This window comes from Shewanella basaltis, from assembly GCF_023283885.1.
In the GTDB taxonomy this organism is placed as follows: Bacteria; Pseudomonadota; Gammaproteobacteria; order Enterobacterales; family Shewanellaceae; genus Shewanella; species Shewanella basaltis.
In genome coordinates this window covers 57,672-146,100 of record NZ_JAKILA010000010.1, presented here as the reverse complement: position 1 = coordinate 146,100, position 88,429 = coordinate 57,672, and the positions used below count along the sequence as shown (strand labels likewise).

The 88,429-nt window shown below is 44.2% G+C and carries 60 protein-coding genes and 3 pseudogenes (1 of these 63 running past the window's edge); 25 read left to right on the top strand and 38 right to left on the bottom strand.

Translation table 11 applies throughout. The features are described 5' to 3' along the window. Positions 1 to 240: 240 nt before the first annotated feature. Together groL and L2703_RS09445 are read right to left on the bottom strand one after the other, a co-directional pair. Positions 241 to 1,881 carry a chaperonin GroEL gene (gene groL / locus L2703_RS09450; protein ID WP_248970850.1) on the bottom strand — a complete coding sequence of 547 codons (1,641 nt, stop codon included), beginning with the start codon at positions 1,879 to 1,881 and terminating at the stop codon, positions 241 to 243. Positions 1,882 to 1,938: 57 nt separating this feature from the next. After that, a complete protein-coding gene (locus L2703_RS09445) occupies positions 1,939 to 2,229 on the bottom strand; it encodes a co-chaperone GroES (protein WP_124015245.1) in 291 nt (96 codons plus the stop codon). 214 nt (positions 2,230 to 2,443) lie between these two features. Here L2703_RS09445 and L2703_RS09440 point away from each other — a divergent pair, with 214 nt between their 5' ends. Both L2703_RS09440 and L2703_RS09435 read left to right on the top strand, forming a co-directional pair. Then, the gene (locus L2703_RS09440) at positions 2,444 to 3,910 is read left to right on the top strand and encodes an MATE family efflux transporter (RefSeq protein WP_248970849.1); all 1,467 of its coding nucleotides are present in this window, start codon (positions 2,444 to 2,446) and stop codon (positions 3,908 to 3,910) included. 94 nt (positions 3,911 to 4,004) lie between these two features. Continuing rightward, a complete protein-coding gene (locus tag L2703_RS09435; RefSeq protein WP_248970848.1) occupies positions 4,005 to 4,370 on the top strand; it encodes a hypothetical protein in 366 nt (121 codons plus the stop codon). Positions 4,371 to 4,406: 36 nt separating this feature from the next. Here L2703_RS09435 and L2703_RS09430 read toward each other — a convergent pair whose 3' ends face one another. Then, a complete protein-coding gene (locus L2703_RS09430; protein ID WP_248970847.1) occupies positions 4,407 to 4,991 on the bottom strand; it encodes an FxsA family protein in 585 nt (194 codons plus the stop codon). Positions 4,992 to 5,192: 201 nt separating this feature from the next. On the opposite strand from L2703_RS09430, the gene cutA reads away from it, so the two are divergent. The 6 genes from cutA (at position 5,193) to L2703_RS09400 (ending at position 11,956) form a co-directional block, all read left to right on the top strand. Beyond that, positions 5,193 to 5,519, top strand: a complete 327-nt coding sequence (gene cutA / locus L2703_RS09425; protein WP_248970846.1) for a divalent-cation tolerance protein CutA — start codon at positions 5,193 to 5,195, stop codon at positions 5,517 to 5,519. Continuing rightward, entirely contained in the window at positions 5,516 to 7,360 is a 1,845-nt protein-coding gene (locus tag L2703_RS09420; RefSeq protein ID WP_248970845.1) for a protein-disulfide reductase DsbD, read from the top strand. Before cutA ends, L2703_RS09420 begins: the two co-directional genes overlap by 4 nt. Positions 7,361 to 7,515: 155 nt before the next feature. Then, positions 7,516 to 9,180, top strand: a complete 1,665-nt coding sequence (locus tag L2703_RS09415; protein ID WP_248970844.1) for a cation:proton antiporter family protein — start codon at positions 7,516 to 7,518, stop codon at positions 9,178 to 9,180. Positions 9,181 to 9,343: 163 nt separating this feature from the next. Next, positions 9,344 to 10,486, top strand: a complete 1,143-nt coding sequence (gene galK / locus L2703_RS09410) for a galactokinase (protein ID WP_248970843.1) — start codon at positions 9,344 to 9,346, stop codon at positions 10,484 to 10,486. A 26-nt stretch (positions 10,487 to 10,512) separates the two neighbouring features. Next, entirely contained in the window at positions 10,513 to 11,553 is a 1,041-nt protein-coding gene (locus L2703_RS09405) for an aldose epimerase family protein (RefSeq protein WP_248970842.1), read from the top strand. Beyond that, complete coding sequence (locus tag L2703_RS09400; protein ID WP_248970841.1) at positions 11,543 to 11,956, top strand: DUF2391 family protein; 414 nt, start codon at positions 11,543 to 11,545, stop codon at positions 11,954 to 11,956. The genes L2703_RS09405 and L2703_RS09400 overlap by 11 nt, the downstream gene beginning before the upstream one ends. A 401-nt stretch (positions 11,957 to 12,357) precedes the next feature. Here L2703_RS09400 and L2703_RS09395 read toward each other — a convergent pair whose 3' ends face one another. The 10 genes from L2703_RS09395 to L2703_RS09350 form a co-directional block, all read right to left on the bottom strand. After that, positions 12,358 to 12,801: a hypothetical protein gene (locus L2703_RS09395; protein ID WP_248970840.1), complete on the bottom strand. Its 444-nt coding sequence runs from the start codon at positions 12,799 to 12,801 to the stop codon at positions 12,358 to 12,360. A 472-nt stretch (positions 12,802 to 13,273) separates the two neighbouring features. Further along, positions 13,274 to 14,278, bottom strand: coding sequence for an NAD(P)H-quinone oxidoreductase (locus L2703_RS09390; protein ID WP_248970839.1), 1,005 nt, complete (start codon positions 14,276 to 14,278; stop codon positions 13,274 to 13,276). Between the two features lie 380 nt (positions 14,279 to 14,658). Beyond that, on the bottom strand, positions 14,659 to 17,640 hold the full coding sequence (locus L2703_RS09385) for a VCBS domain-containing protein (protein WP_248970838.1): 2,982 nt from the start codon (positions 17,638 to 17,640) through the stop codon (positions 14,659 to 14,661). 123 nt (positions 17,641 to 17,763) lie between these two features. Continuing rightward, complete coding sequence (locus L2703_RS09380; protein ID WP_428848654.1) at positions 17,764 to 20,724, bottom strand: TonB-dependent receptor; 2,961 nt, start codon at positions 20,722 to 20,724, stop codon at positions 17,764 to 17,766. 409 nt (positions 20,725 to 21,133) lie between these two features. Continuing rightward, a complete protein-coding gene (locus tag L2703_RS09375) occupies positions 21,134 to 22,183 on the bottom strand; it encodes a polysaccharide lyase family 7 protein (protein WP_248970836.1) in 1,050 nt (349 codons plus the stop codon). A 1,076-nt stretch (positions 22,184 to 23,259) separates the two neighbouring features. Then, entirely contained in the window at positions 23,260 to 24,528 is a 1,269-nt protein-coding gene (locus L2703_RS09370; protein ID WP_248970835.1) for a sensor histidine kinase, read from the bottom strand. Then, positions 24,525 to 25,214 (bottom strand): response regulator transcription factor, encoded by a 690-nt coding sequence (locus L2703_RS09365; RefSeq protein ID WP_248970834.1) that lies wholly within the window; start codon positions 25,212 to 25,214, stop codon positions 24,525 to 24,527. The genes L2703_RS09370 and L2703_RS09365 overlap by 4 nt, the downstream gene beginning before the upstream one ends. A gap of 18 nt (positions 25,215 to 25,232) precedes the next feature. After that, positions 25,233 to 28,397: an efflux RND transporter permease subunit gene (locus L2703_RS09360; protein WP_248970833.1), complete on the bottom strand. Its 3,165-nt coding sequence runs from the start codon at positions 28,395 to 28,397 to the stop codon at positions 25,233 to 25,235. A gap of 3 nt (positions 28,398 to 28,400) precedes the next feature. Further along, a complete protein-coding gene (locus L2703_RS09355; protein ID WP_248970832.1) occupies positions 28,401 to 29,609 on the bottom strand; it encodes an efflux RND transporter periplasmic adaptor subunit in 1,209 nt (402 codons plus the stop codon). Further along, on the bottom strand, positions 29,606 to 31,000 hold the full coding sequence (locus L2703_RS09350) for a TolC family protein (protein WP_248970831.1): 1,395 nt from the start codon (positions 30,998 to 31,000) through the stop codon (positions 29,606 to 29,608). The genes L2703_RS09355 and L2703_RS09350 overlap by 4 nt, the downstream gene beginning before the upstream one ends. A gap of 613 nt (positions 31,001 to 31,613) precedes the next feature. On the opposite strand from L2703_RS09350, the gene L2703_RS09345 reads away from it, so the two are divergent. Beyond that, positions 31,614 to 33,986 (top strand): bifunctional diguanylate cyclase/phosphodiesterase, encoded by a 2,373-nt coding sequence (locus L2703_RS09345; protein ID WP_248970830.1) that lies wholly within the window; start codon positions 31,614 to 31,616, stop codon positions 33,984 to 33,986. Here L2703_RS09345 and L2703_RS09340 read toward each other — a convergent pair. The 4 genes and pseudogenes from L2703_RS09340 to L2703_RS09325 all read right to left on the bottom strand — a co-directional run. Further along, positions 33,983 to 34,153, bottom strand: a pseudogene (locus L2703_RS09340) (helix-turn-helix domain-containing protein); the annotation flags it as partial. The gene L2703_RS09345 and the pseudogene L2703_RS09340 overlap by 4 nt on opposite strands. Positions 34,154 to 34,211: 58 nt before the next feature. Beyond that, the gene (locus L2703_RS09335) at positions 34,212 to 34,781 is read right to left on the bottom strand and encodes a DUF7010 family protein (RefSeq protein WP_248970829.1); all 570 of its coding nucleotides are present in this window, start codon (positions 34,779 to 34,781) and stop codon (positions 34,212 to 34,214) included. 177 nt (positions 34,782 to 34,958) lie between these two features. Further along, positions 34,959 to 35,156: pseudogene (locus tag L2703_RS09330) on the bottom strand (hypothetical protein); the annotation flags it as partial. A 65-nt stretch (positions 35,157 to 35,221) separates the two neighbouring features. Further along, positions 35,222 to 35,971 carry a DUF1499 domain-containing protein gene (locus L2703_RS09325; protein WP_248970828.1) on the bottom strand — a complete coding sequence of 250 codons (750 nt, stop codon included), beginning with the start codon at positions 35,969 to 35,971 and terminating at the stop codon, positions 35,222 to 35,224. Between the two features lie 193 nt (positions 35,972 to 36,164). On the opposite strand from L2703_RS09325, the gene L2703_RS09320 reads away from it, so the two are divergent. Next, positions 36,165 to 36,656: a DUF2798 domain-containing protein gene (locus tag L2703_RS09320; protein WP_248970827.1), complete on the top strand. Its 492-nt coding sequence runs from the start codon at positions 36,165 to 36,167 to the stop codon at positions 36,654 to 36,656. Positions 36,657 to 36,671: 15 nt separating this feature from the next. Continuing rightward, positions 36,672 to 36,977 (top strand): DUF3861 domain-containing protein, encoded by a 306-nt coding sequence (locus L2703_RS09315; protein ID WP_248970826.1) that lies wholly within the window; start codon positions 36,672 to 36,674, stop codon positions 36,975 to 36,977. A gap of 92 nt (positions 36,978 to 37,069) precedes the next feature. On the opposite strand, the gene L2703_RS09310 is transcribed toward L2703_RS09315, so the two are convergent. Beyond that, positions 37,070 to 37,777 (bottom strand): single-stranded DNA-binding protein, encoded by a 708-nt coding sequence (locus L2703_RS09310; protein WP_248970825.1) that lies wholly within the window; start codon positions 37,775 to 37,777, stop codon positions 37,070 to 37,072. Positions 37,778 to 37,842: 65 nt separating this feature from the next. After that, a complete protein-coding gene (locus L2703_RS09305; RefSeq protein ID WP_248970824.1) occupies positions 37,843 to 39,210 on the bottom strand; it encodes an MFS transporter in 1,368 nt (455 codons plus the stop codon). 241 nt (positions 39,211 to 39,451) lie between these two features. On the opposite strand from L2703_RS09305, the gene uvrA reads away from it, so the two are divergent. From uvrA to L2703_RS09285, 4 genes are all read left to right on the top strand, one after another. After that, the gene (uvrA, locus tag L2703_RS09300) at positions 39,452 to 42,316 is read left to right on the top strand and encodes an excinuclease ABC subunit UvrA (protein ID WP_248970823.1); all 2,865 of its coding nucleotides are present in this window, start codon (positions 39,452 to 39,454) and stop codon (positions 42,314 to 42,316) included. Positions 42,317 to 42,362: 46 nt separating this feature from the next. Then, entirely contained in the window at positions 42,363 to 43,334 is a 972-nt protein-coding gene (locus tag L2703_RS09295; protein WP_248970822.1) for a M20/M25/M40 family metallo-hydrolase, read from the top strand. Between the two features lie 253 nt (positions 43,335 to 43,587). Next, the gene (locus L2703_RS09290) at positions 43,588 to 45,429 is read left to right on the top strand and encodes a DEAD/DEAH box helicase (RefSeq protein WP_248970821.1); all 1,842 of its coding nucleotides are present in this window, start codon (positions 43,588 to 43,590) and stop codon (positions 45,427 to 45,429) included. Positions 45,430 to 45,621: 192 nt separating this feature from the next. Continuing rightward, positions 45,622 to 45,783: a hypothetical protein gene (locus L2703_RS09285; RefSeq protein WP_248970820.1), complete on the top strand. Its 162-nt coding sequence runs from the start codon at positions 45,622 to 45,624 to the stop codon at positions 45,781 to 45,783. A gap of 7 nt (positions 45,784 to 45,790) precedes the next feature. On the opposite strand, the gene L2703_RS09280 is transcribed toward L2703_RS09285, so the two are convergent. Further along, complete coding sequence (locus L2703_RS09280; protein ID WP_248970819.1) at positions 45,791 to 46,759, bottom strand: DMT family transporter; 969 nt, start codon at positions 46,757 to 46,759, stop codon at positions 45,791 to 45,793. A gap of 209 nt (positions 46,760 to 46,968) precedes the next feature. Between L2703_RS09280 and L2703_RS09275 the strand changes: the two genes are divergently transcribed. Both L2703_RS09275 and L2703_RS09270 read left to right on the top strand, forming a co-directional pair. Then, positions 46,969 to 48,072, top strand: coding sequence for a phosphoribosylaminoimidazolesuccinocarboxamide synthase (locus L2703_RS09275; protein WP_248970818.1), 1,104 nt, complete (start codon positions 46,969 to 46,971; stop codon positions 48,070 to 48,072). A 226-nt stretch (positions 48,073 to 48,298) separates the two neighbouring features. Continuing rightward, positions 48,299 to 50,443, top strand: coding sequence for a TonB-dependent siderophore receptor (locus tag L2703_RS09270; protein ID WP_248970817.1), 2,145 nt, complete (start codon positions 48,299 to 48,301; stop codon positions 50,441 to 50,443). A gap of 305 nt (positions 50,444 to 50,748) precedes the next feature. On the opposite strand, the gene exeM is transcribed toward L2703_RS09270, so the two are convergent. Continuing rightward, positions 50,749 to 53,367: an extracellular exonuclease ExeM gene (gene exeM, locus L2703_RS09265; protein ID WP_248970816.1), complete on the bottom strand. Its 2,619-nt coding sequence runs from the start codon at positions 53,365 to 53,367 to the stop codon at positions 50,749 to 50,751. A gap of 331 nt (positions 53,368 to 53,698) precedes the next feature. Here exeM and L2703_RS09260 point away from each other — a divergent pair. The 3 genes and pseudogenes from L2703_RS09260 to rimO all read left to right on the top strand — a co-directional run bounded on the left by L2703_RS09260 (position 53,699) and on the right by rimO (position 57,584). Continuing rightward, positions 53,699 to 53,908: pseudogene (locus L2703_RS09260) on the top strand (hypothetical protein). A gap of 571 nt (positions 53,909 to 54,479) precedes the next feature. Further along, the gene (locus tag L2703_RS09255) at positions 54,480 to 55,979 is read left to right on the top strand and encodes a methyl-accepting chemotaxis protein (protein ID WP_346347547.1); all 1,500 of its coding nucleotides are present in this window, start codon (positions 54,480 to 54,482) and stop codon (positions 55,977 to 55,979) included. Positions 55,980 to 56,165: 186 nt separating this feature from the next. Further along, complete coding sequence (rimO, locus tag L2703_RS09250; protein WP_248970815.1) at positions 56,166 to 57,584, top strand: 30S ribosomal protein S12 methylthiotransferase RimO; 1,419 nt, start codon at positions 56,166 to 56,168, stop codon at positions 57,582 to 57,584. 113 nt (positions 57,585 to 57,697) lie between these two features. Here rimO and L2703_RS09245 read toward each other — a convergent pair whose 3' ends face one another. Beyond that, positions 57,698 to 59,068 (bottom strand): hypothetical protein, encoded by a 1,371-nt coding sequence (locus L2703_RS09245; protein WP_248970814.1) that lies wholly within the window; start codon positions 59,066 to 59,068, stop codon positions 57,698 to 57,700. A gap of 226 nt (positions 59,069 to 59,294) precedes the next feature. After that, the gene (gene pmbA / locus L2703_RS09240) at positions 59,295 to 60,674 is read right to left on the bottom strand and encodes a metalloprotease PmbA (protein ID WP_248970813.1); all 1,380 of its coding nucleotides are present in this window, start codon (positions 60,672 to 60,674) and stop codon (positions 59,295 to 59,297) included. A gap of 147 nt (positions 60,675 to 60,821) precedes the next feature. On the opposite strand from pmbA, the gene yjgA reads away from it, so the two are divergent. The 5 genes from yjgA (at position 60,822) to L2703_RS09215 (ending at position 66,381) form a co-directional block, all read left to right on the top strand. Continuing rightward, complete coding sequence (gene yjgA, locus L2703_RS09235) at positions 60,822 to 61,355, top strand: ribosome biogenesis factor YjgA (RefSeq protein WP_248970812.1); 534 nt, start codon at positions 60,822 to 60,824, stop codon at positions 61,353 to 61,355. A gap of 46 nt (positions 61,356 to 61,401) precedes the next feature. After that, positions 61,402 to 63,873 (top strand): Ig-like domain-containing protein, encoded by a 2,472-nt coding sequence (locus L2703_RS09230; protein ID WP_248970811.1) that lies wholly within the window; start codon positions 61,402 to 61,404, stop codon positions 63,871 to 63,873. 198 nt (positions 63,874 to 64,071) lie between these two features. After that, complete coding sequence (locus L2703_RS09225; RefSeq protein ID WP_248970810.1) at positions 64,072 to 64,473, top strand: hypothetical protein; 402 nt, start codon at positions 64,072 to 64,074, stop codon at positions 64,471 to 64,473. Between the two features lie 320 nt (positions 64,474 to 64,793). Further along, positions 64,794 to 65,684: a LysR family transcriptional regulator gene (locus L2703_RS09220; protein WP_248970809.1), complete on the top strand. Its 891-nt coding sequence runs from the start codon at positions 64,794 to 64,796 to the stop codon at positions 65,682 to 65,684. Positions 65,685 to 65,868: 184 nt separating this feature from the next. After that, positions 65,869 to 66,381: a tetratricopeptide repeat protein gene (locus L2703_RS09215; RefSeq protein WP_248970808.1), complete on the top strand. Its 513-nt coding sequence runs from the start codon at positions 65,869 to 65,871 to the stop codon at positions 66,379 to 66,381. A 145-nt stretch (positions 66,382 to 66,526) separates the two neighbouring features. On the opposite strand, the gene L2703_RS09210 is transcribed toward L2703_RS09215, so the two are convergent. The 15 genes from L2703_RS09210 to L2703_RS09140 all read right to left on the bottom strand — a co-directional run. Then, on the bottom strand, positions 66,527 to 67,675 hold the full coding sequence (locus L2703_RS09210) for an ABC transporter permease (RefSeq protein ID WP_248970807.1): 1,149 nt from the start codon (positions 67,673 to 67,675) through the stop codon (positions 66,527 to 66,529). Beyond that, positions 67,672 to 68,844 carry an ABC transporter permease gene (locus L2703_RS09205; RefSeq protein WP_248970806.1) on the bottom strand — a complete coding sequence of 391 codons (1,173 nt, stop codon included), beginning with the start codon at positions 68,842 to 68,844 and terminating at the stop codon, positions 67,672 to 67,674. The genes L2703_RS09210 and L2703_RS09205 overlap by 4 nt, the downstream gene beginning before the upstream one ends. Before the next feature lie 21 nt (positions 68,845 to 68,865). Continuing rightward, positions 68,866 to 69,852 (bottom strand): HlyD family secretion protein, encoded by a 987-nt coding sequence (locus tag L2703_RS09200; protein WP_248970805.1) that lies wholly within the window; start codon positions 69,850 to 69,852, stop codon positions 68,866 to 68,868. After that, positions 69,839 to 71,269, bottom strand: a complete 1,431-nt coding sequence (locus L2703_RS09195; RefSeq protein ID WP_428848653.1) for a TolC family protein — start codon at positions 71,267 to 71,269, stop codon at positions 69,839 to 69,841. The genes L2703_RS09200 and L2703_RS09195 overlap by 14 nt, the downstream gene beginning before the upstream one ends. 214 nt (positions 71,270 to 71,483) lie before the next feature. Continuing rightward, on the bottom strand, positions 71,484 to 72,932 hold the full coding sequence (gene tldD / locus L2703_RS09190; protein ID WP_248970804.1) for a metalloprotease TldD: 1,449 nt from the start codon (positions 72,930 to 72,932) through the stop codon (positions 71,484 to 71,486). A 58-nt stretch (positions 72,933 to 72,990) separates the two neighbouring features. Further along, on the bottom strand, positions 72,991 to 73,827 hold the full coding sequence (locus L2703_RS09185; RefSeq protein ID WP_248970803.1) for a carbon-nitrogen hydrolase family protein: 837 nt from the start codon (positions 73,825 to 73,827) through the stop codon (positions 72,991 to 72,993). Then, positions 73,751 to 77,914 (bottom strand): YhdP family protein, encoded by a 4,164-nt coding sequence (locus L2703_RS09180; protein ID WP_248970802.1) that lies wholly within the window; start codon positions 77,912 to 77,914, stop codon positions 73,751 to 73,753. The genes L2703_RS09185 and L2703_RS09180 overlap by 77 nt, the downstream gene beginning before the upstream one ends. Next, on the bottom strand, positions 77,914 to 79,404 hold the full coding sequence (gene rng / locus L2703_RS09175; RefSeq protein ID WP_248970801.1) for a ribonuclease G: 1,491 nt from the start codon (positions 79,402 to 79,404) through the stop codon (positions 77,914 to 77,916). Before rng ends, L2703_RS09180 begins: the two co-directional genes overlap by 1 nt. Before the next feature lie 82 nt (positions 79,405 to 79,486). Beyond that, entirely contained in the window at positions 79,487 to 80,074 is a 588-nt protein-coding gene (locus tag L2703_RS09170) for a Maf family protein (protein WP_248970800.1), read from the bottom strand. Positions 80,075 to 80,119: 45 nt separating this feature from the next. Further along, positions 80,120 to 80,611: a rod shape-determining protein MreD gene (gene mreD, locus L2703_RS09165; protein WP_188739627.1), complete on the bottom strand. Its 492-nt coding sequence runs from the start codon at positions 80,609 to 80,611 to the stop codon at positions 80,120 to 80,122. Then, entirely contained in the window at positions 80,608 to 81,744 is a 1,137-nt protein-coding gene (gene mreC / locus L2703_RS09160; protein ID WP_248970799.1) for a rod shape-determining protein MreC, read from the bottom strand. The genes mreD and mreC overlap by 4 nt, the downstream gene beginning before the upstream one ends. Positions 81,745 to 81,805: 61 nt before the next feature. Beyond that, positions 81,806 to 82,855, bottom strand: coding sequence for a rod shape-determining protein (locus tag L2703_RS09155; RefSeq protein ID WP_248970798.1), 1,050 nt, complete (start codon positions 82,853 to 82,855; stop codon positions 81,806 to 81,808). A gap of 193 nt (positions 82,856 to 83,048) precedes the next feature. Further along, positions 83,049 to 87,644 (bottom strand): DUF6701 domain-containing protein, encoded by a 4,596-nt coding sequence (locus tag L2703_RS09150; protein WP_248970797.1) that lies wholly within the window; start codon positions 87,642 to 87,644, stop codon positions 83,049 to 83,051. Beyond that, on the bottom strand, positions 87,634 to 88,089 hold the full coding sequence (locus L2703_RS09145; RefSeq protein ID WP_248970796.1) for an MSHA biogenesis protein MshP: 456 nt from the start codon (positions 88,087 to 88,089) through the stop codon (positions 87,634 to 87,636). The genes L2703_RS09150 and L2703_RS09145 overlap by 11 nt, the downstream gene beginning before the upstream one ends. Continuing rightward, positions 88,079 to 88,429: the end of a PilW family protein gene (locus L2703_RS09140; protein ID WP_248970795.1), read on the bottom strand. Its footprint extends 477 nt past the window's final position; the window shows 351 of its 828 coding nt (coding positions 478-828); its start codon lies off the right edge, out of view — the gene reads right to left on this strand; its stop codon occupies positions 88,079 to 88,081. The genes L2703_RS09145 and L2703_RS09140 overlap by 11 nt, the downstream gene beginning before the upstream one ends.

The window sequence follows — 88,429 nt, the reverse complement described above, 5'->3', positions numbered from 1 at the left end:
ACCGATTTAGACCAGGTAGAGTATTTTTCGCAGAATAAAACGTTTAGTACAAGGCGCTTTACCACGACGTTTAGTTCTTCATAAACGAGTGGTAAAGCAACGCCGTAATCACCGATTTAGACCAGGTAGAGTATTTTTCGCAGAATAAAACGTTTAGTACAAGGCGCTTTACCACGACGTTTAGTTCTTCATAAACGAGTGGTAAAGCAACGCCGTAATCAACGTTTTAAGCCAGAAAAATTACATCATGCCGCCCATTCCGCCCATACCACCGCCCATTCCGCCCATGTCTGGCGCAGAGTCTTGTGGAATTTCAGAAACCATTGCTTCTGTGGTGATCATTAGGCCAGCAATTGACGCTGCAAACTGTAGTGCGCTACGTGTCACTTTAGTTGGGTCAAGAATACCCATTTCTAACATGTCACCGTAGGTGTCGTTACCCGCGTTGTAACCGTAGTTACCTTCACCATTTTTAACGGTGTTAGCTACTACTGACGCTTCTTGGCCAGCATTGGTTGCGATTTGACGTAATGGCGCTTCCATCGCACGTAGGGCAATCACCACACCGTGTTTTTGGTCTTCGTTAATCACTTCTAAATCTTTAATTTTACTTGCTACGCGAACAAGGGCTACACCACCACCGGCTACCACACCTTCTTCAACCGCTGCGCGAGTTGCGTGTAATGCATCTTCTACGCGGGCTTTTTTCTCTTTCATTTCAACTTCAGTTGCTGCGCCAACTTTAATAACTGCAACACCGCCAGCTAGTTTAGCCATACGCTCTTGTAGCTTTTCTTTGTCGTAGTCTGATGTTGACTCTTCAACTTGTTGCTTGATTTGCGAAACGCGAGCTGAAATTTGTGCTTGGTCGCCGTTACCATCGATGATGGTGGTGTTATCTTTAGTGATGATAACGCGCTTAGCCGTACCTAAATCTTCTAGGGTTGCTTTTTCAAGCTCTAGGCCGATTTCTTCAGCGATAACCGTACCGCCAGTTAAAATTGCCACGTCTTGTAGCATAGCTTTACGACGGTCACCAAAGCCAGGCGCTTTAACCGCTGCCACTTTAACAATGCCACGCATGTTGTTTACAACAAGAGTTGCTAACGCTTCGCCTTCTACGTCTTCTGCAACGATAAGCAATGGCTTACCTGTTTTTGCTAGACCTTCAAGGATTGGTAGTAATTCACGAATGTTAGAGACTTTTTTGTCGACTAACAAAATGAATGGACTGTCTAACTCAACGCTGCCAGTTTCTGGCTTGTTGATGAAGTATGGTGATAAGTAACCACGGTCAAACTGCATACCTTCAACAACGTCTAGTTCGTTTTCAAGCGCTTGGCCTTCTTCAACGGTGATAACGCCTTCTTTACCTACTTTTTCCATTGCTGTTGCAATGATTTCGCCAATTGACTCATCAGAGTTAGCAGAAATAGTACCTACTTGAGCAATGGCTTTGGTGTCGGCACAATCTTGAGACAGTAATTTAAGCTCAGCCACTGCAGCGATAACCGCTTTGTCGATACCGCGCTTAAGATCCATTGGGTTCATGCCAGCAGCTACTGCTTTTAGGCCTTCAACAACAATAGCTTGTGCTAATACTGTTGCGGTTGTGGTACCGTCACCTGCTGCATCGTTGGCTTTAGAAGCAACTTCTTTCACCATTTGTGCGCCCATGTTTTCGAACTTATCTTCTAGTTCGATTTCTTTGGCGACTGATACACCGTCTTTGGTGATAAGTGGTGAACCAAAGCTTTTATCTAATACAACGTTACGACCTTTTGGGCCTAAGGTAACTTTTACTGCATTGGCTAGAATATTCACACCGGTAAGCATTTTTACGCGTGCATCATTACCAAATAATACTTCTTTTGCTGCCATTTTTTGATGTTCCTTTAAATTTAATGATTAATTGGAAAGTCGATTGATGGGTGAGGCTTAGCCTACTACCGCCATCAGGTCAGCTTCTGACAGGATTAAGACTTCTTCACCGTCAATTTTTTCTTTCTTCACGCCATAACCTTCGTTAAAGATCACAACGTCGCCCACTTTTACGTCAAGTGGTGTAACTGTGCCGTTTTCTGAAATACGACCATTGCCTACGGCAAGAATTTCACCGCGAGTTGATTTTTCTGCTGCGCTGCCTGTAAGCACGATACCGCCTGCAGATTTAGATTCAACTTCTAAACGTTTAACGATAACGCGGTCATGTAATGGACGAATATTCATCTATGAACTCTCCTAATGATTTGATGCCCAAAAAACGAGGCTGTTGACTAACAAATAAGGGTTTTCCCCTCGATGCATGTGATATGGGGGTGATTGATCACAGATCCAAGGGGCGATTTAAAAAAAACTACACTTTTTTTAAGTCTGTTTTATTAAAGCGCCGCTAATCCTGATAGAATTCGACACCTTTAAAAACCCAAACCCTAGAGAATAGATGAAAGACAGACACGGGTTGCTCAGCGCACCTATTAGTCGTGTGCTGCTTAATATGACCTTGCCAAACCTGATTGGAATTATGACCATTCTGGGCGGCAGTCTGGTAGACATCTTTTTTATCAGTCAGTTGGGCACAGAAGCCTTAGCGGCAGTCAGCTTTACCTTTCCGGTCACATTAGCCGTGTCCAGTATTGGTATTGGAATTGGTGCTGGGGTATCAACTAACCTTGGGCGCTTAATCGGTTCGGGCCACGCCCCCGAAGCAAAGGTATTTTTATTTGACGCCTTGTGTATGACCCTATTAATAATCTGGGGGTTATCGATATTAGGTTGCGTGTTTATTGAGCCTATTTTTAGTTTACTGGGAGCAAACGCTGCCAGTTTGCCCTTAATTAATGATTATATGTGGTACTGGTATTTAGGCGCCCCTGCCTTAGTGCTACTGATGGTTGGTAATCAAGCGCTGCGAGCCACTGGCGATACCCGATCACCGGCTAAAATCATGATGCTGGCCGCGGTGGTAAATTTGATTCTCGACCCGCTACTCATTTTTGGCATAGGCCCATTTCCACGCTTAGAAATACAAGGTGCCGCCATTGCAACCACACTGTCATGGCTTGTGGCAATGTCGCTGGCGGGATATTTAATTGTGATTAAGCGTAGGTTGGTTGAGTTTGCCAACGTTGATTTTGGGCGATTTATTTTACACTGGAAAGCGCTTGCCCACATTGCTCGCCCAGCTGCATTAATGAATGTCATCAACCCTATTGCTAATGGCATTATTATGGCCATGCTGGCCAGAATTGATCATGCTGGCGTGGCCGCTTTTGGGGCGGGTATTCGCCTTGAGTCAGTGCTGTTAATCGTGGTGATGGCCTTGTCGTCAAGCTTAATGCCTTTTATTGCGCAAAACTTGGGGGCAAACCAACCTGCCCGCGCCAAAAAAGCCTTATTGATGTCATTACAATTTGTGTTTGTGTTTCAAACCTTGTTGTTTATTCCGTTGTATTTTAATGCGACAGCCATAGCCCATCTGTTTACTAACGACCCGCTGGTTATTGATTGGCTCAGTTTTTATGTGATGATATTACCCGCAGCTTATGGCCCACTTGGCATTGTGATTATTTTTGCAACCAGCTTAAATGCCTACCACAGACCATTAAGCTCTTTAGTCATCAACCTGTGCCGATTAATGCTGTTAATGCTGCCATTTGCGGCATTAGGCGCATATATTGGTGGCGTAAAGGGCGTATTTTTAGCGTTGCCAATCACAAATACGTTAATGGGCATTGCGTGTTATTACCTTGCAACTCAAATTAGCGAACCGGCTAACATTAAGCACACAGTGCCATATACAGATAGGCCTCAGGATGACTCAGTTTGTGACAGTGTGGCTGGCAGCAACTCAAGTTTATCGGCCACCGCTACACGTGCTGACGCCTCGATTAATCGCCTGGCAGATTAATTTCACATTAACCTTAGTGACAAGCTCTTGCCTTTGGCTAACATCGATGACTTAATAAGATTCATCGTGACTTTTTAGCTCAGCCCAATACGTTATGAAAAAATCCATTTATGCCGCGTTATTATCGGCCATTATCTGCCCTGGAAGCGGCCAACTTTGGCTTGGTAAAAAATGGCTTGGTTGGGGGTTTATTAGCATCAGTTTGCTCTGTGTTATGGTGTTTATGAACCACATCATTACCCGAGCACAAGTGATTGCCGAACAGATTTTGGCAGGTAATGTTGCTAACGATTTAAGCTCCATTTACACCGAAGTCTCTAAAGTCGCACTAAACGCACAATCGCAAGAGTTATCGCAACTCACATGGCTTTTTATCGCCAATTGGGCGCTCAGTATCGCTACTGCATTTTGGCTTGGGGCTAAACAAGATAAACAATTAAGCACAAAAAAAGCCGACTAAATCAGGTTTAGGCGGCTTTTTAGCGATGATGAAAGGCTACTTTTGGTCGTCTTTAGGGTCGAGCGGCTCAACGTCAATAATGTCATTGTCGCTTTTGTTTTGCTCTATGTGATGGCTTCGACTCTGCTCGTCTTTACGTTCAAAATCACCATCAAATGTATTACCATTTTGCTCAAATGGGTTTTGCCCACCAAAAGGGCCTGACTGACCAAATGGGCCTTGTCCTGGGCCAAAACCGGCTTTAAATCCACCATGAGTCACCATGCGCAGTTGCATACGCTTGTATAAAAATTTGGCAATGGGGGCACGGGTAAAAGGGGTTAATAATATTAAGCCAATAAAGTCAGTCACAAAACCTGGGATAAGTAATAATACACCTGCAGCAGCCAGCATCATGCCTTCGACAATTTCTTGCCCAGGTGCCTCGCCTCTTGCCAGTTTTTGCTGAACTGTCATTAATGTACTTAACCCTTGGCTGCGCACTAACGACACCCCGACTACTGCGGTAAATAACACTAGGCCAACCGTAGTCCAAGAGCCAATAGCGCTAGCGACTTCAATCAGTACGTTAAGCTCTACTACCGGAATAAGTACAAATATTAACAACAAAATAAAAAACATATTGGCCTCTAATCATCGCTTTTTGTTAAAGTGGCGACGTAAAAATATTATGCCGATGAAACTTAAGTGGGGGTTATCGGGTCTGTTTTCAAGACTGGTCACGAATATCATCGCTGTTTAGTGAAAATTTAGCTAAATAAGCGTAATGTGATGACGCTTTTAGTATAACGCCTTTAACTTAAGTAAACTTTAAGATTGTATATGTATAAACCCAAGCAACTCGTTATTTTAACCACCTGCCCAGATGCAGAAACCGCAAAAATGATTGCCAATGCGCTCGTTGCAAAACAATTGGCTGCTTGTGTTCAAATCGGTCAGGTCGTTGAGTCAGTTTATCGGTGGAATAATGACATTTGCCAGTCGCAAGAAGTCCCTTTGCACATAAAATGTACGGCTAAACAATATAAGGCTATTGAGCAGCTTGTGATCCAAATGCATCCCTATGAAGTACCAGAATTCATCGCCATGCCAATCACTAATGGTTTTGGCCCTTATTTACAATGGATAGAAGACAACTCACTATCATGAAAAAAATCGTCACGCTTTGCCTCACATCCTTGTTATTGATGTCATCAATTTTACTTGCGCCTACTGCACAAAGTGCCAATGCTTCAAGTAACACGTTTAGTTTCTTAAATAACGAACCTAAGCTAATGCCAGTTAATGAGGCATTTGCATTCGATTACCAACAACAAGGTAATCAGCTTAAGATCAGTTTTGTGATTGCCGATGGTTACTATTTATATCGCGATAAATTGCAGTTTTCGGCTGAGGGTGCCGTGATAGGCGATATTGAGCTACCTCGCGGCAAAAACCATAACGATGAATACTTTGGCGATCAAGAAGTGTATTACTCGTTTGTCGAAATCCCTGTCGGCATAAAACAAGCAAACGCAGATGCCGTGATTCATGTGACCTTTATGGGATGTGCGGAAGGCACACTGTGTTATCCGCCTACCAAAAATGAAGTCAAACTTAACGCTGTTGCCGAAAATGACGGCACAGTGACTGCAAAAAAAGTCATTGGTGCACCCGATGAAGCAACAACCAAGGCAGCAGCGCCGATCACCCAACAAGATAGCCTTAACCAGATGTTGCAAAACGACAGCCTGCTATGGACGTTACTGATCTTTTTTGGTTTAGGGATTGGTTTAGCGTTAACGCCTTGTGTGTTCCCTATGTATCCAATTTTGTCGGGTATTATTGTTGGGCAGGGTAAAAAACTGTCTACAGGCAAAGCTTTCACCTTATCAATGGCTTACGTACAAGGTATGGCCATTACTTATTCGTTATTAGGTTTAGTGGTAGCCTCAGCTGGGCTTAAGTTTCAAGCGGCGCTACAACACCCTGCCATTTTGATTTTCTTGGCGGTCATGTTTGTGCTGTTAAGTTTGTCGATGTTTGGCATGTACGATTTAAAGCTGCCATCTAAATGGCAAGAAAAAATGAACGCCATGTCGAACAACCAAAAAGGTGGCAACCTGATTGGCGTGTTTTTAATGGGCGTTATCTCGGGTTTAGTTGCGTCACCTTGTACTACTGCACCGCTTTCTGGTGCATTGATTTATGTGGCGCAGTCTGGCGATTTAATTCAAGGCTTTTTAGCCCTGTATGTATTAAGCATGGGGATGGGAGTGCCACTGCTGATTATTGGTACTTCTGGCGGTAAAATTCTGCCACGTGCCGGTGCCTGGATGGATATCATTAAAACCATATTCGGTTTCTTACTGATTTCGGTATCAATTGTGATGATTGGCCGTATCTGGCCTGGCCTAGTGTCTGATTTATTATGGTCAATTTGGGGCGTTGCATTAGCAGGATACCTAATGCACCAAAATAAACTCACTGAGTTTAACTGGAAACAAACGACCCGCGGTGTGCTGCTATTACTGACATTATTAGCCAGTTTCTCTTATGGTTTCCAGGCGCTAATGGCAGGCTTTGGTCATGATACGCCAAGCATTACTCAGGCGGGGGTTGAGGGCAAAAGCAACGCCGAAAAAAATCACTTTATTCGCATTAAGTCGCTGACCGATTTAGACGTAGAGTTAGACAAAGCAAGTATTAGTGGTAAAACTGTGATGCTAGATTTATACGCCGACTGGTGTGTGGCCTGTAAAGAGTTTGAAGCGATAACCTTTAAAAATAAAGATGTCGCTATGCGCATGGACCAAATGGTATTACTGCAAGCCGACGTGACCGCCAGTGATGATATTGATATTGAATTACTTGAGCATTACGGTGTGTTGGGATTACCGACTTTGTTGATGTTCAATCAAGATGGTGAGCAACGTGAAGATTTACGTGTAACGGGTTTTATGGGTCCAAAAGAATTTGCGGCTCACCTGGATCTGCTATTAGCAAAGTAGTTTTTTAAAATAGCGAAATAGATTTTAAAAACTAATTAAAAACAGCATCTTTTGTTACTAAAGATGCTGTTTTTTGCATTTTAGCCATTAAAGTCATCGAAAGTTCAACTTTTTCTTATACAATGAGGTTTTGTATTCTTCATCCAAGGAGTGTTATGGAACCTGCTATTCTTATTATCACCTTATTGTGTGGCATGCTGGTAAGTCGAGTTGGTTTACCGCCGCTTATTGGTTATCTTGTCGCGGGCTTCGTGTTATTCACCTTTGGTATTGAAGACAGCAGCTTACCTATTTTGCAGCAATTAGCTGATTTAGGCGTCACCTTATTGCTATTTTCTATTGGCCTTAAGCTTGATATAAAAAGTTTGTTTAAAGCTGAAGTGTGGGCGGGGTCAAGCTTGCATTTAATAGGCTCTATTTTGTTTTTTGTGCCAATCCTTAAATTATTAGGTTTTTTAGGCATAGAGCAACTCAACGACTTTTCTATTAATCAACTGATGTTAGTGTCGTTTGCATTGAGCTTTTCAAGTACGGTATTTGCGGTAAAAGTGCTAGAAGACAGCGGTGATATGCAGTCGCTATACGGCCGTGTCGCTATTGGTATTTTGATTATGCAAGACATCTTCGCGGTCATCTTTTTAACCATCTCTAAAGGTAATATCCCGTCAGTTTGGGCCTTTGGTCTGTTGTTATTACCACTTGTTCGCCCGCTCATTTACAAAATATTTGACCGGGTTGGCCATGGTGAAATGCTGGTGCTATTTGGCTTAGTGATGGCACTTGTCGTGGGAGCATGGTTGTTTGAGGCTGTTGGCCTAAAACCGGACTTAGGTGCACTTATTATCGGTATTTTATTGGCCGGGCATGCAAAATCATCTGAACTAGCTAAATCAATTTACTTCTTTAAAGAGCTCTTTTTAGTCGCCTTTTTCTTAACCATTGGTTTAAATGGTCTACCTACCCTAGCCGATATTGGCCTAGCAGCCATTTTAGTTGCCCTAGTACCAGTTAAAATTATGATGTTTTTATATCTGCTTACTCGCTTTAAGTTGCGTTCGCGCACCTCATTATTAGCGTCTTTTAACTTAGGTAACTACAGTGAGTTTGGTTTAATTGTTGCCGCCGTTGCCGCATACAAGGGATGGTTACCCGCTGAATGGTTAATTATTATTGCCGTGGCCTTGAGCATTAGCTTTTTATTTGCTGCACCGCTTAATAATGGTGTCAGTAAGATATATCAACGTTATCAATCTTGGCTCAGCAAACTTGAACGTCATCCACTACACCCTGAAGACAGACAAATTCGTATTGGTAATCCGCGATTTTTAATTTTGGGTATGGGCCGAATAGGCTCTGGTGCTTACGATGAATTGCGCGCTAAATACACTGGTGAAATTTTAGGGATTGAACACAAGCAAGAATTGGTGGACTTTCACCGCAGCGAAGGCCGCAACGTTGTACAAGGTGATGCAAGCGATACCGACTTTTGGGAAAAACTAGAGCGTGCGCCGCACCTTGAGCTAGTACTGTTAGCCATGCCACATCACGCTGGTAACTTGTTTGCGGTAGAGCAACTGCAAAAGCTAAACTACGAAGGGAAAATCAGCGCGATTGTTCAATACGCTGAAGATGGTGAGTCCCTTAAAGAATCTGGTGTGCACACTGTGTACAACTTATATGAAGCTGCCGGGGCGGGTTTTGTAGACCATGTCATCCATGAACTTTTGGATTCGCCCCCCGAAATTGTCCCTGAATTTGCCAATGCGACACCAGCAGATGAACAGACAATTGATGTACAGCAAGCTAAATCGACCTCGTAGGGTCCATTACCATCTACACAACGCCGACAAATTTATGTCGGCGTTTTGTTTAGCACACAGTATTTTCAATTTTAGTTCAGATAAGAAAATCTCAGTTACAGACACAGCAAAGTCATGCTATAACTCAAGGGTTCTTGTCACTCTTTGTTGGATTTTTTGAAGTATGTCAAACCCTGCTCAACGCGCAACTAAATTATTTGTTCAAACATTTGGTACCAAGCCTGACGAGTTATATCAAGCACCAGGCCGAGTGAACATTATGGGTGAACATACTGATTATAATGAAGGGCTTGCGCTACCAGCGGCAATCAATTTTAAAACGGTCATTGCCGTTAAACATCGCGACGACAATTTATTCCGGGCGGTGAGCACTGCGTTTCCGGGTAAAATTGAGCAATGGCGTTTTGGTGAAGAAGGCACTATTGCTGCTGGCGATGATTGGACACATTACTTAAAATGCGTCACCGCAGCCATGAATCAGTCTGGCCTGCTGGCTAAAGGGCTAGACTTAGCCATTGTAGGCGATGTACCACTTGGTGCAGGATTATCTTCGTCTGCGGCGCTAGAAGTTGCCTTTGGCACAGCAATTAGCTATGCCAGCCAATTGCATTTATCGCCATTGGCTATTGCCCAATTAGCTCAGCGCGGCGAAAGCCAATTTATGTGCCTGGACTGCGGCATGATGGATCAGATGATCAGCGCCATGGCTGAACCTGACCACGCCTTACTGATTGACTGTTTAGAACTTGAGAGCGAAGCTGTATTACTACCAGAAGAGCTCAGCATGATTATTATTGACCTCAAGCAGGGGCGACAAGCATTTATACAGCAATTTGAACAGCGTAAAAAAGAGTGTAGCCATATCACACAATTGCTTGGACTAGATTCGTTACGTGACTGCTCATTGAGTTTATTAACCCAAAGCCAAGACTTACTCACTGAAGAACAATTTCGCCGCGCACGTCATATCATCACTGAAAATCAACGCACAAGTAATGCCGCCCGTGCATTACAGCAAAATAATATTGCACGTTTTAGTCAATTAATGGCTCAGTCACAAGCGTCCATGCGTGATGACTTTGAGATCATCACCGCAGAAATAGATACTTTAGTACACATGATTGCCACACTGATTGGCGAACGAGGCGGTGTGCGCATGAGCGATGGCTGCGTTCTGGCTTTAATTAACCATGATCTAAGCGACGATGTAATTAATTTGGTTGAAAATCAATTTTTTAAACAAACTGGTATTGAAGCAACTATTCACTTATGTTCGGCCAGTGGCGGTGCAGGACGCATCCGCTAAACAAATCACAAAAGAGAGAGGCGTAAATGGTACGTTTTAGTGTGCTTGAACCTTGGCAAGATCCTCGTGGTGGAGAGATTGAGCGGGTTAGAATTGATAATGGCATCATCGCACTTGAAGTATTGAGTCTAGGCGGCATTATTCGATCATTATGGACACCTGATCGCAATGGCGAACGTAAAAACATTGTCTTAGGTTGCGACAGCGCTGAAGACTATTTAACCCAGCAGGTGCATTTAGGTGCCATTGCAGGCCGCTACAGTAACCGTATAGCGAATGGCAAAATGGCATACAAGGGGCAAGAATATTCCCTAAGTGTGAACCAAGCCACTAACTGTTTACATGGTGGCGTTGAAGGTTTTAACCGCAAATTATGGCAATTAGGCACACTAACCGATGGCGTACGACTCACCCTAAAAAGCCCAGATGGCGACATGGGGTTTCCGGGTAATTGCACTGTGCAATTAGACTACCGCTTAGTGGGCAATAACCTTTACATAGAAATGCTCGCCAACACAGACAAAGCCTGCCCAATTAGCTTAACTCAACACAGTTACTTTAATTTAGACGGCAATCGCAGCAACACCAATGCTGAGCATACTTTACAAGTTGACGCTAAATCTTACCTCGCCATGAATGACGTGGGCATACCCATTTCACTTGAACCCACTTTAGGCAGCGATTTAGACATGGCTGTTGCGACCCCTCTATCAGTACAAACTCAACGCCAAGGATTAGCAGCAACCAATGGTTTTGACCACTGTTACGTATTAGATAACCCCAGTGCCGACTTACAGCGTTTTGGCTGTTTAGCCAGCCCAAACAGCGGACGCAGTATGACGGTATACACCAACCAACCCGGCGTTCAAGTTTATGGGGCTAACTTTTTACAAGGCACGATAGCGAAAAAACAACGGGTATTAGTCGATCATCAAGCGGTATGTATTGAGCCGCAAATGCTGCCAGACTCACCTAACCAGCCACATTTGCCTGGCGCTAGCGATGTATGGATTACGCCACAGAGCGTTTACCATCACATTACTCGTTATCAATTCGATGCCAAATAATCTGCCGTCAAAAGCCACTTTTAATGCCGAAGATATCGGCCAAATAGCAGTCGGGGCGTTTGCCCTGTCTGTGCCAATTGCTTTTTCAGAGGAGGCTTGGCGATTGTCGGCAAGTTTGCCTACGCTTAATTTAGTGCTTGTGGTGTTTTTGTCGTTGGCATTTATCACGCTGTTTGCTTACCAGAGTGTATTTCAGGGCAATATTATTAAACGCAGGCGAGCATTTTTGCTACGTGTTGTCGTTGCATATTTGCTGACATTACTGGTGGTGGGGATTGTGTTACTGGCGCTTAATAAGCTCCCTTTAATGACGGAGCCTATTTTAGCGTTAAAGCGGATTATTTTAATCGCCATGCCCGCATCGATGGGCGCGATTATTGTCGACAGCTTTGATAAAGAATAATCAAGCAAGGCATTATACCATTGCGCATTAATAAGTGACCACTCAGAATGCGTCCAGCGGTTTTTGATTAAGGCGTCGCTAGTAGTAATGGTTGTTCCCTTTCAAAGTAAAGCAAAAGCGGCTGGGGCATTCCTTTTTGGCGAGTTTTAAAAGGGCTTATAATGCGTTGCATGACTTCGAAAGAGAATCACTATTCATTCAGTCATTCGCCTTGTTTAAGCCCTTTTAAATTCTCGCTGAGAGATCACTTGCTAAAGCGGAATGGTATTAATATAAAAACATATAAAAACAAACGGCATAAAGAATTATCCTTCTTTATGCCGTTCTAATGTTTAAATGCCAACCTAATAAACCATGATTAGCCAACATGTTGTTTCAATAACAACACCTTAGCGACACGATTAATCGTCTAGGTTGTCACCCATTTCATCATAAGTATCGTCGTCATCACCGTCGTCGTCATCATCAAAATCAGGAATATCATCATCTGAATCTGCAATTTCATCTGGCTCAGCCACAGGTTTGGCTTTGCGAGGTGGCGCCGTGTCTGGCACTTTTGACAGGTCAATCCGTGATTGGTGCTTTAACATAAACTCAGCACGTGCAGCTTTCCAAGCATCCCCAAACTCAGCCATAGCGGCTTTTATTTGTTCGTCATCTAAGTCGTGTAAATTAACTTTAACGATGTCTTCTACAAATTCAACAATTGTATTTCGCACAGTGTGGAACATGTAGATGCGCCCTGGTGACGCCTGTGGTAGTTGATTATCATGAATAACGATAGCGTTACCTTTCGCTGTTCTTAATTCACCAACCCAAAGTTGTTTTTTTGCTGTGTTATACATATATGCTAACGCCCTTAAATCAACACATATACTAAAAATGATGCAGTGTTATGAGTAAAAATCAGCTCATTTTGCACCACGATTATCTGTTCTGTATTTACGTGGGTATTTAAACAGAATATTTCTGAGAATCAATGCCTAAAACGATGAATTTTTCCCGTAACGGTATAAAAAAGCCCTTCTGAGAACAAATTTTTCAATAAAAGCTTATATCATGACAAAAATTCATGGTTTTTCGTCAAGCCATTTACCCTGTTGAATTGTCTCACCTAAATCACTTTTGTGATCTCACATAGCATATCAGGTCGCAGAATGACGGCTGCCTCACTGCATGAGAGACTCATAATAGACATCGATAACAGGACAATAGCTTAAATAAATCAGCCTTCAAGTTTTTTATCTAAAAACTTTATCGGCATGGCATTATCTTTATTGAGCTTAACTTGACTCATGCTCTTAACAGGCCATCTCATTAGGCTAATAAATCTAGCACTATTTTGCCTTTATGCTTACCCGACTCCATTAATTCATGAGCCTGCACCACTTGCGAAAAGGGAAAGATACTGTCAATTGGGATATTGATGTCTCCACTATTGAGTAAGGGCCAAATCTGCTGTGCTAGGCCCTGGGCTATTTGTGCTTTGTTAGCGACACTTTGAGGGCGCAATGTTGAACCTGTCCACACAACACGCTTTGCCATAATACGAAATATGTCCACATTTGCTTGCGGGCCACGCTGCATCGCTACAGACACCATCCGCCCGTCGGTGGCAATGGCTTTAAGATTATCGTTAATAAAATCACCACCGGCAATGTCCATAATCACATTGACGCCAACGCCCTGAGTCGCCGCGAGAATCGGCTCCACAAATGGCTCCTCGTTGTAGTTAATTGCCATGCTAGCACCTTGCTCTAAACAGTATTGGCATTTTTCAGCACTGCCCGAGGTCGCAAACACCTTAGCCCCCAAACGACTGGCCATTTGAATAGCGGTTGTACCTATGCCACCCGAACCACCATGGATCAACACTGTTTCTCCAGCTTTAAGGCCTGCGCGAATAAATACGTTTCCCCACACCGTAAAAAAAGTTTCAGGCAGTGCCGCCGCTTGAACATAACTATAGCCCGTTGGAATGGGTAAACAATGTGCTGCGTATGTATTAACTAACTGGGCATAGCCACCACCTGGCACTAACGCACACACTTTATCGCCAACTTGCCACTGTGTTACCCCCTCGCCGATTGAAACTATTTCGCCCGCAACCTCTAACCCCATAATAGGACTGGCACCCACTGGCGGTGGATAAGCACCAGTTCGCTGTTTGATATCAGGGCCATTAACACCAGCGGCGTAAACGCTTATCGTCACCTGACCTTCTGCTGGCATAGCCAATGTAGACTGTGTCATGGTCATGACACTAGGCTCACCAGGTTGCTCAACAACCACATGGGTAAAGTCTCGGTTTAGTGTTGACATAATTTATACCATTTCCATTAATTATGTGACCAATCAGAGTCACTCAGATTGTTCAGTTTGAGGCGCATTGTTGAAATAATGGTTATTCCCTTCTAAGACAATGCAACAAAGAAATGAACGGTCTGAGTGTCTCCTGCAAGGCGGGTTTCTGTGCCTTCTATGCTGCTTAATAGCATTTTGACGTAGAACAACTATGTCTTCAATCCTATTACTTGCCTAGAAGGCACAGAATTCCCGCTGAATGACCAGATAATTAGTGGAATTGGTATTATATCCTGATTTGGGAGTAAGCTAAGATCGAGTAAAAGGCGGGATTACTCCCGCCTTCCTATTTACGATACAGCTTTAAGTGCTCTCACCCAAGCAGAGAATGAAAGGTGTTACTCTACCGCCACCACGACCTCATTGCTGGATGAGTTATAAAGTGACGCAGGATTGTCCGTATCCAGCGAGTCTCCTTCGGCATAAGATTCAAAGTCGTCTTCAAATACCGCATTATTTCCGGACTTATCCGAGTAAATAATTAAGTTATCAACCGTAAATTTACCCGTATCTGCTCGTACACCACTGTTGTCGCCAAACCTGAACGAAACATGCGTCACACCGCCGGTAGAGCTATTATCTGGGGTAAAGCCTTCTGCGACAAAACTCACGCCGTCCACTTCAACCGTCACCAATGGATTAACGTCTAAGTTACCATTTGGATATTCCCAAGTGATTACAATGTCCATAAAGGCATCTAGCAACACGTTGGCCGCTGAGGTATCGACAGTACTTGGACTGCGAACTTCAAAGCCATCATCTTTAATACGTAGATCTAAAATGGCACCATTATTATTGGTAGCAAAATTGAATAGTGTGATAAACGCATCACCATCACCCAAATCATCATCTAAACGCTTAACCGATGCGGTAACTCGACCTTGCGCCAGTGGGCCATCACTACCAAGGGCATAACGCAGCTCGCCGGTATCACTTGGATCGGTATCGATAATCACTGCGACCTTATTTGCGCCACCTGAGTCCCCGTTAATGGTAATTTCAAGTGTAGCCGTCGTTCCGTCGAGAGATTCGATAGTAATGGAATCGGTCTCACGCTCACCGCTTACCAGTGCCGCAATGATACTGTTGGTCGTATCAAGCAAATAGGTCCAAGAGCCGTCTTCTAGGATGGCAAAGTCGCCAAATGTGCTGCCAAACGAGGCTGGCACAATAAAGGCTTCACCTTCATCCGGGTCAACAACAGTAACGGTTCCGGTCAAGGCTGTAGTAACATTGCTTAGTATAGAGGCAGTTAAGTCAAAGAACGCGGCTGGTGTTGACTCGGTTGTGCCATCCCCAACATCAAATACCACCACCTCAGAATAGATGGCTAAGTTATAAGAACTGTTGTCACCATCTAGGGTGTCGCCCTCTGCGTAACTTTCGAAATCATCTGCGAATACGCTGGTTGTGCCCGCAACGTCAGAATAAACCTCAATATCATCTACATAAAAAGAACCAAAAGGAATAGTCCGATCATTGTCACCTAATCTAAATTGTACTGCTTTAACGCCATCGGCAAACCACTGTTCCAGATTAACGAAATCTGGATCAACTACCGCTGCAGTAGAGAACGAGCCACCACCAATCACTTCATCGTTTATAGTCAGGGTTAATTGCTCGGCAGCATCTAAATCCCAAGTGATTTCAACGTTGTAGAATTGCTCCTCAACAAAAGGGGCGGTAACCATCTCACCAGGATAAGCGGCGCTTTCTGTGTTTCTCACCAAGAAGCGGGGGGCAATGGGCATACCATCACTGCCCGTTTGCGACCCTTGGATACGCAAATCAATTAACGCCTCACTTGAGCTACCGGAAGAACCATACAGTGTAATGTAGGCATCTTTAACATTGCCATCGCTGCCTAAGGTTACATCTTTAGAAAACGACGCACTGAGTTTACCTTGACGTAAATTATTGACACTAAAACGAATTTCACCAGTGTCATTACCCGTATCCGAAATCTTCACTAACTGCGTTAACGCTGCTATGCGAATAACGATGCTGGCAGTGGTGCCGTCAACCGATGTAATCGTTGCCGTATCTTTAACAGAGCTACCAAGCTCGAGGTTTGCAACCGTTTCGTTATCAACGTCTACTGTGTATGACCAGTCACCTTGTGCACTGATACTGAAGGTACCATAGCTAAGAGGCTCGTTAGTTTGTGCCCCAATTTCATCTTCGCCAAAGTTTGGATCAATCACAATCACAGAACCCGTTAACGGTTCAATGGCCGTGTTTTGAATAGTGCCACTCAAGGTCCCTTCAATAATTGCAGCTACTGGGGTGTTGTTGTACCCAATCGCAGATCCAATAATATCAAGTAAAGAGAAATCAACATCATTGGCGATTACTGATACAGTTTGCAAATTCGTCTGGGCCGTCTCAAAGGCATCTAACAAGGTCTGTGAGAACTGCCCATCAGCTAAATCTGCCGCAATTTCAGCGATTAGCATAGCTATATTTTTGTCAACGTTGTCGGCGTCGAGTTGCGACAACAGCGCTAATACTAAACCATAACGGTCAGCATCTAGTGCGCCTGCAGCACCCAGTGGCACAACGCCAACCTCCGTCGGTACAACGGTTGTCGCATCAAAACGAATACCAAAACGAGCGTTTATGACTCGAGCCTGTTCAGTAAATGCGTTTAAATTTGATCCTGCCGCCTGTACTGCCATTTCTGTCAAAGGAGATACAACATAAGAGGAGGCAGGCGTGTCTGCAGTACCTTCCACCACATTAACAACTGCCCTTAGTAGAGGTGCATCACGCATTTCACCCGTTGATTCATCTTTATAGGTACCGCCTGAACACGAAATTAAGCCCGCCCCTTCAAAGTGCACATTCGTAAACATAACGACGCCCATACCATCTGAGCTAGCTAAGGCCTGTGCAGGTGTGCTCGCCACACCAGTATCAGTTATAGGAAATATTTCACAATTAGCGCCACCTATCGGACCTTTGACGATATTGGCGGTGACATCTAACGTTGGCATTACAATTGACGTCGATGCGCCGACACCTTCGGTAATGCCTTTCTCATCTGTATATCTGGCCGACACAGATAAAATTGAACCTTCATCCGCTTCAGTAATGGTGTATGAGGAACCGGTAGCCCCGGTTGACCAAGCATAAACCAAGGTGTCGTTTCGAATGCCGTCAGCATCACTCACCGATGCCGTGAGGGTGGTACCCGCAACTAACTCACCAGCCGTGATACTAATGCTCCCTCTGCTATTTCCTGCCTGTTCGTTTTTATCACCACCACAACCTATCAACCCGGTTGCCAAGATGATGGCAGTTAGAGACTGTTTAAACATGCTTTCTGCTCCTATTGGTTCAGTGCTTAGTAAGTTATTACTGACTGAACACAAATAATATAGGTAAATACGTGCGGGCTTTAGCCTTCACCCGCATCTTGATTCAGAACTCTAATGAGTCGCCTAGTACTTCAAGCTGATACCTGCAAAAAGTTGCGGACCATAATCGTTAACTTCACCCAGGTTGCCCTGCACAAAGTAGTCTTGTGATTTAGGTGCACTAAACAGGTTAATCGCTTCCACTTTTACCTTGAGATGTTTATTAATTTTGTATGATGCACGCGCCTCCCAGACACCGACTTCATCAACATAACGGAGTCGAGTTCCGTTGCTGGTATAGGGCTGGAAGTATTCACTGCGATACTTGTAGATAAGTGCGGTATCAAAATCGCCGATTTGGTAGTAGAGCTGACCGCTGAAAACATGTTGAGAAAAGCCAGGTACTGAACCCGGTGGCACAATACCCTCGGTTAACTGACGAGTGGTCCCATCTAAATCAGTAACAAAGGTATCTCCATATAAGCTATCTTCAAACTCAAAGTCTGTGTCGGCGTAGTTGTAGCCCAGCTTAATACCAATGCCAATGTCCCAGCGATAGGCCGCGGAGACCTCTAATCCATAAAGATCGCTTGAATCTTCCGTGGTAACCGAATTAGTAATCGGTAAGGTCACCGTCTGGCCATCAACAGTAAAGTCTTCCAGTACTGTCTGCTGTTGGAACCCACCCTGGAATTGTTTATAGTAGAGACTCAGTGCAAAGATCGAATCTTCGTTGGGATACCATTCTAATGCGACGTCATAATTCCATGACATCAGAGGCTTAAGATTTGGGTTACCGGAGCCATTAACGCCAACAAATAAATCTGCCAACGAGGTTGGCGCCACATCATCATCTGTTTGAAATGTACGGCTGTAACTCATATCACTAGGATTTGCCCGAGACATGCCTCGATAAATACCGGACCGCAGCAAAATGTCGTCACTGTAATCCACTACCAGGTTAAAGCTGGGGAGTATTTCGGTATAACCGCCGCCACCAGTAATGGACTCTAAAGAATCGCCGGTAACCAGGCTCAGCACCCCTAATTCATCTGTAACAACATCAAAACTGTTTCTGAAACCAATTGATTTTACGTCGGTATCAACCAATCGCACCCCAAAGTTACCGCGAACGTACTTACCCAGCATTTCAGTATCGTAGTTGGCCATGATATAGGCCGACATGGTTTTTTCAGTGACATCCTGAGTGCCGGTATTTTGATACTCAACTTCCGGATAGGCAAAATCCCCACCGACTGAATCCACCAGCGCTTGCGAAAAACAGACATTATCGTAAGTCGCCCATGATGAGCCCGTCCCACTGGAAACCACATTACCGCTACTGTCTATGTTGGTAATAAGATTACCATCAGATACTGAGGATAAAAAATTGGTTTCAGGGAAATCGATCTGACAATTAGTCAATACGTCTAATGCGGATATTGCACTTTCATCCAGCAATATTTCAGTGCGTGAACCACTCCCCTGGTTGCCACCAAACTGCACAAAGGACATTTCGGACGCTCTCACGCCAGCTTGCACACTGGTGAATACATTACCGTCTAACTCATACTTAAAGTCTAGGCGTGCAGAAACAATCTCATTTTCACGCACGCCTTCTCTGTCAAGACGTGTGCGTAAGCTGTCTGTGAAATTCGAGATGTCAGTCACATCAAAATCAGTGACGGTAATATTTGGGATGTACTCCCCCATATCCCACGTTAAAAAAGGACGTCCAGACGTTCTGCCCCGGTTAGAAATTTGCAATTCTTCACGTTTGGTTTGCGAGTAACCGAAATCGGCAGTAATCGTTAAGCGATCACTGAAAAAATGTTCCACATTAAGGCCAAACCCACGATAGTTTTCTTCACGGGAATACTGCTCGCCGGCAGATTCAAAACGCTCTTCGCCTTCCCAGTGAAGAATTCCCCCTACGTCATTGGTAATAAGATTTTGACCGGTTACACCTGGGGTAACGCGTTTTTGTAGAAAGAGTAAATCATGACGCGCTTCCTCCTGGGTACGATCCGACAATTGCGCGTCGAAGTTAATATCCCACACATCGGAAGGGCGATATTGTAAGGCAAGAAACACTGAGTCACGCTCATCGGACGTTTCGTTTTGTCGATAACTACTGCTACTGCCGGTCCAAGCGTAAGGCGTACCGTCACTTTGTGCTTTACCCGTCGCAGGGTCAATAGCCGTCTGATAGCCCTGATTGCTGCTACCACTCACCTGGTCTTCACAATCTCCGGCTGAACTTCTAAAAAAACCTTCATTGCTGTTGGTTGGATCGTTTAAGCATGCCCACAAAGAAGAGCCAGTAGGGCTTGAACTGCGGAATTCAGCTTCAGGTTGGCTGATATCCTGACGTTGCAAACCAAAAGAAACCCCTAAAGATTGATCATTGGCAAACTCAAATTGGTCAACAATACTGAATGTAGCACGACCGCCAAGGTCTCCTTGTAATGAGTTGTCAATATTGCCCTCATCAGGGTTATAGTTCAGTTTTACCTCCCCTTGAACTTGCTGTTTGCCGTAGTCTAGAGGTTTAAGCGTTTCTAAGGTGATGACGCCGGCAACACCACCTTCGATCATTGATGCGTCTTGAGTTTTATAAATAGCAACCTTTTGCATTAACTCCGACGGGAATTGAGAGAAGTTAACCGAGCGGTCACCACTTCCGTTCGTCGCTTCACGACCATTAATGTGCGTGGCGCTCAAGAAGGGACCTAAGCCCCGAATCGTAATTTCTGTCGCACCGCCATTCTCACGGTGAGAAGCCGCCCCCGTTATTGACTCTAAGGCTTCCCCAATGGAAAGTGCGGGCAAATCACCGATATCTTCCGCAGATAAACCATCAACAACAGTAGTTGATTCGCGTTTTATGGAAATTTGGTCTTGGATTGTTTTACGGGTGCCGACAACGCCAATCACTTCGATTTCAGCTTCAACGTTATCAGTTTCTTTTTTAGGTTCATTATTTATGTCTTGCGCACTGGCTGACAAAGCACAAAAATTGGCTAGAGAGGCAATAGCTGCCATTTTTACCAATCTCGCTACACGTGTAAGTCTGAATTGCCTCACTTGCGTGTCTGTATATCTCAAACTGTCGAATCTAGGCCCCATATCCTGTTCTCCATTATTATTTTATTCGGTTAGCGTAAACTATTACCTTTAAGTGATTATCTTCACCGTTCGAAATATAACCAACTAAAACCAATATGGCAACAAATTGTTAACCAATGATCAACAAGATGACTTACCAATTGAAGTGACCACTAGTGAAATGAGTGCCGTTTTTGGCCTGATAGGTGTGGGTGGGTTTTAAATAAAATAGGCACCGATTTTGGCCTAGCAACCATGGATGGCATTACAATGAATTAGGCGCAATTGGTTAACCAATTGCGCAATGGCTGATACAACTGCCTGAGAAGAAATTTAACTCAAGGTGCTAATCATGCTGATTATCAAGATGATAGAAAGTGGCTTGCACATAGTCTCGAGGATCGCCGCTGTTGTTTTGGTTATACACTCCCGCTTTAAAGTACATATATTGACTATTTCGGTGGTAACCACTTTGGCTCATATCCAGAGATTTAGTGATATTGGCTTTGCCAGGACGAATAATAGTGACAAACAGCACAGTGCTTTCCACTGTAATTTTATAGCTAAACTTCTCGTTTAAACCAATGCCATCTTCGGGATTGGCTAGGGTGTGGGAGCGCGAGCCGATGATATTAACCCAGACGTCATCACCGCCATTGATCTCGTGCGCAAAATAAATAGACCCCTTCTCATTATTAGGGAGTTTTCGGTAATAAAGACGAATGGGCTCATCGTCGGTTGCATGGATCTGGCCAATAATCACCCTACCGACTTGTTTCTCATCACCGGTTACCGACACCCTGTTAACGGCAACCGTTGCTTCGAGGCTGCCTTCAACAGCGCCCGCTTTACGCTTAACCGAACCGTGTGCTTGGCTAAATACCCAGTTATTCTTAGTAGCCCCTTGTGTCTTTATCTGAGTATTGCCGCGTCTGAGCATTTCGCGCAATTCCGTTCTGGCATATTTGGTATTGCTTGAGGTTTTAGCACCTTCATTAGGACAGGCAAACACCATGCCCCCATCCTCTGCGGTGTAAAACAACGGTTTGAGTTCAAAGCCATCAGCCAATGCGCGTTCGTAAACAATGTCTGCTTTTTTATCTTTGTTAAGATCAGTTGGCAGAGTCAAACTCCAATCCAGCAGATCAAAATTTTCACTGGGTTTTTTTGCCGGATCCAAATGCGCAACATTCCCAAGTAACACTCCTTGTGCTAATTGTTTATGGGCTAAAGGAATTATAATATTACTGTCACTCTCATCACTTGCATTGGCATAACTGACGAAAACGGCCAACAACATCAGGCACTGCGTCAACATACATTTTATGGTGTTCATTGTTGCTCCTCTTGCTCTACCAATACGATACTTGTTGGCATCTAAGGCATTGATTGTCATTACTGAACCTTGCTTGTTAAGTGCTTAAAGCAGGCACTAGTGATGGCCAGCCAATTACCCTGTTCAACCCACTGAGCAGGTGCAACCTAGGTTCCACCTACCGCAAACACATTGCTCAATGACAAATAGTCCTACATGTTTTACTGACTCATGCCACCGGTTGGGCAAAAACGAATCGATTGGAAAACCAAATAGTACTAGCAGCCAACGACTTGACCAAAGATAATAACTTAACCTCAGCTCTGGATAACAAACGCCTTTCAAGCAGTCCTTTGCCTTCCTCACTGCGTTGAATTAACTTGCAATAGGCTAGCTATTGACGCGTTAATTCGCCTTGTTAGCAAAACAAATCACAAGCTTGACAGTGGATTTTAGTCAATCTATTGATTTATATCGTTATCAATACATCTCTTATCCAGAGTTGAGGTTAACTTACCAATTGGACAGACAATGAAGCTATTTAATTGTTGCCAATTTGTCAACCAACACTTAACAAAATGGAGATAACTTGTTTCAATGCTTGAATACCATTGAGCGTGAGTAAGTGATTTCTTTGCAAGAATGTAAAGGGCTTAAACAAGGCGTATAACTGAATGAATAGTTGTTCTCTTTCGACGTCATACAGCGCATGTGTAAGCCCTTCTAGCACTCGCCACAAAGGAATGCACCAGCCGCTTTTGCTCTGCGTTCTCGCTATTTGAAAGGGGGACAACCATGACTGCATAGCGACGCCTTAATCAACAACCGCTGCACGCACTCACAGTGGTCACTTATTAATGCATAATGGTATAAGGTCAACACTGGTATGATTGAAAGGAATCTCAAATCACTACTCGATTAGCATTTAAAATATATATTTTCTATGTCAACCAGTTGCCAAAAAGAGGGAGTGGAGATTGTCGCAGGGCGTTCTCTGTGGCTGATGTGCAGAGCGAGTCAAAGTAGAGCCGGGCATCTATCTGTAATCGTAAAGGGCTTAAGCGCGATATACTGGCATTCGACCGAATGAATTCGATTTAAACAAGACAGCAATGATGACGAATTTACCTATAACGATAAATGTAGCTGCTGAGTTTTTATCCAGTAGGTGCTCTAGTAAAGTCGATGGTCACCTTACGCCCCCGATTGGTTTCAATGTTTTGATATGGCCAATCATATTGCGCAATTAAGCGCGTAGTAAGCTCAAGCCCCAACCCAAAACCTAAATCGTCACTGCTGCTGGTCTGAGCTTCAGACTGATTAATCACGCTGACCGATGTTGCCGACTGCTCAATGGTCACCGAGCCTTCTTGCGTGTGCTGTAATGCATTACGAATAAGATTAGTCATAATAATGCGGCATAAGGTACTGGGTAATTGCTGTGACGATTCATCTGTCGAAATGTTAAGTTCAATATTTTTGCCGTGGGTTAAGTAAGCTAAATCCTGCACAAGTTGACGAATAAGCGGGCCTAATTGCACCTCATTAAGCGGTAAACTTTTTCCTTCGCGCCGTGTCAGCCATAATAAGGTTTCAGTTAAGTCTGTCATGGTGATACCCGCACGCTCTATACGGCTAACCACCTGTGCTTGTTTGTCTGCGCTAACCCCTTTGCTGATCATTTTTTGTAATAGCTCTGTATTGGTACGAACCACGGCAATAGGCGTGCGCAGCTCATGGCTGGCGTAACTTAAAAACTGCTGCTCGCGGGCTAGGCTCTCTTGCACTGTGCTTAAGCTGGTTTTAATGATTGACGCTAACGTATTCAGCTCGCTGTAGTGAAAATCTGGCGTTGGCTGCTCAAGCTCCTCAGTGGTGAGGCCTTTCGCCCAGTTCTTGAGTCGCTCTACTGGCTGCGTTACACGACGTATCACCAAAATGAGTACAACTGCAAAGGCCAAAATACCCAGGATTGCGGTGAGAAAAATGATTAAAAAATACGGAGGACCTTGTCGCTTAAACGCGCCGATTTTTTCGCGTTCAAATACGGTGGATACAAAGCGTGTTTCAGTACCGTATTGTACTTTCATGGTAAAATAGCCGACATCAGGCGGAGTAATGAGATTACCGCCTACAATGGTCTTATTTAACACATTAAATTCTGTGGGTGGCGCTAACATGATTTGGCGCACGGTTTCAGGCAAGTCTTGCCAACGACTGGCAACAGTAAATGCATCAAACTGATATGGCTTGCCGTCCGACACATTTTGTTGCTGGGCTTGAGCATACAAAGCAATCCGCATCGATGAATCCATACCGGCAACAAAGTAGTGCAAACTCAGCGCTGACAAACTCAAAATGGTTCCAATACCGGTCACCAGCATAGCCAGTATCACATATAAGCGAATGCTCGGGAGTATCTTCATGGCCTATCAGATTCCTTTATTGCAAAACCGTAGCCACTCACTGTGTGCAGTAGCTTGTTGTCATGGTCTGCATCCACTTGCTTACGCAAATTAAAAATGTGTACTTTTAAGCTGTTACTGTCGGGTTGTTCATCGCCCCATACCATTTGCATTAACTTTTCCCGCGACACAGGATTGGGGCTGGCGCGCAGTAATACGGTTAAAATTTTCAATGCGGTCGGCGACAGCTTTAATTCGACGTTATGACGAAAAGCCTGCTTTTGCTGTACATCAACACTTAAGTCGGCCAGGGTAAGGCGTTGCACCTGACCACTGCGTCTACGGGCCAACACTTTAATCCTGACAATAAGCTCTTCCATAGCAAATGGCTTCACTAAATAATCGTCCGTCCCATTAGCAAAGCCGGTAAGCTTATCATCTAGGGTGTCACGCGCGGTGAGCATTAACACTGGTACATCAATGCCCTCTGCGCGAATAGATTCACACACTTGCAGACCATTCATTTTGGGTAAATTTAAATCCAAAATAATCGCGTCGTAATGGTTTTGCTGAATTAAATGCAGCCCAGCCAAACCATTAGCACTGTGATCGCACAAGATGTCTTCAAGTTCTAAATACTCAATTACCGCTGTGGCAAGATCGAGATCATCTTCAACCAGTAATAACTGTAACTTATCGGTTGTCATCGAACTGGCTCCTTGGCTTTATACTGGCGCTGTCGCGTCATGATTAGGGCGTAATTTATTCATGATATTGGTGATAAACTCGTTTGTTTCACATTGAATCAACAACAATGACGGCGTCAAAATCAAGGTGATCACAGTGGCAAACAAAATACCATACCCCAGTGCTGCTGCCGCAGGAATTAAAAACTGCGCCTGTAATGAGGTTTCGCCTAATAATGGTGCTAACCCTGCAAACGTGGTCACCGATGTGAGCAATACTGCACGTAGGCGTCCGGTACATGACTCAACAATGGCATCGTGTATCGACAAGCCTTCTTCTTTAAGCAATTCGTTAAAACGCGACACCAATAAAAGGCTGTCGTTTACCACCACACCACTTAAGGCCAATATACCATTTAACGATAAAATACTGATGGTTAAGTCATTCCACCAATGGCCTAAAATCGCACCGACTATGCCAAATGGGATCGCGGTCATGATGATAACCGGTTGCACATACGACTTAAGCGGAATAGCCAATAAAGCATAAATAGCGATTAACGCTAACACAAACATCGACTCTATCGAGCTTGTGGTTTCCGCTTGTTGTTCAGCTTCGCCGGCAAAATTGAAACTCACGCCAGGGTATTGCACTTCTAATTGCGGCACTAACGTTTGCTTAAGCTGGCTGACTAACTCATTAGAGGCAATTTTGTCTTTGTCTAACACCGCACTAATGTACACTGCTCGTTGGCTGTCAATACGAGTGATACTCGATGGCTGATAGTCGTTAAAAATATCGGCTACATGGCTTAATGGCACTATGGTTCCGTCACTAGTGCGCACATTAGCAAGTTTGACATCACTAATAGTTTGGCGGTCTTCGTCTGGGTAACGTACACGCACTTTGACTTCATCTTTACCCCGTTGAAAACGCTGTACCACGCCGCCACCAAATGACTGTAACACTTGAGCAGATAAGGTTTCGGTATCAAAACCTAAAGCGCGACCTTGTGCCGTTAATTCAAAGCGATATTGCGGCTCACCTAAGTCAAGGTTGTTATCAATGCCACTGACACCGTCCATCACCTCAATTGCAGCTTTAAGTGCCTGGCCTGCGGCAAAAACAGACTCAGTATCGCTGGCTTTAATTTCAACTTTGAAGTTATCGAGCATTTCTTGTTTTGCTAACACCTTAAATTTTTTAACTCCTTCCATTTGACCAACAGCCTCGGTCCATTTGAGTGTAAATGCTTTAAGGGTGTACGGGCTATTTGGGTCAAGCTCGACCTGCACCTGGCCTGAGTCACTGCTACTGGCCAATACATGTAAACTGGTCAGGTAACTGTCTTTAGCTTCATCGTTATGGTTAAATTGGGCGGCCAATTCCGCGTCAACTTGCTTAGCAGCATGCTCTAAGGTTGTTAGGTTTTTGTAAGTTTGACCAAAACTGGCGTCATTTTGCATCGAAAAATCTGCAACGGCGGTATCGCCAGTAATATCAGGAAAAAACGCCACCCTCACGCTGCCAGTGATTGGCATGCCTGCCACAATAATAAATAATGCTATAAACACCATAACAACGGCATAACGAAAACGCAGCGCAAACTCAATAAGTGGTTGGTAAATGACTCGGCTAGACCACTGTAAACCACTGTCGGCCGCATGCTGAATATGATTAAACCAAGATTTTTTAGCACGCTTTTTAGTATCAATATGGGCTAAATGCGACGGTAAAATAAACTTAGATTCCACCAGCGACAACATTAAACATATTGCCACTACCGTGCCAAACTGAGCATAAATCTGCCCTAAGCGCCCTTCTACATTGGCCAAAGCCACAAACGCCACCACGGTTGTTAATACGCCAAAAATGGTCGGTGTTGCCACCTTTAACGTGCCTTTAATGGTGTTATCAATCGTGTCGCCGTATTTTTGTCTGGTGCTGTAAACGCTCTCACCAACCACAACCGCGTCATCGACCACAATCCCCAACGCCATAATAAAGCCAAAGGTGGTCATCTCATTTAAGGTTAAACCGGCAAACGAATTGCCCATAAAAAACAAGGTGCCAAAAAACACAAACGGTAAACCGGCTGCGACCCAAAACGCCACTCGCAAGTTTAAAAACAACGCCAAAATAATAAACACTAACGCAATACCGCTAAGGGCATTTTTAACTAATAAGCTTAAACGCTCGGTAATTAATGTGCTTTTATCATGCCAAGTCGCAATACTGACTCCCTCAGGCAAGACGTTAGCGTTTCTCCATTTTTCGACGACTTGGCTTGCTTGTTCAACAATGTTAACAATGTCGCCATTTTCATCCATCACAATTTCAATCGCACTTGAGTTGGCATTGTTATAACGTGACAATACAAATGTGTCGTCGGCAAAATCGTCTTTTACTGTGGCTATATCACCTAGGGTGATTATCGAACCCTGGCTGGTTGTAACAATAGGCAATGCCATAAAATCTTGCTGCTGATAAGCCTGATCTGACACTTTTAAGCGCACGGTTTTGTCATCGTTGTATAAGCTGGTCGAAATAGACGTAGACGACTCTGCGTTTACCGCGCTGGCAACAGACGCTAAGGTTAAGCCGTAGGCTTGTAGCTTAGCCTCGTCCACTTCGATTGAAATCATCGGCTCAGCTTTGGCTTTAATTTCAAGGTCATGAATCGCGTCTTGGCTGAGTAAGTCCGACTTAAGCTGTTCGGCTAACGCCTGTAATGTGGCGCGGTCAGCGTTGCCATAAATTTCAATCCACAGCGCATGATCTTGCATGCGCATTTTATCGATAACCGGATTTTCAGCTTCGCTAGGAAAGTTATAAATTGCGTCGACATTGGTTTTAATGTCGGTGAGCAAGGTATCTAAATCATACGAGCTGGTTTTCTCAATCATCACACTACTGCCATTGGCATTAGAGGTTGAGGTAATACGCTTAATACCTGGTACGGTCTCTAAGGCATCTTCAATTTTAATCGCGATGCCTTCTTCTGCTAATACAGGATCGCCGCTGTCATAGGTAACCGATACTGTGACGCGATCTGGCTCTAAACTCGGAAACGCTTCTTTACGCATGCTGTTTAACGAAAAAAGCCCAACAACTATCATGCCAATAAGTAACAAGTTAGCCGCCACAGAATTTCTCGCAAACCATGCGATAGCACCAGTATGGGTTGATTGGGTTCCAAACATGGCTTACACCTCTACCTTAGCCAACACTTTAGTGCCGACCTTAAAATTACTGAGTGGGCGATTTACTATTTGCATGCTGTGCGGCTCGTTAGTGTGCTCGATAACAATGGGAGAAACATAAACAAAACCGGCTTTTTCGAATGCAACTTTGGCAGCAGACTTTGCAAGTAAGCCATTGTGGTCTACAAACCAGATATCGCCTTGCTGCGAAATAGCAGACGAAGGTAATTGCCACAGATTATCTATCGCCTGGCCTGCAATCACTGTTTTAACAAAGGTGCCTGGATACAAATCAATTGGTTGTTCTAATGGATTGTCAACGACAACAATTAATGAACGTTGGCGACTGGTTTGGGTTAAATGTTGCTCTACGCGCTCAATATAACCAGGCCATTGCGTTAGACCATCGCTGCTTTGTATTGATACTTTCCAGGGCGTTTTGGCTAATGTGGCGTTATCAAAAGCGGGTAAGTTTTGCCATTGTTGTTCAGACAAAGGCACGCTCACTTCAACTTCAGCCACACTGTATAACGCCCCTAGTTGAGTGCCGGTTTGCACATAACTGCCAGGCTGCACATCGCGGCTAACAATCAAGGCATCAAAGGGGGCGGTAATTTGGGTGTAAGCCAGATCTTGCTGGGCTTTTTTAAGTGCTTGCTTGGCATTGTCTAATGCCGCTTTAGCTTGAGCTAATTGTGGCGTGCGCAATACAAGCGGTGATGCAGGTTCGCCAGATAACCCTGAACGCAGCCACTCCGCTTTTGCTTGTTCGCCTTCGCGTTGCTCTTCTAATAAATCCAGTTCTGCCTGAGCAACATCAGTTTGCGCTTGGGTTAATGCTTGCTGGTAGCTAATGTCATTGATTTTACCAAGTACCGTGCCTTTTTTGATCACTTGGCCTGATTCAAATTGACGATTAATCTCAACCACTTTACCGCTAACTTCAGCACTTAATGTTAACTCGAAGCGCGGTTTTGCTTCACCAAAACCAATCACTTCTGCCTGATAAGCTTGGCCGGTTACCACCACGACACCAACTTGCGGTAGTAATGCGGCGGTAGCGGTTTTTTCAAGCGGCTTTACTGTTGCCTGCGCACCTGGTGCCTTTTGATTAGGTGCAGGTGGTAATTGGGAGGCGGTATAAGCTAATGCAGCAAAAATGCTGCCCACTGATAATACAGTCACAATCACGTTTGTACGGTTAAGCTTCATGCGGATACCCCTAGACCTAATGCCAGGCCTAAATCAATTCGGTTTATAAGACGGTTATAAATGGTGGTGGCAAGTTGCGCTTCAATATCATAGGTTTGCTGCTGCACAGTAAGCAGGTCAAAAATATCAACTAATCCTTGGCGGTATTTTTGCTCGTAACTCACCACACTGCGCTCGGCACTTTGTTGTGCATCGGTTAAATGTTGCTGCTGTTTGGCTAGGGAATACTCTTGACCAACTGTGTTCTCAACTTCGTTAACCGCATTCAGTAAGGTTTCTTGATAGACCCAATAACGCTGCTCGGTGGTTAATCGCGCTAGTTCTGCTTGCGATGTTAACTGACCACCTTGAAATATTGGTGCAGATAATTGCCCAAGCACACTCCACAAAGGGCCCGTGAGTAAGGCGTCACTTGGCGACTGTGCAATATCGGTTAAACTGGCCGCTAAGCTAATTGACGGTAACATGGCTTTATAAGCGGCATCGGTACGTAATGATTCGGCTTCAATATTATAAAATGCGGCCTGAATGTCAGGCCGACGCCCCAGTGTTTGCTGTCCAAGTGAGCTGATTGGGTTTAATACCGTCGGAAATTGCGCGGCGACCTCGGCAGCTAAATCCTTGCCTGTCCATTGTCCGGTTAACAAGGTTAACTCACGCTGACTTTGGGCAAGTTGCTCTTGGTAACTCGCCAAAGTTGCTCGAGTACTCGCCGCACTGGTACTGGCGTTATCAAGGTCTTCTAGGCTACCTAGCCCCACTCTATAACGCGCCATGATCAGCGCCTGATTATTGTCGAGTACGGCTAAGCGCTGGGTTTCAATGGCCACTAATTGTTGCTTTAGGCTGATATCCAACCAACTGCGCATCACATTAGCAGCGACTAAATCTTTTGCGCTTTGTAAACTGGCTTGTGAACTTGCAATGTCTTTTAATGCTGCATTACTGCTGTCGGCAATTTTTTGCCATAAATCTAATTCCCAACTGACGGTGATGTCGGTGGTGTAGCTGTCGTCACTGTCTTCAGTTGCTGAGCCACTAAAGCCAGCAGCAACTGAGGGTAAGCGACTTGCAGAGGTAATACCATGCTGGGCGTATGCCATATTTAACGCGACCACGCTTTGCTGCAAACTCGGATTGTTTGCTAGTGCGCGAGTAATAAACTGCTGTAACTGAGGCACATTCACTAAATCGGTTAACGTCGCCACAGACGTTTGTGGGGTTCTCGTTGCAGACTCTGCCAACAACTGCGCCAATAATCCTTGACTGATATCGGCCTCAGTTTGGCTCGCCTGCTCACTATAATTGTTATAGTCAACGCTGCTGCACCCTAAAAGGGCAGACACCATCAGTGCAAGCATTGCGTATCGTAAAGCGGGTTTTACCATCATGATTTGCGACTCCAAACGTGTGTATGACACAACAATGGCACCAGCATACTCACAGGCAGGTTAAGAAGGGGTTAAGACAAAGATTAAACGCGCAAAAGAATCGATGTGTTAGCAAAGTGCTAGGGCCTGTTGACCTTTCAAGATTGTTTTTGCAGCGAATTGTTGGCCATTACTCATATACAAGTGCGCGGCAGAAACTTTGAGGTGTAGTTATTCTACATAAAAAGTCGATAACGCAGTAAAAATGACCAACAAACGCTGCCCACAGGGTTCGGCTAAAAACGTTTTACTCTTTGTTGAACGATGCTTTACAAATAAAGAGTTGCTTAGGTGACTAGGCTACAATCCATTCGCCTCGATTAAAACGTTTTTAACTCGAACAAAATTCAACCTGCAAAGATCAACAGACCTCAGGTAAACAATGGGGGATTACGATATGGAGCGTATATAACACATCGCGGTTGAGTCATTCTCTGAATGACAAATTGTCACTCATACTGATAATCTCTTAGCGTGATATTTATTATCTTGAATTTTTAACCTATTCTGTTTAAAAGATTATTAAATACCTCTCTTGGGCTCACTGGTTAATTGTTATCAAGGAATGCGTTGTATGGCGATAGCACAAAATCAAACAATTACCAGCAGTCTTGGACGATGGATGCTTTACGCCATGGCAGCACTTTTGATATGTGTAGGCGCTTGTTTTCTCTGGGTTTCCAGCCAATTAATTAATGCACGCTTTGATAATTTTGACGCAAAATTTTACGAGCAACAATTGATGCGGGTTAATGGGGTATTTGAGCAAAATAATTTGGCGTTTGAAGCCAGCTTGGTGGACTACGCTCACTGGGATGATACCCAACAATTTGTTTTGGGCAACAACCCTAATCATATAAACGAAGATTACACCCCTGAAGCGCTTGATAACATCCAAGTCAACGGCTTAATTATTACAGATTTAAATGGCAAATTAGTCACACCTGCGCTTGTGAAACAAGCTGGAGTATTAGTGCCAATGTCAGAGGACTTATGGGCTAGCTTGCAGCCTGTGTTACCGTCACTCATGTCACCAGACCAAACAACCGTGACCAGTAAAATCGTTTGGCACAATAACGTCGGTATATTAATTTCTGGTGTCGCGATTACCAATAGTTTCAAAAATGCCCCAACAAGCGGTTATTTATTTTTTATTCGCATTTTAGATGAGCCGCTTTTAAATGGTTTGCGGGCATTAACATTGGTGCCTTTTCAATTAGTCCCAAGCCAAGCCACTGCACAACCAACATCGTTAGTGATACAGCAAGATAACAATGGCAACAAACAATGGTTAGCCACACAAACCTTAACGGGATTGGCCGCCAAAACTGAAGTACAAGGTGGCACACACCTAAAGGCGGAACGGGAGCTCACCTTTACCTTATTATTGTTAAGTGTGGCTGGTTTAACGCTGGTTTCACTCATTGGAAATTATTGGATTGTACACTTTAAGGTATTAAACCGACTGCATCTATTCTCAACCCTTGCAGACCAATACAGGCAAGAGCCGCACTCCCTTATTCGCTGGCCACTAAAAGGCCATGATGAATTAGATAATCTTGCACAATCACTGAATGAATTTATTGCCGAAGTTGAAATTCGACATAATGATTTGCGCCATATCGCCCACCATGACTCACTCACAGGTATTGGTAATCGACGTCTATTACAGACCAAACTCGACATCAACATGCAACAACACGCACGAACACCAGATTTTACCAGTACCTTACTGCTAATCGATCTTGATGGTTTTAAGTTGTTTAATGATGGGTTAGGACACGCTGCTGGCGATTATATTCTTAAATTAATTGCCCAGAGAATGGCTTCACTCGTACGCGTTGATGACACCGTGGTGCGTCTAGGGGGCGATGAATTTGCTATTTTACTAGAAAATACTACCCCAGACTCCGCTCATTCATTTGCAGAACAGTTACTTAAACATATTGCAAAATCTTTTGAATATGAAGGACATAAACTCAATTTACACGCATCAATCGGGATAGCATCACTCAAATACGGATTATCGAAAGAAGATGTCATTCGCAATGCCGATCTCGCCATGTACGAAGCCAAACGCAGAGGAAAAAACCAGGTCGTCGCCTTTAAAATTAACTTCCTTGATATTGTTTCTCGCCGTATGCAACTTGAACAAGCTTTGCGAGAAGCCCTAAATGAACAAGAATTAGCCATTTGGTTTCAGCCCATCATTGATGCCCAAAAGGGGTGTGTTATTGGCCTAGAAGCACTCTCCCGTTGGCGGTTAAGCAGTGAGTTTATCCCACCAAATGAATTTATTAGTATTGCTGAGGCATCAGGGATGATCACAAAACTAGGTCGCCAAGTATTTGATAAGGTTGGCGCTGCGCTACAAGAACTGCGAATTGATTACCCGCAACTGCAGTGCAATGTCAATTTGTCATTAAGGCAGTTTAGGGATTCAGATCTGACCAAAGATATCATTGAATGCATTGAGAAATACCATTTACCGGCTTGTGCCCTGCATTTAGAGCTTACCGAAAGTATGATTGCCGAATCTGAAACTGAGATTTTACCCACCATGCAAAGCCTAGTAGGACACGGATTTAAATTTCATTTAGATGACTTTGGCACAGGGTACTCATCGCTTGAACGATTAAAAAACTTACCCTTTGACACCTTAAAAATTGATCGTAGTTTTGTGGTCCCTTTAAGGCAAGATGATCACGTAATGGTAAAAAATATTATTAATATCGGCAGAGAATTAGGCATGAATTTGATTGCCGAAGGTGTAGAAACTGAAGTTGAAGTTCATAAGCTTTTGCAACTTGGTTGCCATCAAATTCAAGGTTATTATTTTGCTCGGCCTATGCCGTTAGATGAATTAAAAATCTGGCTAGCCACCACCCAACCCCAGCACCTCGCGGCGCACAAATCGAGTCAACTTAGCCAACACCAACAACCTTAATGCCCTTTTAAGCGTCGACTCAGGGCACTTTGACTGATCCCCAACATTTGCGCAGCCGCAGTTTGATTATTTGCAGTGCGGCTCATGGCCTCATCGACTAATGCCTGATTCATTTGGGCAATGGTCGGCAGTTGTTTGGGAAAAATAATCGTGTTTTGTGGCGCGTCGGTTAACCATTATTGCTTATAACCACAGCTTAGTGCTGTGGCTTTTAGTGGTTTCGCGTTAAACACTCATGGTTAATTTTTGCTGTTGGCACCAATGAGACTCCATCACCGGAATAGTAAACCCGTAACACAACACCACAATTAACGGCTGAATTTGAAAGCTTAATTCTGGCCATAATTGAAAGGCAACAACACAAGCAATGGTACGAACAACGGCATGTGCTATAGCAATTTTTTGTGCCGCTATCACGCCATGTACCAGCCACATCAGCCCAGTTTGAATGGCTAATACAAAAGGGAGTGCAAGATAGTTTTCCATAAAAAATGGAATGCTAATGCCAAAGGTTAAAAAACTCATCCCCACTGCAGCGAGAAACACATTGTCGAACCAATTGCGGTCAGCTGTTTTCTTAAAGCCAAAGCTTTCCCCCGTTAGCTTAGATATCCCCATGGCCAAATATACAATTGAGCCTGTACCGATAAAAATGGCCATTACCATTTGCGAAGCGGGTAACATAAAGCTTAAAACAAATAACATACTCCAAACAATCATGCCTGATAACGGCATCGCCAATGCACGTTGTTGACGATATTCAATTAATTGTTGATCCAATGATTTATGTTGCATGATAAAGCCTCCTTGTTGGTATGGATTCATTATCAGCAAACTACTCTTTGGATTGCAGTGCACTTTGTCAGCAATCAAGGATGACAAATGTCATCTTATGACAACGAATACCACTGCCTGCCCATAAAAAAGAGCACCTAAGTGCCCTTTAACGTAAACGACAATGGTCATGATTCTAGGGTCTTTTGATCTTTCAAGGTTGTTTTTGCAGCGAGTTGTTGGTCTTTTATACAAGGCAGAGACTTTGAAGTGTAGTTATTCTACATAAAAAGTCGATAAAGCAGTAAAAATGACCAACAAACGCTGCCCACTGGGTTCGGCTAAAAACGTTTTACTCTTTGTTGAATAGATTTTGCTTAGGTGACTAGGCTTCAATCCATTCGCCTCGATTAACACGTTTTTAACTCGAACAAAATTCAACCAGCAAAGATCAACAGACCCTAGAGTGATTCAGCAAAGCGTTGACTAAATTCTTTGATACGCTTTGCATTAACTCCCGCATCTCCTCGACCAATACGCGATACACTGCGCAGATCAATACGGCTGCCCTGCTCTACACTCGTCACCACCACCACAACATCATCGGCAAAATTGAAAAAAGGCGTTCTGGCCGTCGCTTCAAAGCGCTGGGTTTGCGGTTGTTGATCCACAATCGCCCACCCCATAGCTTTCGCCACATCAAGGGCTTTGTTAAACGCAGCCTCGGTGTTTAACTCAGACATAATAGGTTGAATATCTGGATATGCCTGTAATTGCTGCGCAGCAATCTCTGGCCCACCATACACTAACGTATTTTTAGCACCTATACGGCTATCGGTTAAAAAGATAAATTGCGGCGGTGTCTCTGTGTTTGTCGTAATATCATGAATAGGTGGATATTTTACTGGCTCAACAATCAAGCCCATCAGCATTGGTGACAACATGCCAAGGCCAATAAACAATGCCACAACAGACTTACCTGTGCCGCGGGCTTTAGGAGTATCAGTTTTAATCATAAACCCAACCAGCAAACTCACCAGAGCGACCGCCACCACAATATAACCCAGTACATTATTGTATGTACGGCTTGCAACAAAACCCGTTATCGGTTCCCACAACCCCATTGATGACCCAAAAATCATCAAAACTGCGGCAACGCCAGCAAGCAATGCAACCATTAAGGCAATCTGACTCACAACATTTTTTTGCATTATATCCACCCTTATAAGAACAACTCATTTATGTGATCAATATTGACCACAGTTTCTTGGCAAAAATTTCCTGCCGCACATAAAAATGCTTAGCTGACCATTCACAAAACACAATTAAGTTGACTTTATCAACAACTAGCAATATAGTTGACTTTATCAACATAATCTTATTTTAATTATTTGAGAAACAAAAATGAACGCACAATCGGTTATATCTATCCCTCATAGCTCTCCAAAGCAAACCCCTATCATTTATAAAATTATCGTTGTATTTGCAATGATGACTGTCATGGGCGGTTCACTCATTGGTTTAATGACCTACATCAACTTAGGGTACAGCGACACATTCTTTCGCGACTGGTTTGTCTCGTTTTTGATAGCCGCAGTTACCGTGATGCCAGCAGGGTTTATCTTAATGGCCTTTTTAACACATACCATTGAAAAATGGTTACCTAATACCAGCGAGAAAAAGCGCAACATTATTGTCGGGTTATTGATGGCAATCACAATGGAGTCTGCAATGGCACTGTCTACAGCCATTAATAATATTGGATTGAGTAGTCAAGCGGCACTGTTTAGCCACTGGCTTGATGCACTACTCGCCGCGCTACCACTAGGCTTAACGTTAATGGTCATTACCTCATTAACCATCAAACCTAAAATTGAACGATTTTTAAAAAGTTAATCTGAGGTATTTCCCATGAGCAAAGACAATCAATATCGTATTACTGTTGAACATCTTGATGAAAATCAACACAGTATTCAGCAGTTACAGTTTGAACTTCAAGACCGAGAAGATTTATTTAAACTCGTTGAAAACCTTAAAATGGGCAGTGGGCTGCCAGAGTCAGAAGCCACTCAATTAAGTGTTGGTTTACGTTTATTAGGCCCGCTGATGATGCATAACCGTAAACACCCACTGTTTATCGATTTTATGCCGCACTTTAAAACCTTTATGCAAAACCTAAAAACCACCATAAAGAGTGCACTTAACCACTCAACATAAAAGCTCAATAGTAGAGTCAATAAAAAAGCCTTGGCGTTACCGTCAAGGCTTTTCTGTACCAGTTTTATCTACATTATTAGGTTTACCGTGAATTAGAACGGAATATCGTCATCCCAACCTTCATCCAAATCTGGAGTGAAGTTTTGTGCAGGCTGTGGCGCTGGGCGCTGCGTTGGTGCATTTTGAGGTTGGAAATTACCTTGTGGAGCCGCTGCTGGCTTAGGTGCATAAGCAGGAGCTTGTTGCGCTGGCGCAGGTTGCTGATAACCACCTTGTTGACCTTGATAAGCATTGCCTGCAGATGCTGGTGCAGTTTGATTATACTGTTGAGCACGAGGTTGTGGCGCTGCTGGTGCAGGACGCGATTGCTGGCTCTGACCTTGCCCCTGGTTTTGAGCGTACTGGCTTTGACCTTGGCTTTGATTATACTGACCTTGGCCACCGGCATTATCACCTGAATTACGACTGTCGAGCATTTGCATTTCTAGGGCGTTGATTTCGGTTTTGTAGCGGTCTTGACCAGTAGCTTGATCTTGCCACTTGCTGGTCTGTAATTTACCTTCAAGATAAACCTTAGAGCCTTTTTTTAAGTACTCGCCAGCAATTTCAGCCAGGCGACGGTACATTACAATGTTGTGCCATTCAGTGCGTTCTTGCACTTGACCTTGTTGGTCTTTCCACGACTCACTTGTCGCTATTGTAAAGTTGGCTACGGCGTTGCCGTTTGGCATGTAACGAACCTCAGGATCTTTACCTAAGTTACCGACCAAAATCACTTTATTCACACCACGACTAGCCATCGAAATCTCCTGAGATTTATATCTATTTACTGTATCTGAATTCTAAACGAAATGATCTACACGATCTATTGTACAGAGCCTAACACAGCTCGGGCTTCGCTTAAATTGAATTTATCATCAGCCTTTAAATAAGCGACCTTCTCTTCAAGCACCACAATGGCTTCAACCACGCCAGCCAATTGCGACAGCTCGGCGGCCATAATTTGCGCATCGTTTTTATCTTTTATATTGGCTTCAAGAGTATAGCTTTTTAACAATACAGGTTTTTGCATGCCAATCGTCAGTAATAGCCAAACAAACATTAGCCCAAGTGCCACAAAAAACACACCAGATGCACCCACTAACTGATATGCACCACCGCCAAGCATACCGCCACAAAATGCACCTAAAAATTGGCTGGTTGAATACACTCCCATTGCAGAGCCTTTTTCACCCACAGGGCAAAATTTAGCAATTAAGCTTGGCAACGACGCTTCAAGGTAATTAAAACCAGTAAAAAACAACACAACCGCAGCACTTAACATCCAAATATTGTCGGCAAAAATGCCCATGGTTGCTAATGCCAACATCATGATTAACAGCGATAACTGGAACATGGTTTTGGTATTGTTACGCTTCACCCCAATAATGATTAACGGCACCATTAAAAAGAAGGCGCCTACAAACGCCGGGAAGTACAACATCCAGTGCTTTTCTTTAACTAAACCAGCATCCACCAAATCGAGCGGTAACGCCACAAACACCGCAGTTAATACCAAATGTAAAATAAAAATCCCCGCGTCTAAACGAAATAGCTGCGGGTCTAACAACATGCGCTTTAATTTAGTCGGGGTGGCAACCGTGTCGCCTTTTGGGGCCTGGGTTATCGGGTTGGGCACAAAAAACTGCACAATTAACATGCCCAATACCGCAAGCACTGCAGTTAATAAAAATAGCCCTGTTAGCCCCATATATTGCGCCACAATAGGCCCAACAAGTAGCGACAGCGCAAACGAAAAACCAATGCACATACCAATAACGGCCATCACTTTGGTGCGTTGCTCATCGCGAGTTAAGTCGGCAGCTAATGCCAATACGGCAGCAGCAATAGCGCCCATACCTTGTACTGCACGGCCAAATACCACACCGTAAATATGATCCGATGAAGCGGCAATTAAACTGCCGACAGCAAACAACACTAGACCGCCTAAAATAATGGGCTTGCGGCCATATTTGTCGGATAACATGCCCATAGGAATTTGTAATACAGCTTGAGTCAGTCCGTAAGCACCAATCGCAATGCCAACCCACAAGGGTGAAAATCCCTCTAAGTGCTGACCGTACAACGCGAAGACAGGCATAATCATAAATAGCCCCATCATTCGTAAACCAAACACACTGGCTAACGAAAAAGCGACTTTTTTCTCCATACCCGACAGTCCATTACTGGCCATGCAATTGCCCTTCGAAAAATGAGTGATACATAATTAGCTGCGCATATTATCACAGCGCCATAAATTAGCTCAAAAGGAAATCATAGTTTGCGACCTATACTGCATTTAGATTACCTTTTACTAAACTTATTAATGGTCGCAGGCGTATATACACCATTGATAACAAAATTGATCTGAAGTCGATTCATATCTATGCGATACTGATTATCGTTTTGTTTACAGCAGTTATAGAGCGAGATAGATGGATAAAATTGAAATACGCGGTGCCCGTACCCACAATCTAAAAAACATCAATCTAACAATCCCACGTGATAAACTGATTGTTATTACAGGATTATCTGGTTCCGGAAAATCATCATTAGCTTTCGATACTCTGTATGCAGAAGGCCAGCGTCGTTATGTCGAATCCTTATCGGCGTATGCGCGCCAATTTTTGAGTTTAATGGAAAAGCCCGATGTTGATCATATTGAAGGCTTAAGCCCAGCCATTTCGATTGAGCAAAAATCAACGTCGCATAACCCTCGTTCAACCGTGGGTACCATTACCGAGATTTACGACTATCTACGCCTGTTATTTGCCCGGGTCGGCGAGCCACGCTGCCCTACACATCACTTACCTTTGTCGGCACAAACCGTTAGCCAGATGGTCGATAAAGTTTTGGCAATGCCACAAGACAGCCGCCAAATGTTACTGGCGCCGGTAGTGAACGATCGTAAAGGTGAACACGTTAAACTGCTCGAAAGTTTATCGGCTCAAGGTTACATCCGCGCGCGTATTGACGGCGAAGTGTGCGACTTAACCGACCCTCCAACCCTAGATTTACATGTTAAACACACTATTGAAGTGGTTGTAGACCGCTTTAAAGTGCGTGACGACATTAAACAGCGTTTAGCTGAATCATTTGAAACCGCATTAGAGTTGTCTGGCGGTATTGCCAAAATCGCCAGCATGGAAGATAACAACGCTGAAGAATTAGTATTTTCGGCTAACTTTGCCTGTCCGCATTGTGGCTATTCCATGGCAGAACTTGAGCCACGCATTTTCTCGTTTAACAACCCTGCGGGTGCTTGCCAAACCTGTGACGGTTTAGGCGTACAACAATTTTTTGACCCAGAGCGGGTGATCACCAACGATGAATTATCATTAGCCGGTGGTGCGGTACGCGGCTGGGACAGACGCAATTTTTACTATTTCCAAATGCTCAGCTCATTGGCAGAGCATTACAAATTTGATGTCGAAAAGCCCTTTGCCGAACTCAGCGATAAAGTCAAAAAGATTGTCTTGTACGGCTCAGGCAAACAAAACATTGCTTTTAAGTACATTAATGACCGCGGTGACGTGGTGGTGCGTAACCATCCGTTTGAAGGCATTTTAAATAACATGGACCGCCGTTACCGCGAAACCGAGAGTAATTCGGTGCGCGACGAACTGTCTAAGTTTATTAATATGCAGCCTTGTAAAAGTTGTGGTGGTTCACGCCTACGTGAAGAAGCACGCAACGTGTTTATTGGTGAATTAAACTTGCCGCAATTAACCACCTGGTCAATTGGCGAAGCCAAAGCGTACTTTGATACTGTGGCTTTTGAAGGCCAACGCGCCAAAATTGCCGAAAAAATCTTAAAAGAAATCAGCGAACGTTTAGGCTTTTTAGTTAACGTGGGGTTGAATTATTTAAGCTTATCGCGCTCGGCCGAAACCTTGTCGGGCGGTGAAGCACAGCGGATCCGATTAGCCAGCCAAATTGGCGCAGGCCTCGTCGGCGTCATGTACGTACTGGATGAACCTTCAATTGGTTTGCATCAACGCGACAACGAACGTTTATTACAAACGCTTATTCATCTGCGTGACTTAGGCAATACCGTGATTGTGGTTGAGCACGACGAAGACGCCATTCGCCTTGCCGATCATGTTATCGACATTGGCCCTGGCGCTGGTGTACACGGTGGCGAAGTGATTTGCGACGGCACCTTAGACGATATTCTTAACTGTGAAGAGTCGGTCACTGGCCAGTATATTTCTGGCAAAAAGCAAATTCACATCAGCGACGAGCGCACGCCAATGGACCCTAAAAAAGTCATTGAACTATTTGGCGCATCAGGAAACAACCTCAAGGATGTCGATCTCACCATTCCAATTGGCCTGTTCACCTGCATTACAGGTGTTTCTGGCTCAGGTAAATCGACCCTAATTAACGACACCTTCTTTAAAATTGCCCATCGCATGCTAAATGGTGCCACGGTCGACGAACCTGCTCCTTATAAAAGCATTAAAGGCATGGAGCAATGCGACAAGGTTGTCGACATCGACCAAAGCCCGATTGGCCGCACGCCGCGCTCAAACCCAGCAACTTACACGGGTATATTTACCCCAATACGTGAGTTGTTTGCCGGCACACAAGAGTCGCGTACCCGTGGTTATCAAGTGGGCCGCTTCTCATTTAACGTTAAAGGCGGACGCTGTGAGGCTTGCCAAGGCGATGGCTTAATTAAAGTTGAGATGCACTTTTTACCAGACGTGTATGTGCCTTGTGACTCATGTAAAGGTAAGCGCTATAACCGCGAAACCTTGGAAGTGAAATACAAAGGCAAAAACATTCACGAAGTGCTGCAAATGACCGTTGAAGATGCGCGCAGCTACTTTGATGCCATCCCATCGATTGCACGCAAACTGCAAACGTTAATGGATGTCGGCCTGTCGTATATTCGCCTGGGGCAAAGTGCAACGACCCTGTCTGGCGGTGAAGCGCAGCGAGTTAAACTAGCAAAAGAGTTGTCTAAACGCGACACAGGTAAAACCTTGTATATTTTAGATGAACCAACCACCGGGCTGCACTTTGCAGACATTCAGCTATTGTTAGATGTATTACATCGCCTAAAGTCCCATGGCAATACTGTTGTGGTGATTGAGCACAATTTAGATGTGATTAAAACCGCAGACTGGATTGTCGACTTAGGCCCAGAAGGCGGCTCAGGCGGCGGCATGATTTTAGCAGCCGGTAGCCCAGAAGACGTTGCCGAGCACCCAGAATCGCATACTGCACGATTCTTAAAGCCAATGCTGGCGCTGCATCAGCAACGTAGCAAAAAAGCAAAAAATAAAAAGTAGCCTTTATATAGGTTTCCCATCCACCCGTAACGTTAGGAGTGCCGATATGCCCACGCTTCTTCCTCGTTATCAGGTGGTTGGGATGCTTTTACTGCTCTGCTTAAACAGTGGCTGCAGTGCCCGCTTACCTGAATGCTCTTCTACATTTACCACCACTTGGCCTAACGCAACTGAGCAAATACACCAAGATATCAGCATACTGACTTCTGTCGCGTTTCAAGGGCGCAAAACTGCAACACTTGGTTCGCAAGCTGCACAAGATTATATTATTTCGCGCTTTAATCAGCTTGGCCTTAAACCCTGGCAAACAGAATTTGCCATCCCCTTTAACTTCGACCATCAATTTTCAACAATCACAGGGGTTAATTTAGTTGCGACCATACCTGCAAAAATCCCTTCTCGACGCTGGCGGATCATTACCGCCCATTACGATCATCTTGGCCAAAAAGGTAGCACTGTGTTTCCTGGCGCCGACGATAACGCCTCTGGCGTAGCAGGTATGCTGGCCATTGCCAAACGCTGGCAAAAACAGACTCACTTAGATGACGTTAATTTAATGCTAGTCGCTACCGATGCTGAAGAACCCGGATTATTTGGCAGTTATGCCTTAGTGCAATTATTGCAGCAAGATCCAAATATAGAGGTTGAGCTAAGCGTTAATCTTGACATGATTGGCCACCCCAATCGGCGCCGTGCGATTTATATGGAAGGCGAAAAGAATATCGCTCAGTTTGACACCATTAAGGCGCAACTGATGCAACAAACGCAATTATGTATTCGCACTCATCGCAGAAGTTTGCTTAGCGGGCGCTTACAAAAAACCGATTGGTTAAGGGCATCTGATCACTATCCGTTTCACAAGGCAGGGTATAAATGGGTGTATTTTGGTGTGCCGCCACATCAACAATACCACACCGAAAATGACACAATAGACACATTAGATCTCGACTTTATTGTTGCCGTAGTCGAAACCGTGTATCAACTGTTAAATATTGAGAAACTCACGCAAACACCTTAAACACATCATAAAATACAACAAGCGCTCATTTTTCAACCAATTGCAGTAAGGCATGAATCAAGAATCAGGCCAATCTTTACGATTAATCAACATATTAAGGTTTATTTTTAGTTTTTACGTGGTCAAATCGCATACTTGCTGCTATAATATGCCCCCTTATCGGCGCGGGAAATCGACACGGGGTTGATTTTCTGTCTGTGAAACTTTAGCACGAGCTTCCGAACTTCGTGCGCATCCACAAGGCTACAACTCAATGTCATCCAATGAAAGAACTTTCCGCGAACTCGGCCTGTCTGAGTATTTGTTGCGTTCACTTGACGAGCTTGGTTATGAAAAACCAACGCCAATCCAGTCAGCGAGTATCGACCCGCTTATGGCAGGTAAAGATATTATCGGTCAAGCACAAACCGGTACCGGTAAAACAGGTGCATTCGCCCTGCCTTTGCTAAACAAAATCGACATGAAAATCAATGCTCCACAGATTTTAGTGTTGGCTCCAACTCGTGAACTAGCCGTTCAGGTAGCTGAAGCGTTTGGTAGCTATGCCAAACACATGAAAGGCTTCCACGTACTGCCGATTTACGGTGGTCAAAGCATGCAGCAACAATTAAACGCCCTTAAGCGTGGCCCACAAGTCATTGTAGGAACACCTGGTCGTGTAATGGATCACATGCGTCGTGGCACACTAAAACTAGACTCATTAAAAGCATTAGTGCTTGATGAAGCTGATGAAATGTTAAAAATGGGCTTCATCGATGATATCGAATGGGTCCTTGAACATAAGCCAGCTAACAGCCAACTTGCGTTATTTTCTGCCACTATGCCTGAGCAAATCAAGCGCGTAGCAAACAAGCATTTATCTAACCCTGTTAACATCAGCATTGCTGCAAGTCACACAACAGTTGAGTCAATTGACCAACGTTTTGTGCAAGTATCACAACACAACAAACTTGAAGCATTAGTGCGTGTTTTAGAAGTTGAAAATACCGAAGGTATTATCATTTTCGTGCGTACTCGTAACAGCTGTGTTGAATTAGCAGAAAAATTAGAAGCTCGTGGTTATGCATCATCTCCATTACATGGCGACATGAACCAGCAAGCACGTGAACGCGCTGTTGATCAGCTTAAACGCGGCAAGCTAGACATTTTGATCGCAACTGACGTAGCCGCACGTGGATTAGACGTTGAGCGTATTGGCCACGTTGTAAACTACGATATTCCTTACGATTCAGAAGCCTACGTACACCGTATTGGTCGTACTGGTCGTGCTGGTCGTACGGGTATGGCAATTTTGTTTGTCACCAACCGTGAAATGCGCATGTTACGCACCATAGAGCGCGCAACTAACAGCCGTATTTCACCAATGAAAATCCCAAGCCCTGAAACCGTTGCAGAGCGTCGTTTATCTCGTTTAGGCGAGCAAATTCAAGAAACCTTAAACGGCGACTTAGAGTTTATGAAAAACGCTGTCGCCGAGTTATGCCAACAGCTTGAGGTCGATACTGACTTACTTGCTGCAGCATTACTGCAACAAGTGCAACAAGAGCGCCCGCTACAATTACCAACGATTACAGAGCGTCAACGTGATTCACGTGACGAGCGAAGTGAACGTGGTGACCGTAATAGCGACCGTGGCGATCGTCCACGCCGTGAACGTAGCGATCGTGGCAGTCGCCCAGCACCAACAAGCTTTGGTAGCGCAGATGCTTTAAAAGATAACCCAGACGTGAAGATGAACCGTTATGTTATCGATGTGGGTCGCGAAAATGGTGTTGGTGTAGGTAACATTGTTGGTGCTATCGCTAACGAAGCAAACATCGACAGCCGTTTCATTGGTCAAATCCAACTATTCGACCAAGTGACTACCGTTGATTTACCAGACGGCATGCCAAAAGACATTCTATCTCACCTTAAAAAGGTACGCGTATGTGGTCGTCCACTTAACATTCGCGAAGCCGGTGATGAAGTGTTTGTTGACTCTGGCCGTGGTGCGCCACGCAAACCTCGCAGTGACCGCCCTCGTGGTGATCGTCCACGCGGTGACCGTCCTGCAGGTGCAGAACGTCGTCCACGCAAGCCACGTGATAATGGCTAATCATTGATTTGAATGACACAAAAATGGAGCCTCTGGGCTCCATTTTTGTTTTCAGTTTTTAGTTAAAGCAATTTTTTATAGGCTGAAAATGATAAAACCAATTAACACCAATTAACACCAATTAATTTGGTTACTGCAAGAATGTAGGTAATATTATCATTCTCGAATGAATTAACCCGATAGGTAATCTAAATGGATTTTTTAGTTTTCGTTGCACAAATATTTGGCTCGCCATTACTTGACGCTACAAAATCAGCTAAACAAGATAAAACCTTGTTATGGATTATTATCATTGGCGGCGTGCTTTTTAGCGCATTCTTCTTCACACTCTATTATCTTGCTAACCAATACTGAACAAATACTACAATACCGTCCTAAACGCTTTAGCCTGTTTGCGCTTTTGATACATAGGGACTATTTGCACGGCAAATACTGCACTGACAATCAATACAATGCCCATTAATGACAACATATCTATATTGGCACTGCTAAATACTCCGCTCCACCAGCCAAAGCTGACCACCAGTTCGGTCACGGTAAAACTCAACACCGGCGTTAACGACAGCATTGCACTCACTTGTGCGGTTGGCCAATAGTGCATTGCCTGACCAAAGCAGCCATAGGCAATTAACGTATTTGCACCGCAAAATAACACTATCCACCATTGGGGTAATGTCATGGCGCCAAACTGGCTAAAATCGCTAAAGGGTGCCATAGCCAAAATGCCAAGCGCATAAATAAACAGCAATACATTGCTAGGCGATAACCGTTGGCTTACCGACTTTTGTAATAATGCATAACTGGTCCACGACATCACTGAAAACTGTACAATCATAATGCCGATAAGCACTTGCTCATCACGAGCTTGATCCATATCGAGTTGCGGATGAAAAAACATCAGCATGCCCAATGCGAGTGTGGCAAAACAGCTGAGCTGAAAGGCATTAAATCGTTCTTTAAAAAACAATACCCCACCAAAAACTAAAAAGAAGGGCGCAGTTTGAAAATTAAGCTGTGCAGTACCTGGGGCTAAGTAACTCAATGAGTACACAAACGACACGTAATTACACATCAACAACACACCGGCTAATGTCAGTTTTAACCATATAGCACGAGGAAGCCCAACAAACTGCCGCAGAGCACCCACTTTCCACTGGATAAGCAAAGTCACCACAAGCGCCATCAAAAAACGAAACCAAGTTAACGTCACCGGTGTAATAAAACTGCCAGATAATTTGAGCGCTATCGGTAAGATACCCCAGAAAAATACCGCAATAGAGACAAATATCAGCCCTAAACGGTTATTGGCACTTTGTTGTTCTGCTGTCACTATTATTTACTCGTACACAATTAAGGGGATAGATTTTGCCCGATAGCCAATACAAAGTCTTTATCAAGATGAGCTTATACCACCTTTGATTGTTCGCATAATAAAAAAGGCTATTTCAGCGCTGCCTTTTCGCGTGGCAAATCCTACTAATGCAGGTAAAATAGCCGCCATAAAAAACCTATGTGCCCTACTACCTAAGGAACACTCGCATGAGTCTTGCTGATTCCGTTCTTGCAGTGAACAATGATTTACCTATCCGTACCGACAAGCCTGTCCACAGTGGCAAAGTACGCAGCGTTTACTGGCTAACCGATGCCGACAGCCGTCGTCTTATTCAGGACAAAGGTTACGATGTCCCAGAAGATACTCCACTGGCCATTATGGTGATTAGCGATCGTATTTCTGCTTTTGATTGTATTTTTCATGGCGAAGGCAATTTGCAAGGCATTCCTGGTAAAGGCGCGGCGCTCAATGCAATTTCTAACCATTGGTTTAGTTTATTTGCTCAAAATGGCTTAGCAGACAGCCACATTTTAGATATTCCACACCCTTTTGTATGGATAGTACAAAAAGCCCGCCCAATTAAAGTAGAAGCGATTTGTCGCCAATACATTACCGGTTCAATGTGGCGCGCTTATTCAAAAGGCGAACGTGTTTTTTGTGGCATCACCTTGCCAGAAGGCTTAAGCAAAGACCAAAAATTACCAGAATTACTTATTACCCCATCAACCAAAGGCATTTTAACCGGTATTCCAGGCGTGCCAGCACAAGATGACGTCAATATTAGCCGCAGCGACATTGAAGCCAACTACCAGGCATTCGGCTTTGAAAAGCCACAAGATATCGACTTATATGAAACTTTGCTCAAACAAGGCTTTAAAGTAATCTCTGACGCATTGGCTAAACTTGACCAGGTATTTGTCGACACCAAATTTGAATTTGGCTATGTAAACGACAAAAACGGCCAATCAAAACTGATTTACATGGACGAAGTCGGCACGCCAGATTCATCACGTATTTGGGATGGCCCAGCTTACCGCGAGGGTAAGATTGTTGAAAACTCAAAAGAAGGCTTCCGCCAGTTTTTATTAAACCATTTTGACGATGCCGACATCTTATTAAATAAAGACAGAATGCCTGAGCGTGAAGCCCTGGCACGTGATAATGACCTACCACTAGAAGCCATGATGAACGTATCACGCACTTATACCGGTGTTGCTGAAAAGGTAACAGGTCGCAGCATTGCACTGCCAACTAACCCTAAAGCAGACATTATCAAGGTGCTACGCGAGCAATATGATTTAATCGTGTAAGTTACCGATTTAACAAGCGCCGAAAGGCGCTTTTTTATTGCATAAAATCCCCCCATTACCCACGCCAATAACAAAAGTTCACTCTGTCAGAGACAACTTACAAAATTTACAATTGCAAATGATAATAATTTCTATTTAGTTTTGATATGATCATCAAACTGCTCTAGTGGCAAAAACATTTATAAACACAGAACAAGGAACCGTTCACAAAAAAGATGATAACACTATGAAACTAAATAAAATTAGCTTTGCTGTACTCTGCGCTATTAGTTTACATCAGCAGGCAATTGCCGCTGATGCTGACACAAAAGACACCACTCAAGATAACAAAATAGAAAAAATTGAAGTTAAAGGTAGCTATATTGCAGGTTACAATGCCCACTCTGCCAGTGGCGCTTCAAGATTAGATCTGGCCATCATTGATATTCCGCAGTCTATCTCAGTCATTACCGATGCCCAATTGCAAGACTTTCAATTACACGACATCAATGCCGCACTCGACTCAGCCACAGGTGTAAATGTTGAACGCATTGAAACCGATCGCACTTACTATACTGCCCGCGGTTTTGATATTACTAACTTCCAAATTGACGGTATTGGTTTACCACTGACCTCAGGCAATAACCACGCCGATGAAGACACCGCAATTTATGACCGCATTGAAGTTATCCGTGGCGCCAATGGTTTAATGACGGGTGTAGGTAATCCATCGGCCACCATCAACTTTATCCGTAAACGCCCTACAGCCGATAACCAACTTAGCGTCAGTGGCACCTACGGCAGCTTTAACAATACTCGCCTTGAAGCGGATGGCTCGGTGAAACTCAATGACACGTTTGCCGCAAGGGCAGTTGCCGTCACCCAGAGCAAAGACTCGTATTTAGACCGCTATCAAACCGACAAAAATATCGTTTACGTGTTTTTAGAAGCCAACTTAAGCCAAGACACTACCTTGTCGCTCAGCCACAGTTACATGAATAATGACGCAACAGGAAATAACTGGGGTGCCCTACCGCTATTTTACACCGACGGCAGCGCGACAGATTACGATAGATCGACCAATACCTCTGCAGACTGGTCAAACTGGCGAGTGATTAAAAATAATACGGTGCTAGAACTCAGCCACCACTTTAACGACGATTGGCGCTTACGAGGCACTTATTCACATAAAACGACCGACGAAGACACTGAGCTATTTTATGTTTTTGGCACGCCAGACAAGGATACCGAATTAGGCTTAACCGGTTATGCTAGTGAATATGATTTAGATGACCAAAGCGATTTAGTCGATATTTATATTGATGGTAATTTTAATCTCTTTGGCCGGGAACATCAGCTTGTTGCTGGGGTAAACTATTCAAAAATGAGCTACGACGACAGCTCACTGTACGATTACACCACTGGCAATGGCTTCCCGGCGATGCCAGATCTCAACACCTGGGATGGTAATACACCCAAACCCACCTTTAATGATGGTTTACGCGGCAGTGATGTCACCCGTGAACAACAAGCAGCCTACTTTACCGGCCGTTTTAGTATTGTGGACGATTTACACGTGATTGCTGGCGGTCGCTACAATGACTGGCAGGCAGAAGGCGAGTCATACGAGGTTGACCAAAAAGCGGATTATGAGCAATTTATACCGTATGTTGGTGCCGTGTATAACTTCACCCCTGCGCTTGTTGCCTACGCAAGTTACACCGAAAACTTTGTTGCCCAAACAGAAAAAGACAGTGTCGGTGTGTTCTTAGATCCAATCACGGGTGAAAGTCGCGAAGTGGGTGTAAAAAGCGAACTCTTTAATGGTCGCCTAATTGCCAGCTTGGCCTACTTTGATGTGAGGCAAACCAATATTGCTGTGCTCGACCCAGACACAGCAGGATTACCCATCGACATGCAAACATACTATGGCTCAGACGGGATCAGCAGTACAGGTTTTGAGTTTGAAGTCGCTGGTGAAATTTACCCTGGATTAAATGCCAGTATTGGGTACACAGACTTTGACATCGAAGGTGACGACATCGTGGCAGCCTATACTCCTAGCAAGTTAGTTAAGCTTGCCGCAACCTATGACTTTGCAACCATTGAAGGGCTTTCTATTGGGATGAACATGCGTTGGCAAGATGATATCTCGCGAAGCCAGGGGATTGTCGCTGAAGGTTTTGCCAATGCAGGCGCAGAGATCGTCACCAAGCAAGACGCTTATGCTGTAATTGATTTAATGGCTAAATATCAAATTACCGACAACTTAGGGTTAGCGCTAAATGCCAATAACGTTGGCGATGAAAAGTACATCAATAGCCTGTACTGGGCCCAAGGTTATTACGGCGCACCGGCCAATTATAGTGCGACACTAACCTGGAAAATGTAAGCTTAAACAGCCTCAATTAAAGCGTAACTGATGTAGTCAACCTGAGCTCGGGATAATAAATGCCTTTCAAACAGTCCTTTGCCCTGCTCACTGCGTTGAATCGACTTACAATAGGCTAGCTATTGACGCGTCAATTCGCCTTGTTAGCAGAACAAATGACAAGCTTGAAAGTGAGAAAGTGTAACATGTTGATTTTAAATAGCATAAGTTCATCCCTTATCCCGAGCTCAGGTTAGTCACTTACATAAAAAAAGGATGACCCAATGGTCATCCTTTTTTATTAGTGCTTAAGCCGTTAATGTAAATTAGCTACGACGGCGTAAGCCTAATGCACCTAATAACATCAATGCAAAGTAGCCCAAACTACCACCATCGCTTTTTTTCTCAGGCTCTACTGGGTCAACAGGTTCAGGGGTGACCACAGGTGCTGGGTAACTCAGTGCAATAATCACTGGGTCGTGGTCTGATGCAGAGAAGGCATTTTCAGACTTAACCAAATCACCGGTGTACTTGCTGCCATATTCAAACAGATTAGATTCAACCGAGTTAATGTGCCAGTCATCAATACCCACCACTTTTGCCGCTAAACTCGCATTACCTAATGCATGGTCTAAGTTACCTAACTCGCCGTTATAGCTGTATGAGTAAGTATCGGCACCGTGCATTTGAGTATTTAAGTTAATTAAACCATAGCCTTTTTCAATCACACTGCCTGAACGCTCATACACTTTACCGTCTAATGTGGTCCAAGAAGCGGTGCGGATAACATGATCCGTTGCCGATGCGTCATAGTCGGTTAATACTGCAACAGGATCTTCTTTGCCATAAGCATTTAAGTCACCAATGACCAGTAAATCACCATCAACATCTTTTAATGAGTCACCCAATACTTTGGCCGCCGAGACACGGAATGCATTACACTTACCTTGTAAATCAGCAGGTTCTGAATTTTCGTTAAACGCTGCCCAATCTTCAATACAACCTGAGCCTTTCGACTTAAGGTGATTCACCACAACCGTCAGTTTCTCATCATTAATGGTAAAGCTTTGCACTAGGCTATGACGCTGAAACACGCTATAGCTTGGGCTAGATTCAACCACGCCATTTTTATCACGAGTCTGTGCCCCTGCAGTGGCATGCTGCTCAGGAGTCGCAATCACTTGGGCGGCGCCATTTAAACTAATGCGGGCTGGGCGGTATAACATGCCAACCGTAATCGCATCGCTGCCAATATATTTACCGTCATATTTGTCAGCATCTTCAATTTCAACAAAGCGATAGGCTTGTTCATCTGTCAGCTCAGCATTTAACGCATCAACTAGGTTTTGAATCGCACTTAACTCACCAAAGCCATTGTTGGCAATCTCCATTAAGCCCACAACATCAGCATTCATGGCTACAAGTGCATTCACAATTTTGGTGCGTTGCAAGACCATTTCATCTTCTGTTAACGCGCCGCGGTTGCTGTTTGATGGGTTTGCATCGCCACCCACTGCGTCATTAAAGAAGTTAAGTACGTTAAAGCTAGCTACACGAATGTCGCCCATGTCTGCCACTGTTGGTGCATTGGTACGATCATCAACACGGATAAAATCGCCCGCGGTGATAGTGTTCGTCGCTAAAAGACGGTATGAGCTATAGCTGTAGCCAATCACACCTTCAAGGTTAGTTAACTGGTCACCAACGCGGATATAACCTGTTTCTGCGTTAAAATCAGGGAAGTAAGGCACTTCGCCATCTTTAGCTTTGTAATCAGATTCAACAAAGAGTTGGTTAACTAAATTAGCTTCACTCAATGCGACTGCTTGTGCGGAGTTTGGCTCAAAAACTTGAGTGGGTTTCATTAACGGCGCTTTGTGCGATAACACCATATTGTTACGGTAGCTTGAGTAGTCAAAACTAAAAGTACGAGTGACTTTCATGTCACTGCCTGCATCTAGCTTCACTTTCATGCCTTCGACGCGCTCTAATGCTTGCGCAAGTGTTTCGCCATCTGCAACATAAAATTCAACAGCGGCAGGCGCATCGCCCACAACGCCCACTTCAAATTTTTGCTCGTCTTTGATGTCTATCTGTGTTGAGCCGTAATACTCTTTAACTTTACCTTGTACACACACTTCAGTACCGGGCTGAATCGTGTCTGGTGCAGCTTCATTTAGGTAAACAAAAATACCGTCAGAGGTATAAGGTGAACCATCACCTTGCGCATCTTGAATAAAGAAGCCTTTATATAAACTGTCACTTCTGGCGCTCACAATGCCTTTAACGGTGACTTCGTTAGCCGACTCAAAACTGCCACTGGCAACTAATGGACTAGTATCACCCGCACCTTGAATATCATAAATGTTCGTTAGCGTGGCGCCGTTACAAGTAAAAGTACTTGGCTCTGGAGCCTCAGCCGCTTCAAGTGTGCCTAGGCCACTAAAGGTGTCTTTTTCTAACTCAACCCACTGGGCCGCATCGTAAGTGGTGCTAGCGGTTAATGCGTCTACATTACGCTGAACAGTGGTATCAAGCCCCCAGCCTGCTGGAGTTGGAATATCGCCAATCACATCAACCAATACACCATCTTTTAATAGGCCGACTGCATCGCCACCATTAAAGTACAAGTTGCCGGTCATTGAGTCTGTGCCCGCTGGCAAAGTAATGGCTGCACTTGGATGCAAAATCACTTTGATGCTTTTCGCTGCGATAGAATCGGTTAACTCAACCATATCTAACGCTGCGGTGTCGCCGTCTTTATAACGAACTAATTTATAACCTGTTAAATCAACGGCGGTATCACCATTGTTATACAGTTCAATCGCTTTGTTGTTTGAACTCCCTTCAACGTATTCGCTAATCAGCACATCTGCATTGGCCATCATTGGCAATGCAGCAGCCACTGCAAGTGAAACCGCCGTGAGTTTAGTCAGTCCTTTCATTTTGTAACCCCATATTTTGTAATAAAAATGCTATTTTTTTGTAATATGCGGCGCGATTGTCCCAAAGTTTTATGACATAAAAAAGAACATTGATCACATAAATGGGTTTATCAAATTCACTATCCATTTGATTATCATCAAAATTAACACCATACGGAGAACAAGGTTACAGCAATTGCAAAATACCCATTTAAAAACATCAGCTAAAGCCAGAACATATAAAAATAAAATAATTAACAGCGTGATAAATTTTGTAACACTTCTAGGGCCTGTTGATCTTTGCTGGTTGCATTTTGTTCGAGTTAAAAACGTTTTAATCGAGGCGAATGGATTGAAGCCTAGCCACCTAAGCAAAATCTATTCAACAAAGAGTAAAACGTTTTTAGCCGAACCCTGTGGGCAGCGTTTGTCGGTCATTTTTACTGCGTTATCGACTTTTTATGTAGAATAACTACACTTCAAAGTCTCTGCCTTGTACAAATGGCCAACAATTCGCTGCAAAAACAACCTTGAAAGGTCAACAGGCCCTAGGGCCTGTTGATCTTTGCTGCTTGCATTTTGTTCGAGGTAAAACGAGTATAATCGAGGCCAATAGATTGATACTTGGTTATCTAAGCTACGCTTTATTTGCGAAAAGTTATTTAACAAAGTGTAAAACGTGTTTTAACCGACACTTTCAGGCAGCGTTTGTTGAGCATGTTTACCGCGTTATCGACGTTTATCGCCTCAAGATCTCTGCCGCTGTTATGTATGTGAGTAATGACCAACCATTAGCAGCAAGCACAACCTTGCACGAGCAGCAGCCCCAAAAAACAACATAAATTAAAAAGCAAAACAGCATTGGCTAATATGGCAACACAATGCCATTTATTTCACTTGAAACAATATAAATATAACGAGATGATTAACCCACATAACACAGCATCAGGAGTAAAGACTGTAGATGTTGCCGCTCAGGTTAGAATGAATGGAATATCGGTTTTGCTATTTTGTTTAAGGCCATAAAAATTCAATAAATAACTTAAGCAATTTGATTTATTGTCGATATCAATCTAGAACATTTGTTATTGTCGTCAAAAAAATGGTCGTCAGGCTCAGTAATTAGTATCAAAATGCTGCTGGCTAATCTACTATTTGCATCTATCGTATTTACCGATTTAGGTACCCATACCATGAAAGAAGTTGATTTTAGAAGTATCGATAAACTCTTTATCAAAATGTCCATTAACGATAAATTTTGGACTATTTTTGGGCTATTTCTTCTTATTTTGGCCAGTGTTTCAATCAGCAGCTATTTCAGTAAAGTGGCTCAAATTGAACAGCAGTCAATGCAAGTATTAGAGCAAAAAACCGCATCAATGGTGCAAGCGCTTGATGCGACAGGCCAACTTGAACAAGCCGCAAGCCTGGGCTTACAGGTATCGAGCAGCGCTAAAACCAGCTTACGCTCACAAGACACTGTTACAGCAGTATACGCTTCAGCTGGCCAATATTATTCCCTCAGTGAATCAGTGTATAACCAAGAGTCTGAAGCTAAACAAGCTGCTATGACGTCAATGTTATTAGCATTTTTATGGGTTATCCCTTTTGCAATCGTTTTATATTGGAATGCCACATTCATTGGTGGGGCATTATGGGTACTTTGGAATACCACAGAAAAAATTGCCAAAGGCGATCTTACATCTCGCTTGGGCTTTCACCCTGGTCGTGATGAATTTGGCACCATAGGTTGTGCTTTAGATAAAGCCATGGATACCTTGAGTGAGCTGGTTATTGCTGTTAAAACGAGTACAGATACTTTGCACTCCACCTCAGATACGTTTGCCCGTGATGCAGAAAAAAGTGCTGAACAAATTGACTTGCAATACGCCTCGTTAGACTCTGTTGCCACCGCAATGGAAGAAATGACCGCATCGGCTGCTGAAGTGTCCAATATTGCCCGTAACTCAACTGAGCGTGTTGAACAAGATTCAGAATATACTCGCCAAAGTTACGACAGAGCTAAACGTGCAATTAATGAAATTCAAAAGCTGTCTAAATACATCGAACAAACGTCTAATTCGGTGAACACGTTAAAAGTTAACGCAACCAATATTAACGAAGTTATCACCACCATTAACGCTATTTCTGACCAAACTAACTTGCTGGCATTAAACGCAGCAATTGAAGCGGCACGTGCAGGCGAAATGGGACGCGGATTTGCGGTTGTTGCAGATGAAGTAAGAACCCTAGCGGGTAGAACGCAAGCTGCAACGGTCGAAATTCATAACATGATTGAATTGCTACAAAGTGAAACGCTCAATATCGACAGTATTACTCAAGATACGGTAAAACAAGCGCAAACCAGTAGCGACTTAATTAGCGATATTGGTACTGACATTGACGCCATTGCAGAATCATCACGTTCTATTATGGATATGAGTTTCCAAATTTCGACCTCATCAGAGGAACAAAGCGCTGTGGCAAATGACATTGCTAAAGAGCTGACTGAAATCCGTCAAAAGTCGAATATCATTCGAGGGTTGTCACAACAGTCTGCACATGGTGTGAAAGATTTATCTAAAGCCTCTGCAAGTTTAGGTAAAATTTTAAGTCGTTACCGCACCAACTAAATAACCGTTTATAGCTAACATAACGGCGTGACATCTATGGGTGTCACGTCGTTTTTATTTATACTGACACACCTATTTGCAGTATAATTTTCAACCATGGTTACTCTATACCTTTCGCGACATTCAGGTATAATCCGCCAACATTTTTATGCCGACGTTATCCGTTAACTTTATGTGTGAGATCTTATGACTGTTGAAACCTTTACACCCAAGCAAACAACCACCCTCGATATCCCAGTAAAAACCCTTGAGGCTCACAGCACAAGCACCCCAAGCACTGGTAATCGAATCGGTTTTGTTTCATTGGGTTGTCCTAAAAACTTAGTCGACTCAGAACGGATCCTCACCCAACTTCGCACCGAAGGCTATGACGTAACCAACAGCTATGACGATGCTGACTTGGTTATTGTCAATACCTGTGGCTTTATTGACAGCGCGGTACAAGAGTCGTTAGAAACCATTGGCGAAGCATTAGCTGCCAACGGCAAGGTGTTAGTCACTGGCTGTTTAGGCGTTAAAAAAGACGAAATTGTTGAACTTCATCCTAACGTGTTAGGTGTAACAGGCCCTCACGCCTATGATGAAGTCTTAAAACAAGTGCACTTGCACGTTGAAAAACCTAAACATAATCCGCTCATTGATTTAGTACCAGATCACGGCATTAAGCTAACGCCTAAGCATTACGCCTATTTAAAAATATCTGAAGGCTGTAATCACCGTTGCACTTTCTGCATTATTCCATCCATGCGCGGTGATTTAGACTCTCGCCCTATTGGCGATGTATTAGGTGAAGCGCAACGTTTAGTCAACGCAGGCGTAAAAGAGCTATTAATTATTTCGCAAGACACCTCAGCTTATGGTGTGGATGTAAAACATAAAACCGCATTTTGGGATGGTATGCCCGTTAAAACCCATATGCAGCAGCTTTGTGAAGAATTGGCCAAACAAGGCGTATGGGTGCGCCTGCACTATGTGTACCCTTATCCGCATGTGGATGACATTATTCCATTAATGGCTGAAGGTAAAATTCTGCCCTATTTAGATATTCCGTTTCAGCATGCCAATAAGCGCATTCTAAAATTAATGAAACGCCCTGGCAGCTCTGACAAAGTATTAGAACGCATCGCTAAATGGCGCGAGATTTGCCCAGAGCTTGTGATCCGCTCAACCTTTATTGTCGGCTTCCCTGGTGAAACCGAAGAAGAATTTGAAGAGTTATTAGACTTTTTAGAAGAAGCCCAATTAGACCGCGTAGGTTGCTTTAAATACTCACCAGTAGAAGGCGCTAAAGCTAACGATTTACCAGACCATGTACCAGAAGATGTGATGGAAGACAGATTACAACGCTTTATGGCGGTACAAGCCCGCATTAGTGCCGAAAAACTGCAAGCTCGTATTGGCCAAGAGTATTTAATCTTAATTGATGAAGTGAACACCGAAGGTGCAATTGGTCGCTCATACATGGACGCGCCAGAAATTGACGGCAAAGTGTATTTAACCGACGAGTTTGACGTGCAACCAGGCGATCAAGTTTGGGTGCAAATTATTCATGCCGACGAGCACGATGTGTGGGGCGTTAAAGTTGACGATGATGAAGACGAGTAAACTTGAGCGATTAGCGTCATAGCGCATTCACCTTATAAAAAAGCCGATATCACAGATATCGGCTTTTTTCATGACTCACAATAAGTGAACGATTTCACCAAGTGCGTATGTTTTTATTGTAACGATGTTAATCTGTGGCCTAGTGCGCTTTCTGTATCTGGGGTCAGTACAAAAGTAAAGTTGCTACCACCACTAATGCTCATAGATTCTGATTGATACACCAAAGTTTGAGTACCATTGTCATCTTCATACACTATGTTAATTTCATAGTCATCCTCTGGCAGAGTTAAGCTCTGTTGTTCAACAAAGTCTAAGTCTGACAACGTGTACTCAGCTGTTTCAATGGTTTCTGAGTCACGCACAAAGTACACAGTTAAGTCATCGTAATCATATGATAAGTTTACAATATCAACTTTATATTCGTATGCACGTGGACGTAAATCTTGAGAGATAACCATGCCTTTAACTGAACTGTCGGCTTTTTGGTAAATCAGTAGTGATTTAACATCATCTTGGTTAAAGGTCACCAATAAATTATCAAACAACTTGGTTTTACTGGTGGCGTCTTTAACGGTAATACCGTAATCATTAAACGAGGTCGATTGATAATCTGTCACTGCAAATGGGGCAACATCATATAAATATTGCGTTTCTTGTTTGCTGGTCACATCGACATCAATACTTTGAGTTTGCAGTCCGTTAAATACTCGGTAATCTGCCGTTGCCTCTAGCGCAGCATAGCTATCTACTGTCGTGGTAGAATCAACACTGTCGATAGTCACTTTAATGTCGCCTGCACCAAAGCTGTTACGAATTAATAGTTTGTAAACTGTTTCAGTCGTTAAATCCATGCTCCCTGTGGTATAAACCACGTCTTTAGTGCCCGCTGTTGTGAGGTACACTATGTAATCGTCGGTATCAAGCACTGTAGAATCGGTATAAGTGCCATAAGATGCGCTACCTATCATCACGGCTTCATCAATCGTTTGAGTATCGAGTGAAATATACGCATCAAATGTACCTGCGTCTGTCGCCACATTGGCAACCAAGACTTGCATTTTACTGTATTCGTAATCGTCATCCGCGTTAAGCTCATCCATCTCATCACGGTTGTAATTGATATCCAGTAATAATGGGTCTAAATAATCACCATATAACACAAACAGATGGTTATCATCGGTTTCTAACTCAACGGTATCACTGTAAACCGTTACCGTTTCTCCGTCTTCATCTTGGCCATAAATCTCTAAATCGGAACTGCCAACACTGTAGCCATAACGCGGCATAGCGTCAGCAAAATCAATTGCTGTATAGGCGTAATCATCGAGCACTAAGGATGTTGATGTACTGTTAGATGAGGCATTGTAATATTGAACATAAGCAACATCGCTGCTACTGCTATCAGAACTATCAGAACCACACCCTAATAGTACCGCTCCAACCGTTGACATTATTATCAATCGGCTTACTTTCTTGTTAAACATAATTACTCCGTTAACCGCTTAGCTACATTTGCAGTATTATGACTCTTTGTATGCGTAAACGACTGTCAAGAAAGGTAAAGTAGATATATAAAGGGTCAAGATTGGCGATTTTGGTTATAAAAAGACCTCTTACCTGCCGATAAGAGGCCTTATAAACCGAAATGAGCGTTAGCCTACAAAAAAATGGCCGCCTTACAAAACGAACATTGGCTGAAATTGTAAAAAATTAGTTACCTGCAATCTTCATTTCGCTAAGCAAAATCCCACCGGTACGAATTGATGAGCGCAAGTCACGATCTTTACCTACCCCCTGAATCCCTTTAAACATGTCTTTTAAATTACCCGCTATGGTAATTTCTTCGACGGGGTAAAGTACTTCTCCGTTTTCCACATAAAAGCCAGCCGCGCCGCGCGAGTAATCACCGGTCACACCATTTACCCCTTGGCCCATCACTTCTGTCACTATCAAGCCAGTGTCCATTGCCTTAACTAGCTCGTCAAACGTTTGATTTGTGTGGCTTAATGTCCAGTTGTAAATGCCTCCAGCATGGCCTGTGTTGGTCATGCCGAGTTTACGTGCCGAGTAACTGGTTAATAAATATGTTTCAAGGTTGCCACGATCAATAATGCGGCGATCTTGTGTGCCAACACCTTCACTGTCGTAATTAGCACTGGCTAAGGCGCCCAGTAAGTGCGGTTGCTCCTCAATGCTAAACCAGTCAGGAAATATTTGTGTATGCAGTGCATCAAGTAAAAAACTCGACTTACGATAAATACTGCTGCCACTAATTGCGCCAATTAAATGCCCCATTAGGCCTGTTGCAATTTCGGGGGCAAATAAGACTGGCATTTTAGCTGTAGCGATTTTACGTGCATCTAAACGGCTTAAGGTTTTGTTTGCCGCCTGCTGCCCTACTGACTCGGGTGCCAGTAAATCTTGGTATTTACGCGCAACGGTGTAATCATAATCGCGCTGCATGTTGCCATCTGACTCTTCACCAATCACCACACAACTTAAGCTATAGCGCGAGCTGCAATAGCCGTTCAAAAAACCATGGCTGTTACCGTACACTTTAGCCGCAGTGTGCGCATTGGCGGTCGCACCATCTGAATTGCGAATTCGGCTGTCAACAGACAAACTGGCCGCTTCGGCACGAATAGCCAATTGCGCTAGCTCTTGTGCATTAATATCTTGAGGGTGATAAAGCTGTAAATCGCGAATATGTTGCGCCATTAAAGCGGGATCGGCTAAACCACTAAAAGGATCTTCTGAAGTGTATTTTGCGATACCATCAGCCGCTCTTACTGCTTCGCGAATGGCTTGTGGACTTAAATCAGAGGTTGATGAGTTGCCTTTACGACCATCACGATAAACGGTAATGCCTAACGCACCATCTTTATTAAATTCAACCGTTTCAACCTCTTTATCACGCGTCGACACCGATAAACCTTGCTGCTTACTAATGGCGACTTCTGCTGCCGTTGTACCTAATGTTTTCGCGTACTCTAATGCAACGGCCACGGCATCTTTAAGTGCCGATAATTCAGAATCAATTCTTGGGGTTGGTTCACTGGCGCTAGGCGCTGAAGAAGGATGAGAAGCCACAAATTTACTCTTTAATTAGTCTAATTGCCGCTAGCATATCAAATTAAAAAGACGATTGATAACCAACCCGATACCTTGAATAAAATCTGCATATTCAATGCCAAATAAATGCTATCATTAACACATATTGACTCGAGGTTTAAGACTATGAAGATTGTTGGCGATTCTGAACACTTTCAGCAGCCCTATGATAATGATGACGAATACGTCAGCAGAACTGGATTTAAAAAAGAAAGCGAAGAAGCTCAAGCCCTTGGCATGCGCTTGGTTGCATTAAGTAAAACTCAGTTAGATAAAATGGATTTAGATGAATTTCTTTATGATGCCATTTTAAAATCTAAATTGATCAAACAAAAAACCGAAGCGTATCGCCGCCATTTGCAATACATTGGTAAGTTGATGCGTGGTTTTGATCACGAACCAATTCAAGCAGCACTAGATAAAGTGTTGAATAAAAATAATAATGAAGCCGCTCAAATACAAATTTTTGAAAAAATGCGCGAGCGTTTATTAACTAATGGTGATGATGAAGTGCAGGCTTTATTAGACCAGCACCTACAATTAGACCGCCAAAAATTACGTCAATTGATCCGCCAAGCAAATAAAGAACTTGCTAAAGGCCCTGAATCGAAGTCGTCAAAAGAGCTGTTTAAATATTTAAGATCTGAAATCAAAGACTAACGTTTATTTATAAATTATCTGAATAACGAAAATAAGGATATTGCTAATGCGGCTTGAAACAACGATACGTGCACTTTTTCTATCTCTTGCTTCAATGTTGGTATTTACAGGTTGTAACGGTGCTGCCGAAGGCACCGATTCAGATACATCAGAAGACAGTTACAACTTGTCGGTGAGCTATCAAAATGTGGTCAATGGCCAATGCGATACCATTACCGACAGTTTACTTTTTGACCTCAACGACAGTGTGTGTGCTGTAGCCAAACTCACATTAGGCGGTGCTAATGTAAGCGGCGCGCTTATTGAGTTCAGTACAACCAATGCCACTTTAAGCAATACCTCTGTTCTTACCAATTCGAGTGGCATCGCAACCACTTTTATCAGCTCCACCAGCACAGAAGCAGGCACGCTAAGCGTAACGTATTCCCCCGACAGTGCAGATACAATCAGTGCCAGCCGTAATTACCAGTTTAAAGAATACACCACCACAACCCCGGTAGAAGCGGTTAACTTTTCGGTTTCAATTAGTGACACTAGTGGCGTAATTACCCGTTTTAATGTTGGCGATACAGTACAACTTAACGCACAGCTTACTGACAGCAGCAACCAAGGTATTGCCAATAAAATTATCACTTTCAACGCTGGCAGCGCGACCTTAACCCCCACAACAGCACTCACCACCAATACGGGCATTGCCACATTACGCTTTACCCCTACCGATGCAGAGTTAGGCGCAAGCCTACTTACTGCCTCAGTAGAGTATGAAGGCACAACACTCACAACTACCAGTGCATACGAAGTGCTCGCCTCTGCCGAGGTCATCACTGAAGGCACGGTAAAAATGGGGGCTTTTGATGCTAGCGGCACCTTTGTAGAAAACACCTTAGGCACCACCTTAACGGCGGATGCTAATGGCAAATACACCATTAGCGCAGGCGGAACATTTGGCGTTACAGCCACCATAGTCACAGAAACTGCAGACGGCAGCATTACTCGTTTACAAAGCCCAACTAGCATTAGCTTTAGCTCTGATTGTTATGCCAATGCAAATGCCAGTTTAGATTCGCCAGTAACCACATTATCTGGTTCTGCAAGTTCAACGTTTACGGATACCAGTTGCAGTGGCAACAGTGAACGTAGCGATACCATAGTGGCAACAGCAACCGTTAACGATGTCAGTTTAAGCGCTAGCCTGCCATTTACATTAGCACGCCAAACACTTTCAAATATAAGCTTTGTGTCAGCAGAGCCGACTCAAATCCGCATTAAAGGTTCTGGTGGCACCAATACAACAGAGTCTTCTTTAGTAACGTTTTTAGTGAGCAGTGCCAATGGTCAACCGGCTGCTCAACAAGAGGTTGACTTTAGCCTTGATACCACAGTAGGTGGGTTGCTATTTTCTAATGGCGACACTACAGACAGCAGCATTACCAATTCAGAAGGACTGGTGAGTGTGAGAGTGCAAGCTGGCACTATTCCGACCCCTGTTCGCGTAATGGCATCAACGACCGATGCCGACACCGGCGACACGATTACCAGCCAATCAGAACAACTCACTGTGAATACAGGACTGCCACAACAATTGGGCTTTAGTATTTCAGCCTCAACATCAAACCCTGAGGCTGGTGATTACAATGGCGAAGATGTCACTATTACAGTGTATGCATCCGACAGTTTTGGTAACCCCGCGCCAGATGACACCACGGTTAACTTTACGACTGAAGGTGGCCAAATTGAGCCGTCATGTAGCATCGTAAGCGGGACATGTAACGTGACCTGGACATCTACCTCACCACGAGTAAGCGATCACCGTATTACCATTTTGGCTTATGCCCTTGGGCACGAGACCTTCTTTGACACCAATGGCAACAACATGTTTGATGATGAAGATGGTAGTGCAGTTGATGGCTGTTTAAATGGCACAACATCTGAGCCCTGTAGCGGTAACGGTATGGACATAGAAACCTACCATGACGGTGGTTTTGTTGATTTACCAGATGCCTTTAGAGATGACAATGAGTCTCGTACTTACGATTCAGGTGAGCGGTACTTTAATACAAAATCAAGCGACGGATACCAAGGCGCTGACAGCGTATTCAACGGCCCACAATGCCAAGGTAGCTTATGCGACAGCACGGCCATAACAACTTATATCCGTAAAGCCCTGGTGTTAACTATGTCAGGCTCAACTGCCAACATTATTGTTCGCCAAAATGGGACTGTGATTAATGGCACTGGTTCTGATATCGCCAATGGCAGTACAGAAACATTTAATGTGCAACTGACTGACAGCGCTAACCAAATCTTACCGGCAGGCACAACGTTAACGGTAACAAGCACTTTGGGTGACTTACTGTTTGACGGTTACACAGTACCGAGCATGAACGCCGCTGGCGGCACCTCAACCTCATTTACCCTTAAAAATGAAGATACATCGGGTTTAAGCCAGGTAACCTTAACCGCCACAACACCAAAAGGGGTTGTCACCACACAACGCTTTTTTGTGACCTTGTTATAAAAATTATCAATAACAAACAAGCCTGCTGAATAAGTAGGCTTTTTTATTGGCATTTGCTAATAAGTTGTTACAATAGCGTCCGAAATACGGTAAACACAGGTGTTTCAGTCTCCTCTTGCGAGAAACCATTATAAACAGGGCTAGTTTATTAATACGAAAGACAGGCAAACGTCTCTCGACGCATACAAAGGAACAATAATGCGCAAACTTTATGTACTTTCTACCTTAACCGCAGGCGTGCTTCTTACTGCTTGTGCCGCTAAACCACCTATCGTGGCACAAAATAAAACGGTTGTAGTCAATGATCAAACTATCATCTTTGGTGGTATTTACGACAAAGAGAAAAAAAAGCTGCAACTTATTGCTAATGGCGATGCCATTATGCAGGGCCAATTTCCACCAATGACACCAACACAACATCTTAACGCAAAATACAAAGGTATGGCTGTTAAGGGCGATTGCTACTTTGGTTCCGTTTTAGGCGATCAAGGTGGTGCTTTTGGCGTAGTTGCGAGTATCGTGCAGTCAGCAAAAAACAGTACGGCTGATAAGTGCGACATCTTTATTGATGGCGAGCAAAAAGAAACACTTTATTTTTAGTCAATAACACATACTAAGCCCTAGCCCTGCTTAATTTGTCTGAACAACATTGCACCACTGCGGTGCACACACGCCTGTACGGGTCACCAACTCGGCTCAACAAGCCCAAGCCCAATTACTTAACACATTGTTTTAAAACATATTACACTATGGTCTGATCTTTGCTGCAATCATGATGAACCCACTAGATAACGGTTAATATCGCTGTAGTGGTCAATTTGAGTTAAGTGGCCAATGTGAGTTATTGCTCATCATCCACCAATAATTGTCACTTACCCCTTTTACTCTATGCAAAATCATTTATTGTTATTGAGAATTAAATGCTCCCTTTACACACCTCAATGCGCGGTTTACGCTGTTTTTGCGTAGCGGCCGAATGTTTAAGTTTTAAAGAGACAGCACAAAAACTGTACTTAACGCCATCAGCGGTTAGCCATCAAATTAAACAACTTGAAGAAACACTTAACCAAACGCTCTTTATTCGCCAAACTCGCGCAATCGCATTAACCGAAGTAGGGGCACGCTTTTATCAAGCCATCGAGCCTGTTATGCAACAACTGGTGCATACTGTTAGCGAGTTTAATCAGTCTGATCGTATGCTTGAAGTCAGCATTTCTATGCCAGAATTTTTCGCCAGTGAATTATTTATGCCAAAACTGATTGGCTGGTCATCTAAATACCCTAATATCAATTTAAAACTTGAAACCATTAAATCACGCAGTGATGTGATTAAGCACACTGATGTGTCGATTATGCTGTCGGGCAAACAGCAAGCGAGCGACGATGTGTACGATTTATTTCCTATCACTTATATTCCTGCATGCAACCCCAAGCTTCACAGTGAGCTGTCTTCTCAAGGTTTTAAAGCCCTGACAACTGTTCCACTCATACTGCATAAAGCCAGGCCTTATGCCTGGCATCAATGGGCCGAAAATATCGGGTATGAACAATTTAAACCCAAGCAAATTATTCAATTAGACAGTATGTTCAGCGTTGCCCGCGCAGCAGAGCAAGGGCTTGGCGTAGCGTTAATTCCCTTGCCCATAAGCCAAGCCTGGTTTGATAACAACACGCTAATATCGCTGTTTCCTCACCCGCTGTATAGCCACGACCGCTATTACCTTGTCCGTCACACTAATGAGCAGCACCGCCCCGAAGTGCAACTCCTTATCGAGTGGATCCTCAAAAGCTTTCACGACCAAAGCCACTAGCTAACGCGGTTAAGTCACTATAGAACATGCATCAAACTCATTGAATAACTGCTTAACTACCTCTTTATGTATAGTTGAATTTTTTTAACCCATTAATGCGTTTTTTATCGTTTGTCGCTGCCATGTCTTTTCACTAAAGTTCACCTGTAGCGCGGTGCTACACTCAATCACAGGGAGCAACATCATGAACAAGAACATCGTTAAGGGCTTAATCAGTGCCACATTATTACTTACAGCATCTAGCCATGTCATGGCTGACACTCAAGGCCACAACATAAGTAGCACAGCATACAAAATGGTTTTAGTTGAAGATGTGCCAGGTATGACAGCATTGCAAGCAGGTCATATTGAAGAAGGCTTAAGCGCGACGTTATCAGCAAGCAAATATACTGTAGATGACTATTCTCGCTATGTGAATTTATGTGCAGGTTACGTACAAATGTCTGACATGGAAAAAGCAGAAAAAGCCTGCAGTGCTGCGGTAAAAAGCGCGCGCTCATTAGTGGCAGTTCCATCTATGTCTGTGCGTGCATATGCATACAATAACCGCGGCATAATGAAATTAATGAACAACGATAACCTGGGTGCATTAGCAGACTTTAAACGCGCAGCTAAAGTCGATAGCAGCGGCATTTATAAGCATAATCTTGAGCGTTTAGAAACAGCATTAAATTCAGCGCAAACTGGAGTACTATAATTGGAGATTGACCAAAAAACCGTTACGGTTCACGTCAATCAGTTTATTTACCTTATAGGTAACTCATATCTCAGTGAGAGTGATGAAATAGACAGGTCAATCACATGATACCTGTCTATTTTTATTATGTTAACTTGCCGCCAGTTTAGCAATTAATGGCTGTAGCCTGCTTTTGTTTTCGGGCAACTGCGATAACAGCTACACACATAAATACCGCAAATAACCCCCAAAGCTGTAACCATTTAGGCCATATTGCTAACCAGCCGGCACCTAATTGGTTTAACTCTAGCATCCCCATAATCGCTGGCACAGCAGGGATAACTTGCGAGGCCATCACCAAAGGCTCTGGGATCAAGGCAATGGGCCAGACAAACCCCGACACAAAGAGTACCGGCATCGACATGATTAAGTACAATTGAGTCGGTAAATCTCGCCTCATAAATACACAGCTCAACACAATTCCAAGTGCGCCTGTTGCCAGTAAAAAAGGCAACATAAACAAAGCGACCTGGGCAATAGTGGCAGCCACACTAACCTGATACCAATAAAAACAGTAGCCCAAATAAAAACTACTGAGCACACTATAAATCAGTACAAAAACGCTTAATCGTGCCACAACCAACTGGCTAGGGCTGACCTCTTGCCAATAGCCTTTTTGACGCCATTGGCTTGCGCCTAAAATGCCCGTACCGATTAATAATGTTTGGTGCAAAATAAGCAAAAAGAGTCCGGGCACCACATAAGGGGTATAACCTAAGCTGGAGTTAAACGCAGGTACAGAGTTAAGCGTAATAGAATTAATACTTTGCTCCGCTAATTTCGGGTTTTGCCCTCGGGCAAGCAAACCAATAAGCTGCACCTGCTTACTGGCATCAACTCCAGCAGCGACTAGCCCCTCGGCCACCGCAGAATAAATTAAAAAATAACTGGCATCGCCGCCATAACTTAACGTGGCGCCTTTTCCTAACAGTAAGTCACGCCTAAAGTTGGCAGGGATCACTAATAACCCATGGGCTTTCCCTTCGCGGATCCAGGTTTGTGCTTCATCAATACTGCCCAAATTAGCCAAAATATGGATCTTCGCGCTGGCATCGGCATGGCGAGTCACTAATCGGCTCAGTGATGAATTATCGCGATCAACCACCACCACTTGTTGCTCGGTCGGCACCTGTTGTAAATAAGGTAGCGGATACAATACTGAATAAAATAACACGCCACCAAATAAGGTCACAACAATGGCCTTGTCGGCTAAAATAGCTTTACACTCAGCAAGCATTAACTGCCATAAGTTCATTGACTTGCCTCCTGATTAGCGAGTGCTACATTGGCTTTGTCATGCGGATTTTTTTTGCCGTGATAAGCTAAAAACACAATGATAGGCAGCAAGAATAAATAGCCCCAGTATGAACCTATCTGCGCTAATACTTGAGGCAACTGGACACCATAGCTAATCACGCTGACATGGGAATCGATATAATGGCTCGATGGCATCACTAAACGCCACCATTGAGCAAGTAAGGGCATATCATTGACAGGAAAGGTGATGCCCATAAAAGCAAAGGCGGGGGCAAATAAGGCAGTGCAAAAACTCACGCTACGCGCACTCTCTCGCATGGCCATAAAAATAACCAACACCAATAACCACAAGGCCAGTAACATCGCCAGTTGTGCCAGCACTAAATCAAGCAAATTACCTGCGGCGGGTAAGCCGAGATAATGATACAACCACAATAAAATAAACCCGCTATGCAGGAGCATAATGGGGCTGTAAAGCAGGACTTTGGCCACAATCAGTCCGCCGATATTACTGGGCAAATAATAACGGTCTTGATAAAAAACAAGCTCTTTATTTAGGCTATTAACAAACACCAGCATTGATAATAATTGCCATAATGCAATCAAAATGGGCGGCACTAAAAAGCCGACGTAATTGTTATTACGATTAAATAAAGCCGTCGTTTGGTTGGTTATTGGCGTCAGACTGACATCGACAGTGGCTTTATTGGCACCGTTGAGTAACAACCGCTGCTGGCCTATGTGAGTCAAGCCTTGTGCAAGGCTGAGCTGCAATTGACTGGACAGTAATTTACCCACCAGCAAAAACTGGCTGTTGTAACGGATTTCAATCGTGGGGTGATGACCCGTGAGCAGATCTTTTTTAAGCTGATGAGGCAATACGACCATGGCGTACACTTGAGCTTGGCGCATGGCATCTATTGCTTGTACTTCGTTGGCAAATGACTGCGGAGCAATGACAGAATTGGCAGCAAGTTGGCGGCTCAGCATACGGCTAATTTGGCTGTTGTCGAGGTCCACTAACGCGACAGGTAGCTGCCGTGGTAAGCCTGCACTAAACAGCCACCATAGGGCTAACACACCAATAAGCGGAATATAGCTCACCAATGCAAGCTGCCATGGTGACTGCCACAAACTATTGAGTTCTCGCTTAATTAACTGTCTCATCATTAAGCCTTGTGATGTGGCTTATTGGTCAAGTGTGTCGATACGAAATAATACCGACATACCAACACGCAAATCTGCTATGGGTTGCTTTGGTGTTAACTCAACTTCAAAAGTACGCATGTCAAAATCATGCCCGCTTTCAGTTGAACGCCAAGTCGCAAAATGCCCCATAACGCTAATATGCGATACCACAAATTCAACCTCTTGTTGTAAGGCAGGGATTGATAACCTTAAGGTTTGATCTTGCTTAAATTGGCTTAACTGATCTTCACGTACCTGCATAACGGCCCAGACATCGGACATATCAATAATACTCACCACAGGGAAACCACTGGGTACAAGCTCGCCAGCTTGGAGCAACACGTCACTCACCTCACCCTGCCTAGGCGAGCGCATTTGGCTATCGGCCAAAATGGCATTCACTTCTTTTACCGCGCCTTCAGCCATACGCGTTTGCCCTGCTGCTGCGGCTTTGGTTTCGCTGCGGGCCCCTTCTTGTGCCATTTGATACATGGCATAAGCGGCTTGTTCAGTATATTTAGCAGCTTGCCATTGGGTGTAGGCTTCATCGCGTTTTTGCCTGGCGACCACACCTTCATCAAACAAATTTTCGACCCGTTGATACGTTTTTGCGCTCAGTTCTGTCGCCGCTTTTGCTTTACGCCACTGCTCTTGTGCGGCGGTCACTTCTTGCTGTCTTGCCCCGTTATTGGCCTGCTGTTGCATCGCGGTTGCGGCATCTAACCCACCTTGAGCTTGCATTAATTTAGCGTCTAATTCTGGGCTGCTTATGGCATACAAAATATCACCCTGGGCGACAACATCGCCTTTGCGCACTAACACCTGCTCAACACGTCCAGGAACTTTAGAGGAGATATTATATTCACGCGCCTCTATCTGCCCTTGAAGTATCATAGGTTTAGGGGTAAACGCCAACATGACGCCATAACCAAGCAGTAATATTAACAACAGCAATGCCAATACTGCGATAATCCTATTCGTGCGCATGTGAAGCTCCCTGAATTTGAGTGCGATTAACATATTCATCTACTTGCCCGCTCACGGCCATAACTTTGGCATACGCTTGCATATAACGATACTTAGCACCTAGCTGTTTTGTTTTAACCGCCGTTAAACTCAGCTCTGCATCCACACGGTCAATAGAGGTTGATAGCCCTTGGTTAAATGCAAGCTCACGTAAGCGAAGGTTTTCACTGGCAAGGGCAAGTGAAACATCGAGCGCGTCAACTTCTTCTTTTGCTTGCAACATTTGTCGGTAACTTTGATCAATCAGTAAGCTTAAATCTTGTTTCGTTTGCGCTTTGGTATATCGCGCTTGCAGTAATGCGCTTTTAGCGGCCAACACTTTGCCACTGCGCCCATCTCGGCTAATTAACGGAATACTGACACCTACCCCAACCATCCAATCAGGCTCTACTTGAGACAATAAGCTGTCATCTTCATACAAGGTATAATTACCGTATAAATACACGGTTGGGTAATAACCACCTTTTTCTAAATCAACCAAACCATTGGCTTGCGCCTCTTTTGCTTCAAGCAGTTTTAGTGCGGGATGCTCGCTTAAGGTGAGCTGGCTTAAACGCGACAAGGTTGGTTGTTGTTCAAGCATAAAGATTTTAGTGCTTGGGTTAACCGTGGGCACATGTAACATTCGCGCGAGTGCAATTTCGGCCATCTCGTATTGACGTTTAGCCTTACCCCAATCGACTTTGGCATTTTCAAGTGCAACTTGGGCATTGAGGCGTTCGACTTTGGCAATCTGCCCCTGTTGCTCAAGCTTTTCTGCATGCGCAACATGCAGGCGTAATGAATCCACCAGCTGTTTTTGGGTGTCGGCTAAGGTTTGCGTTACCGATACCGCATAGTAGCGGTCAACGAGTTGTAAAAATAACTCACGCTGAGTTAATGCAAACTCATGTTCTGACTCCAACACTTGCGCGGCATGAATCCCTTGCGCAGCGGTAATACGGCCACCGGTGTAAATTGGCCACATGGCTTGTAAGCTGCTACGAAATACCTCTTGTTCGGTAAACGGCGTAACATACATAGAACTGGGAATGGTGGCTAACACCTCAGTGATTGCACTCGGTAGCGTGCTAACATCGAGCGATGCCAGTGGATTTAAGTCTTGTAAATCTAATTCTATTGGTTTTTCTAGGCGGGTATAGCTTGCGGACACATTTAATGATGGGTAATTTAACGCATCACCTGCATCTTCTTTTGCTTTGGCTCGGTTAACTTGTTGATATTTTGCCTGTAACTGGTCGCTTACTTGCAATAATTGCGACCATGCCTTTGCAAAATCCATGGTTTCAGCACAAGCTGCACTGTTGTATGCTAACACAGTGAGACTTAGGGCCGCCCATCCAAGAGCCCTCGCAGGACGCCAAAAACATCGAGTCATAACATTCGTTGAAACCATAACCACCTCTAGAGCTTTTACTCTATTCCTTGATGAATTATACCCTGTATTGCAGTTTTTATCAGCACATTGCTGAGATCCATTGCACAAGCTTGATATTTGAGCAGCAAATCAAGTCATGGTTACACTGTGATGAGTTTGATGCACTTTTGCTGCCAAACTCATCCATTCGATTATATTTTGCGTTTAGCTCAAGTTACGCGGTTCCACCTACGGTTAAACGATCAATTTTTAAAGTCGGCTGACCCACACCCACTGGCACACTTTGACCGTCTTTACCACACACGCCAACGCCTTTATCTAACGCCAAATCATTACCTACCATTGAGATTAATCCCATGGCTTCTGGGCCGTTACCAATTAAGGTGGCCCCTTTAATGGCTTGAGTGACTTCACCGTTTTCAATTAAGTATGCTTCTGAAGCTGAGAATACAAACTTGCCAGAGGTAATATCAACTTGCCCGCCACCAAAGTTAGGCGCATAAATACCTTTTTTAACCGACTTAATGATGTCAGCGGGGTTAGACTCACCCGCATTCATGTAAGTGTTGGTCATGCGTGGCATAGGTAAGTGTGCATAGGATTCGCGGCGACCATTACCGGTTGGTGCCTGGCCCATAAGCCGCGCATTGAGCTTGTCTTGCATATAGCCTTTAAGAATGCCATTTTCAATTAAGGTCGTTTTTTGGCTAGGCACACCCTCATCATCAATACTTAATGAGCCACGACGATGTTCAATTGTGCCATCGTCAACCACAGTAACCAAGGTAGAGGCGACTTGCTGGCCAACTTTACCGCTAAATGCACTACTGCCTTTACGGTTAAAATCACCTTCTAAACCATGACCAACCGCCTCGTGTAACAGCACGCCTGGCCAGCCACTACCCAATACCACGGGCATTTCACCCGCTGGCGCATCAATGGCATTCACGTTAACTTGTGCCTGGCGCACGGCTTCACGGGCAAATTCAAAACTCAGTGGCAAGCCGGCATCATCTGTTGCTAAAAAGACACTGTAGTCATGACGACCACCACCACCTGCACTGCCGCGTTCACGCTTGCCGTTGTCTTCTAAAATCACGCTGCAATTAAACCGCACGAGTGGACGAATGTCTGCGGCGAGCGTCCCGTCGCTGGCAGCAATTAATATCTCTTCATGCACGCCAGATAAACTCACCACAACTTGAATAATACGGCTGTCGAGACTACGGATATAAGCGTCAGCCTGTTTGAGCAAGTCGATTTTTTTGACTTCGTCCATTGCCGCAATCGGGTCGGCACTGTCATACAGTTTGTGCGCCGTTTGACGGCTAAATGCTTTTACTTTGTGTTGCTCACCGGCACTGGCAATACCCCGAGCCGCTTTTGCGGCTGCATCGAGGGCTGCGGGGGTGATTTCGTCGGCATAGGCAAAACCGGTTTTTTCGCCGGTGATGGCGCGCACCCCCACACCACGTTCAATATGAAAACTGCCTTCTTTTACAATGCCATCTTCTAATACCCAAGACTCGTGACGACAGGCTTGAAAATACAGGTCTGAAAAATCAATATTATGCTGATGAATGGTGTTGAGATAACCTTGTAGTCCGTCTAAGGTTAATCCATCTTGCAATAAGCTTTGCTCTACTTGGGTTAAAAATGGCATTCAAATTCTCTTTTATTAATCACTAACGCAAAGTGCGAATGAGGTCTTACGCGCCCACCTAAACAGGGGTTAATTGCGGCGCAATGAAACGATTATGGTCGATAACCGGCATTTGTTGGCGTATTCGTTGTAGCTCACTAAGCTCAACCTTGGCTTGTGCCCAACCGCACTCTGTAGCGCGCTCGGCAATGACTCTACCCCAGGGGTCAACTATCATGCTGTGGCCCCATGTTTCCCGGCTACCTTCATTATGTTGTCCCCATTGGCCAGCGCCCAACAAATAGCATTGGGTTTCGATAGCCCGAGCCTGTAACAATACTTGCCAGTGTGCCTCTCCGGTCACTTTGGTAAAGGCTGACGGCAGGGCGATATAATCTGCACCGGCAAGACGCAGCGCCCTAAATAAATCACCAAAGCGAATGTCGTAACAAATGGCCAGACCCACTTTACCAAAGGGCGTGTCAACGACACACAAATGGTTACCCGGATGAAAAGTATCGCTTTCACGGTAGGTTTTTGTGCCATCGGCAACATCGACATCGAATAAATGCAGTTTATCGTAATGACCTAGGGTGGCGCCATGATCATCAAAAAAATAACAACGACTCAATACCCTACCGTCATTGGCGCGCATCGGTATGGTGCCAGCAATTAAATACACTTGATATTGTTTGGCCAAATTAGCTAAAGCCGTTTTAAGCTCGCTTTGATGTTCGCTGCCAGCATACTGCAATTGCTGACTTTCATGGCCACCAAACAGTAAACAGCACTCAGGCAATACCACCAGTTGCGGCTCGCCAATCGTGCGCGGCAATACCTTAAGCTGCGAGTCGATAAACGCAAGGTTGGCTTGAACGTCGCGGCTGCTCTGGCATTGTAATAAGCTGATTTGCATATTGTGCTCCTTGTAGCGTCTCGACCTGAGAGGTATGAGCGGGTGTGTCGGTGGCCGGTGAGGTCTTGTTAGGCTGCGTATCTGGTGCTGCGCTATCACTATCCATCTTTTTTGAGTTTGGCCCCTGCTCTGTTGCCGCATCGATACTGGTTTCATCAGGTTGCGGTAAAATAGCTTTTGGAATTTCAATCTCTTTGCTTTTACGCTCTAATTCTTCAAGCTCAGGGTTGTCCATGGTGCCTGTCACCCTAAAACGAATTTCTGAAATCACTTCAATCACGGGCTCTAACACTTTTGTTAACGCAAAAGCTCCTAACCCCATAGTCCAAGCACTGGTGCTGAGTAACACCACGGTAGGCACACTCGAGGCCAATTGTGGCACAAAACGTATGTCGTAATTCAGGCTTTGAGTGGTTAAGTCAGTATACCCCCTAACCTTCATATTACCTGCTATGGCATCCATTTCTGTGTCAGTGGTTTTTACCACGCCATTATCTATCGTTAAGTTGCCCGTAAAGGTATTGAAATAAAGCCCTTGGCCAAACACATCTGAAAAATCTAATGACAATTTACGCAGTAATGAATCTAGGCTAAATAGCGAAAACACCCGCGCGCCTTTATCACTAATTTCAGATAGATGCCCTTTACCCAAATCAAACTTAATTTGGCCGTTTAATGTATCTAGCGAAAAATCATACGGCGCAGCCAACCATGATACTTTACCATTCAAATTGAGTGGCGCATCTTTCAGGCCGGGATTAATTCCTAATGTGGTTGATAATGTTTCAAAGTTTTCTGCCAGTAATTCAACATCAAACTCTGTGCTATCGAGGCCATCGACCAAAGACCACATCCCATTAGCCTGTAACGACAATGTGGGCTTAGTCAACGATAGTGTTTGAAACTGATAACCTTGCTCTGTGGGCAAACCATGTAAAACCAAATGCCCTAATGGTAGGTCGTAGGCACTAAAATCATCGACATCTATGGCCAATGTGGGTAATTGCGTGAGGATGCTTGTGGCATGTGATGCATCAATTGGTGTGCCTAACAGTGTTGTTTGTGTTGGCGCTGCGATATGAAGCTTTTTTGCCACGACCTTAATGCCTTGCTCACGCCAATTTGAATAAAAATCGATAACGCCGTCAAATTGTTGCGAAACGGCATCAAAACGCCAAGCATTGTCTGTAGGCTGTGCATCAAACTGTAATTCATCAAATGTCTGATTTAATGCCGTTAATTGGGCTATTTTTGCATGGATCCCTACCAGTAAAGGCAAAGCGGATGATGCATTATCATCGACAGGGACTGGCAAATTAGTGTCTTGATTAATCGGCAGTTCGGTGTCCGTTAAAATGCGATCGCGCACAGACGATGCAATAACCTGAGGTTCTGCGACCACGCTAAAACGCTGGATCAGTGGTAGCCATTGCTCTAATGCCACTTTCGGTAAGTCTAAATGCAAGTGCCCCTGTTGCTTTTGGAGTTTGTCGCCTACTTTAAAATGACGCCCAACCATGACATCGTAAAATGCTAATCGGCCACCATTATCAGCAGTAAACCCGCCCCAGAACTCAACATCGTTACCCAATTTAATGCTCAGTGAAGATTGTTTATTGTCGCCGATTAAATCTGCACGGAGTTTTTTAGGTTCATCAGCAGATTTGCTATATGGGGTTGGCAAATCAAGCGCGACACCGACCATGTCTGAACGAGCAGAGACTTGCAAACTGTATCCACTGGGATCAAAAATCATCGTCAACGCACCATCCCAATCAAGCTTACCTGTATACAAACCTGTCATGGGGTTGTGTAACTGGCTTGATAGGGTATCAAGATCCCAGCGCCCACCCATATTGACATTTAGAGCCAAGTGCTGGTTTTGTAGGCCAGTCTTCACACTGAAGCTTAAAGGTTGTTCAAACAAGGATGCTTGAATATTTTTAGCTTCAATTAATTGATTAACAAAGCTTACCTGCCCGGTTACTTTTTTCAAATCAAGGCCTGGCGTTGCAATAAATACCGGGTTGTCGGTTAAATTAACATGGCCTTTTATCTGTTGTTGACCACCATGGTACAACGGAATCGCCAAGTCTAAATTAATGTCAATCGGCCGCGTAATTTGCACTACATCTAAAGTAGCGCCCACCGAGCTTTTTAGCGGTGATTGGTTGATAACTTGAGTTGCCCCTTGCGCATCTGCGTTAATATCAGCCTCAACGCGTAATAATGATTGGCGACCCAATTGCGCAATCGACACCCTGGCACCATCGACAACCACGTTATCAAGCAAGCCTTGGTCTATGTGCAAATCCATCAAGGCGTTTTCAAATAACGCTGATAACGTTAACTCACTGACCGCTGGCCAATCAGGCTGAAACTTAAAGCGTCCATCTTGTAACGTAAAAGCGGCTTGAAATACACCACTGTGATCTTGGTAGGGATAACCGCTTAGTTCACCATGCCAAACGATTTGAGCTTGTTCAATGCTACCGGCTTTTAAACCGCCATTGAGGTATGACACTAAGTCTGGACTCATGGCCATTAAGGGAAAGTATCGACCTGCATGGGCAACATCATAAATACTCATTTGGGCAGCTAACGCCAAATGAGCACCGTCATTTAAGTCAAGATTGACTCCAGCTTGCACTGCAATATCGGCATTACGTAAACTGATGTTACCTATGCTGAGCCGGCGCTTAAGCAAATCGACACTGCCATTAATGGCTTCACCTTGTAATGCAAGGGGTTGGCTAAACCTGTCGCCAAAGTCAAATTGATAGTCTTGTTTTGGCAGTGTAAAACTTAACTGGTTATTGGCCCAGGTTAACGACAGGTCTATTGGATTTAAACCGGGTATAGCAGCGTATGCCTGCCATTGCAATTGTTCGACATTGGCGGTGGCGATTAACGGCTTTTGTGGGGCTTTATAAAACCGAATAGGCCCAATCGTACCTTGAGGGTTCAACTGCTGCCACGTATTTACCTGCGCTAAACCTAAGCCAGGAATGAGTGGTAACATGGGCTTTAATAAAGGCGGAATAAGCTGATTAATATAACCAAACATTTCCCCGTCTCGAGCAGCAAAAGCCATGTCTAACGACGGCCACAGCTGTTCATTGGTCGATAATGCTAAATCGTGACTGGCTATTTTCCAACCACCTTTCTCAGGTGTCCACTGTAACACACCTGACTCAATGGCAAATTTTTGTTGGGTATGGCTATCACGCCACTGCAACCAACTGGGCTTAAACACCAACATGCCATCACGAATTTGACGATTGGCAAAGGTCGCCCAAGCATCGAGATTAATCACGCCCTGAAACTCAATATTATCCTGATTGGCTTGTGCGCTGTGCTGACGAGAAGCCCATTCGCCTAAATCAAGTGAGTCGGCAGACACATATAATTGACCGCTAATCGAGTCGGGTTGGTAGCCGTCTCCAGTGAGATCAACTCGTAAGATTAATTGCTCGTTTTTAGACTCAAGTTGATCAACATGGATCTGCCCCTGTGCCTGATGACGATTATCACTGTTTTGCCATTCAAGGTTATCAATGTAAATGGGGCGATAGTCACTCTCGCTACTGAGCAACTGTATGGACGCATCTGTTATAGAAAAATGTGCTAACTGCTCCAACAGTAAAGCATAAAGCCAATCGACATTTGCTCCCGATTGCGGGTCTGCTGAACCGCCAGAGACTTGGTCAAGGTTAATAGCAATGCTCACGCCATCAAACTGTACTGATTCAACTTGTGGCGTTAGGGTAAAAAGAGACTGCCAAAAATCGAGTTTAATGTGAACGTTTTTGCTTATCACAGTCATCGGCATTAACGCTTGAGGCGGCAGGTTTAAATTTTTGATACTCAATGCTGGGCCAAAGGCTTGCCACTGCGCATTCAATTCATCCATTTGTACCTGCAATTGGTATTCTGTGTATAAATAATTAACCAGCTCGTGTCGAACTTCAGGTATATGTGGCAGCAATCCGCGAATAAGGCTCACAACCAGTGCAAATAACACCAGTGTAATGGCCAATATTTGCCAACAGATTCTGCTGATACTTGACGCCTGGTTCGTTGACACTACATCATCACCACATCATATTTGCTTTGAATATATAATGGCTCATTTTGCAAACGGATACGCTTACCAATATAGACTTCAAGCTCTGCCAACAAATGCGACTCATCACCGCTTAAGCTCATGTAAACAGCCGGCGAACAATACAGTAAAAACTCATCTGCTTTATAAGCTCGATTTAAACGTATAATTTCTCGGAAAATTTCATAAGATACGGTTTCAACCGTTTTCATGGTGCCCGTTCCCTGACACGATGGACACTCACCACACACCACATGTTCAAGGCTTTCTCGAGTTCGTTTACGGGTCATCTCGACCAAACCTAAACCAGAAAAACCACTCACACTGGTTTTAACACGATCAAGTGCTAATGCCGCATTTAAGCTTTCGAGCACCCGAGTTTTATGCTCATTATTTGTCATATCGATAAAGTCGATAATAATAATTCCGCCCAAGTTACGTAAGCGTAATTGTCTAGCAATGGCTTGAGTGGCTTCGAGGTTGGTATTAAAAATGGTTTCTTCTAGATTACGATGCCCAACAAATGCGCCAGTGTTGATGTCAACCGTTGTCATGGCTTCGGTCTGGTCAATAATTAAATAACCACCCGACTTAAGCTCTACTTTACGGCCAAGAGCGCGTTGCACTTCGTTTTCAACATCGTACAATTCAAATATGGGTGCTGGGCCTGCATAGTGTTCAATTTTATCGGCAATTTCTGGCATAAATTCTTGAGCAAACTGCTGTAACTCAGCATAGGTACGACGAGAATCGACCTGAATATGGTCAAGCTCGGTGCCAACAAAATCACGAATAATCCGCACAGGTAATGCCAAATCTTGATAAAGTAATGTAGCGCCTTTTCGTTTACGACGTTCGCTGACTTTAGCCCACACACGACGTAAAAAAGCAGCATCTTGTGCCAGCTCATCTTCACCAATATTTTCAGCAGCTGTACGAATAATAAAGCCGCCGTCGTCATCAACATAAGGTAAGGTAATATTTTTAAGGCGTTGACGTTCTTCTTCAAGCTCTATGCGTTGCGACACACCAACATGGCTAGAGCCCGGCATAAACACTAAATAACGTGAGGGTAAAGTGATGTCGGTGGTGAGCCTTGCGCCTTTGGTGCCTAGCGGGTCTTTGACCACCTGCACCATTATATCTTGGCCTTGGCGCACAAGCTCTGCAATATCGCGCACCACAAAGTTGCCTTTTTCAACATCGGCAACACATTCAGTATGAGGAACAATGTCAGAGGCGTGTAAAAATGCGGCCTTATCTAGACCGATGTCGACAAATGCTGCTTGCATACCGGGTAACACGCGGCTAATTTTGCCTTTGTAGATATTACCCACTAAGCCTCGTTTCATGCGGCGTTCAATGTGGACTTCTTGCAAAACACCGTGCTCAACCAATGCGACTCGCGCCTCGGTTGGTGTCACATTAATCAGCAGTTCTGTGCCTTTTTTGCGTTGTGCTTTTATGTTCATAGGCCACCAGTATTGAGGTCATGCTCCAATCGTAATGTTGACAGCAGTTGCACCACCGTATGAGACCGATTAAAGCAAAAGGTTAAGTTTGCTGCATCATGCAGGCTAATAATTCTCGAGTTTCGACTAACGGCAAGCCTACAACAGCAGAATAGCTGCCTGTAATAGACTCAACAAAGCAACCTCCTAATGCTTGAATACCATAGGCACCCGCTTTGTCCATTGGTTCACCGGTGGCCACATAGGCATCAATATCGGCTGCTGACAATTGGCAAAAACTCACTTGTGTCTTGCAAAGGCGATGAACAGTATGCTGACCATCTGTGATCGCAACTGCAGTCATCACCTCATGGGTATTACCCGATAACAATGCCAGCATTCTTTTGGCATCATCAACATCCACAGGCTTACCTAAAATCACCCCATTAAGCACCACTATGGTGTCTGAACCCAATACTTTGGGTTGATCAAACTGCTCGCTTAATGCCAATCCTGCCTGTGCCTTTTCGATTGCTAGCCGGCACACATACTCTTGGGCAAGCTCATTGGCTTTAGGCGTTTCATCAATGTCAGGAGCCACGACATGAAAGCGAAATTGCGCAAAGCTAAACCCCGCTTGCGCCAGTAGTTCTTTTCTTCTTGGTGAGGTAGAGGCCAGTACCCAAGTCATGTTAACTCACTCTATTTAGACGTTTAATTTGAATAAAACACCAGTTTAACGTACTTTATATCGACGACGGATGTTGCGTAAAATCCAAAATACCCACCACCATATAAACAAACTCGAAATGGCAGGTAAAAACATAGTTAAGTCAAATGGGGTTTCGCCTACAACGACAAACTGCACCCAGAATATCACCGCATGATAAACACAAATTAGTCCTGCAATCACCAGTGATTGTTGCCAGCGAGGGTAGTTACGTAAGCGTTGACATAACAGCACCACAATATAAATCACTAACGATAACGCAAGTGAACGGATACCTAATGTCGCCCCAAGCAACACATCGAGCATCACCCCCAACACCCAGGCCGTTAAGATGCTATATCTATGTGGCAGCGCCATGGCCCAGTACACCATAACCATTAATAACCAATCAGGACGCCAGTGTTCAACCATGCTAGGTAACGGCATGATCTGAAACATCATCCCAATAAAAATTGTTAGCCATACAACCAAACGACCGTTAGCGATGTGCGCACTCATTGATTCACCTCGCGGGCATTAGTTATCGGTGCAGTCGATGGCTGCTCCTGAACATTTGTCGTGCCAGCCTGGTTTTGTGTATTAGCCCCAGCCGGATTCGTGCCGGCCTGGTCTTGTGTATTAGCCGCTGCCGGATTCGTGCCAGCCTGGTCTTGTGTATTAGTTGCCGACGGATTCGAGACGGCCTGGTCTTGGGGCGTATTTACTCCAGTTGTTGAGGTCGCCTGCTGCCCTTGGGCTTGTTCGCTAACCGCCTGAGGGGTAGTTGGCGCATTTTTTTCAATAAGCTCAACTAAATCAGCTGGTAAAGTGAAGGGTTTGGTTTCATCTGGCCAAATTAATAGCACATATCGAATACGATCTAATGCGGCCAAGGGTTGCGCATTAATCACGGCATAGCTTTGGCCATCGTCTCTAGACACACTAATAACACGTGCAACGGGATACCCTTCAGGGAAACGATTACCCAAGCCAGAGGTCACTAATAAATCGCCTGCAATAATGTCGGTACTTTTTGCAACATGGCGAAGCTCAATTTGGTCAATATCGCCAGTGCCATTTGCTATTGCGCGAACATCATTACGGGTCACACGCACAGGAATGCCATGGGTGGTGTCAGACACCATCAAAACGCGGCTAGTAAACTCACTCACCTCTATCACCTGGCCGACGACACCTTGAGCATCCACAACCGGCTGACCGACATAAACACCGGTTTGTGAACCATGGTTTAACACCACAAATTGACGAAAGGGATCACTGGCTACTTCCATCACTTCAGCAACCACTTTACGAGAATCCATGTGCACAGGAGAACCTAACAGCGCTCGCAGGCGTTCATTTTCTTGGCGTACATGCTCAAATCGTTGTAACCGTTCAGACATCACTAATTGCTGACGTAATAACTCTTTGTTTTGTAACTCAAGCATATTGCGGGTAGCAAAGGCCTCAGCAGACCAATCTAGCATCACACCAGGCACATTGGCTAAATACTGCAAAGGACTCAACACTGATGACAGAGATTGACGGATAGGATCTAAGCGATGATTAGCGGCAAGCAAAGCCACCGACAATATAATTGCCAGTGTCAGTCTAAATTGATTAGAGACGCCACGAACGAAAATTGGTTTCATAAGTTGTGCGCGGCTTTGTTAGCAAAAGCGAGTGTTAACAAAGCCACTGTGCAGTTAATCATTAGTTCTCTTCTGAGAACAAATCACCACCATGCATGTCAATCATTTCAAGCGCTTTACCACCACCACGAGCCACACAAGTGAGCGGATCGTCAGCAACCATTACAGGGATGCCGGTTTCTTGCATCAGCAAGCGGTCTAAGTCACGCAGTAACGCACCACCACCGGTTAATACCATGCCGCGCTCTGAAATATCTGACGCTAATTCTGGTGGAGATTGCTCTAGTGCCACCATGACCGCACTCACAATGCCCGATAAAGGCTCTTGCAGTGCTTCTAAAATTTCGTTGCTATTTAAGGTAAAGCTTCTTGGTACACCCTCTGCAAGATTACGACCGCGTACTTCAATTTCAAGCACTTCGTCACCTGGGTATGCGGTACCAATAGTATGCTTAATACGCTCGGCTGTGGCTTCACCAATTAAGCTGCCATAGTTACGGCGAACATAGTTAATAATGGCATCATCAAACTTATCACCACCAATTCGTACTGATGAAGAGTAAACCACACCATTTAACGAAATAATCGCAACTTCGGTTGTACCACCACCAATATCAACAACCATAGAGCCCGTTGCCTCAGACACAGGTAAACCCGCACCAATCGCTGCAGCCATTGGCTCTTCGATAAGGTACACTTCACGCGCACCTGCACCCATGGCCGATTCACGAATGGCTCGACGCTCTACCTGAGTTGCCCCTACAGGCACACACACAAGCACCCGAGGACTAGGACGAAAGAAACTGTTGTTGTGCACTTGCTTAATAAAGTGCTGAAGCATTTTCTCGGTCACATAAAAGTCGGCAATCACGCCATCTTTCATTGGACGAATAGCTTGAATATTCCCCGGCGTTCGGCCTAGCATTTGTTTTGCATCAGTACCCACAGCAGCAACAGACTTTGACCCATTGCTATTACGTTCGCCACGAATGGCAACGACTGAGGGTTCATTCAACACGATACCTTCATCGCGAACATAAATAAGTGTGTTTGCCGTACCTAAATCGATCGATAGGTCGTTAGAAAAAATGCCGCGCAGCTTTTTGAACATGTATCAGGCCTGTATTCTGTGGAGTCAGAAGAAAGAAAAATCAGCTAACTTTATCAATGACACCCCTATTCTACAAGACCGAACAGGTTAACAATTGCTAATCTGGCGTTTTTTTTTACAAAAGCATGTAAAAAAACGTCGATCGAGCAAGATTAATCCTAAAAAGCGTAAAAACGATGCTTTTTTATTCCGATTATTGCCCGACTTCACGCCAATAAATGATCCGATCATGGCCACGATAGCGGCCAAAGAAGGCACTTGCTCTTGGGTCATAAAGTACTGTCGGGCTAGCGTCATCCCAATTCCAATACCACTGTAGCCAATTGTCTACTTGTAACGGTGCAGTCACTTGACCTCGATATGCATTAGAACCTGTGTTTTGCCATAATAAAGTCAGTAAGCCATTATTAACCAAACTGCCATTATCGGTGCGTGTAATGGTTTGACCTGCCGTTAATGTTGGAGCATACACTTCGGTTCCATCAAGGGGATCACTGACTTGAGTGCAACTGTCATTGGTGTTCGTTATCCAGGCACTGCCACTCCAGTACTGCGCATAGGTTGGCATGCGTAATACTTCATTTTCTGGGCCAAAGGTATTATCCATCACCACTCTGCCATGACGAAAATCTTGTGTTGATAGTAATTTAGCGTTACACGTGCTCGTATCGGTACAAATATCACTGCTATCGGCGCGCATATCAGGCGACGCCACAAACGCTACATTACCATCATTGTCAGCCACTAAAACGCCAACATCCAATAAACCAAATGGCCCGTCTACGCCTGGTGAGGTTGTACGACTAAAAAGCGCTTGGTAGGTAACATCGACACTTGCTTGGCCTAATGACCAAGTACTGGCATTAACAGGCAAGGCGCTTAACCGGTGACTTAGCTCAACACCATCATTAGCATTTTCTGCAACCAAACTGGCACTGGCTTTAGCAAAACTGCCTTGATAATTTTGAGTAACATAGCTGCCCGTGTTCAATGCATCTAAGGTTAATGTTAAGCCAAAGGGCTGATCCATGTAGGTAAAACTACCACATGATGGCAACACACTTGAGCTACTCACTAAAAAACGGTCGGGTACAAACCGGCCGATATTAGGTGATAACGCCAGTGGTATGTCATAAAAAGTTGAGCCTAAATAGCTACTTGGAGGCTTGGCACTAAAAGTGAACACCCCAACCTCACTAACTGACTGTGACACGGTATTACTGTTGGTGGTTTCGGCCACATGGTTATATTGCGACGAGCCAACACTCCCTAACACACCACCTGAAGGTGACACTAATTGGTGGGCAAGTGCAATATTGTCATGAACATAATTTGGGGTATTAAGGTTATCGCAATAATTGCCATCACCATCGGCCTGCCAAGCTTTGCCTTGTATCACTAAGTCAAACGACTCCCCCGCTTTTTTATAGCGATTACAACTGCTATTTCCTGCCGAGCACTGCGCAGCTGTGTCTTTAGGTGTGACGCACAACCCCACGGGAAAACTCACAAATGGGTCTGAGCCCAACATGATTAAGCCTGCTTCGTCGCCACTGCCGGTGTATTGCGCATCAAGTTGCATTTTGCCAGCATCGGGATAATTCACGTTAATATTGGCCTTACCTGTTGCATCAAAAGCTAACGCGATTGAGGTTGCCGCTGAACTTTGCTTACCTACTACGGTATTGTTCACTGTGACCGACTGGCCATTTATTGGTGTCACAGGGTCAAGGTATGTGCTCCAAAAACTGACATTTTTAGTTGTGTTTGCAAACGTTGGAATACATTGCAGGGTTTCATCGGACTTTTTCACGGCACTAATTGCAATGTTGCCCGACGGTTTATTTGCCAATTTATCTGGCACATCAAAAATAAAACCACTGTCAGCAAAGACTAAATTACAGTTTGCCGCACTCGCAGCGCCGCCATTAATACGACAGAGTGTTTGGCTAAATGCCGTCGTGCTAGGTACAGATCCTGTCACGCCTAAGGTCACGGTACCTGCGGTATTACTGCGTAATTGCAAATCGGATTTTTGGCCACCGGTAAATGTCACTACATTACCCCCCACCCAACCGCCGCCACCGCTGACCACAGCAGGGCTTAGCGTCGCCGTCACACTGTCTGTCACCGTTAAACTGCAATCGGCATTGGCACAGGCTTTAATTGATAATGTTTTAGGGGCGCACGTCACCCCCTGACCAGAATATGAGTATTCAAAGTGATCAATCTGAATGCCTATTGGCTCAGATTGCAAAGCACAAATTTCAACATTGTCGATTTCGTGGTTATTGGTGGCTCCCCCTGTCGACCCCGTTAAAGAAAGCAAGAAGTTGTCCGGAATTGCAGCTTGAGTCGAGATTGCCGCCGCATCAAATGCCGATATGATTTCCACAAACCCACTCCCCGTATCACGTTCAACTTTTACGACCGACTGGTTAGCAATTTGTGAGTCAACGGTAATTCGATAACGATGCGCTGGTGACACATTATTATTATCTACCGTCGGCGACAAACAACTGCCGCCAGTATTGGTCGTGCCATTGCTACAAGTTCCCCGTAAATAAGGGTATCCAGAAGTACCCGAACCTGAACCACGAATAGACACTGACTGACGGCGACGACCAGGACCATTTGGGCCGCCCTCTGCTGAAAAGTTACCGTATTCATCAATACCAAAACCTAACCAACCACCAGCAAACCCATTAACATTAGAGCGAGCACCATATCCCATCGGCCCACCCGCAGCGCCGGGCTGTGGTGTAATTGATGCGTCTGACAATACAAAGGCAATACCGTCGGCACCGGTACCGCCATAGGCATAATGATCAAATTCGATTTCAACTTTATTGTTTTTACCCGGAAACAAGCGCTGATAGGTTGTCGAGGTAGCCTGATTCGTTTTGGCTTCTGTTTGCCTTAAGCGGCCGCTAACTATTGACGGAGTAAATGTTCCAGCACTTTTAGCTGCAACCCAGTCAGTACCCAGTTCGGTGCGTTCAAATTCATCCGTAAAACACTGACGAATTGGGGTTAATTTCTCTAGTGCGACAAAACTGTAGTTTTCCCAAACATGGTTACGGTCATTATCTCTAAAATTATCTTCATCAGTCACCATACTGACATTGGTGCTAGTTAATACACAGCGCCGCAACCATCCGCCATCGCCCCCGCGGCGACTGTTTTTACTCGCAACCAGAGTTGGAATATTGGTAAATCCTGTTAGCACAGTGAAATACTGGCACTGATTTCCAACCGAAGTGGTGCCAGATGAATTAAATGTTTGTGACAGTCCAAAATGATAATTGACATTGTTGCCATCTAACACCAATGCGCCGCTACCGGACTTTACGGCCAGGTAAGCAATTTGCTCATTTTGCAAGCTGTTATTATTAAGCTTGCCCGGTTCACACTGGCCAGAATTATTTCGTACTTCAGACGCATCCATCGCTAACTGGATGCCGTTACTGGTAAATTGTGAGGTACTGGTTAACCAACAATTATTATTTTGGGTTTGCAACTGATTAAGCACCACATTTTGGGTGCTGGGCAAGGTAACATCTACATATTGATTATTGGAACCAATCAAGGCTTTATTTTGTAACACACTGCCGGCAATGAGCTGGGTGCCATTACTTAAATCAAATGTGCCCGGCGTGACGGCAATCCAATGCACCTCAGGCATTTCGGTCGCCACGCTGTTCCCCGCAGACAACGCGCGAGTCCAGGTAAACCCTGTTTCGCTGATCGATGATAAAAATGCACTTTGGCGGCTGTCATTGTTTGCATCAGAATCTGAAATGGTCGGCATAATAAACACCAGAGGTTTTACACCACTTGTAAAAGGGGTATCAAACACCACATTTTTAGACGCCACACCTGAGGTTGCTTGTGATTTACCATACTGAATATGAAAGCTGACACCAAGTGGTTCGGAGTCTGTTACTGATGCGCTATCGCCCATATTCAAATAGCGTGAGGAAATGCGCCCTTTAATCGCCGAACTGCTATAAAGCGATAATGTCTCATTACTGTATACATAGGCTGTAACATCTGAAGTGCCGGTCAATTGCAAATTGTTGTACGCAACAATCTGTAATTGATACAGGTTGGCAGTATTCACAGTGGCACTATTAAATTGGCTACTGTTTTTAATGAATAGCCTTACATCACCTTTTAACACCACTTTTGAACCACTATTTAATGTCAATGACTCAATAAAATAGTCGCCCGCGGTTAATTCTAACGTAGCATTATTGCCAGCCGCTATCGATGTAAATCGATACTCAGATTGGCTTGCAGACATACTTAGGGTACAAGCCGAATATAAGCTAACATTGCCAAACTGGCTTTGACCATCTTGTCCAAGCTGTAAGCTATCCCCTGTATTACAATAATTAATATTTCCGCCAGCGGCTGAGCTGGTTAAAAAAGCATTGTCACCGGTTAAATTAAGGCCAATTAAATCATAACCTAATGTGGTGCATTTTCGGCCAGTACCATCGAGCTCATCACAGCTGTCAGTCGGTAAGCCGGATCCATCATTTGAGCTACAATACGCTAAAGGCAGCCCTAAGGTTCCGCGAATTTTAGCGCTGTTGTTTAAGGTAAACTGAGTAGAGGTGATACCTGCACAAGGTAGAGGGTCTGGGTTGCCATATTGATGATGCCCTTGAGCAACGGTAGCCCAAGTCGCAGACTCGTCAATGGTACCAAAGCCATGGGCATGACTTGCCAATAACAAGGTGAAAATGATGACAATGACATTCACTAAAGGTTTAATTACCACGAGCTTCAACCTCCACTTGGCGACTGACTCGTAAACAGGTAGAAGTGCTTCCACCGCCACTGCAATCGCCCGTTTGGCAAATCGCCAAACTGCTTATTCGGTATTGAATAACACTGCCCACCGTCGCTGCATTACAGCTTATCGTGACACTACAGCTATAAAAACCAAGCGCATTTGCCGGTGCAGTCCACGTTGAGCTTACATTACTGCAATTGGCTAACGAGCCATTTAGCGGAAATAATTGCGCCAGCGCAGCGTCAGCACCACTGTTAGCACTAAATAATGCTCTGGTACCCCACACTTCAACATTTACCGACTCATCAGCATCACCAACTATTCGAATTAGGCTCGCCGCAACCAGAAATAACACGGTTAACACAAAAATACCGATAATTAATGCGCTACCACGTTGAGTATGATGAGTTAACTTACGCTTAAGGGACATTCATCACCTGCACTTGATGTTGGTACTGAAACGTTTCACCATTAACGCTGAAAATCGGCTGTAAGTGTACTATGGCATTAGTTATCAGTGTTGCTGGTGTCAGTGTAATAGCAGGATTAACCGTTAAGGCATTTGAGACATTTTGTGCCATCAATACGCCACTTCCCATTGCCGTCGGTGCAGGTTGATTAATTTGATAGCCATAGCCTTGATATAAGCGTAAATCAATATTAGTACTTGTTTGTACAAAGCAGTAACTTAACGGAGTATCAGCAATATACAGTCGCTGTAAAGGTGAAGCCTCACTAAAGCGCACGGTTTGCGTCAAAGTAATAGTTAA

Bases quoted from the DNA above. Each gene is read 5' to 3' on its own strand.
- groL (WP_248970850.1), bottom strand. From the start codon at position 1,881: ATGGCAGCAAAAGAAGTATTATTTGGTAATGATGCACGCGTAAAAATG.
- L2703_RS09445 (WP_124015245.1), bottom strand. From the start codon at position 2,229: ATGAATATTCGTCCATTACATGACCGCGTTATCGTTAAACGTTTAGAA.
- L2703_RS09440 (WP_248970849.1), top strand. From the start codon at position 2,444: ATGAAAGACAGACACGGGTTGCTCAGCGCACCTATTAGTCGTGTGCTG.
- L2703_RS09435 (WP_248970848.1), top strand. From the start codon at position 4,005: ATGAAAAAATCCATTTATGCCGCGTTATTATCGGCCATTATCTGCCCT.
- L2703_RS09430 (WP_248970847.1), bottom strand. From the start codon at position 4,991: ATGTTTTTTATTTTGTTGTTAATATTTGTACTTATTCCGGTAGTAGAG.
- cutA (WP_248970846.1), top strand. From the start codon at position 5,193: ATGTATAAACCCAAGCAACTCGTTATTTTAACCACCTGCCCAGATGCA.
- L2703_RS09420 (WP_248970845.1), top strand. From the start codon at position 5,516: ATGAAAAAAATCGTCACGCTTTGCCTCACATCCTTGTTATTGATGTCA.
- L2703_RS09415 (WP_248970844.1), top strand. From the start codon at position 7,516: ATGGAACCTGCTATTCTTATTATCACCTTATTGTGTGGCATGCTGGTA.
- galK (WP_248970843.1), top strand. From the start codon at position 9,344: ATGTCAAACCCTGCTCAACGCGCAACTAAATTATTTGTTCAAACATTT.
- L2703_RS09405 (WP_248970842.1), top strand. From the start codon at position 10,513: ATGGTACGTTTTAGTGTGCTTGAACCTTGGCAAGATCCTCGTGGTGGA.
- L2703_RS09400 (WP_248970841.1), top strand. From the start codon at position 11,543: ATGCCAAATAATCTGCCGTCAAAAGCCACTTTTAATGCCGAAGATATC.
- L2703_RS09395 (WP_248970840.1), bottom strand. From the start codon at position 12,801: ATGTATAACACAGCAAAAAAACAACTTTGGGTTGGTGAATTAAGAACA.
- L2703_RS09390 (WP_248970839.1), bottom strand. From the start codon at position 14,278: ATGTCAACACTAAACCGAGACTTTACCCATGTGGTTGTTGAGCAACCT.
- L2703_RS09385 (WP_248970838.1), bottom strand. From the start codon at position 17,640: ATGTTTAAACAGTCTCTAACTGCCATCATCTTGGCAACCGGGTTGATA.
- L2703_RS09380 (WP_428848654.1), bottom strand. From the start codon at position 20,724: ATGGCAGCTATTGCCTCTCTAGCCAATTTTTGTGCTTTGTCAGCCAGT.
- L2703_RS09375 (WP_248970836.1), bottom strand. From the start codon at position 22,183: ATGACAATCAATGCCTTAGATGCCAACAAGTATCGTATTGGTAGAGCA.
- L2703_RS09370 (WP_248970835.1), bottom strand. From the start codon at position 24,528: ATGAAGATACTCCCGAGCATTCGCTTATATGTGATACTGGCTATGCTG.
- L2703_RS09365 (WP_248970834.1), bottom strand. From the start codon at position 25,214: ATGACAACCGATAAGTTACAGTTATTACTGGTTGAAGATGATCTCGAT.
- L2703_RS09360 (WP_248970833.1), bottom strand. From the start codon at position 28,397: ATGTTTGGAACCCAATCAACCCATACTGGTGCTATCGCATGGTTTGCG.
- L2703_RS09355 (WP_248970832.1), bottom strand. From the start codon at position 29,609: ATGAAGCTTAACCGTACAAACGTGATTGTGACTGTATTATCAGTGGGC.
- L2703_RS09350 (WP_248970831.1), bottom strand. From the start codon at position 31,000: ATGATGGTAAAACCCGCTTTACGATACGCAATGCTTGCACTGATGGTG.
- L2703_RS09345 (WP_248970830.1), top strand. From the start codon at position 31,614: ATGGCGATAGCACAAAATCAAACAATTACCAGCAGTCTTGGACGATGG.
- L2703_RS09335 (WP_248970829.1), bottom strand. From the start codon at position 34,781: ATGCAACATAAATCATTGGATCAACAATTAATTGAATATCGTCAACAA.
- L2703_RS09325 (WP_248970828.1), bottom strand. From the start codon at position 35,971: ATGCAAAAAAATGTTGTGAGTCAGATTGCCTTAATGGTTGCATTGCTT.
- L2703_RS09320 (WP_248970827.1), top strand. From the start codon at position 36,165: ATGAACGCACAATCGGTTATATCTATCCCTCATAGCTCTCCAAAGCAA.
- L2703_RS09315 (WP_248970826.1), top strand. From the start codon at position 36,672: ATGAGCAAAGACAATCAATATCGTATTACTGTTGAACATCTTGATGAA.
- L2703_RS09310 (WP_248970825.1), bottom strand. From the start codon at position 37,777: ATGGCTAGTCGTGGTGTGAATAAAGTGATTTTGGTCGGTAACTTAGGT.
- L2703_RS09305 (WP_248970824.1), bottom strand. From the start codon at position 39,210: ATGGCCAGTAATGGACTGTCGGGTATGGAGAAAAAAGTCGCTTTTTCG.
- uvrA (WP_248970823.1), top strand. From the start codon at position 39,452: ATGGATAAAATTGAAATACGCGGTGCCCGTACCCACAATCTAAAAAAC.
- L2703_RS09295 (WP_248970822.1), top strand. From the start codon at position 42,363: ATGCCCACGCTTCTTCCTCGTTATCAGGTGGTTGGGATGCTTTTACTG.
- L2703_RS09290 (WP_248970821.1), top strand. From the start codon at position 43,588: ATGTCATCCAATGAAAGAACTTTCCGCGAACTCGGCCTGTCTGAGTAT.
- L2703_RS09285 (WP_248970820.1), top strand. From the start codon at position 45,622: ATGGATTTTTTAGTTTTCGTTGCACAAATATTTGGCTCGCCATTACTT.
- L2703_RS09275 (WP_248970818.1), top strand. From the start codon at position 46,969: ATGAGTCTTGCTGATTCCGTTCTTGCAGTGAACAATGATTTACCTATC.
- L2703_RS09270 (WP_248970817.1), top strand. From the start codon at position 48,299: ATGAAACTAAATAAAATTAGCTTTGCTGTACTCTGCGCTATTAGTTTA.
- exeM (WP_248970816.1), bottom strand. From the start codon at position 53,367: ATGAAAGGACTGACTAAACTCACGGCGGTTTCACTTGCAGTGGCTGCT.
- L2703_RS09255 (WP_346347547.1), top strand. From the start codon at position 54,480: ATGCTGCTGGCTAATCTACTATTTGCATCTATCGTATTTACCGATTTA.
- rimO (WP_248970815.1), top strand. From the start codon at position 56,166: ATGACTGTTGAAACCTTTACACCCAAGCAAACAACCACCCTCGATATC.
- L2703_RS09245 (WP_248970814.1), bottom strand. From the start codon at position 59,068: ATGTTTAACAAGAAAGTAAGCCGATTGATAATAATGTCAACGGTTGGA.
- yjgA (WP_248970812.1), top strand. From the start codon at position 60,822: ATGAAGATTGTTGGCGATTCTGAACACTTTCAGCAGCCCTATGATAAT.
- L2703_RS09230 (WP_248970811.1), top strand. From the start codon at position 61,402: ATGCGGCTTGAAACAACGATACGTGCACTTTTTCTATCTCTTGCTTCA.
- L2703_RS09225 (WP_248970810.1), top strand. From the start codon at position 64,072: ATGCGCAAACTTTATGTACTTTCTACCTTAACCGCAGGCGTGCTTCTT.
- L2703_RS09220 (WP_248970809.1), top strand. From the start codon at position 64,794: ATGCTCCCTTTACACACCTCAATGCGCGGTTTACGCTGTTTTTGCGTA.
- L2703_RS09215 (WP_248970808.1), top strand. From the start codon at position 65,869: ATGAACAAGAACATCGTTAAGGGCTTAATCAGTGCCACATTATTACTT.
- L2703_RS09210 (WP_248970807.1), bottom strand. From the start codon at position 67,675: ATGAACTTATGGCAGTTAATGCTTGCTGAGTGTAAAGCTATTTTAGCC.
- L2703_RS09205 (WP_248970806.1), bottom strand. From the start codon at position 68,844: ATGAGACAGTTAATTAAGCGAGAACTCAATAGTTTGTGGCAGTCACCA.
- L2703_RS09200 (WP_248970805.1), bottom strand. From the start codon at position 69,852: ATGCGCACGAATAGGATTATCGCAGTATTGGCATTGCTGTTGTTAATA.
- L2703_RS09195 (WP_428848653.1), bottom strand. From the start codon at position 71,269: ATGACTCGATGTTTTTGGCGTCCTGCGAGGGCTCTTGGATGGGCGGCC.
- tldD (WP_248970804.1), bottom strand. From the start codon at position 72,932: ATGCCATTTTTAACCCAAGTAGAGCAAAGCTTATTGCAAGATGGATTA.
- L2703_RS09185 (WP_248970803.1), bottom strand. From the start codon at position 73,827: ATGCAAATCAGCTTATTACAATGCCAGAGCAGCCGCGACGTTCAAGCC.
- rng (WP_248970801.1), bottom strand. From the start codon at position 79,404: ATGAACATAAAAGCACAACGCAAAAAAGGCACAGAACTGCTGATTAAT.
- L2703_RS09170 (WP_248970800.1), bottom strand. From the start codon at position 80,074: ATGACTTGGGTACTGGCCTCTACCTCACCAAGAAGAAAAGAACTACTG.
- mreD (WP_188739627.1), bottom strand. From the start codon at position 80,611: ATGAGTGCGCACATCGCTAACGGTCGTTTGGTTGTATGGCTAACAATT.
- mreC (WP_248970799.1), bottom strand. From the start codon at position 81,744: ATGAAACCAATTTTCGTTCGTGGCGTCTCTAATCAATTTAGACTGACA.
- L2703_RS09155 (WP_248970798.1), bottom strand. From the start codon at position 82,855: ATGTTCAAAAAGCTGCGCGGCATTTTTTCTAACGACCTATCGATCGAT.
- L2703_RS09145 (WP_248970796.1), bottom strand. From the start codon at position 88,089: ATGTCCCTTAAGCGTAAGTTAACTCATCATACTCAACGTGGTAGCGCA.